This window comes from Streptomyces spirodelae (genome assembly GCF_017676385.1).
GTDB lineage: Bacteria > Actinomycetota > Actinomycetes > Streptomycetales > Streptomycetaceae > Streptomyces > Streptomyces spirodelae.
Genome location: NZ_JAFFZN010000030.1, coordinates 1 through 100,764, shown reverse-complemented (window position 1 = coordinate 100,764; position 100,764 = coordinate 1). Strand labels below are relative to the sequence as shown.

Annotated in this window: 68 protein-coding genes, 1 tRNA gene and 1 pseudogene; 49 read left to right on the top strand and 21 right to left on the bottom strand. The window is 70.6% G+C overall.

Annotation, left to right across the window (positions count from 1 at the left end; genetic code table 11):
* Nucleotides 1–98: 98 nt before the first annotated feature.
* Both JW592_RS27040 and JW592_RS27035 read left to right on the top strand, forming a co-directional pair.
* Nucleotides 99–812 carry a DegT/DnrJ/EryC1/StrS family aminotransferase gene (locus JW592_RS27040; protein WP_209267854.1) on the top strand — a complete coding sequence of 238 codons (714 nt, stop codon included), beginning with the start codon at nucleotides 99–101 and terminating at the stop codon, nucleotides 810–812.
* 70 nt (nucleotides 813–882) lie between these two features.
* Nucleotides 883–955 (top strand) — tRNA-Thr (locus JW592_RS27035).
* Nucleotides 956–1,015: 60 nt separating this feature from the next.
* Here JW592_RS27035 and JW592_RS27030 read toward each other — a convergent pair.
* Nucleotides 1,016–3,637 (bottom strand): SpoIIE family protein phosphatase, encoded by a 2,622-nt coding sequence (locus JW592_RS27030; protein ID WP_209267853.1) that lies wholly within the window; start codon nucleotides 3,635–3,637, stop codon nucleotides 1,016–1,018.
* Between the two features lie 464 nt (nucleotides 3,638–4,101).
* Between JW592_RS27030 and JW592_RS27025 the strand changes: the two genes are divergently transcribed.
* The 8 genes from JW592_RS27025 (at nucleotide 4,102) to JW592_RS26990 (ending at nucleotide 18,736) form a co-directional block, all read left to right on the top strand.
* Entirely contained in the window at nucleotides 4,102–9,783 is a 5,682-nt protein-coding gene (locus JW592_RS27025) for a HAMP domain-containing protein (RefSeq protein ID WP_209267852.1), read from the top strand.
* Between the two features lie 248 nt (nucleotides 9,784–10,031).
* Complete coding sequence (locus JW592_RS27020; RefSeq protein ID WP_209267851.1) at nucleotides 10,032–10,727, top strand: response regulator; 696 nt, start codon at nucleotides 10,032–10,034, stop codon at nucleotides 10,725–10,727.
* A 197-nt stretch (nucleotides 10,728–10,924) separates the two neighbouring features.
* The gene (locus tag JW592_RS27015; RefSeq protein WP_209267850.1) at nucleotides 10,925–13,732 is read left to right on the top strand and encodes an FtsK/SpoIIIE family DNA translocase; all 2,808 of its coding nucleotides are present in this window, start codon (nucleotides 10,925–10,927) and stop codon (nucleotides 13,730–13,732) included.
* Between the two features lie 355 nt (nucleotides 13,733–14,087).
* Nucleotides 14,088–14,891 (top strand): helix-turn-helix domain-containing protein, encoded by an 804-nt coding sequence (locus JW592_RS27010; RefSeq protein WP_209267849.1) that lies wholly within the window; start codon nucleotides 14,088–14,090, stop codon nucleotides 14,889–14,891.
* Nucleotides 14,892–15,053: 162 nt separating this feature from the next.
* On the top strand, nucleotides 15,054–16,775 hold the full coding sequence (gene rimO / locus JW592_RS27005; RefSeq protein WP_229376930.1) for a 30S ribosomal protein S12 methylthiotransferase RimO: 1,722 nt from the start codon (nucleotides 15,054–15,056) through the stop codon (nucleotides 16,773–16,775).
* Nucleotides 16,772–17,641: a CDP-diacylglycerol--glycerol-3-phosphate 3-phosphatidyltransferase gene (gene pgsA, locus JW592_RS27000; RefSeq protein ID WP_229376929.1), complete on the top strand. Its 870-nt coding sequence runs from the start codon at nucleotides 16,772–16,774 to the stop codon at nucleotides 17,639–17,641. Before rimO ends, pgsA begins: the two co-directional genes overlap by 4 nt.
* On the top strand, nucleotides 17,638–18,225 hold the full coding sequence (locus tag JW592_RS26995; protein ID WP_209267866.1) for a CinA family protein: 588 nt from the start codon (nucleotides 17,638–17,640) through the stop codon (nucleotides 18,223–18,225). The genes pgsA and JW592_RS26995 overlap by 4 nt, the downstream gene beginning before the upstream one ends.
* A 130-nt stretch (nucleotides 18,226–18,355) precedes the next feature.
* Nucleotides 18,356–18,736, top strand: a complete 381-nt coding sequence (locus JW592_RS26990) for a helix-turn-helix domain-containing protein (protein WP_019360111.1) — start codon at nucleotides 18,356–18,358, stop codon at nucleotides 18,734–18,736.
* Nucleotides 18,737–19,375: 639 nt separating this feature from the next.
* On the opposite strand, the gene JW592_RS26985 is transcribed toward JW592_RS26990, so the two are convergent.
* Both JW592_RS26985 and JW592_RS26980 read right to left on the bottom strand, forming a co-directional pair.
* Nucleotides 19,376–20,188, bottom strand: a complete 813-nt coding sequence (locus JW592_RS26985) for an SDR family NAD(P)-dependent oxidoreductase (RefSeq protein WP_209267848.1) — start codon at nucleotides 20,186–20,188, stop codon at nucleotides 19,376–19,378.
* Nucleotides 20,189–20,220: 32 nt separating this feature from the next.
* Complete coding sequence (locus JW592_RS26980; RefSeq protein ID WP_209267847.1) at nucleotides 20,221–21,069, bottom strand: Fpg/Nei family DNA glycosylase; 849 nt, start codon at nucleotides 21,067–21,069, stop codon at nucleotides 20,221–20,223.
* A 158-nt stretch (nucleotides 21,070–21,227) separates the two neighbouring features.
* Here JW592_RS26980 and JW592_RS26975 point away from each other — a divergent pair, with 158 nt between their 5' ends.
* A complete protein-coding gene (locus JW592_RS26975; RefSeq protein WP_209267846.1) occupies nucleotides 21,228–21,851 on the top strand; it encodes a MarR family winged helix-turn-helix transcriptional regulator in 624 nt (207 codons plus the stop codon).
* A 271-nt stretch (nucleotides 21,852–22,122) separates the two neighbouring features.
* On the opposite strand, the gene JW592_RS26970 is transcribed toward JW592_RS26975, so the two are convergent.
* Nucleotides 22,123–27,003, bottom strand: coding sequence for a DNA glycosylase AlkZ-like family protein (locus tag JW592_RS26970; RefSeq protein ID WP_209267845.1), 4,881 nt, complete (start codon nucleotides 27,001–27,003; stop codon nucleotides 22,123–22,125).
* A 118-nt stretch (nucleotides 27,004–27,121) separates the two neighbouring features.
* Here JW592_RS26970 and JW592_RS26965 point away from each other — a divergent pair, with 118 nt between their 5' ends.
* From JW592_RS26965 to JW592_RS26955, 3 genes are all read left to right on the top strand, one after another.
* Nucleotides 27,122–27,979, top strand: a complete 858-nt coding sequence (locus JW592_RS26965; RefSeq protein WP_209267865.1) for an AraC family transcriptional regulator — start codon at nucleotides 27,122–27,124, stop codon at nucleotides 27,977–27,979.
* 117 nt (nucleotides 27,980–28,096) lie between these two features.
* Entirely contained in the window at nucleotides 28,097–28,882 is a 786-nt protein-coding gene (locus tag JW592_RS26960; protein ID WP_372446582.1) for an AzlC family ABC transporter permease, read from the top strand.
* Entirely contained in the window at nucleotides 28,879–29,184 is a 306-nt protein-coding gene (locus JW592_RS26955) for an AzlD domain-containing protein (RefSeq protein ID WP_209267844.1), read from the top strand. Before JW592_RS26960 ends, JW592_RS26955 begins: the two co-directional genes overlap by 4 nt.
* A gap of 69 nt (nucleotides 29,185–29,253) precedes the next feature.
* Here JW592_RS26955 and JW592_RS26950 read toward each other — a convergent pair whose 3' ends face one another.
* Nucleotides 29,254–30,159 (bottom strand): hypothetical protein, encoded by a 906-nt coding sequence (locus tag JW592_RS26950; protein ID WP_209267843.1) that lies wholly within the window; start codon nucleotides 30,157–30,159, stop codon nucleotides 29,254–29,256.
* 79 nt (nucleotides 30,160–30,238) lie between these two features.
* Here JW592_RS26950 and JW592_RS26945 point away from each other — a divergent pair, with 79 nt between their 5' ends.
* From JW592_RS26945 to recX, 3 genes are all read left to right on the top strand, one after another.
* The gene (locus tag JW592_RS26945; protein ID WP_209267842.1) at nucleotides 30,239–30,433 is read left to right on the top strand and encodes a DUF3046 domain-containing protein; all 195 of its coding nucleotides are present in this window, start codon (nucleotides 30,239–30,241) and stop codon (nucleotides 30,431–30,433) included.
* A gap of 333 nt (nucleotides 30,434–30,766) precedes the next feature.
* Nucleotides 30,767–31,933 carry a recombinase RecA gene (gene recA / locus JW592_RS26940; RefSeq protein WP_209267841.1) on the top strand — a complete coding sequence of 389 codons (1,167 nt, stop codon included), beginning with the start codon at nucleotides 30,767–30,769 and terminating at the stop codon, nucleotides 31,931–31,933.
* A gap of 3 nt (nucleotides 31,934–31,936) precedes the next feature.
* Nucleotides 31,937–32,653 (top strand): recombination regulator RecX, encoded by a 717-nt coding sequence (gene recX / locus JW592_RS26935; RefSeq protein WP_307805565.1) that lies wholly within the window; start codon nucleotides 31,937–31,939, stop codon nucleotides 32,651–32,653.
* Between the two features lie 134 nt (nucleotides 32,654–32,787).
* Here recX and JW592_RS26930 read toward each other — a convergent pair whose 3' ends face one another.
* The 6 genes from JW592_RS26930 to JW592_RS26905 all read right to left on the bottom strand — a co-directional run bounded on the left by JW592_RS26930 (nucleotide 32,788) and on the right by JW592_RS26905 (nucleotide 40,596).
* Complete coding sequence (locus JW592_RS26930; RefSeq protein ID WP_209267840.1) at nucleotides 32,788–34,953, bottom strand: glycoside hydrolase; 2,166 nt, start codon at nucleotides 34,951–34,953, stop codon at nucleotides 32,788–32,790.
* A 70-nt stretch (nucleotides 34,954–35,023) separates the two neighbouring features.
* Nucleotides 35,024–36,757, bottom strand: a complete 1,734-nt coding sequence (locus JW592_RS26925; protein WP_209267839.1) for an FAD-dependent monooxygenase — start codon at nucleotides 36,755–36,757, stop codon at nucleotides 35,024–35,026.
* 226 nt (nucleotides 36,758–36,983) lie between these two features.
* On the bottom strand, nucleotides 36,984–37,877 hold the full coding sequence (locus JW592_RS26920) for an amino acid ABC transporter permease (RefSeq protein WP_209267838.1): 894 nt from the start codon (nucleotides 37,875–37,877) through the stop codon (nucleotides 36,984–36,986).
* Nucleotides 37,874–38,521 (bottom strand): amino acid ABC transporter permease, encoded by a 648-nt coding sequence (locus JW592_RS26915; protein ID WP_209267837.1) that lies wholly within the window; start codon nucleotides 38,519–38,521, stop codon nucleotides 37,874–37,876. The genes JW592_RS26920 and JW592_RS26915 overlap by 4 nt, the downstream gene beginning before the upstream one ends.
* Before the next feature lie 163 nt (nucleotides 38,522–38,684).
* Nucleotides 38,685–39,596 carry a glutamate ABC transporter substrate-binding protein gene (locus JW592_RS26910; protein WP_209267836.1) on the bottom strand — a complete coding sequence of 304 codons (912 nt, stop codon included), beginning with the start codon at nucleotides 39,594–39,596 and terminating at the stop codon, nucleotides 38,685–38,687.
* Between the two features lie 214 nt (nucleotides 39,597–39,810).
* The gene (locus tag JW592_RS26905) at nucleotides 39,811–40,596 is read right to left on the bottom strand and encodes an amino acid ABC transporter ATP-binding protein (protein ID WP_229376928.1); all 786 of its coding nucleotides are present in this window, start codon (nucleotides 40,594–40,596) and stop codon (nucleotides 39,811–39,813) included.
* A 350-nt stretch (nucleotides 40,597–40,946) separates the two neighbouring features.
* Between JW592_RS26905 and JW592_RS26900 the strand changes: the two genes are divergently transcribed.
* Entirely contained in the window at nucleotides 40,947–41,672 is a 726-nt protein-coding gene (locus JW592_RS26900; RefSeq protein WP_209267835.1) for a response regulator transcription factor, read from the top strand.
* Between the two features lie 26 nt (nucleotides 41,673–41,698).
* Nucleotides 41,699–43,126: a sensor histidine kinase gene (locus tag JW592_RS26895; RefSeq protein WP_209267834.1), complete on the top strand. Its 1,428-nt coding sequence runs from the start codon at nucleotides 41,699–41,701 to the stop codon at nucleotides 43,124–43,126.
* Here JW592_RS26895 and JW592_RS26890 read toward each other — a convergent pair.
* Nucleotides 43,092–46,214 (bottom strand): alpha-mannosidase, encoded by a 3,123-nt coding sequence (locus JW592_RS26890; RefSeq protein ID WP_209267833.1) that lies wholly within the window; start codon nucleotides 46,212–46,214, stop codon nucleotides 43,092–43,094. The genes JW592_RS26895 and JW592_RS26890 overlap by 35 nt on opposite strands.
* 76 nt (nucleotides 46,215–46,290) lie before the next feature.
* Complete coding sequence (locus tag JW592_RS26885) at nucleotides 46,291–47,289, bottom strand: TAXI family TRAP transporter solute-binding subunit (RefSeq protein WP_209267832.1); 999 nt, start codon at nucleotides 47,287–47,289, stop codon at nucleotides 46,291–46,293.
* Nucleotides 47,290–47,463: 174 nt separating this feature from the next.
* Between JW592_RS26885 and JW592_RS26880 the strand changes: the two genes are divergently transcribed.
* The 3 genes from JW592_RS26880 to JW592_RS26870 all read left to right on the top strand — a co-directional run bounded on the left by JW592_RS26880 (nucleotide 47,464) and on the right by JW592_RS26870 (nucleotide 50,587).
* Nucleotides 47,464–48,081, top strand: a complete 618-nt coding sequence (locus tag JW592_RS26880; RefSeq protein WP_209267831.1) for an ATP-binding protein — start codon at nucleotides 47,464–47,466, stop codon at nucleotides 48,079–48,081.
* An 84-nt stretch (nucleotides 48,082–48,165) separates the two neighbouring features.
* Nucleotides 48,166–49,683 carry a tRNA (N6-isopentenyl adenosine(37)-C2)-methylthiotransferase MiaB gene (gene miaB, locus JW592_RS26875; RefSeq protein ID WP_209267830.1) on the top strand — a complete coding sequence of 506 codons (1,518 nt, stop codon included), beginning with the start codon at nucleotides 48,166–48,168 and terminating at the stop codon, nucleotides 49,681–49,683.
* A gap of 196 nt (nucleotides 49,684–49,879) precedes the next feature.
* On the top strand, nucleotides 49,880–50,587 hold the full coding sequence (locus JW592_RS26870) for a class III extradiol dioxygenase subunit B-like domain-containing protein (RefSeq protein ID WP_209267829.1): 708 nt from the start codon (nucleotides 49,880–49,882) through the stop codon (nucleotides 50,585–50,587).
* A gap of 131 nt (nucleotides 50,588–50,718) precedes the next feature.
* Here JW592_RS26870 and JW592_RS26865 read toward each other — a convergent pair whose 3' ends face one another.
* Complete coding sequence (locus JW592_RS26865) at nucleotides 50,719–51,006, bottom strand: antitoxin (protein WP_209267861.1); 288 nt, start codon at nucleotides 51,004–51,006, stop codon at nucleotides 50,719–50,721.
* A gap of 55 nt (nucleotides 51,007–51,061) precedes the next feature.
* Entirely contained in the window at nucleotides 51,062–51,403 is a 342-nt protein-coding gene (locus JW592_RS26860; RefSeq protein ID WP_209267828.1) for a hypothetical protein, read from the bottom strand.
* Nucleotides 51,404–51,585: 182 nt separating this feature from the next.
* Here JW592_RS26860 and miaA point away from each other — a divergent pair, with 182 nt between their 5' ends.
* The 6 genes from miaA (at nucleotide 51,586) to hflX (ending at nucleotide 60,104) form a co-directional block, all read left to right on the top strand.
* Nucleotides 51,586–52,545, top strand: a complete 960-nt coding sequence (gene miaA, locus JW592_RS26855; protein ID WP_209267827.1) for a tRNA (adenosine(37)-N6)-dimethylallyltransferase MiaA — start codon at nucleotides 51,586–51,588, stop codon at nucleotides 52,543–52,545.
* A gap of 107 nt (nucleotides 52,546–52,652) precedes the next feature.
* Entirely contained in the window at nucleotides 52,653–53,273 is a 621-nt protein-coding gene (locus tag JW592_RS26850) for a hypothetical protein (RefSeq protein ID WP_229376926.1), read from the top strand.
* A 35-nt stretch (nucleotides 53,274–53,308) separates the two neighbouring features.
* Complete coding sequence (gene dapF / locus JW592_RS26845; RefSeq protein ID WP_209267826.1) at nucleotides 53,309–54,190, top strand: diaminopimelate epimerase; 882 nt, start codon at nucleotides 53,309–53,311, stop codon at nucleotides 54,188–54,190.
* A gap of 181 nt (nucleotides 54,191–54,371) precedes the next feature.
* Nucleotides 54,372–56,648: a RelA/SpoT family protein gene (locus tag JW592_RS26840; protein WP_209267825.1), complete on the top strand. Its 2,277-nt coding sequence runs from the start codon at nucleotides 54,372–54,374 to the stop codon at nucleotides 56,646–56,648.
* A gap of 105 nt (nucleotides 56,649–56,753) precedes the next feature.
* The gene (locus JW592_RS26835) at nucleotides 56,754–58,313 is read left to right on the top strand and encodes a M1 family metallopeptidase (protein WP_209267824.1); all 1,560 of its coding nucleotides are present in this window, start codon (nucleotides 56,754–56,756) and stop codon (nucleotides 58,311–58,313) included.
* A 291-nt stretch (nucleotides 58,314–58,604) separates the two neighbouring features.
* The gene (hflX, locus tag JW592_RS26830; protein ID WP_209267823.1) at nucleotides 58,605–60,104 is read left to right on the top strand and encodes a GTPase HflX; all 1,500 of its coding nucleotides are present in this window, start codon (nucleotides 58,605–58,607) and stop codon (nucleotides 60,102–60,104) included.
* A 140-nt stretch (nucleotides 60,105–60,244) separates the two neighbouring features.
* On the opposite strand, the gene JW592_RS26825 is transcribed toward hflX, so the two are convergent.
* Both JW592_RS26825 and JW592_RS26820 read right to left on the bottom strand, forming a co-directional pair.
* Nucleotides 60,245–61,447 (bottom strand): trypsin-like serine peptidase, encoded by a 1,203-nt coding sequence (locus JW592_RS26825; RefSeq protein WP_209267822.1) that lies wholly within the window; start codon nucleotides 61,445–61,447, stop codon nucleotides 60,245–60,247.
* Between the two features lie 72 nt (nucleotides 61,448–61,519).
* Nucleotides 61,520–62,743, bottom strand: a complete 1,224-nt coding sequence (locus JW592_RS26820) for a trypsin-like serine peptidase (RefSeq protein ID WP_209267821.1) — start codon at nucleotides 62,741–62,743, stop codon at nucleotides 61,520–61,522.
* Between the two features lie 355 nt (nucleotides 62,744–63,098).
* Here JW592_RS26820 and JW592_RS26815 point away from each other — a divergent pair, with 355 nt between their 5' ends.
* The 4 genes from JW592_RS26815 to JW592_RS26800 all read left to right on the top strand — a co-directional run bounded on the left by JW592_RS26815 (nucleotide 63,099) and on the right by JW592_RS26800 (nucleotide 70,326).
* Nucleotides 63,099–65,381 (top strand): IucA/IucC family protein, encoded by a 2,283-nt coding sequence (locus tag JW592_RS26815; protein WP_443742765.1) that lies wholly within the window; start codon nucleotides 63,099–63,101, stop codon nucleotides 65,379–65,381.
* A gap of 40 nt (nucleotides 65,382–65,421) precedes the next feature.
* Entirely contained in the window at nucleotides 65,422–66,291 is an 870-nt protein-coding gene (locus JW592_RS26810) for a GNAT family N-acetyltransferase (protein ID WP_209267820.1), read from the top strand.
* A 73-nt stretch (nucleotides 66,292–66,364) separates the two neighbouring features.
* A complete protein-coding gene (locus JW592_RS26805; protein WP_307805563.1) occupies nucleotides 66,365–68,167 on the top strand; it encodes an IucA/IucC family protein in 1,803 nt (600 codons plus the stop codon).
* 140 nt (nucleotides 68,168–68,307) lie between these two features.
* Nucleotides 68,308–70,326 carry an ATP-dependent DNA helicase gene (locus JW592_RS26800; protein ID WP_209267819.1) on the top strand — a complete coding sequence of 673 codons (2,019 nt, stop codon included), beginning with the start codon at nucleotides 68,308–68,310 and terminating at the stop codon, nucleotides 70,324–70,326.
* Between the two features lie 230 nt (nucleotides 70,327–70,556).
* Here JW592_RS26800 and lexA read toward each other — a convergent pair whose 3' ends face one another.
* The gene (lexA, locus tag JW592_RS26795) at nucleotides 70,557–71,366 is read right to left on the bottom strand and encodes a transcriptional repressor LexA (protein ID WP_209267818.1); all 810 of its coding nucleotides are present in this window, start codon (nucleotides 71,364–71,366) and stop codon (nucleotides 70,557–70,559) included.
* A gap of 746 nt (nucleotides 71,367–72,112) precedes the next feature.
* Here lexA and nrdR point away from each other — a divergent pair.
* From nrdR to JW592_RS33465, 7 genes and pseudogenes are all read left to right on the top strand, one after another.
* Nucleotides 72,113–72,649: pseudogene (gene nrdR, locus JW592_RS26790) on the top strand (transcriptional regulator NrdR); the annotation flags it as partial.
* Nucleotides 72,650–72,973: 324 nt separating this feature from the next.
* Entirely contained in the window at nucleotides 72,974–75,919 is a 2,946-nt protein-coding gene (locus JW592_RS26785) for a vitamin B12-dependent ribonucleotide reductase (protein ID WP_209267816.1), read from the top strand.
* Nucleotides 75,920–76,115: 196 nt separating this feature from the next.
* Entirely contained in the window at nucleotides 76,116–76,724 is a 609-nt protein-coding gene (locus tag JW592_RS26780; protein ID WP_209267815.1) for a YdbC family protein, read from the top strand.
* A 15-nt stretch (nucleotides 76,725–76,739) separates the two neighbouring features.
* Nucleotides 76,740–77,432, top strand: a complete 693-nt coding sequence (locus tag JW592_RS26775) for a histidine phosphatase family protein (protein ID WP_209267814.1) — start codon at nucleotides 76,740–76,742, stop codon at nucleotides 77,430–77,432.
* A gap of 12 nt (nucleotides 77,433–77,444) precedes the next feature.
* The gene (locus tag JW592_RS26770; protein WP_209267813.1) at nucleotides 77,445–78,410 is read left to right on the top strand and encodes an ADP-ribosylglycohydrolase family protein; all 966 of its coding nucleotides are present in this window, start codon (nucleotides 77,445–77,447) and stop codon (nucleotides 78,408–78,410) included.
* A gap of 188 nt (nucleotides 78,411–78,598) precedes the next feature.
* Nucleotides 78,599–79,276, top strand: a complete 678-nt coding sequence (gene rnhB / locus JW592_RS26765; RefSeq protein ID WP_209267812.1) for a ribonuclease HII — start codon at nucleotides 78,599–78,601, stop codon at nucleotides 79,274–79,276.
* 395 nt (nucleotides 79,277–79,671) lie between these two features.
* Nucleotides 79,672–80,007 (top strand): hypothetical protein, encoded by a 336-nt coding sequence (locus JW592_RS33465; RefSeq protein ID WP_307805562.1) that lies wholly within the window; start codon nucleotides 79,672–79,674, stop codon nucleotides 80,005–80,007.
* 130 nt (nucleotides 80,008–80,137) lie between these two features.
* On the opposite strand, the gene JW592_RS26755 is transcribed toward JW592_RS33465, so the two are convergent.
* Entirely contained in the window at nucleotides 80,138–82,324 is a 2,187-nt protein-coding gene (locus JW592_RS26755; protein WP_209267810.1) for a RecQ family ATP-dependent DNA helicase, read from the bottom strand.
* A 139-nt stretch (nucleotides 82,325–82,463) separates the two neighbouring features.
* On the opposite strand from JW592_RS26755, the gene JW592_RS26750 reads away from it, so the two are divergent.
* From JW592_RS26750 to JW592_RS26725, 6 genes are all read left to right on the top strand, one after another.
* A complete protein-coding gene (locus tag JW592_RS26750; RefSeq protein ID WP_209267809.1) occupies nucleotides 82,464–83,687 on the top strand; it encodes a DUF4192 domain-containing protein in 1,224 nt (407 codons plus the stop codon).
* Nucleotides 83,688–83,837: 150 nt separating this feature from the next.
* Nucleotides 83,838–84,593, top strand: a complete 756-nt coding sequence (locus tag JW592_RS26745; RefSeq protein WP_209267808.1) for an NUDIX hydrolase — start codon at nucleotides 83,838–83,840, stop codon at nucleotides 84,591–84,593.
* A gap of 184 nt (nucleotides 84,594–84,777) precedes the next feature.
* Entirely contained in the window at nucleotides 84,778–87,315 is a 2,538-nt protein-coding gene (locus JW592_RS26740) for an ATP-binding cassette domain-containing protein (RefSeq protein WP_209267807.1), read from the top strand.
* 295 nt (nucleotides 87,316–87,610) lie between these two features.
* Entirely contained in the window at nucleotides 87,611–88,648 is a 1,038-nt protein-coding gene (locus JW592_RS26735; RefSeq protein WP_307805566.1) for a FadR/GntR family transcriptional regulator, read from the top strand.
* A gap of 1,317 nt (nucleotides 88,649–89,965) precedes the next feature.
* On the top strand, nucleotides 89,966–91,558 hold the full coding sequence (locus tag JW592_RS26730) for an RNA polymerase sigma factor (protein ID WP_209267806.1): 1,593 nt from the start codon (nucleotides 89,966–89,968) through the stop codon (nucleotides 91,556–91,558).
* Between the two features lie 301 nt (nucleotides 91,559–91,859).
* Complete coding sequence (locus JW592_RS26725; protein ID WP_307805561.1) at nucleotides 91,860–92,798, top strand: serine protease; 939 nt, start codon at nucleotides 91,860–91,862, stop codon at nucleotides 92,796–92,798.
* A 304-nt stretch (nucleotides 92,799–93,102) separates the two neighbouring features.
* Here JW592_RS26725 and JW592_RS26720 read toward each other — a convergent pair whose 3' ends face one another.
* Nucleotides 93,103–93,333 (bottom strand): DUF7455 domain-containing protein, encoded by a 231-nt coding sequence (locus JW592_RS26720; RefSeq protein WP_209267805.1) that lies wholly within the window; start codon nucleotides 93,331–93,333, stop codon nucleotides 93,103–93,105.
* 551 nt (nucleotides 93,334–93,884) lie between these two features.
* Between JW592_RS26720 and JW592_RS26715 the strand changes: the two genes are divergently transcribed.
* The 3 genes from JW592_RS26715 (at nucleotide 93,885) to JW592_RS26705 (ending at nucleotide 98,406) form a co-directional block, all read left to right on the top strand.
* Nucleotides 93,885–96,008: a DNA gyrase/topoisomerase IV subunit B gene (locus JW592_RS26715; RefSeq protein ID WP_209267804.1), complete on the top strand. Its 2,124-nt coding sequence runs from the start codon at nucleotides 93,885–93,887 to the stop codon at nucleotides 96,006–96,008.
* A gap of 131 nt (nucleotides 96,009–96,139) precedes the next feature.
* The gene (locus JW592_RS26710) at nucleotides 96,140–96,730 is read left to right on the top strand and encodes a DUF485 domain-containing protein (protein WP_209267803.1); all 591 of its coding nucleotides are present in this window, start codon (nucleotides 96,140–96,142) and stop codon (nucleotides 96,728–96,730) included.
* Nucleotides 96,727–98,406, top strand: a complete 1,680-nt coding sequence (locus JW592_RS26705) for a solute symporter family protein (RefSeq protein ID WP_209267802.1) — start codon at nucleotides 96,727–96,729, stop codon at nucleotides 98,404–98,406. Before JW592_RS26710 ends, JW592_RS26705 begins: the two co-directional genes overlap by 4 nt.
* Here the strand turns inward: JW592_RS26705 and JW592_RS26700 are convergent.
* Nucleotides 98,384–99,349, bottom strand: a complete 966-nt coding sequence (locus tag JW592_RS26700; protein WP_209267801.1) for a ferredoxin family protein — start codon at nucleotides 99,347–99,349, stop codon at nucleotides 98,384–98,386. The genes JW592_RS26705 and JW592_RS26700 overlap by 23 nt on opposite strands.
* Before the next feature lie 238 nt (nucleotides 99,350–99,587).
* Between JW592_RS26700 and JW592_RS26695 the strand changes: the two genes are divergently transcribed.
* Nucleotides 99,588–100,764: CobW family GTP-binding protein (locus tag JW592_RS26695; RefSeq protein WP_229376924.1), on the top strand; the 1,177-nt coding region annotated here is incomplete at its 3' end.

The following is a 100,764-nucleotide window of genomic DNA, read 5'->3' as shown; positions in this document are numbered from 1 at the left end:
TATCTTTGGAAGTCGTGGTCCCTGGACGTCAGTTCAGGGACCACGACTTTTTTGTGCGTCGTCACCGGCAGTTCACATTCCGTGGACATGATCCGACCATGGGGACAACACAGCTGACCGCAGCGGGCATCGGCGCCGGGGACGAGGTCGTGGTTCCGTCGTTCGGCGGGGCCGACGTGGCGCGAGCCGTCCAAGAGTTCGGAGCACGGCCTGTCTTCGCCGACATCGATGCCCACACCTACTGTCTCGATCCCTCGTCCGCCGAAGGTGCGGTGACCGCGCGGACCGCGGCCATCGTTCCCGTTCATCTCTTCGGCCAGGCCGCGGGCATGGCCGCGCTGCGGGCCGTCGGCGAGCGGCGCGGTGTCCCTGTGGTGGAGTGGGAGCCCCTGCCCCGTACGGATGCGATCGACGCGGTGCGTCGGCGCCAGTACGCCACCTACCTCGGGCGCCGACTCCGGGGGGTCGTCGTGCCGGAGGTCGGGGACGGCTCCGAGCACGTGTTCTCGGCGTATGCGGTCCGGGTGCCGGGGAACGGCAGACCGGATCGCGATGCCTTCCGTAGGGCGCTCCGGCTGCGTGGTGTCGAGTCGCACGTTCCGGTCCGGGTGCCGGCCCACCGGCTGCCGGAGTTCGCACAGGATGTGCGGCGGACCGAGTGGCGATCGTCCCCCCGGCTGCCCGAGTCGGAGCGGGCTGCTGACGAGTGCCTGACGCTGCCGCTGAGCGCGGCCATGACGAAGAAGGACCTACAGCGCGTGGTGTCGGCCTGCAACGCGCTCGGGGGGCTGCTGCGGGAGCGCGTCAGCTGAGGTGTGGGCCGGGTCCGGCGCCAGTTCGATCCATCGCTGGGGATCGGGTAAGATCTCTACCGCTGGCCGCGCCCCAATAGCTCAGTCGGCAGAGCGTCTCCATGGTAAGGAGAAGGTCAACGGTTCGATTCCGTTTTGGGGCTCTCCAAAAGCAGGTTGAAGGCTCCCGCCGTACGGCGGGAGCCTTTTCGTTTTCGGACCTCCTACTCGGGGACGCGCATCGCCAGGATGGCCATGTCGTCCGAGGGGGCGTCGCTGGCGAAACGTTCGACGGCGCGCATGATGCGGGCTGCCACCGCGCCGGCGTTGAGACCCGTGCAGGTGCCGAGGACGTCGGCCAGGCCGTCGTCGCCGAGCATCCGAGTGCCCTCGCGGCGTTCGGTCACGCCGTCCGTCACGCACAGCAGCACGTCACCCGGGTCGAGGGACACGGTCTGCTCGTAGAGTTCCAGGTCTTCCATGACGCCGAGCAAGGGCTGGGGGTCGGCGGCGGGTTCGACGGTGCCGTCCTGGCGCAGGCGGAGCGGCAGCGGGTGGCCGGCGCAGACGACCTTCAGTTCTGCGCTGCCGTCCTCCTGGGGGCGCATCTCGCCGTAGAGGAGGGTGAGGAAGCGGCTGCGCGCCCCCTCGTCCAGGATGGCGGTGTTCAGGCGCTCCAGTACGGCCGGACCGCCCAGGCCCTCGCGGGCGAGCAGGCGCAGTGCGTGCCTGGCCAGGCCGGTGACGGCGGCAGCCTCGGGGCCCGTACCGCAGACGTCGCCGATGGCGAAGCCGTAGACGCCTTCACGGATCTCGAAGAGGTCGTAGAAGTCACCGCCGACCTCGTTGCCCTCGCCCGCGGCGCGGTAGATGACCTCGCGCTCGATCCCGCCTGTGATGTCGGGCAGTTCGGGTGGTAGGAGGCTGCGCTGGAGGGACTGGCTGATGGCGGTGCGTTCGGAGTAGAGGCGCGCGTTGTCCAGGGCCAGTGCGGCACGGCGGGAAAGGTCTTCGGCCAGCTCCAGGATCTCCTGTCGGAACCGTTCGTCGGTGGGCTTGCCGAGAGTGAGCATGCCGATGACTCGGTTGCGCGCCACCAGGGGCAGTACGACGGTCTCGCCGCCGACCGCGGCCGCTGTGGCCAGGCTGGTGCCGGGGGAGAGCTGGTGGTCCTCACCGTCCAGCGAGACGTTGCGCAGCGAGGTGCGCATGGCGTCGGAGTGCGCGGCCTCGGTGGGGGCCGCCCAGACGCGTGCTCCGGGGGTGGGGACCGGCTCCGGCGGCTCGACCTTGGCGAGCAGCGTCTTGAGATTGTCGATGCGGTCCTCGTCCTCGTGCAGTACGTACGACAACTTGGGTTCCGAGCCCTGGTCGGCGACCGTGTAGACGGCACACCAGGTGGCCAGGGTAGGGACCGTCATCTGGGCCATCAGGGCGAGTGTCTGGTCGCGGTCGAGGGTGCCGGCGAGCAGGTCGGAGGCTTCGACGAGGAAGGAGAGCGAGCCGCGGCGCAGGCGCTCCAGCTCGGTGAGGCGGGCCCGTTCGACGGCGAGGGCGATGCGGTCGGCGGCGAACTGGAGGCGCAGCGCCTCCTCGTTCGTGTAGCGCCCTGGGGCCTCGGTCGCCACACCGAGGGAGCCGGTGAGCCTGCCCTCCACCTTGAGGGGGACGGTGACCACGGAGCGCATGCCGGTGCCGTCCAGAAGCGGCACGGCGCCGGGGACGACGGTGAGGTCCTCGTGCACGGAGGGCATCCGGGCCGATCCGTAGCGTCCGCTTCCGGTCTCGACGGGGACGCGGGCGAAGCGCTGGCGGGCCGAGGGCAGGCCGGTGGAGGCGCGGACCTCCAGCTCGGTCTCGTCGTCGGTGGCCAGCAGCAGATAGGCGGAGTCGCCGTCGAGCATGTCCCTGGCCCGTTCGACGGTGCGCTGCAGGAGGCCGTCGAGGTCGTCGGGGGCAGGGGAGCCGATGAAGACCTCGAAGGGGTCGTCGGCCGACTGGTCCTGGGAGTCGCCGGCGGTGCCGGTGTTGTCGTGCGAGTGGACCCGGGGCGGGGACTGCAGGACAGCGCGTTCGTGCTCGCGCACCAGCAGACAGACCGTGGAAGGCTCGCCGTCGCTGTCGCGTACCCGCAGGTGGGAGGCGTAGACGGGGATGGTGCGGCCGTCCGAGCCGCGCATGCCGTAGGAGCCCTCCCAGCGGGAGAGGCGCAGTGCCTCGGCGACGCCCGTGCCGGTGCCGGGGGTGTGTGGCCAGGCGGCGAAGTCGGTCAGGGGCTTGCCGACGACCTGGTCCGCCGGATAGTCGAACAGTTCGGTGGCGTCCTCGTTCCAGGCGCTGATCGAGCCGCTGCGGTCGACCTGGATGACGGCGACGCGGATGCGGGTGTCGGTGACCGGTAGCGCCGTGTCCGGGAGCGCGGGGCCCGCCGTTCGCGTGCCCACCGGGCGCTCGGGGAGGTCGAGTCGGAACCAGACGCGCTTGTCCGACGCTGTGTAGTCGACGCCCCAGCGGGTGGCCAGCGCGGAGGCCAGCAGCAGGCCGCGGCCGCCCTCGCGGTCGGGGCCCGCGGGCTGCGGGTTGACCTCCTGGAGCGGCAGTTCGCGCTCCGGGTAGCGGTCGATGACCTCGATGCGGATGCCGTCCTCGTCGCGCAGACACAGCACCTCGGCGGCGGTTCCGGCGTGGACCACCGCGTTGGTGACCAGCTCGCTGGTGAGTACGACGGCGTCGTCGACGATGTCGGACAGGCCCCAGCCCTGGAGGGTGTCGCGTACGAAGCCGCGCGCGGTGGCGACGGAGCGGCCCACCGGTTCGAAGGTGGCGGCGGCTCGTGCGGTGATCACTGGTCTCCCCATGGATGTCCTGTCGGCCAGGCGCACTGGTGTGCGCTGTGCGGTCAGGGCCGCCGTGACGGTCCCCGCCTCCTCGTTGGGGCCTTGCTGTGAGCCCAGAGCGTCCGGGGGGACCCCGGTGGGGAGACCCCCGCGCTCGGCGCTCTGCTCTTGCGTCACCGCAGCGCCCCTCCGTCGCCCTTCGTACTCACACCGCTGCCCCCTGCGAAGCCCCTACCCATTTGACCCGGTCGGGCACCCCGCCGACATGGGGGTGAACGGACAGCTGGGTGCCAGGTTACTTACGTATCCACGGCGAGTGGCCGCCGGATGCGGGTGATTTCCCACCGGGTCCGCGAACGCAGTGCGATATGCCATGCTGCCGAACTGTTATCGCCGGGTTCGGGCAGGGTGAAACACTGGGAAGGCTCGGAGTACAAGGGCCCGGGCAGGAAGGTCGACCCGCAGGAGGGGCAGTGGAGTCTGGCACCACAACCGCGCGTAGCGGCAACACGCGCGCGAAGGGCGGACGGTCCCGTAGAAGCGGGACGGTCGAGGTGGACGCCGCGGCCCTCAACAAGCTTCTGACCGGGCTGACAGCGATGCGGGACGGCAATTTCCGCAAGCGGCTGACCGTGACCGGTGAGGGCCCGATGGCCGAGATCGCCGCGGTCTTCAACGAGGTCGCGGACCAGAATCTGCACCTGACGGGTGAGCTGTCCCGGGTGCGGCGGGTGGTCGGACGTGAGGGAAAACTCACAGAGCGGCTGCAGACCGGCACGTGTGAGGGCTCCTGGGCGTCGGCGATCGACGCGGCGAACGCGTTGGTGGACGACCTGGTGTGGCCCGTCTCCGAGGTGGGCAGGGTGCTGACGGCCGTCGCCGACGGCGACCTGGAGCAGCGCATGGACCTGCGCTCGCGTGGGGCCGAGGGCGGCGGGCATCCGCTGCGGGGGGAGTTCCTGAAGGTCGGCCGTACGGTCAACGGGCTGGTGGACCAGCTCTCGGCGTTCACGGACGAGGTGACGCGGGTCGCCAGCGAGGTCGGGACCGAGGGCAAGCTGGGCGGCCAGGCGCGCGTGCGCGGAATGTCCGGTTCCTGGAAGGATCTGACTGATTCCGTCAACACCATGGCGTCGCGGCTGACGGCTCAGGTGCGGGATATCGCTCTGGTGACCACGGCGGTCGCCAAGGGTGACTTGTCACGCAAGGTGACCGTCCATGTCGCCGGCGAGATGCTGGAGCTGAAGAACACCGTCAACACGATGGTGGACCAGCTCTCCTCCTTCCAGTCCGAGGTCACCAGGGTCGCGCGCGAGGTCGGCACCGAGGGCGAGTTGGGCGGCCAGGCGCGGGTGCAGGGCGTCGCGGGCGTCTGGAAGGACCTGACGGACTCCGTCAATCTGATGGCGGGCAATCTGACCTCCCAGGTCCGCGAGATCGCCCAGGTGACGACAGCGGTGGCCAACGGCGACCTGTCGCAGAAGATCACCGTGAACGCGCGGGGCGAGGTGGCGCAGCTCGCCGAGACGATCAACGCGATGACGGACACGCTGCGCACTCTGGCCGACGAGGTCACGCGGGCTGCCAGCGAGGTCGGCACGGACGGCGTGCTGGGCGGCCAGGCGGTGGTGCCGGGGGCCGCGGGAATCTGGAAGGATCTGACGGACTCGGTCAACTCCGCCTTCCGGAATCTGACCGCTCAGGTGCGGGACATCGCTCAGGTGACGACGGCGGTGGCGAACGGTGATCTGTCGCAGAAGGTCACCGTTGACGTCTCCGGCGAGATGCAGGAGCTGAAGAACACCGTCAACACGATGGTCGACCAACTCTCCGCGTTCGGCGCCGAGGTGACCCGGGTCGCCAGGGAGATCGGCGTCGAAGGTGAGCTGGGCGGGCAGGCGGCCGTGCCCGGCGCGGCGGGTACCTGGAAGGATCTGACGGACTCGGTCAACACCGCGTTCCGCAATCTCACCGGGCAGGTCCGCAACATCGCTCAGGTGACGACGGCGGTGGCGAACGGTGATCTGTCGCAGAAGGTCACCGTTGACGTCTCCGGCGAGATGCTCCAGCTGAAGAACACCGTCAACACGATGGTGGACCAGTTGTCGTCCTTCGCCGAGCAGGTGACCAGGATGGCCAGGGACGTGGGAACCGAGGGCCGGCTGGGCGGCCAGGCCCGCGTGGACGGCGTCTCGGGCACCTGGAAGGACCTGACGAACTCCGTCAACTTCATGGCCAACAACCTGACCTCCCAGGTGCGGCAGATCGCTCAGGTGACCACGGCGGTGGCGCGGGGTGACCTCTCGCAGAAGATCGAGGTTGATGCGCGCGGCGAGATCCTGGAGCTGAAGAACACCATCAACACGATGGTCGACCAGCTCTCTGCCTTCGCCGACCAGGTCACGCGGGTGGCCCGTGAGGTCGGTACGGAGGGCAGGCTGGGTGGTCAGGCGCAGGTACCCGGCGTCGCGGGAGTGTGGCGCGATCTGACCGATTCCGTGAACGGGATGGCCGGCAATCTGACCAGCCAGGTGCGCAACATCTCGCAGGTGGCCACCGCAGTGGCCCGGGGCGATCTGTCGCAGAAGATCGACGTGGACGCGCGCGGCGAGATCCTGGAGCTGAAGACCACGCTGAACACGATGGTCGACCAGCTCTCGTCGTTCGCCGAGGAGGTCACCAGGGTCGCCCGTGAGGTGGGCACGGAGGGCATCCTGGGGGGCCAGGCGGAGGTCAAGGGTGTCTCGGGCACCTGGAAGGACCTCACGCAGTCGGTGAACTTCATGGCGAACAACCTGACCTCCCAGGTCCGCAACATCGCCGAGGTCACCACGGCTGTCGCACAGGGCGACCTGTCCAAGAAGATCACCGTGGACGCCAAGGGCGAGGTGCTCGCCCTGGTGACGACCGTCAACACCATGGTGGACACCCTCTCGTCGTTCGCCGAGCAGGTGACCCGGGTGGCCCGTGAGGTGGGCACCGAGGGCATTCTCGGCGGCCAGGCGCGGGTGCGTGACGTGTCGGGCATCTGGAAGGACCTGACCGACAACGTCAACATCATGGCCAACAACCTCACCAGCCAGGTGCGCAACATCTCCCAGGTGGCCACCGCGGTGGCGGGCGGTGACCTGACCAAGAAGGTCACCGTCGAGGCAAGCGGCGAGGTCGCGCAGCTCGCGGACACGGTCAACACGATGGTCACCACGCTCTCGTCGTTCGCGGAGCAGGTGACGCGGGTGGCCCGTGAGGTGGGCACGGACGGTGTGCTGGGCGGCCAGGCGCGGGTGCAGGGCGTCGCGGGCACGTGGAAGGACCTGACCGAGTCGGTGAACTCGATGGCGTCCAACCTGACCGGCCAGGTGCGGCAGATCGCCATGGTCACCACCGCCATCGCCAAGGGCGATCTCACCAAGAAGATCGACATCGAGGCCAACGGCGAGATCCTGCAGCTGAAGACGACCATCAACACGATGGTCGACCAGCTGTCGTCGTTCGCCGAGCAGGTCACCCGGGTGGCCCGTGAGGTGGGCACCGAGGGCCAGTTGGGCGGTCAGGCGCGGGTGCCGGGAGTCGCCGGTACGTGGAAGGACCTGACCGACTCCGTCAACGAGATGGCGGGCAACCTCACCCGTCAGGTGAGGGCGATCGCCGAGGTCGCCACCGCGGTGACCCGTGGCGACCACAACGTCCGTATCGACGTCGAGGCGGCCGGGGAGATCCTGGAGCTGCAGGGCTACATCAACACGATGATCGCCAACCTGCGGGACACCACGCAGGCCAACCAGGAGCAGGACTGGCTCAAGGGCAACCTGGCGCGCATTTCCGGCCTGATGCAGGGTCGCCGCGATCTGCGGGACGTGGCGGGGCTCATCATGAGCGAGCTGACGCCGGTGGTCTCCGCACAGCACGGCGCGTTCTTCATCTCGCTGCCGGAGGGCACTCCGGAGGGCGCGGTGGGCGTCGGCGCGGGGCCCGGGGAGGACGGCAAGTACGAGCTGCGGATGCTGGGCAGCTACGGCTACTGCACCGACAGCATGCCCACCTCCTTCCTGCCGGGCGAGTCGCTGGTCGGCACGGCGGCCAAGGAGAAGCGCACCATCGAGATGGGCAATGTGCCGCCCGGCTATCTGAAGATCTCCTCGGGGCTCGGTGAGGCCCCGCCCGCGCATCTGGTGGTGCTGCCCGTCATCTTCGAGGGCACGGTGCTCGGTGTGATCGAGCTGGCGTCCTTCCAGCCGTTCGGGCAGATCCAGAAGGACTTCCTCAACCAGATCGCCGAGATGATCGCCACGAGCGTCAACACCATCAGCGTCAATATGCGTACCGAGCGGCTGCTGGAGCAGTCGCAGGAGCTGACGGCGCAGCTGAAGGAGCGCTCGGGGGAGCTGGAGAACCGGCAGAGGGCACTTCAGGAGTCCAACGCGGCGCTGGAGGAGAAGGCCGAGCAGCTCGCCCAGACCAACAGCGACATCGAGATCAAGAACCGGGAGATCGAGGAGGCGCGGCAGGTCCTGGAGGAGCGTGCCGAGCAGCTCTCGGTCTCGATGCGCTACAAGTCGGAGTTCCTGGCCAACATGTCGCACGAGTTGCGTACGCCGCTCAACTCGCTGCTGATCCTGGCCAAGCTGCTGGCGGACAACGCGGAGCACAACCTGTCGCCCAAGCAGGTCGAGTTCGCCGAGACGATCCACGGCGCGGGCTCCGACCTGCTGCAGTTGATCAACGACATCCTCGATCTGTCGAAGGTCGAGGCGGGCAAGATGGATGTCAGCCCGACGCGTATCGCACTGGTGCAACTGGTCGACTATGTGGAGGCCACTTTCCGGCCGCTGACGGTGGAGAAGGGGTTGGACTTCTCGGTGAGTGTCTCGCCGGAGCTGCCCGCAACGCTGCACACCGACGAGCAGCGGCTGCTGCAGGTGCTGCGCAATCTGCTGTCCAACGCGGTGAAGTTCACCGACAGCGGCGCCGTCGAGCTGGTGATCCGCTCGGCCCGCTCGGATGTGCCTGGCGCGATCCGCGAGCAGATGCTGGAGCACGGTTCGCTGCGGGACCCCGACTCGGAGCTGATCGCCTTCTCGGTGACGGACACCGGTATCGGTATCGCGCAGAGCAAGATGCGGGTCATCTTCGAGGCGTTCAAGCAGGCAGACGGCACCACGTCGCGCAAGTACGGCGGCACGGGCCTGGGACTGTCCATCAGCCGGGAGATCGCACGGCTGCTGGGCGGTGAGATCGACGCGGTCAGTGAGCCGGGCCGCGGCTCCACCTTCACCCTCTACCTGCCGCTGCACCCGACGGAGCTGCCACCGCAGGGCTACGGGCAGCTCGCCTCGGGCAGCGCCCCGTTGAGCCTGCCGGAGGCGCGTACGGGGGCTGGGGAGGCGTCGGCCGCCGAACCGGAGGGGGCGGCGGCGCAGGCCGGGCCGGGCGAGGGTACGGGGACGGCCCCCGCGGCCCCCGAGCAGACCGCGGAGGAGGCAGCGCACTCACTGGCCGACCGGCGGCGGATGCGGGACGCCAGCGGCCAGGCGCAGCCCGAACTGCCCCCGGAGGCCCGCCCGTCAGTGCCGTCGGACAACGGTGCGGGCAGTGCGAACGGGACCGCCAACGGGGCGGTACGGGGCAACGGCGCGGCTCCGCGAGTGGCGGGCGCCGGCGAGCAGCAGGGCGGCGCGGTGGCCGAGAACGGCGGCGCGGCCGCCGAGGCACCAGGGCGGGAAGCGCGTGCTGGAGAGCAGGAGGCGCCCTCCATCGTGCCGGGCGGCACCGGCGATCTGGCGGGCCGGAAGGTGCTCATCGTCGACGACGACATCCGCAATGTCTTCGCGCTCACCAGCGTCCTGGAGCAGCACGGCCTTCAGGTGCTCTACGCCGAGAACGGCCGGGAGGGCATCGAGGTGCTGGAGCAGCACGACGACGCGGCCGTGGTGCTGATGGACATCATGATGCCGGAGATGGACGGTTACGCGACGACGGCGGCCATCCGCAAGATGCCGCAGTTCGCCGGTCTGCCGATCATCGCGCTGACCGCCAAGGCGATGAAGGGCGACCGGGAGAAGAGCATCGAGGCCGGTGCTTCCGACTACGTCACCAAGCCGGTGGACACTGATCACCTGCTGGACGTCATGAGGCGGTGGATGGATGGCGGGTGAATATGACACCGTGTCGATGAGGGCCATACGTTGACTCAGTGTGGTCAAGCGCGTGTGGAAACGCGGTAAACCGGGAACCTTTTGGTCCCCTGGGGCGTTTCTGCTACGTGCACAGTGACATCTCGGTGACAGGGTGTGGCGGACCGCAGGGTGCGGCTACCATGACCGGCACAAGGACGGGCGGCGGCGACAGGAGGCCGCTCCCAGGGGCGGCGTCCGAAAGGCTGCCGGGGCGAGGAGGACGGGCCATGGTGCAGAAGGCCAAGATCCTCCTGGTCGATGACCGGCCGGAGAATCTGCTGGCGCTGGAGGCCATTCTCTCCGCGCTCGATCAGACGCTGGTACGGGCATCGTCAGGGGAGGAAGCGCTCAAAGCGCTGTTGACCGACGACTTCGCGGTCATTCTGCTGGATGTCCAGATGCCGGGCATGGACGGCTTCGAGACAGCTGCCCATATCAAGCGTCGCGAGCGCACCCGCGACATCCCCATCATCTTCCTCACGGCCATCAACCACGGTCCGCACCACACCTTCCGCGGCTATGCGGCAGGTGCGGTCGACTACATCTCCAAGCCGTTCGACCCCTGGGTGCTGCGGGCGAAGGTCTCGGTCTTCGTCGACCTCTATATGAAGAACGTGCAGCTGCGCGAGCAGGCGTCGCTGCTGCGACTGCAGTTGGAGGGCAACGGCGGCGATCGGCGCCCCGGTGCGGACGAGGAGGGCGACGCGGCACAGGGCCTGCTGGTCGAGCTGTCCGCGCGCCTTGCCGCTGTCGAGGAGCAGGCCGAGGCGCTGACCAAGCAGCTGGGCGACTCGGCTGACGCCGCGGCAGTGGCGACCGCCGCCCACCTGGAGCGCAAACTGGCGGGGCTGCGCAGCGCACTTGACGCGCTCGGCCCCGGCGCGGACGGTGACCCCTCGACCCAGGTGCCCTCGCAGAACTGAGAGCCCGCGCAGCACCACCGAGGCGGGGCAGTACGCCGCGCTGAAAGGGCCGGCACCCCGCGCTGAGCGGGAGCAGCGCCACGCGCCCGGAACTGACGACCGGTCGGAGCCCGGCTGCGGAACGGCAGCCCCTGGGAGCTCATGCGGTACCCCGGTCATCCGTGCCTCGGGTGCCCGGCCCAGGTAACCTCGCACCTATGGCCTCACGCGCGTCGGGAACAGGAAAGGCTGCCAAGAAAGCACCCGCCAAAAAGGCTGCCCCGAAAGCCGCGAAGGCGGCCCCGGCGAAGAAGGCGCCACCCAAGAAGGCACCGGCCAAGAAGGCGCCCGCCAAGAAGGCTGCGGCCAAGGGCGGCAAGGGCAAGGGCGCGCCCTCCCCCAGCAGCGGTGTGCTGAGGGTGCTCAAGACCTGCTGGCTCGGCCTCGCGCACGCGGTCGGCGCCGTCCTCCGCGGTATCGGGCGCAGCGGCAAGGCGCTTGACCCAGCACACCGCAAGGACGGCCTCGCCCTGCTGCTGCTCGGTCTGGCGCTGATCGTGGCCGCCGGCACCTGGTCCAACCTCCAGGGCCCGGTCGGCGATCTGGTGGAGATGCTGGTGACCGGCGCGTTCGGACGGCTGGACCTGCTGGTGCCGATAATGCTGGCCGTCATCTCCGTACGGCTGATCCGCCATCCGGAGAAGCCGGAGGCCAACGGCCGTATCGTGATCGGTCTTTCGGCGCTGCTGGTCGGTGTGCTGGGGCTCGTCCACATCGGCTGCGGTGCCCCCGGCAGGGGCGAGGGCGAGGACACGCTGCGGGACGCGGGCGGCCTGGTCGGCTGGGCCGTCTCCCGGCCGCTGATCGCCACCATGGGCGAGATGCTGGCGGTGGCGCTGCTCGCGCTCGTCACCGTCTTCGGACTGCTGGTGGTGACGGCGACACCGGTCAACGCCATCCCACAGCGGCTGCGGGCCGCCGGGGTCCGGCTGGGCCTCGTCCAGCCGGTGGCCGGGTACGACTACGACGTCGAACCGGACGAGGAGGAGCCGGCCCCCGGGCGCCGTGCGCACAGCATGCGCAAGGAGCAGATCGCTCCCGCGCTCGCCGAGAAGGAGGCCCTCGACCGCCGTCGTCGCGCAGCCCGGCAGAACAGGCGGGGTGCCGGGACGCAGGAGCCGCTGCCCGAGGACGGCGCGGTGGTCGGTGCGAGCGCCGGGGAGACCGAGCGGACGCTGGACGCGGTCGATCTGGCCGCCGCCGCTGCGGCCTCGCTGGACGGCGCCGTGGTCAACGGCATCCAGCCCTCGCCCGTGGTCGCCGATCTGACCAGCTCGGTTGCCAAGTCCCGCGGCAGGAAGCGGCAGGCCCCAGGCGCCGACTCCGTGCCCGGTGCCCGGGGCGGGGGACGGGGCGGCGCGGACAGCGCCGGTGTCCGGCCCGGCCACGCCGACGACGAGGTCACCGAACGGACGCCGGTGCCGGACCTGACCAGGGCGCCCGCGCCACCGGAGCCGTCCGAGCTGCCTCCGCGCGCCGAACAGCTCCAGCTGTCGGGGGACATCACCTATGCGCTGCCGTCCCTCGACCTGCTGGAGCGGGGCGGGCCCGGACGCTCCCGCAGCGCCGCCAACGACCAGGTGGTGCAGTCGCTGACCACCGTCTTCACCGAGTTCAAGGTGGACGCCGCAGTCACCGGGTTCACCCGCGGCCCGACGGTCACCCGCTATGAGGTGGAGCTGGGCCCCGGTGTGAAGGTCGAGAAGATCACCGCGCTGGCCAAGAACATCGCGTATGCCGTCGCCAGCCCCGATGTCCGGATCATCAACCCGATCCCCGGGAAGTCCGCGGTCGGTATCGAGATCCCCAACAGCGACCGTGAGATGGTCAATCTCGGGGATGTGCTGCGCTCGGCGGAGGCATCGGGCGAGCACCATCCGCTGCTGGTCGGGCTCGGTAAGGACGTCGAGGGCGGCTACGTTTCGGCCAACCTGGCGAAGATGCCGCACATCCTGGTCGCGGGTGCCACCGGCTCGGGCAAGTCCTCGTGCATCAACTGCCTCATCACTTCGGTGATGGCCCGGGCCACCCCCGAGGATGTGCGGATGGTGCTCGTGGACCCCAAGCGGGTCGAGCTGACGGCCTACGAGGGCATCCCGCACCTGATCACGCCGATCATCACCAATCCGAAGAAGGCGGCCGAGGCGCTCCAGTGGGTCGTCCGCGAGATGGACCTGCGCTACGACGACCTGGCGGCGTTCGGGTTCCGCCATATCGACGACTTCAACGAGGCGGTGCGCGCCGGCCGGGTCTCGGCTCCGGAGGGCAGCGAACGGGAGCTGACGCCTTACCCCTATCTGCTGGTCATCGTGGACGAGCTGGCCGACCTGATGATGGTTGCGCCGCGCGACGTGGAGGACGCGATCGTACGGATCACCCAGCTTGCGCGGGCGGCGGGTATCCACCTGGTGCTGGCCACCCAGCGGCCGTCGGTCGATGTCGTCACCGGCCTGATCAAGGCCAATGTCCCCTCCCGGCTCGGCTTCTCCACCTCGTCCCTGGCCGACAGCCGCGTCATCCTCGACCAGGGCGGCGCCGAGAAGCTCATCGGCAAGGGCGACGGGCTGTTCCTGCCGATGGGCGCCAGCAAGCCGACCCGGATGCAGGGCGCCTACGTCAACGAGCACGAGGTCCAGGCGGTCGTCGAACACTGCAAGGCCCAGATGACGCCGGTCTTCCGGGAGGATGTGACCGGCGGCCAGAGCAAGAAGAAGGAGATCGACGAGGAGATCGGCGACGACATGGATCTGCTCTGCCAGGCGGCGGAGCTGGTCGTCTCCACCCAGTTCGGCTCCACCTCGATGCTCCAGCGAAAGCTGCGGGTGGGCTTCGCCAAGGCGGGGCGGCTGATGGACCTGATGGAGTCGCGGGGCGTGGTGGGCCCCAGCGAGGGCTCCAAGGCGCGGGACGTCCTGGTCAAGCCCGAGGAGCTGGACGAGGTGCTGACGGTCATCAGGGGCGGGTAGGCACACGGGCGCACGGGCGGCCCGCGCAGCTGTGCGGGCCCGGCACCGCTGCAGGGGCCCTCTATAGGGACCCAGCCGGCACTGGCGGCACCCGCTGCCCCCCGCTGCACGGCGGGCACAGCTCACTCGAAAGGGCGAGCGAGGCAACCGTTTCCGTGGTCTATACGTCAAGTTGAGGGAAGGGACGGCTCAGGCGTCGGCGCACCAGGTGCGTGTGGGCGCCACCCGGCGCAGCTCGGTCATACGTACGCCATACATATGGCGTACAAAGTTGCTCCGCCCGCTTGCCCCACCCTTTTGCCCCGCCCCTAGACTGAACCTCCAGCAGGTGGCTACACGCTCGAAAGGCGCCCCCGTGTCCATCGGCAACTCCCCCGAAGAGGACCGGCCCCCGGTCGGTCGAGCCCTCCAGCAGGCCCGGATCGACGCACGGTTGACCGTGGAGGAGATCAGTACCTCCACGCGGGTGCGAGTCCCGATCGTGCATGCGATCGAGCAGGACGACTACTCCCGGTGCGGTGGGGATGTGTACGCGCGCGGCCACATCCGCACGCTGGCGCGCGCCGTCGGGCTGGACGGTGACGCCCTGGTCGACCAGTACGACGAGGAACACGGCGGCCGTCCCGAGCCGACCCCACCCGCGACCCTGTTCGAGGCGGAACGTATCCGCCCTGAGCCGCGCGGGCCCAACTGGACGGCTGCGATGGTCGCCGCCATCGTCGCAGTGATCGGCTTCGTCGCCTTCACCCTCGTCAGCGGCGGCGGTGGGGACTCCGGCCAGCAGACCGCCGAGAAAGCGCCGTCTCCGACTCCCTCCAAGGGAGCCTCCGAGGACCCGTCACCTTCCCGCTCGAGCGACCCCAAGCCCTCCGAGAGCGCCATCGCGGGGGCGCCCGCCGACAAGGTGACCGTGCGGATGACCGTGGAGAAGGACAGCAGCTGGGTCTCCGCCAGGGACCACAACGGGCGGCTGGTCCATGAAGGAGTGCTCAAGGCAGGCCAGTCCAAGACCCTCACCGACGACAAGCGGCTCGACCTGGTGCTCGGCAACCCGGGCAGGGTGAAGCTGTACGTCAACGGCAAGGAGGTCAAGCACCCCGTCGAGGCCGGCCAGGTGCAGCGGCTCAGCTATACCCGTGGCGACCCGGAGGCCGGCTGAAGCGCTGACCGGGGGGGATGTCGCGCTCCATGACCGGTGGGGGCCGTGCTCCGGGGACCGGTGGGGGCCGTGCTCCGGGTGACGAATTCCGCCCGGAGCGGTGAGCTGTGCGGTCGGAACCTGGCGGCGGGCGGTGGCGGGGGGACGAAGTAGGCTGAGCCCATGCCCGAACGCCGTACCGTCGCCCTTGTCACTCTCGGCTGCGCACGTAACGAGGTGGACTCGGAGGAGCTCGCAGGCCGCCTGGCGGCGGATGGCTGGGATCTCGTCGAGGACGCCTCCGACGCCGATGTCGCCGTCGTCAACACCTGCGGCTTCGTCGAGGCCGCCAAGAAGGACTCCGTCGACGCGCTGCTGGAGGCCAATGACCTCAAGAGCGCGGCCCAGCAGGGCGAGGGGAGAACCCAGGCCGTGGTGGCCGTCGGCTGTATGGCCGAGCGGTACGGCAAGGAGCTGGCCGACGCGCTGCCCGAGGCGGACGGGGTCCTCGGCTTCGACGACTACGCGGACATCTCCGACCGGCTCCAGACCATTCTGAGCGGCGGGGTGCACGCCCCCCATGTGCCCAGAGACCGGCGCAAGCTGCTGCCCGTGAGCCCCGCCGAGCGCCAGGGCGCCGCGGTCGCGCTCCCCGGACACGGCGCTGCGGCGGGCGAGGGGTCCTCCGGGGCGGGTGAGGGCCACGGTGCCGAGGGGGCGTCCCACGCGTCCCAGGGGGCCGCACGGGAAGCGGTCGCTGCTTCCGCGCCCGCGGACCTGCCCGAGGGCGTCGCGCCCGCCTCAGGGCCGCGTGCCCCGCTGCGGCGACGGCTGGGCAGCAGCCCGGTCGCCTCCGTCAAGCTCGCCTCCGGCTGTGACCGGCGCTGCTCCTTCTGCGCCATTCCCTCCTTCCGGGGCTCCTTCATCTCCCGTCGTCCCTCCGATGTCCTCGGCGAGACCCGCTGGCTGGCAGAGCAGGGCGTACGCGAGATCATGCTCGTCTCGGAGAACAACACCTCCTACGGCAAGGACCTGGGCGACATCCGCCTGCTGGAGACGCTTCTGCCTCAGTTGGCTGCCGTCGACGGCATCGAGCGGGTGCGGGTGAGCTACCTCCAGCCCGCCGAGATGCGGCCCGGGCTGATCGACGTGCTGACCGGCACCGAGAAGGTGGCGCCCTACTTCGATCTGTCCTTCCAGCACTCGGCGCCCGGCGTACTGCGCGCGATGCGACGCTTCGGTGACACCGACCGCTTCCTCGGGCTGCTGGAGGAGATCCGCAAGCGGGCCCCGCAGGCCGGTGCGCGCTCGAACTTCATCGTCGGCTTCCCCGGCGAGAGCGAGCAGGACCTGGCCGAGCTGGAGCGGTTCTTGACCGAGGCCCGCCTCGACGCGATCGGTGTGTTCGGCTACTCGGACGAGGAAGGCACCGAGGCCGCCGGCTACGAGGACAAGGTGCCGTCCGACGAGGTCGCCGAGCGGCTCGCACACATGTCCAGGCTCGCCGAGGAGCTGACCGCGCAACGCGCCGAGGAGCGTGTGGGCGAGACCGTACGGGTACTGGTCGAGGCTGTGGACGAGGAAGAGGGCCCGCTGGGACGCGGCGCGCACCAGGCCCCCGAGACCGACGGCCAAGTGCGCCTCGCGCTGCCAGCGGCCTACGCCGCGGAGACGAGCGGAGCGGGTGAGGCGGACGAGGCGGGCCCGGTGGCGGCGGTGGGTCGGATGGTCGAGGCGCGGGTCGTCGCGGCCGAGGGCGTCGACCTGGTCGCCGAGCCGCTGGTGACGGCTTCGGCGACGGCTTCGGCGGGGCACAGTGCCGTGCCGCCCGCCCGCTTGGGTGCGGCTGGAGTCAGTGGTGCCGCCGGTGTACCTCGCGAGGTGAGCGGGGAGGCGGGCAGATGACCGGAGTCCCGGCGTCCGCGGCCCGGCGTGGCACCGTACCGAAACCCAAAGCGGCGAGCACCGTACGCCCTGTGAGCCTGTGGAACATCGCGAACATCCTGACCATGGTGCGGCTGCTGCTCGTGCCCGCATTCGTGCTGCTCATGGTGGCCAACGGCGGGCACGACCCGGCCTGGCGCTCGTTCGCGTGGGCGGCCTTCGCCATCGCCATGATCACCGACCTGTTCGACGGTGAGCTGGCCCGGCGGTACAACCTCGTCACCGACTTCGGGAAGATCGCCGACCCCATCGCCGACAAGGCGATCATGGGCGCCGCGCTGATCTGTCTCTCCGCCCTCTCCGACCTGCCCTGGTGGGTCACCGGTGTGATCCTCTTCCGCGAGCTGGGCATCACGCTGCTGCGCTTCTGGGTGATCAGACACGGGGTGATTCCGGCCAGCCGTGGCGGCAAGATGAAGACCCTCGCCCAGGGCGTCGCCGTGGGTATGTACGTGCTGGTGCTGACCGGCCCGCTGGCGACCCTGCGATGGTGGGTGATGGCCGTGGCCGTCGTACTGACGGTGGTCACCGGCCTCGACTACGTACGCCAGGCTGTTGTGCTGCGCCGGGCCGGGGTCGCGGCCGAGCGGGACGGTGCGGTGGCCGGGACGGCGGCCGGCGCGGCGGAGTCGGCCGTGGGCGGTGACGAGATGGCGGCCGACAGCGTCGACGGGGATGACGCGGGCCGGACGGGGAACACGAGGGGCTCGGGAAGCGCTGGAGACGCCGGGAGCGACGGTGCCGCCGGAAACGGTGAGGTCGTCGGGAGCGGTGGAGGCGAAGAAGAGGCAGGAGACGCAGGGAACGCAGGGGGTGAACGACCCTGACGGAGGTGGAGTCGCGGGCCGGCGGTGTACTGGCGCTGCTCACCGAGCGAGGTCAGACGCTCGCCGTTGCCGAGTCGCTGACCGGCGGCCTGGTCGCCGCCGAGATCACAGCTGTCCCTGGGGCCTCGCGAGCCTTCCGTGGTTCCGTCACGGCGTATGCGACCGCGCTCAAGAGGGATGTACTCGGCGTGAACGGGGCACTCCTTGAGGAGCGGGGTGCTGTCGACGCCGAGACCGCGTGCCAGATGGCGCAGGGCGTACGCAGCGCGCTGGGCGCCGACTGGGGCCTCGCGACAACAGGTGTGGCCGGGCCCGAGCCCCAGGACGGGCAGCCGGTCGGAACGGTTTTCGTCGCTGTCGCCGGTCCCACGACCGGGGCAGTGGTGGAGAAACTGCGGCTCGAAGGCAGCTTGAGTGGCGATCGAGCCGGTGACACTGGTGAGGAAGCCGGGGAACGTGTGCGTGCCGGTATTCGTACGGAGAGTGTTCGAGGAGCACTGGAGCTGCTCTACAAGGAACTGATCGAAAATGCTGGAGGGCAGGATAGGGAACAGACCGGGGGGAATGGATGTTTGCAGCCCTGAGTGAACACGACATCGCTCCCCGCACGGCTGCGTGCCAAGGCGGTACGGTGGAGCCTGAAGGAGTCGGGGCCAACTGGCCGTCCCGATACAGGCTGTGGAAGACGCCGCGCGTTGAGAGGGAGGAGCACCGATGATTCTGCTCCGTCGCCTGTTGGGTGACGTGCTGCGTCGGCAGCGCCAACGCCAGGGTCGTACCCTGCGCGAAGTCTCTTCGTCCGCCAGGGTCTCGCTCGGTTACCTCTCCGAGGTGGAGCGCGGCCAGAAGGAAGCCTCGTCCGAACTGCTCTCATCGATCTGTGACGCGCTCGATGTGCGGATGTCCGAGCTGATGCGAGAGGTCAGTGACGAGCTGGCGCTCGCGGAGCTGGCCGAGTCCGCGGCGAGTGACGCCGTGCCCGCACCCATGCGGCCGGTGCTCAACCCGCTGTCTGTCACCTCGGTCACCGGAGTGCCCGAGGAGCGGGTCACGATCAAGGCGCCGACGGAGGCCGTGGACGTGGTCGCGGCCTGAGGGCCGTGCGCCGGTCCGTGGTGCGCCTGCGGCCCAGCCCGCTTTGGCCGTACGGCGTCCGGGGCGCGGCAGGCGCCGTGTGAGACGTGCGACGACAGGTCCCGCTGGAGGACACCCGGCGGGACCTTCGTGCATCTGGAGAGGCCCTGTGGCGGCTCGTACCTGATGCCTCGCGCAGGAGTCCTGGATTGAGGCTTGAGCCTTCTTGCGTGGGTCCGAGGAGAAGAGGGCGCTCGCCGCACGCAGGCGTGCACGGAGCGTTCATCGCACTGTGTGACCTACGTTCCGTGGTCGCGCGGTCGCCGGGAGTGCGGGACGATGGCGGGGTACTCGACTTCGTCGACGGTCTCGCGTCCTTGCCGCATACGGCGTTTCCGCCCGGTGCGGACCGGCACCGTCGCGGGAGGTGGCGGCATGACGGCTGTGAGGCCCTTGCTGCTGTGCCGCTGGGTGCTCGGCAGCGCTTGTGCCGTCGGCTGGCTGTGCGCGATATGGCGGGTGGCCGTCGGGGAGGGCGGCCCGGTCGAAGCCTCGGTGACGGCCGGGGGATGGGGGCTGAGCGTACTGCCCGTACATGTGGCGCAGGACAGCGCTCGACAGGGGGCGCGGGGGAGAAGGTGCGGCGCCGCCCCCGGCGGACTACCACGGCATCGCGACGCCGCCGTTGGGGCGGAGGATCTGCCCCGTCATGAAGGACGAGGCGTCCGAGGCCAGATACAGCACCGCGTGCGCCACTTCCAGCGCTTCACCGACCCTCCCCAGCGGTGACATCCGCGACAGCGTCTCCTCGACGCGCCGGCGGCTCGCCGCGTCGGGCCGCTCCGTCATAGGAGTGCGCACCCAGCCGGGTGCCACCGCGTTGACCCGGATGCCGTGCTCGCCGATTTCGGTGGCGAGCGTCCTGGTGAGCTGGACCACGGCGGCCTTGGCCGCCCCGTAGCACAGCAGCCCGGCGGAACCGGTGTCGACCGCGCCGGATGCCATGGTGACCAAGGCTCCCCGGGTACCGGTCCGGATCATGCTGCGGGCCGCCTCCTGGCAGGTGTGCAGCGCCCCCTTGAAATTGACGGCGAGTACCCGGTCGAGGTCGGTGTCCTCCGTCTCCAGCACCGTGCTGCGGTGCATGATCCCCGCGATCGCCGCCGCGATGTCAAGACTGCCGCCCGTGCGCTCCGCCGCTGAGACGGCCGCGCCGAGCGTCGCCCGGTCGGTTACGTCCAACGGGTGCGTCCAGGCGTCGCCGCCGGCTTGCACGATCAGGTGTGCTGTGCGGATCAGGCCCTTCTCGTCCCGGTCCGCGCAGTGCACCGCTGCGCCCGCCTGCGCCAGCAGGACGGCGGTCGCGCGACCGATGCCGCTGGCGGCGCCCGTCACCAGAGCGGTGCGTCCGGTCAGGTCGTAGGCCGGAAGCCTGCCGGGGGCCGGTTGCCGGCCGTGCGCCGGGATCCTCATGGTGACGACGCTACGGAGAAGCTGACGCACCGTCAATTACCCGCCGCAGCCGGGCCCTTGCGGGACGCGCTGGCTGGTGGCGGTTGACAGTGCGGGCAGTACCAGACGGTACGTGGCCGCTCCGGCGGCCCGTGGGGGCCCGTGCGGACAGGCGCCCCGCAGCGGTAGCAGGGGCGGTTCTCCCGGCCGTAGACAGCCAGATTGCGGTCGGGCCGTGTGCTGTTGGTCGTACGTCGGCGCACGCTGTCCTTGTTCGCCTCCAGCAGGCGCTTGGCCGCCGCGAGCAGCCGGGCGGGCAGCGGATGCGGCAGCGAACCCACCGGTGCCCAGGGCGAGGTCCGGGCCAGAAAGCACAACTCGGCCGCGTAGACGTTCCCGATGCCGGCCAGGTTGCGCTGGTCCAACAGGGCCTCGACCAGCGGCCGCTCCGGGTCCCGGAGCAACCGCCGCTCCGCCTCGGCCGCGTCCCAGTCGGGACCCAGCAGGTCAGGACCCAGATGGCCGACGACTGAGAACTCCTCCACCGTCCGCAGCAGTTCGAGCACGGGCAGCCGGATCCCCGCCGCCGTGTGCTCGCCGGTGGCCAGCAACGCACGGATCTGATGGGACGGCCCGAATCCACCGGAGAGGCTGTCTTTGCCCGCCGGATTGGCCCTGACCCGCCAGGCACCCTCCATGCCCAGGTGCGAGTGCACCGTCAGACCGCCCTCGATACGCATCAGCAGGTGCTTGCCGCGCGGGGTGACGTCCAGCAGCGTCCGGCCGGACAGATCGACCGTCGCCAGCCGGGGCACCCGGAAATCGGTACGGGTCAGCGCGTGCCCGGCCAGCGCGGAGTGCAGGGTGCGCGCCGTACGCCAGACGGTGTCTCCCTCGGGCATCCGACCGCCTTCCCTTCCGTGATCTACCGGCATGCTAGGGGGCATCACATGCCTTCACCGGCCCCTTGAGGACATATGCCCATGATCGCAGGAGCCACCGACACAACCCGGGGCAGCGAGGAGAAGTGGGAGACGATCACGGGATACGATCCGGGGCCATGGGGCAGTGGGGATATGAACGACAGCACGACGCGCTCGACGTGGACGGAGAGGCCGAGGCCGAGCGGAGGGACGCGCTCGAGGGAGTGCGGGACTGGGTCGACGACCACGTGGACCGGTGGCAGCCGGTGCTGCCCTCGCTCAATCCCCATGTCGAGGGTGCCGTCACCCGTATGCAGTTCCTCGCCGACCACCTGCGGCACGCGGGGGAGCGAGCACTGGCGGAGCTCGGACTGCGCCGGGAAGAGCACGAGGCGCTGCACATGCTCGCCGGGCACGGCGGACGCAGGAACCTGACCCAACTCGCCCTCGACCTGGGGGCGGCCCCCAACACCTTGGCCGAACGGCTGGACGTGCTGGAGAGGCGGGGCTTCGTGACCCGTACGGCCACCGGCGGCCGGGGCGCTGCCGGGAGCGGGCAGGACGACGAACTCGTACTGACCGAAGAGGGCCACTCCACCTGGCTCGCCGCCATCGAGGCGGCAGGCGAGGAGGAACGCCGCCTGTTCGGCGCGCTCGACTGGCACGAACAACGCCTCCTCGCCGGCCTGCTCCGCCAGATCATGCTGGCGACCGGCCCGTACGAGGAGGACGGCGAGGCCGACGAGAGCCGGGACGACTAGGGCCTACGCGCGTACCCCGCATGGGGCTTGCCCACGCGCAGACCTGCCGAGTGCGGCGCAGGGGTGCGCGCCCCGAAGGGGCGCGGGGAACTGCGCTCCCCCAGCCTCTGGCCGGGAGGTACCCCCAAGCCACGATGCTGCCGCAGTCCGCAGTCCGCAGTCCGCAGTCCGCAGTCCGCAGTCCGCAGTCCGCAGTCCGCAGTCCGCAGTCCGCAGTCCGCAGCGGACAGCCAGGGCAGCCCCCTGCCCGGCAAGGTCCGACGGGCACCCGCTAACCCCCGCGCAGCCGCAGGCCGCGCGGGGTCGGGTGGAAGCCCGCGGCCTCCAGCGCGGTGCCCAGCGGTGAGGAGAGCGCCGCCGTGCCGTTGACGCGCTCCACCGTGACGGTCCCCAGCGCACCCTGGCGCGCTGCCAGGGCCAGCGCCTCGACGGCGGCCGTGAGCCGGACGGCACCGGCCTCGCCGTCGGGTCCCGCGGCCGACAGCGGCTCCGCGGCCCCGGCAGCGCCCTCGGGGGTATCGGGGCCGTGTATCCAGGCGAGCAGCGTCTTGCCGCCCCGCTCGACGTACAGCGTCAGGACACCGTCGACGACAACCACCAGCGCGCCGGCCTTGCGTCCCGGCTTGTGCGTGGCGCCGGGCGGGGGCGGCGGCCAGGGCAGGGCTGCCCCGTAGGCGTTCGCAGGATCGGCGGCGGCCAGCAGCAGCGCACGCGGACCCGTGCGGGCGCCGGCCGAACGGCCGTCCCCGCGCGATCCGCCGTACGCATCCTGACCTCCGCCTGGGAACGTACCCGGAGCGCCGCCCGCCCGTTCGCGTGCCGTACTGACGGCGCGCAGCCTGTCCACAGCGCCGTCCATCGCGAACTGTGCGGCGCCCAGGCCCTCGACCACATAGCCGCGCCGTGCCTGCCCGCTCTCCTCGAAGGCCGACAGCACCCGGTACGCGGCGGAGAACCCGCCCTCCACCCCCTCGGCGGCCACCGCGCCGCGCGTCACCACACCGTGCCTGTCGAGCAGGGTACGGGCCAGCGCGTGGGCGCGGTGGGTCGGTTCGCTCTCCGGGGCGGGCAGCAGCGACCAGCGGCCCGCGACGGTCGGCGGAGCGGAAGCCGGTGCCCGCCCAGGACCCCGGCGGCGCACTCCACTGCCCGCGGCCACCGCCGCCGTGGTGAACGACCCGTAACGCCCGCGCGGCGTCGGCCGCTTGGCGCGGTGCGCCGTCGACCCTGCCGTACGGCCCGAACCCAGCAGAGCCCGCAGCGGCGCGAGCGTGTCACCGGTGACCCTTCCCGACCACACCAGGTCCCACAGCGCCTCGGTGAGCTGCGGATCGGTCGCCTCCGGGTGAGCGGCGCGGGCCCGTTCCGCGATCTGACGGAAGAAGAGACCGTATCCGCCCTCCAGCGCGGAGAGCACCGCCTGGTGCACCGGAGTCAGCTCCAAAGGATGCGGCTCGGGCAGCAACAGCGGCGCCGTCTCGGCCAGGTGGAGGGAGATCCAGCCGTCCTTGCCCGGCAGCGCGCCCGCGCCCGCCCAGACGACCTCTCCGGAAGCGGTGAGCTCGTCCAGCATGGGGGCGGCGTAGTCCGCGACCCGGCCCGGCAGCACCAGCTTCTCCAGTGCGGACGCCGGAACGGGCGCCCCCTGCAACTGCTCGACCGTGCGCAGCAGTCCCTCGACGCCGTGCAGGCTGTTGGTGCCCACGTGCTGCCACTGCGGCAGAAAAGCAGCCAGCGCCTGCGGGGGGACCGGCTCCAGCTCCTGCCGCAGCGCCGCCAGGGAACGGCGGCGCAGCCGGCGCAGTACACCCGCGTCACACCACTCCTGGCCGATCCCGGACGGATGGAATTCGCCCTGCACCAGCCGCCCGCCGGCCGCCAGCCGGTGCAGCGCCCCGTCCGCGACGGCGGTACCGAGCCCGAAGCGGGCAGCGGCGTCGGCCGAAGTGAACGGGCCATGCGTGCGGGCGTACCGCGACAGCAGGTCGCCCAGGGGGTCGGCGACCGGCTCGGTGAACGCCTCGGGCACGCCGACGGGCAGCGCCGCACCCAGCGCGTCCCGCAGCCGCCCCGCGTCCTCCACGGCCGCCCAGTGCTCCTTCCCCCCGATCCGTACCCGGATGGCCCGGCGTGCCGCCTCCAGCTCCGGCGCCCAGCCGGGCTCCGCCCCTCGCTCCGCCAGCTCCCCGGACGTGAGTGGGCCCAGCAGCCGCAGCAGATCGGCCACGCCCTCCACGTCCTTGAGCCGGCGGTCCTCGGTGCGCCACTGGAGCTCGTCCTCCAGCTCGTGCAGTACGTCGGCGTCCAGCAGCTCCCGCAGCTCGGCCTGGCCCAGCAGCTCCGACAGCAGCCGTGAGTCCAGGGACAGCGCGGCGGCCCGGCGTTCGGCCAGTGGCGAATCGCCCTCGTACAGATACTGCGCGACATAGCCGAACAGCAGGGAGCGGGCGAACGGGGACGGCTCCGCCGTGGTGACCTCGACAACCCGCACCCGGCGCGACTCGATATCGCCCATCAGCTCCGTGAGGCCCGGCAGGTCGAACACGTCCTGCAGGCATTCGCGCACCGCCTCCAGGACGATCGGGAAGGAGCCGAACTCGCTGGCCACCTGCAGCAGCTGAGAGGCGCGCTGGCGCTGCTGCCACAGGGGAGTGCGCTTGCCGGGGCTGCGGCGCGGCAGCAGCAGCGCGCGGGAGGCGCACTCGCGGAACCGGGCTGCGAACAGCGCCGAGTTGCCCACCTGGTCGGTGACCGTCTGCTCGATCTCCGACTTGTCGAAGAGCACATCGTTCACACCCAGTGGCGGCTGGTCCGGGTCGGCACCCGGCTCGTGCGCCGTCGAGTGCCCGCCCTGGGGCAGGGGGCCGAGCTCCTGGCCGGGGGTGCGCGGAGGACGCGGCTCGCCGTCGAACAGGTCGAGATCCATCAGCTCGGCGTCCGGCAACCGCAGCACAAGACCGTCGTCGGCGTGCATGACCTGGGCGTCCATGCCGTACCGCTCCGTCAGGCGGGCACCGATGGCCAGCGCCCACGGTGCGTGCACCTGCGCACCGAAGGGGGAGTGCACCACGATGCGCCAGTCGCCCAGCTCGTCGCGGAACCGCTCCACCACGATCGTCCTGTCGTCCGGCACATGACCGGCCGCCTCGCGCTGCTCTCCCAGGTAGGCCAGCAGATTGCCGATCGCCAGCGTGTCCATGCCGGAGGCCGCCAGCCGCTCCTCGGCCTGCTCGCGGGTGAGCGAGCCGATCTCGCGCAGGAAGGCGCCCAACGCCCGGCCCAGCTCCAGCGGCCTGCCCAACTGGTCGCCCCGCCAGAACGGCAGCCTGCCCGGCACCCCCGGTGCCGGGGTGACCAGCACCCGGTCCCGGGTGATGTCCTCGATCCGCCACGTCGTCGTGCCCAGGGTGAAGACATCGCCCACCCGGGACTCGTAGACCATTTCCTCGTCCAGCTCACCGACACGGCCGCCGCCCTTCTTCGGGTCGGCACCCGCCAGGAAGACCCCGAACAGCCCGCGGTCCGGGATCGTGCCACCGGACGTGACGGCCAGCCGCTGCGCACCGGGGCGGCCGCTGACCGTGTTCGCCACCCGGTCCCACACCAGACGCGGGCGCAGCTCCGCGAACGCGTCGGAGGGATACCGCCCGGCGAGCATGTCCAGCACCGAGGTGTAGGCCGACTCCGGGAGCGCGGCGAACGGAGCCGCGCGCCGCACCAGGGCCAGCAACTCGTCCACATCCCAGGAGTCGACCGCCACCATGGCGACGATCTGCTGGGCGAGGACGTCCAGCGGGTTGGCGGGGATGCGCAGCGCTTCGATGGCGCCCTCGCGCATCCGCTCGGTGACCACGGCGGACTGCACCAGGTCGCCTCGGTATTTCGGGAAGACGACACCCGCCGAGACGGCACCCACCTGGTGGCCCGCACGCCCGACGCGTTGCAGCCCGGAGGCGACCGAGGGCGGTGACTCGACCTGCACCACCAGGTCGACGGCGCCCATGTCGATTCCCAGCTCCAGGCTGGAGGTGGCCACCACGGCGGGCAGCCTGCCGGCCTTGAGGTCCTCCTCGACCTGGGAGCGCTGCTCCTTGGAGACCGAACCGTGGTGCGCGCGGGCGATCAGCGGTGGCGCACCGGTGACCGCGCCCGCGTTGCCCATCAGCTCGGCCGGTGAGTGGTCCTCCGGCATGGGCTCGCCGGTGGTGCGCTCATAGGCGATCTCGTTCAGCCTGTTGCACAGCCGCTCGGCCAGTCGCCGGGAGTTGGCGAAGACGATGGTGGAGCGGTGTTCCTGGATGAGGTCGGTGATCCGCTCCTCCACCGAGGGCCAGATCGACGGTTTGCCGCCCCCGCCCGGGCCGGAGCCGTCAGGCCCCGCCGCGTCCTGTGCCGGGGAGCTGCCCAGCTCGCCCATGTCCTCGACGGGCACCACGACCGACAGCTCGAACCGCTTGCCCGAGGGCGGCTGCACGACCACGGCGTTCCTCCGCGGCGAGAGGAAGCGGGCCACCTCGTCAACCGGGCGTACGGTGGCGGACAGGCCGATACGCCGCGCCGGGCGCTCCAGCAGGTGATCGAGCCGCTCCAGGGAGAGGGCCAGATGGGCGCCGCGCTTGGTGCCGGCCACCGCGTGCACCTCGTCGACGATGACCGTCTCGACACCGGAGAGCGCCTCCCGGGCGCTGGAGGTCAGCATCAGGAAGAGCGACTCGGGCGTGGTGATCAGGATGTCCGGCGGGCGGCGGGAGATGGACCTCCGTTCGGCCGCGGGGGTGTCACCGGAACGGATGCCGACCTTGATCTCCGGCTCCGGCAGGCCCAGCCGCAGCGACTCGTGGCGGATACCCGTGAGCGGGCTGCGCAGGTTGCGCTCCACATCGACAGCGAGCGCCTTGAGCGGGGACACATACAGCACCCGGCAGCGCTTGAGCGGGTCGGCCGGCGGTGGCGAAGCGGCGAGCCGGTCCAGCGAGGCGAGGAAGGCGGCCAGCGTCTTGCCCGACCCGGTCGGCGCCACCACCAGCGCGTCCGACTCCTCGGCCAGCGCACGCCAGGCCCCCTCCTGAGCAGCGGTGGGCTCGCTGAAGGCGCCCGTGAACCATGCACGGGTCGCCGGTGAGAAGGCGTCCAGCGCCGATGTCCGACCCATGCTCCCCATCGTGCAGCACGGCACTGACAGCGGCCGGGCCGCGGTGCGGGGCGGCGGTGCCGCCGATCACGGCGGGTGGGCGCGGGCGGCCGTGCCGGGCCGGGCGGAGAATGGGGGCATGGCCCAGGGGGAGAGGGAGCGCGCGTACTACTGGCAGTCACCGAAGCTGCCCGGTGTCGACCTGCTGCGCGCCCGCTACATAAGCAAGATCTTCTCGCGGCACACCCATGAGACCTATGTGATCGCCGCGATCACCGAAGGCGTGGAGGCGTTCCACCATGGCGGAGACGTGCACAAGGTGGGCCCGGGAGGACTGGCACTGATCAATCCGGACACGATGCACACCGGGCACGCCGGAACGCCCGAGGGCTGGTCCTACGAGGTGCTCTACCCGGACCCCTCCCTGGTGGCCGGGATCGCGGCCGAGACGACCACCATCCGGGGCACTCCCGGATTCAACGTCGCGGCGGCCGACGATCCCGTCTCCTCCCGTCAGGTGCAGGCCATACACCGGGCGCTGGAAGAGGGCAACGCGCTGGCCGCCGACACCCTCATGCACGCCGTTGTGGCCCGGCTGCTGCGACTGCACGGCGGCCCGCTGCCCGAACGCACGATCCACACGGCGGGCGCCCGGTACGCGCTGCGGGCCCGCGCGGTCCTGGAGGAGCGGATGGCCGACCCGCCGTCCCTGGAGGATCTCGCCGCCGAACTGGGGACCAGCCCCTTCGCGCTGCTGCGCGCCTTCCGCCGGATGTACGGGATGCCGCCGCACACCTGGCTGACGGACGCCAGGGTGCACCGGGCGCGCGCCCTGCTGGACGCGGGTCTCCCGCTCGCCGAGACCGCCACCGCTGTGGGCTTCACCGACCAGTCCCACCTGACGCGGCACTTCGGACGGATCATCGGCGTCCCGCCGGGCGCCTACCGGCGTGGACGTGCAAGAACGTACAAGAACGCGGAGCGCTCCATTTCCTAGCGTGAGCGCGTGCCACAGCAGAGAGAAACCTTCGACCCACCGGAGGCGCCGGACGCCTCCGCCCCGGAAACCACCGGCATACCGGACGCATCCCAGCAGGCTCTGTCCGACCGTGCTCTGACCGCGCAGACTCTGTTCGACCAGGCTCCAGCAGAACCCACTCAGGGCAGCCGCGACGACCGCGCCGTCGTACGGGACGCGCTGGGCGTCGGGATCGCCGTCGGACTCTCCGGCTTCGCCTTCGGCGTCACCGCTGCCGGTGCCGGAATCTCCCTCGCCCAGACGTGCGCGCTGAGCCTGTTCGTCTTCACCGGTGCCTCGCAGTTCGCCCTCGTCGGCGCGCTGGCGGCCGGAGGCGGCGCGCTGACGGCCGCTGCCGGTGCCTTCTTCCTGGGCTTCCGGAACGCCTTCTACGGGCTGCGGCTGTCCCGGCTGCTGGGATTGCGCGGCGGTGCGCGGATCGCGGCGGCGCACTGGGTGATCGACGAGACCTCCGCCGTCGCCCTGGCTCAGCGTGGTCGGCACGCGGTCCGGCTGGGCTTCACCGTCACCGGCGCGACGCTCTTCACGCTCTGGAACCTCACCACTCTGCTCGGTGCGCTGGGCGCGGAAGCGCTGGGGGACACCGACGCCTGGGGTCTGGACGCGGCAGGACCAGCGGTTTTCCTCGCGCTCCTCGCACCGATGCTGCGCACCGGCATCGAGCGGACGACCGCCGGTCTCGCCGTCGTCCTGGGCCTGGGGCTGCTGCCCGTGCTGCCGGCGGGCGTGCCGGTGCTGGTCGCCGCTCTTTCGGCGCCCCTCGTCCTGGTGGCGCGCAGGTTGCCGGCGGGCCGCGGAGTGCTCTTCGGGCACCGGGCGGAGCGTGACGGGGAGCGGACAGCGAAGGAGGAGTCCCGGTGAGTGTGTGGACAGCGATCGGGGTCACGGCCCTCGGCTGCTACCTGGTGAAGCTGCTCGGCCTCTCGGTGCCCGCAGGGGTGCTGGAGCGGCCGCTGGTCCAGCGGCTGGCCGCGCTGCTGCCTGTTGCGCTGCTCGCGGCGCTGATCGCGCAGCAGACCTTCGCCGACCGGATGACGCTGGTGCTCGACGCCCGGGCCGCGGGGCTGGCCGCCGCCGCTGTCGCGTTGGTGCTGAGGGCACCGTTCCTGGTGGTCGTCGCCGTCGCCGTGCTGGTCACCGCAGGCATCCGGGCTCTGGGCTAGGGCCTGTCCGGTGACGGGTTCGGGCTCGGAGCGAGCACTGGACCGGCTCCGAGCCCGTCACCGAAGCGCTCAAAGACGCCCGTACGCGCGCAAGGTGTGCAGTGCCTCCAGGGTGACCAGCGGGCGGCCCTCGAGAGCGGTTACGGGCGCCCATCTGCGCCAGTTGATGTCCCAGCCGCCGTCGTCCTGCTGGCGGCTGAGCAGGTGGTCGAGTCCGCGTTCCAGTTCGGCGTCCGAGAACCAGCGGCGGGCCAGCGAATCCGGTCTGCGCGCGAAGTCGGTCACATAGTGGTACTCGCCCGGCGCATAGCCGTCGGGGAGCGGGAAGTCCGCCGTGCGTCCCGGGTCCGTCACCACCAGCCGCTGCTCGCGTACCAGCGTGCCGAGGCGTCCCGCGGCGGCCTCGGCGCGGGGGCGGTCCGGTACGCCGTCGAGGAAGGCGAGCGCGGCGCGCGCCTCGTACGGGTGGGTCTTGTCCAGGGTCTCGATGGTGTTCCAGCAGTAGTCGGTGGCGCGGAACAGCCAGGCGTGCCAGACGCTGTTGCGGTGCAGCGTGCCGACCACCGGCCCGGTCGCCAGCAGATCGCTGGGCGGTGAGTCCGGCACGGGGATCCAGGGCGCGGAGGGATAGCCGCGCAGCGAGGGATGCACGGCGGGCAGGGCACCCTCCGGGGTCGAGACCGCCGTCAGATAGCGGCCGATGCGTTCCACCCGCTGTCCGGCGCAGCGGCCGATGCTGTCCAGCACCCGCACGGCGGCGGCGGTGTGCAGCGGCTGGCTCACAGGACCGCGCAGGTCGGGCTCCAGCGCGTGGCCGTAGCCGCCGTCGGCGTTGCGGTAGGCGTCCAAGGCCGTCTCGACGGCGCTCGGGTCGCCGTTCAGGAAGTCGTGCTCGAAGCGCCGCTGTTCCAGCACGCGCGCTGTCAGCCAGATGAAATTCTCCGCGCGGGAGAGAACCGATCCACAGGGAGCCATTCTCCGACCGTAGGCCCGAGCGGTCGCCAGGTCACTGCTGTCGGCGAGAGCCAACCCCTGAGGGCGGGATACTGGAGTCATGCGGTTGACGGACTTCTGGCAGCGGATGGCGGAGCACTTCGGCGAGGCGTACGCCGACTACTTCGCGCGTGACCATGTGATGGCCGGTCTCGGTGGCCGGACGGTACACGAAGCGCTCGCGGCGGGCTGGGAAGCGAAGGACGTCTGGCGCGTGGTGTGCGAGGTCATGGAGGTCCCCGCGCACAAGAGGTGAGCCCCCGTGTACCGGAGCTTCGCTCCGGCCGTGCGTGTGACGCTCTTCGCCTTCGGGGGCCGTAGCCGGACGACGGACGGGGCGGCCCGTGCTCGGCGTACGGTCACTGGCATGTCTATTGGCACGTTCCTGACCTGCGGTTTTCCGCGTTTTCCACAGGGAGGCGGGGTGACTTGACGCCAAAATCGAACATGGATTCTTATAGAGGCTCCGGCGAGCACGCCCGCTCAGGCCACGGCCCAGTGAGCGCGGGTCCGGACCGATTGTCAGTGGCAGGCGCTAGCGTCTTGAGACGTGAAGCGATCGACTCAAGCAAACAACCGGGTGGCACCCATGGCAGGAACCGACCGCGAGAAGGCGCTCGACGCCGCGCTCGCGCAGATTGAACGGCAATTCGGCAAAGGCGCCGTGATGCGCATGGGCGAGCGGCCGAACGAGCCGGTCGAGGTCATCCCCACCGGGTCGACCGCCCTTGACGTGGCCCTCGGGGTCGGCGGCCTCCCGCGCGGCCGCGTCGTCGAGGTGTACGGACCGGAGTCCTCCGGTAAGACGACCCTGACTCTGCACGCGGTGGCCAACGCCCAGAAGGCGGGCGGTACGGTCGCCTTCGTGGACGCCGAGCACGCGCTGGACCCCGAGTACGCCAAGCGTCTCGGCGTCGACACCGACGCACTGATCCTCTCCCAGCCGGACAACGGCGAGCAGGCCCTCGAGATCACCGACATGCTGATCCGCTCCGGCGCGCTCGACCTGATCATCGTCGACTCGGTGGCGGCCCTGGTGCCCCGCGCCGAGATCGAGGGCGAGATGGGCGACTCCCATGTCGGTCTCCAGGCCCGGCTGATGAGCCAGGCGCTGCGGAAGATCGCCGGTGCGCTCAACCAGTCCAAGACCACCGCGATCTTCATCAACCAGCTCCGCGAGAAGGTCGGCGTGATGTTCGGCTCGCCGGAGACCACCACCGGTGGCCGCGCGCTGAAGTTCTACGCCTCGGTGCGGCTCGACATCCGCCGCATCGAGACCTTGAAGGACGGTACCGAGGCTGTCGGTAACCGCACCCGCGTCAAGGTCGTCAAGAACAAGGTGGCACCGCCCTTCAAGCAGGCCGAGTTCGACATCCTCTACGGCATGGGGATCAGCCGCGAGGGCGGCCTGATCGACATGGGCGTGGAGAACGGCTTCATCCGCAAGTCCGGCGCCTGGTACACCTATGAGGGCGATCAGCTCGGCCAGGGCAAGGAGAACGCCCGCAACTTCCTGCGGGACAACCCCGACCTCGCCAACGAGATCGAGAAGAAGATCAAGGAGAAGCTGGGTATCGGCGTACAGCCGCAGGAGCCGGCGGGCGAGCCCGGAGCGGACGCCGCAGGCAGCGCCCCGGTAGCGGCTCCTGCGGGGACGGACGCCGCGGAAGCGGCAGCGGCCAAGGCTGTCCCGGCCCCGGCGGCCAAGGCGGCGAAGACGAGCAAGGCGTCCAAGGCCGCCGCGGCCAAGAGCTAGTCCGTGACACGGCGCAGCGACTGGCCGGAGTACACCCCTTCCCCGGACCCGCCGCCGTCCTCCGCCCCTCGGGGCGAGGGCATGGTGGCGGACATCCAGGACGGCGATGGTCCCGCTTTGTCGAGGGCCGAAGCGGGGCCATCGCCTGCGTCACCCCGGCGTGAGGGCCGGGGCCCGGCCGGGGACCGGGCCCCGGAGCGGGAAGCCGAGCCGAAGGACCCGGTCGAGCGGGCCAGAGCCATCTGCCTGCGGCTGCTCACCGGCACGCCCAGGACGCGCCGGCAACTCGCCGACGCGCTGAGCAAGCGGGAGGTGCCCGAGGAGGCGGCCGAGGAGGTGCTGGCCAGATTCGAGGACGTCGGCCTCATCGACGATGCCGCCTTCGCCGACGCCTGGGTGGAATCCCGGCACCACAGCCGGGGACTGGCCCGCAGAGCACTCGCGCGCGAGCTGCGGACCAAGGGCGTGGACTCCACGGTGATCGACGAGGCCGTCGGCCGGCTCGACTCCGGGCAGGAGGAGGAGACGGCACGCGCTCTGGTGGCGCGCAAGCTGCGCTCCACCAGGGGGCTCGACAGAGAAAAGCGCCTGCGACGGCTCGCCGGAATGCTGGCCCGCAAGGGCTACTCCGAGGGTCTTGCCCTCCGGGTCGTCCGGCGCGCGCTGGAGGAGGAGGGCGAAGACCCGGAGTTGTTGGAGGAGCACTTCCCCGGCGGGTGAGGCCGCACTCCGGGGCGGAGCGGCGGGCGCACCGGCACCTCGGGCCGGAGGATGCCCGGTGCCGGTGGCCGGTGCTGGATGGCGGCAGTCCATCGGAGTGCACGCACTCCGCGGCCGGTCCACGGTGTGTGTGCTCAGCCCCGGGACGGGCAGAGACGCCGTGCCTTGGACTCGTTCTTCAGCTTCGCGTCCACGCAACCGCCCGGGAGCCCGGCGTATGCCTTGGTGCCGAAGTTGGCCGTCACGGTGAGGGTGCCGCGCCCGAACACGGAACGCTGGACCTGGTGGTCGCCGGTCAGCCGGCGGAAGTCCGTCATCCGTTCGGTGCCCGCCGCCCGGTGCAGAGGCGCGAAGTAGCGCTGCAGCCTGGCCATCTCCTTACCCGTCGATTCCAGGTTCGCGTCTCCCAGCACGAAGTTGAGCGGGGTGTTGTAGAGCACCGACATCAGCGCGCGGTCCGACTTCTGTGCCGGGAGCTTGTCGTAGGGGATCTCCCAGCGGTCCGTGTTGACCACCGAGTCGTGCAGCGCCGTCTCGTACAGCGGCACCCGATAGGCCGGATCGAACATCGACTTCGCCAGTGAAGCGGGCAGCTTGGCCGGCTTGAAGAACTGGCCGGGCGCGTTGGCCGGATAGTAGCCGCCCCACTTCTCCTTGTCCTTCTGGAAGGCCCACAGGCCGTCGTTGACCGGGGTCTGTGCGCCGTGGTCGAACGCGAGCACCGGTGCGGACCAGGAGACGGCGGACTCCGAGCCGACGACGAAGCCCTTCTTGTCGGCGAGGGCGCGCATGCGCGCCATCCGGTTGGCCCGGTCCTGCTTCTTGGTCATCGGGTGAGCCTCGGAGAAGTCGCTGAAGAGCTCGCCGGCGGCGTCCACGTCCAGGAAGACGCTGTTGGCGCCGTTCTTGGTGATCTCCCTCGTATGTGCGGCCAGATAGTGCTTCGTGGGCTCGGACTTGGCGAACGCCTCCGAGCTCATGTAGCAGCCGCGACCGCCGAACCCCGTCTTGAGCTCGCCCTTCCAGTTGCGTACGCAGTAGTCGGGGTAGACCGATCCGGGCCACTTCGCAACCGGGGTGTCGGCGGACTTCGGGTCCTGGCCGTTGGCGTAGGAGTCGTAGGGGCCGACGAGATAGCCCTGCTTCTTCGCCGCCGTCACCGCCTTCCTGCTCATGGGACGGCCGTCGGCGTCGTAGCCGAGCCACAGCCGGGTGCTGCCCTGTTCGCGCAGCCTGCGCACGGCTTGCGCGCTCCGGGCCTTGCCCCAGAGATAGACGTGTTGGGCGCCGAGCAGCTTCGCGACCCGGGGGTTCTCGGCGATCTTCTGCTTGAGCGTGTGCAGTTGGCCGTGCTCGCGGAGCCAGCGGTGATAGTCGACGGCCGGTGCGACGGGTGAGGCCGAGGTGAGGGAGAAGGTGACGGTGTAGTCGAGGGTCTTCTCCCGGCGCGAGAATGCATGCTTGGCGGTCGCGTGCAGCTTTCCGCCCGTGGAGGCGAAGGCGAGTGAGGTGCCCACGCTCTCGGGGACGAGATAGCTGACGCCGTGTCCTCGCGCGGTGTAGCCCCACAGCGGCAGGGTGAGGGAGCCGGTGGCCAGGTCGGCCTCGGTGCCGGCGAGGCCCGCCTGCTCGGAGTTCCAGAACGGGTCCCTGGCCGGTACGGACAGCCCCTCACCGCGGGGCACCTGCAGCGCGGCGTCCTTCCCGCCCGTCCCGGCGCCCTTGCCGGTGACCGGCCATGCGAGCGTCCCGTCCCGCTGCGAGCGCACTGTCATACGCAGCCGTCCCCGTGCGCCGGTCGCCGTCACCCTCAGCCCCTTGGCGGGGTACGACCAGGAGGCCCGGGTGCCGTCGACCTTGACGGGGCTCGGCTCGCCCAGCTTCTCGGCGTGGGCAGCCGCGCCGGAGACCGGTACGGCCGCGCCGCTGTCGGTACGGCCGGTCACCCGCAGCGATGCGGTGTCGACCGTGGTGGTGCCGCCCGCCACCGGGATGTCGACCGCGCTTCCGTGGACGCGGGGTGGCGCGGAGCCGGGGGTGTGCCGGCCGGGGCCGGAGCCGGGGCCTGCGAATGCGGCGTAACCCGCCGAGGCGGTGGTGGCCGTAACGGTGAGCGCCGCTGCGATCCCGAGGACGCGGTTGCGGCGCCTGCGCGCGGCTCCGGCGTTGTCCCTGTGTCCGCTTCGCCGATGGCCGACGGTCGGCTGGTGGCGGGCGGTCGGCTGCCGGCCGTCGGTCCGCCGATGGGCGGCCCCCGGTTGTTGCGTCTCCCTGTGTGGGGTGTTCTCCGGTTCTTCCATGGTTGATCAGCATGGAGAGGGCGGCTAAGAGCTTTCTAAGAGCAACCCGGGTGGCGAGAGCGCACGCCTCTCACGAGTACGCCCCTCCGCGTACGGCCTCCGCGCAGGTGCGCAGGGCGTTGAAGCGTCCTGCCGGGAAGGCGGCTGCCAGATGACCGTCGGCGCGGATGGCCAGCACGGTGTGGGCTGCCGCCCCGGGGTAGCTCTCGGCGACCAGCAGAGTGGCGCGCAGCGGCAACCCGGCGACAGCGGAGGCCAGTTCGGGCATCATGCCCGCTGTGAGCCAGTGCCGGCTGTCCCAGACCCCGGTGCCGGGTGCCACCAGCAGCACCAGCAGCTCTCCGCCCGCGCCGCCCAGCCATTCGTGCAGGGCGCCGCGTGAGCCGTCAGTAGCCGTGACGGAGACGTCGCACACGGGTGCTCCCGGCGCCGTCCCGACGGTCACCTCGGCAACACTTCCGCGCGCCGGAGTCAACGGCGTACGGGTGTAGGCGGGCGGGGCTCCCAGCAGCCCCCGCCCGAGGTGGCCGTCGGTCAGCAGGCCGAGGTGAGTGCGTGCGCCACCGGGCAGCAGCGCGCGCAGTCCACCGCCGCGGCGTACGACCGGCAGCGCCTGGTCGACGGCGCGCAGCCGGGCGACCATGGCGCCGCGCCGTTCCGTCTCGTAGCTGTCCAGCAGGGTGTCCGCCGCCGCGCCGTGACCGTGGTGCCAGGCCAGCGCGAGTTTCCAGGCCAGGTTGGAGGCGTCCCGCAGTCCTTCGTCGACGGACTGCACCCCCAGCGCACCGGTCAGGTGTGCGGCGTCCCCGGCGAGGAAGACGCGGTCCACACGCCAGTGCCGGGCCAGTCGCTGGTGCGCGGTGTGCACACCGGTGTCGACGAGCTCGTACGGCCCGATGCCGCTGCTCGCACGCGTTTCGTCGGGGCCGGCTCCTGGTGCGCCCCCAGCGGCCGGCCGGCGAGGCGTGCCGGGCCTGCCCGCTCTGCCGGCCCTGCCGCCGACCGGTGCGGCAGCCGCCTTGGCCGACTCCCTCAACGACTCCTCGGACCAGACGGCGAGGGTGTCCGCCACCCGTTCCAGCATCTCCTCGGGCGTCACCAGATCGCCGCGCGGAGGCAGCAGCCAGTCCAGCCGCCACCGGCCCTGGGGCAGCGGGCGGGCCGTCACCTCACCCGGCGTACCGCCCGGGTCGCGGTGCAGCAGTGCCGCTCCCACGTCTCCCGGCTCCCACGCGCCGTCCTCGTCGTACTGCCCCTCCTCCCATGGCAGCCGCACCCGCAGGGCCGCGACAGCGTGCCGTTCGACGGCCGTACGTCCGGGGAAGCGCACCCCGAGCAGTTTGCGGACCATCGAGCGTGCACCGTCGCAGCCGACGGCGTAACTGCCCCGCCACCAGGTGCCGGAGGGACCCCGGGTGTGTGCCGTGACACCGGTCGCGTCCTGTTCGAGCAGGTCGACATGGCTGTCGGTGACGATCCGCGCCAGCTTCTCCTCAGCGAGCGCGCTGCGCAGCGTGCGCTCCAGCACGTGCTGCTCGATGTGCACCGGTGCCTGCTCCGGTGCGAGCTCGAGCTGCTCGACCTGCTGCGAGCGGCGCCGGGTGCGCCAGGAGCGCCAGCGCAGCCCGGGAAGCGGGGGCAGCACGGCAGCGCTGTCCGGACGCAGTATGCAGCTGCGCGCCGCACGAGCCGGCGGGTTGCCGTCGGTGGAGTCGAGGACGAGGGAGGGAACGGAGTGCCGCGCGAGGGCGAAGGAAAGGGCGAGTCCCACGGGACCGGCCCCGACGACGATCACCGGATCCACAGTGTGGAAACCTCGCAGCCCTGCTGGTGCTGACGGGGGCCGGGTTTCTCCGGTGGTGGAGCCTGGTGCACGATCACGCTGGTATGCAACCCACTGCCTGAGCATGCGTCAAGTGACGCCATAAGATGCCGACGCGGCCCATGGAACGGGCGAGTGCCCGCGCCATGGACCGCGCCGGAGTGGTGTACGGCGGACTGGTGTACGGGAGGCAGGGTCCCGGACTCGCTCAGTCCTTGGACACGTCGCTCGGCTTTGCCACGTCCCCGGGAGCGGCGACCTCCTCGGGCTGCTCGGCTGCCGTAGGAACGATTCCCGCCTTGGACCTGCGCCCGCGCTGTTCGACGAACTTCGCCAACCAGGCCAGGACGAGGCACAGCCCGATGTAGATCGCGCCGAAGACGATGACTGTCTGCACCGTCGGATAGACACCACCCACCGGGGTGTTGTTGGCGATGAGCCTGGCCGAGTACAGCAGCTCCGGGTAGAGGATGATGTAGCCCAGCGAGGTGTCCTTCAGGGTCACCACCAGCTGGCTGATGATCGACGGCAGCATGGAGCGCACGGCCTGCGGAAACAGCACCGAGGCGGTCACCTGGGTCTTGCGCAGACCGAGCGCGTAGGCCGCTTCCACCTGTCCCTTGGGCACCGCGTTGACCCCGGCGCGCAGCACCTCGGCCTGGACGCAGCCGTTGTAGATCGTCAGGCCCAGCACGAGCGCCCACATGGGCGTCATGTCGCCGAGAATGCCGACCCACAGGGCGAAGATGGTGATGAGCAGCGGGATCGACCGGAACAGGTCGATGAAGACGACGGCCACCCAGCGCACGGGCTTGTGGTCGGACAGCCGTGCCACGCACAGCACCACGGCGAAGGCCAGGGAGAACACGCCCGCCAGCGCGAACACCTTCAGGGTGGACAGCAGGGCATCGAAGATGTTCTGCCGGATGCCCGCGTAGTTGAAGATGTCCCACAGCTCGCCCGCGAACTGCCCCTTGTCGTACAGCCGGTAGCAGACCCAGGCGATCAGGGCGACGAGGCCGATGCTGCCGGCAACGGAGTAGATCAGGTTGCGGACGCGCGCCTTCGGGCCGGGCGCGTCGAACAGGACGCTCGCACTCATCGGGCGACCTCCAGACGGTTCTCCAGCAGCCGGAAGAGGCCGTTGATGGCGTAGGTGATGATCAGGTAGCCCAGGGTGATCCAGACGAAGATCACGGCGATGTCGTAACCGTCGTTGCTCAGCGTCTTCTGGATGTTGAACAGGTCGACGTTGTCGAAGGCGCCGGCGATCGCGGTGTTCTTCGTCAGGGCGATGAATATGCTGCTCATCGGGGGCACGACCGTACGGGTGGCCTGGGGGAGCACCACGATCCGCATGGTCTGGGTGAAGGTCATGCCAATGGCGCGGGCGGCTTCCGCCTGGCCCATGGGCACGGTGTTGATGCCCGAACGGACGGCCTCGGCGACGAACGACGAGGTGTAGAAGCCGCACGCACACACGGCCAGAATGAAGGAATCGACGCCGGGGAAGAGCACCTTGGGCACGACGAAGAAGGCCACCAGGAAGAGCAGCGTCAGCGGGGTGTTCCGCAGGACGTTGACCCACAGTGTGCCGAATATGCGCAGCGGGGGCACAGGCGAGACGCGGAAGCCCGCGATCACCAGACCGAGCACCAGGGCGAGCAGCGCACTGACGACCGTCAGCCACAAGGTGCCGAGGAATCCCTCGCGGAACAGCGCCAGGTTGTCGAGAAGTACGTTCATGAATTCTCCGCGAGGAGTCGCGTAGGGGCGGCGGGAAAGGCCGGACCGGGCACGGGCTGGTCACCCGGCGGGTGGGAGGGAACGCCGGAGCAGACGGTGTGCCCGGAACAGAATCACGCCCCGCCCCGCGCGGCGCTGACGCCGGGGAGCGGGGCGTGGGTCATCACTTCTCGGTGATCTCGGGCGGCGTCTTGAACTTGGAGCCGGACTTGCCCAGCGTCGCTTCGAACGCCTTCTTGTAGTCGCCGTTGTCCTGGTGCTTCTTGAGCGCGTCGGCGACGGCCTTCTGCAGCGCCTTGTCGCCCTTCTTCAGACCGACGCCGTAGGGCTCGTCGGAGAACGGCTTGCCGACGACCTTGAGCTTGCCGGGGTTCTGCGCGGCATACCCCATGAGGATCGCGTCATCCGTGGTGACCGCGTCGACCTGACCGTCGAGCACCTGCGAGACGCACTCCGAGTACTTGCTCAGCTCCGTGACCTTGGCGCCGTACTTGGGCTCCTTGATGGTCTGCAGCGGGGTGGAGCCGACGATGGAGCAGACCTTCTTGCCCTTGACGGAATCCGGGCCTGTGACCTCCTTCTCGTCCTTGCGGACGAGCAGCGAGGCACCGGCGTGGAAGTACGGACCCGCGAAGTCGATCTGCTTCTTGCGCTCGTCGTTGATCGTGTAGGTACCGATCATGAGGTCGACGTCGCCCTTGGAGACAGTGGTCTCGCGAGCGCCGGAGTCGACCGTCTTCCACTCGATCTGCTTGGGGGTGAAGCCCAGGTCGGCCGCGATCATCTTGGCGATCTCGATGTCGAAGCCGGAGTACTTCTTGGTCGACTGGTCCTGGAAGCCGAGGTAGGGCTGGTCGGCCTTGGCGCCGATGACGATCTTGCCGCGCTTCTGGGCCTTCTTCAGGACGGGCGAGTCGATCTTGACGTCCTTGGCGACCTCGTACTTGGGCAGCGCCTTCTCGTCCGTCTGGTCCTTGGGCTTGTCGCCCGCGGAGCCTTCCTTGCCACCGCAGGCTGCGGTGGCGGCGAGAGCCAGGACAGCGGCTGCCGCTGCGGCGGTCTTGTGGAACTTCATAGTGAACATCCCTTGCTTGAACAGTCGTTGGCCCGGTGCGCTGGCCGCCTGGCGCCCTGCCACGGAGGAGGGGCGGGGTCGTGTGTGCGGGCCTCAGCGGTGAAGGCTCGGCGGTGAGACCGAGTGGTGCAGGCTGACGGTGCAGGTCTGGCAGGGCGGGCCTGGCGGTGCAGACCCGGTGGAGCCCACCGGGGGGAGGGCTCGTGGTGCGGGCTCAGTGGTGCAGGATCTTCGAGAGGAAGTCCTTGGCGCGGTCGCTGCGCGGGTTGCTGAAGAACTGATCCGGGGTGGCCTCCTCCACGATCCGGCCGTCCGCCATGAAGACCACGCGGTTCGCGGCCGACCGTGCGAAGCCCATCTCGTGCGTGACGACGACCATCGTCATGCCGTCCCGGGCCAGTTGCTGCATGACCTCCAGGACTTCGTTGATCATCTCGGGGTCGAGGGCCGAGGTCGGCTCGTCGAAGAGCATCACCTTCGGGTCCATCGCCAGTGCCCGGGCGATCGCGACGCGCTGCTGCTGGCCGCCGGAGAGCTGTGCGGGGTACTTGTCGGCCTGGTTGCCGACGCCGACCCGGTCGAGCAGCGTACGTGCCTTCTCTTCCGCCACCCGCTTGTCCGTCTTGCGGACCTTGGTCTGGCCCAGCGTGACGTTCTCCAGCACCGTCTTGTGCGCGAAGAGGTTGAAGGACTGGAAGACCATGCCGACGTCGGCACGGAGCTTGGCCAGGTCCTTGCCCTCCGCGGGCAGCGGCTTGCCGTCGATCGTGATGCTGCCCGAGTCCACCGTCTCCAGCCGGTTGATGGTGCGGCACAGTGTGGACTTGCCGGACCCGGAGGGGCCGATCACGACGACGACCTCGCCGCGGGCGATGGTCAGGTCAATGTCCTGGAGGACGTGCAGCGCACCGAAGTGCTTGTTGATGTTGTCCAGCACGACCAGCTTGTCGGTCGCGGACTCGGGACCGCCTGCGTCCTTGGTCACCGATACTTCGCTCATCGACGTGTAGCTCCGTCCTCGTCGGTTGCGAGGACCTTAGTGAGCGGCCGGCGTGACCGTCATTACATCTGAGCTGAAATTGAGCATAACGATCCGGCTGCGGCCCGGCGCAGTGGGTAGAGGGGCCAGTGAGGGCGGCAACGGGGGTGACCGGGGCATCTCCGGACCGTCCGTCCCCTGGTCAGGCAGCGGGCCCGGAGGCCGTTGTGGCTGTATGACGGTCGTCGTACCGGCTGTATAACGGATGCCCGCCTTCTCCCGGTGACCCCTTGACTCACCTGCGCCGATCGGCGTGGATGCACTGTCGGAATCGTTCACCGGAGGCGGTGGGAAGAACAGGAGGGCGTCGGGTGAGACTGCTGCTCGTCGAGGACGACGACCGCGTCGCAGCGGCGCTCTCCGCGGTGCTGGCGCGGCACGGCTTCGAGGTCACACATGTGCGCAGCGGCGCCGAGGCGCTCCAGGAACTGCTCGTCCGCGGCCAGGAGGGGCCCGGTTTCGCCGTTGTCCTGCTCGACCTGGGCCTGCCGGACCAGGACGGTTTCGAGGTGTGCGGCCGCATCCGCCGTACCAGCTCCACCCCGGTGATCATGGTGACCGCACGCGCCGACGTACGGTCCCGGATACACGGGCTCAACCTGGGTGCGGACGACTACGTCGTCAAGCCGTACGACATGGGTGAGCTGCTCGCCCGTATCCACGCCGTCAGCCGCCGCAAGGCCCTCGAGGAGGCCCCGGCGGCCGGTGAGCGGGCGGCAGCGCAGGGAGCGGACGCAGCCGGCACGCTGCGGCTGGGGGCCGTGACCATCGAGCTGCCCACCCGGCAGGTCAGCGTGGACGGCGCGCCGGTGCCGCTCACCCGCAAGGAGTTCGACCTGCTGGCGCTGCTGGCCCAGCGTCCCGGTGTCGTCTTCCGGCGCGAGCAGATCATCAGCGAGGTCTGGCGCACCAGCTGGGAGGGGACCGGCCGCACCCTCGAGGTGCACGTGGCCTCGCTCCGCTCCAAGCTGCAGCGGCCCGCCCTGATCGAGACGGTCCGCGGGGTGGGCTACCGCATGGCCGCCCAGGGCGACTGACCGCAGGCCCGGACCGGACCGACGACGTGCGCAGCCGCCTCCTCCCGCTTCTGATCATCCTGCTGGCCGGAATCCTGCTCGCGCTGGGCTTCCCGCTGGCGCTGAGCCAGGCACAGGCACAGCAGCAGCGCGTGGTGGTCGACAGGATCGACGACACCGCGCGCTTCGCCTCCCTCGCGCAGTTCGTCACCTCCACCAGCCAGCCCGACGAACGCCGCGCCACCCTGCAGCACGAGCTGAACCGCTACCACGACCTCTACGGCATCCGGGCCGGCGTCTTCTACCGGGACGGGCGCACGATGGCCGCCTCTCCTGTCGACTGGCGAGTGCCCGGAGAGGGACAGCAGGGCGGGAAGAAGGGCAGGCCGGACGGGGCACGCGCCTTCGCCGAGGCGCTGGCCGGACGCCGCAGCCACGACCCGCCCCAGGTATGGCCCTGGCAGCGCGACGGCCGGATCGCTGTCGCCTCCCCGGTCATCAGGGACGGCGATGTGGCGGCCGTGGTGCTGACCGACTCGCCCACCGGGCCGATGCGCTCGCGGATCATGCGCGGCTGGCTGGCCATCGCCGTCGGTGAGGCCGCCGCGATGCTGCTGGCCCTGGCAGCGGCGCTGCGCCTGACCGGATGGGTACTCAAGCCCGTGCGGACGCTGGACCGGGCAGCGCATGAGATCGCCACCGGGAAGCTCACCTCCCGTGTCGTCGATTCGGTCGGCCCTCCCGAATTGCGCAGACTGGCGCACTCCTTCAACGAGATGGCGGGCAATGTGGAGAGCGTGCTGGAACAGCAGCGCGCCTTTGTCGCTGACGCCTCGCACCAGTTGCGCAACCCGCTCTCCGCACTGCTGCTGCGTATCGAACTGCTCGCGCTGGAGCTGCCGGAGGGCAACGAGGAGATGGCCTCCGTACGAGCCGAGGGCAAGCGGTTGGCACGGGTGCTGGACGATCTGCTCGACCTGGCGCTGGCCGAGCACTCCGACACCGCACATGTGCAACTGACCGATGTCGCCGACATCGCCGCGGAGCGCGTCGCGGCCTGGCGCCCCAGTGCTGAACAGAAGGGCGTGGAGCTGAGGCTGGCCGGACAGTCGGCCGCCACCGGGTGGGCCGACCCGGTGGCGCTCTCCAGTGCGCTGGACGCCGTCGTCGACAACGCGGTGAAGTTCACCCCTGACGGCGGAACCGTCGCGGTCACCGTACGCGCCGAGGGCGACAGCGTGACCGTCGAGACGGCCGACGCCGGGCCCGGGCTGACCGACGAGGAACTGGAGCGGGTGGGTGACCGCTTCTGGCGCAGCAGTCGCCACCAGAACGTCTCCGGCTCCGGGCTCGGCCTGTCCATCACCCGCGCGCTGCTGGCCGGGAGCGGCGCGGTGCTGTCCTTCGCGCACAACGATCCGCGGGGTCTGCGGGTGCTGATCACCGTGCCCCGGAACGCCCCAGACGCAGAGTGAGGATCTGGAAGGGCCGCAGTGTCACCCGTACCCCGGCCTCCTCCACGGTGTGGTGCGCCCGCGGGCCGGACAGTGGGCGCTCCAGCAGGTCGGTCTCGGTCACCGAGGTGACGGGGAAACCGGGAGCCAGCAGCGCGCTCGCCCGCCCGCCCAGCGACTCGTAGAGGCGGACGACCACATCGCCGCTGTCGTCCTCGGCCAGTTTCACCGTCTCGGCGACGATCCGGTCGGCCTGCTCACCTTCCAGCGAGACCAGGGGGGTGACGTGGCTGCCGTCGCCCTGGACGGTCCGCTCGGGCAGGTTGATCCAGTGGCCCTCGCGTACGGCGTCCTGGAGCGTGGCGCCGGGGACGAGTCCGTAGCGCAGCCGGTGCCGCCCCTGGTCCGTGTCCGGGTCCGGGTAGCGGGGAGCGCGCAGCAGCGAGAGGCGGACCGTGGTGGTCTGGCCGCCGTCCTCGCGGATGTCCCTGGTGACGTCGTGCCCGTACGTCGAGTCGTTGACCAGCGCGGCGCCCCAGCCGGGCTCTTCCACGTGCAGCCAGCGGTGCGCGCAGATCTCGAACTTGGCTGCCTCCCAGGAGGTGTTGGTGTGGGTGGGCCGAAAGACGTGTCCGAACTGTGTCTCCGCTGCTGAACGGTCGGCCTTCACATCGAGCGGGAACGCCGCCTTGAGCAGCTTCTCGCTCTCGTGCCAGTCGATGTCGGCCTCCATGAGCAGCATCGAGCTGCCCGCCTGGAGGGTCACTGTCTGCACCACGGCCGACCGGCCGAAGGAGCGGGCGACCCGGACGGTGGCGCTGTTTCCGTCGGCCTCGGCGACGGTCAGCTCATCGGCGTGCGTCAGATCGGTGGCCGTGTGCCGGTAGAAGGCGTCGACATCCCACGCGTCCCAGTGGTTGGGCAGGTCCGGATGGAGCTGGAGGAGATTGGCCGCCTGTCCCGGTGCGAGGGCTTCGCGCCCGGAGCGCTGGTCGTAGGCGGAGACGACCAGACCGCGGCCGTCCACCCCCACGCGCAGCAGTCCGTTGTCCAGCGTCCAGCCGCCGTGCGCCCGCTCCGCCACGGTGACGGCCGCCACGGTGACGGCCGGGGCGGTGGCGCCTTGTGCGGCGGCCGGCGCGGTGACGACCTGTGCTGTGGCTGCCTGCGCGGCCCGGCCGTCGAGGGGCCGGGCGCCGCCCGCGGGGACGCCCCGGCGGCGATGCGGGGAGCCGTTGAAGACGACTTCCCGGTCCCCGCGCCCGGCGAGGGCCTGCTGCGCCCGCTCGATGATCTCCGTCAGTTCCCCGGCCACTCGCGCGTACGTCTCGCGGGCCTCGCGGTGCACCCAGGCGATGGAGGAGCCCGGCAGGATGTCGTGGAACTGGTGCAGCAGCACCGTCTTCCACAGCCGCTCCAGCCGCTCGTACGGATAGTCGTAGCCGCTGGTGCGCACAGCGGCGGTCGCGGCCCACAGCTCGGCCTCGCGCAGCAGGGACTCCGAGCGCCGGTTGCCCTGCTTCGTACTGGCCTGCGAGGTGTACGTACCCCGGTGCAGTTCGAGGTACAGCTCGCCCTGCCACACCGGCGCGTTCGGGTACTCCTGGTGGGCCTTGTCGAAGAACGCCGCCGGCTTCTCCACGGTCACCCGCGGTGAGCCGTCCAGATCGCGCAGCCGGGCGGCGCGGCCCAGCATCTCGCGGGTGGCGCCGCCACCGCCGTCGCCGTGGCCGAAGGGTACGAGGGAGCGCGAGGCCGCCCCCTTCTCGCGGAAATTGCGCGCTGCGTGCGCCAGTTCCTCGCCGCTGAGGGTCGAGTTGTAGGTGTCCACCGGGGGGAAGTGGGTGAAGATCCGTGTGCCGTCGATTCCCTCCCACCAGAAGGTGTGGTGCGGGAAGGGGTTGGTGCTGCTCCAGGAGATCTTCTGGGTGAGGAACCAGGTGGACCCGGACAGCTTCACCAGCTGCGGCAGTGCCGCCGTATAGCCGAAGGAATCGGGCAGCCACACTTCGTCCGTCTCGATGCCGAACTCGTCCAGGAAGAACTTCTTGCCGTAGAGGAACTGCCTCGCCATGGCCTCGCCGCCGACCATGTTGGTGTCCGACTCCACCCACATGCCGCCCACCGGGACGAACCGGCCCTCGGCGACCTTCCGCTTGACCTTGGTGTACACCTCGGGCCGGTGCTCCTTGATCCAGGCGAACTGCTGGGCCTGCGACATGGCGAAGACGAACTCCGGATGGTCGTCCATCAGCGCGACCATGTTGGACGCTGTCCGGGCCACCTTGCGCACCGTCTCGCGCAGCGGCCACAGCCAGGCGGAGTCGATGTGCGCGTGTCCCACCGCGCTGACCCGGTGCGCCGACGCCCGCGCCGGGGCCGTCAGCGCGTCTGTGAGCCGCTCCCGTGCCCGGCCGGCACTGCCTGGCACGTCGGCCAGGTCCAGGGCGTCCAGCGCCCGCTCCAGAGCCCGCAGCAGCTCCCAGCGGCGGGCGTCCTCCAGCGGGAGCTCACGCATCAGCGAGCCCGCCACCTCCAGGTCCAGGGCCAGCTCCCACACCTGCGGCTCGAAGACGGCCAGATCCATCCGCGCCAGCCGGTAGAGAGGCGTGCTGTCCGCCGTGCGGATGTCGCCCTGGTGGGTCGGCGTCTGCGGGGTGTTGACGATCGGGTTGGAAGCGGCCTCGACGTACAGCTCGACCTGCTCGCCGCCGACGGCGGTGTCCGCCAGCCGCACCCAGGAGTTGCGCGGATGCAGCCCCTTGACCGCTTCGCCGTCCGCACGGTGAACGAGCCCCTCGCACTGGAAGCCCGGCATGTTCCGCTCGAAGCCGAGGTCCAGCACGGCCTCCACCGTGCGGCCCGCCCACGCGCGCGGAACCTGTCCCGTCACCCGGAACCAGGTCGTGCCCCAGGCGGGTCCCCAGGTCTCGCCGACCGCGGCCGGCCCATAGGGCGCCGAGATGCCCTGTGCGACCGGCACCGGCTCTCCCGGCGCCTCCCAGCGTTCGACGGTCAGCGGCAGCGCGGAGGTGTGGACAGCGGGCCGTACCCGCTCGTCCAGTGCGCGGCGCAGCCGGTCCTCGACAGTACGGCGGTCGTGATGCATCGATCGGCTCCTTGGTGGGGTCGGGGCCTGGTGTCGGCAGCGACGTTCCGGTCAGGGCTCGGCCGAGCGGTGAAGGTCAGGGCTTGGCCGAGCGGTAGTAGCGGCGGGCACCCTCGTGCAGCGGCACAGGATCGGTGTAGATGGCGGTTCGCAGATCGACCTTCTGGGCGGCGTGCACCTCCCGCCCGATCTGGTCCCTGCTCTTGATGACGGAGCGGGTGATGCCCTCGGTCAGTTCGGGGTCCGTGCTGTCGAGGGTCACCAGCAGGTTGGCGATGGCCACGGTCTTGACCGACCGGCCGCGCTGCACGGTGGGATAGGCGTCGGGCGCCATCACGGCAGCGCGGTAGTAACGCGTCTCGGGGCGCTGTTCGTGCAGCCGGGGCAGCAGGTCGCCGAGCTGCACCAGCCGTATGTCGGTCCGCTCAGCCAGGCGCTCGATGGCGCCGGTCGGCAGCCCGCCCGACCAGAAGAACGCGTCCAGCTTTCCCTCTGACAGCAGCTTGGGCATCGTGTCGATGCCCTTGCGCACAGGGTGCACATCGTGGTCCATGTCCAGCCCTGCGGCCTTCAGCAGCCTCTCGGTCACCAGCGCGACCCCGGAGCGCCGCTCACCGACTCCGACGCGCAGCCCCTTGAGGTCCCTGGCACTGTCGACCGGTGAGTCCCTGCGTACGACGAGGTGCATGTAGTCGTCGTACAGCCGCGCGCACGCCCGGATGTGGGAGGCCCTTTTGCCGCCCTTCTCCCGGTAGGCGGCGAGTGCGTCGGAGGCGGTGATGGTGAAGTCCGCCTCGCCGGAGACGATCCGTGCCAGGTTCTGCACCGAGCCCTGGCTCCGCTGCAGCGTCAGGTCCACCCGGGGCAGATCCCGCGCCAGCCGCTTCTTGAACAGGGTGCCGTAGCGCTCGTACACGCCGGTGCGCACCCCGGTGGCGAAAGTGATCTCCCCGCCGGGGGAGGGCGTGGGGGTCGGCCGCAGCCACCACACCAGCAGTCCGCACACCACGAGCACGGCGGTCGCGGCCCACAGGACGCGTTGCCGACCGGTGCTGAGTCCGCTCGGGCGGCGCATCGGACGGGACACCGTTCGCGGACGCAGGCTGGCCATGGAAAGGGATACTGCCAGGACCGCGGCCACGACGGGAATGGTGCGAGTCACCCCGTCGAGGCGCCGGGTGCGAACGCGCCGATTCGCGAACTGCAAATTTCACACTGTCGCTTGCTGAGTGGAACTGCAGGGGCCATAGTGACGGTCAGACCACGCGTCACGGCCCTTCCGCAGGGCCGGGACCAGCTCGACGGAAGGCGCCTCCACGTGTACGCCGCCCCCGCTCGCAGGGATCCCGCAGCAGCCTCCACGACAGCGTCTCCGGCGTCCGGTGGCGCCCCGCACCCGGCGGCGCCGCCCGGACGTACCGAAGACCCGGCCTGGCAGTTGCGCTTCCCCGCCCGGGAGCAGTACATAGGCCGGGCACGCGTCGCCTTCGCCTCCTGGCTGCGGGAGCGCAAGGACCCGTCGATATCCGACGAGGTGGTCGACGATGCCGTGCTCCTGCTCTCCGAGCTGACCACCAACGCCGTCGTGCACACCCGTTGTCTGCCCGACGCCGAACTCGTCTGCCGCGCCGCTCTGGCACCCCGCGAGACTCCCTCAGCCGCACTGCTGCGCATCGAGGTGCACGACCACGCCGAAGGTGACGACAGGCCGGAGCTGAAGGACAGCGAGGCCGCCGACGAGAGCGGCCGGGGCCTGTGCATCGTGGCCGCGCTCGCCGCCGACTGGGGCGTGCGGCCTTCTTCCGTCACCGACGGGAACGCGGTCTGGGTGACTCTGCGGCTGCCTCCCGAACACACCGCACAGTGATGTGAGTCACAGTGTGCCGTCCGGTGTCCGAGCGCACCCGACCAGGCGGCCGTGGCGGTCGGTGCGAACGCCTACCCTTGTCGCATGAGCAGTAGCGACCGGAGTCAGGCAGTGGACGTCAAGGGGACGTACGAGGTGCGCACCTTCGGGTGTCAGATGAACGTCCATGACTCCGAGCGGATGGCGGGCCTGTTGGAGGACGCCGGCTATGTCCGGGCGCCCCAGGGAACCGACGCCGCCGATGTGGTCGTCTTCAACACCTGCGCCGTACGGGAGAACGCCGACAACCGGCTCTACGGCAACCTCGGGCAGCTCGCCCCCAAGAAGGCCGCGCGCCCCGGCATGCAGATCGCTGTGGGCGGCTGCCTGGCGCAGAAGGACCGGGACACCATCGTCAAGAAGGCCCCCTGGGTCGATGTCGTCTTCGGCACCCACAACGTGGGGAAGCTGCCCGTGCTGCTGGAGCGCGCCCGCCTGCGTGACGAGGCACAGGTCGAGATCGCGGAGTCGCTCGAGGCATTTCCCTCCACGCTGCCCACCCGCCGCGAGAGCGCCTACGCCGCCTGGGTCTCGGTCTCGGTGGGTTGCAACAACACCTGCACCTTCTGCATCGTCCCGCAGCTGCGCGGCAAGGAGAAGGACCGCCGCCCCGGCGACATCCTCGCCGAGATCGAGACACTGGTCGACGAGGGCGTCAGCGAGATCACCCTGCTCGGCCAGAACGTCAACGCCTACGGCTCCGACATCGGCGACCGCGAGGCGTTCAGCAAACTGCTGCGCGCCTGCGGCCGTATCGAGGGTCTGGAGCGCGTGCGCTTCACCTCCCCGCACCCCCGCGACTTCACCGACGACGTCATCGCCGCCATGGCCGAGACGCCCAATGTGATGCCGCAGCTGCACATGCCGCTGCAGTCCGGCTCCTCGCGCGTCCTCAAAGCGATGCGCCGCTCCTACCGGCAGGAGCGCTTCCTCGGCATCATCGAGAAGGTCAGGGCCGCCATCCCCGAGGCCGCGCTCTCGACCGACATCATCGTCGGCTTCCCCGGCGAGACGGAGGAGGACTTCGCCGAGACGCTGCACGTGGTGCGCGAGGCGCGGTTCGCCCAGGCATTCACCTTCCAGTACAGCAAGCGCCCCGGCACGCCCGCCGCCGAGATGCCCGGCCAGGTCCCCAAGGAGGTCGTCCAGGAGCGCTACGAGCGCCTGGTGGCCCTCCAGGAGGAGATCTCCTGGGAGGAGAACAAGAAGCAGGTCGGCCGCACGCTGGAGCTGATGGTCGCCGAGGGCGAGGGGCGCAAGGACGACGCCACCCAGCGGCTGTCCGGCCGCGCCCCGGACAACCGTCTGGTGCACTTCACCCGGCCCGACGAACCGGTGCGCCCAGGCGATGTCGTGACCGTCGAGGTCACCTACGCCGCACCGCACCATCTGCTCGCCGAGGGACCGGCCAAGGCCGTGCGCCGCACCCGCGCGGGCGACGCCTGGGAGCGCCGCACCGCCGCGCCGCAGGAGCGGCAGGGCAACGGCGTCATGCTCGGCCTGCCCGCGGTAGGGGTCCCTGACCCGCTGCCTGCCGCCACCGGCGGCTGCGGCCTGGACTGACGACACGGGCGCGCCCGCGTGCGTCCGGCGTGCCGGCGCATCCCGCCGCCTCGCAGTGCATGCCCGGCGGCGCCCTGCCTCGGCGTACGTGGCCGGACGCGTCGGTGTCACGTGTTTCAGCCGATCTCGCACGCTCGGGTGAGTCACGGCGCGGGCAGGCTGGGAAGTGGTGCGTACGGCACTTAAGCTGCGCGCCATGCTTGTCGCCGCAGCCGTATGTCCCTGCCCTCCACTGCTCGTGCCCGAGGTCGCGGGTGGTGCCGCTCCCGAGATGGACGCGGCACGCGCCGCCTGCTACGACGCCCTCGGCGTCCTGGCGGCGGCCCGCCCCGACCAGTTGAATGTGCTCGGCCCCGCGGAGCCTTCGGGGCGTGGCCCGCACCCACAAGGTGCGCGCGGGTCGTTCGCCGGGTTCGGCGTTCCCATGGAGGTGAGCCTGGGCAAGGGCGAGCCCGCACGGCGCGAGTTGCCTCCGTCACTGGCTGTCGGCGCGTGGCTGCTGGAGCGTACGGAGTGGACCTGCTGCCCTGTTGAGGGGCTCGGCATCGGGGAACCGCTCGCCAGGGCCCGCTGTGCGGAGACGGGACGCGAGCTGGCGGCCCGCGCGGACCGGGTGGCGCTGCTGGTGATGGGGGACGGCAGCAACTGCCGCACACTCAAGGCGCCCGGATACTTCGACGAGCGGGCCGCCGCCTTCGACGCGGAGGCGGCACGGGCGCTGGGTGACGCCGACAGCGCCGCGCTGCTGGCCCTGGACGAGGAGCTGGCGTACGAGCTGAAGGTCGCCGGACGCTCGTCCTGGCAGACGCTCGCCGGCGCCGCGCAAGGGGCCGACCTGGCCGGCCGGCTGCTCTACGACGAAGCGCCCTACGGCGTGGGCTACATGATTGCGAGCTGGTCGTAGGCCAGGCCGGGAGCGGAGAGGTCTCGGCATACGGAGAAGATCCGGCTGCTTACACAAGGCAGCGGGGGTGTGCGGTGCGCGTACGCACCGTTCACCCCCGCTACAGCGCCGACCGTTCCCTCCGGCCGGGATCAGGTCCTGGGCTCGCTGCTGCCGCCGCCGCCCGCACCCGGGCCGGGGCCGCTCGAACCGCCCGGTCCGCTCGAACCACTCGGACCGTTGCCCGAGCCGCCCTCGCCGCGACCTTCGTCGGCCAGCCGCTGCGCCGCGTCCTTCGCCTTCCGGGCGCCGGAGTCGATCTTGTCGCTGTACTTGCCCTTGGTCTTGGAATCCGCGAGCTTCGCGGCCTTGTCGACGCTTTGCTGGACCTTGTCGCCATGCTGGCCGAGCATGCCCTTGACCTTGTCCATGAAGCCCATCGCGATCCCCTTTCTCGACACTGTCGCCGTACCGTACGGCGTTCGCCGCACGAGCCTATTGGCGGGCGCTCTCGCCCGTCTCGCTGTCGGCGGCCTCGTCGGCGGACGGTTGCTTGGGAATCCCCGGGTTCCCCGCACCGGACTCCGTCACCGCGTCCGCATCCGGTGCTTCGGCCGTCGGTGCCTCCTCCGCCGAGCCGCCACTTGCGGCTGCCGCGTCACTCGGGACTGCCGTTTCGTGACCCGCGGGCGCGGGGGTTTCGGTCTCGGCGCGCCGGCTCTCGCCCCGCTCCGCGCCGGGCTCTTCCGCCGCCTTTTCCCCCGCAGGGGTGGCCTGCTCGCCGTCCTGTGTTGACCTGCTGGACGAACGACGGAGAAGCTTCGCAAAAACGCCCATGTCTACTCCAGATCCTACTCGTGTGGGCGAAATCCCGCGCCTTGCGGAGCGTCCCATTGCGCCGCCCCTGGGCACCGGTGCGGAAACCGGCTGTCGGAACCTCGCAACGGGCAACGACCCTGCGAGTGCCCCGTCACGTCGCTCGTTCGAGGAGCATCAGGCGGGTTTGCGAGACTTGACCCGTGAATGACGCAGCCGCCCCCCTTCCCGTCCCAGCGGACTCCCCACCGGTCGTCGCCGTCGTGGGCCCCACCGCGGCCGGTAAATCCGACCTGGGTGTCTTCCTCGCGCGAGAGCTGGGCGGCGAGGTCATCAACGCCGACTCGATGCAGCTCTACCGAGGGATGGACATCGGTACCGCCAAGCTGACCGTGGAGGAACGGCAGGGCGTGCCGCACCACCTGCTCGACATCTGGGACGTCACCGTCGCCGCGAGCGTCGCCGAGTACCAGCGGCTGGCCAGGACCGAGATCGACAGGCTGCGCGCCCAGGGCCGGGTGCCCGTGCTGGTCGGCGGCTCCGGACTCTACGTACGCGGCGCACTGGACGCCATGGAGTTCCCGGGCACCGATCCCCAGGTGCGGGCCCGGCTGGAGGCGGAGCTGGCCGAGCACGGCCCGGGCATCCTGCACGCACGGCTCGCGGCTGCCGACCCGGAGGCCGCTCGCGCGATACTGCCCAGCAACGGACGGCGTATCGTGCGGGCCCTGGAGGTCATCGAGATCACCGGGCGCCCCTTCACGGCCAATCTGCCGGGCCATGAGGCCGTCTACGACACCGTGCAGATCGGGGTGGACGTGGCGAGGCCCGAGCTGGACGAGCGGATCGCACGCCGGGTGGACCGTATGTGGGAGACCGGACTGGTGGACGAGGTGCGCGAGCTGGAGCAGCAGGGGCTGCGGGAGGGACGCACGGCCTCGCGTGCCCTGGGGTATCAGCAGGTGCTCTCGGCGTTCGCGGGGGAGTGCACGCTGGAGGAGGCACGGGCGGAGACGGTCCGCGCGACCAAGCGCTTCGCGCGCCGTCAGGATTCCTGGTTTCGCCGCGACCCACGGGTGAACTGGCTCAGTGGGGCGGCGGCCGACAGGCGGGAACTGCCGGGTGCCGCGCTCGCGTTGCTCACGAAAGCGGTTACAGCCTGATCACGTGATGGCATCGGGAAGTCCTGAGCGACCGTCCCGTTACCCCTGGCGTGCCATCATCGACCATCGTTGGTGCCGTGAAGCCGGAGTTGGGAGGGCGCGTGGCAATGGAGGCCAGCCCTCGGGACAACTCCTCTCCCGCGGAAGCGGAGCCCCTCTCGGACCGTGAGCTGCTGCCGGTCGGTGAGGAGCCGGGCGAAAGCGAGGCCGTGCGGGGCGAAAGCGAGCCCCCGCCGGGCGGGAGCGAGCCCCTGGCCGACGGTGACGATCCCCTGACCGACGGTGACGACCCGGATGGGCAGGAGCCGCTGCCGGGTCCGGAGCCGTCCTCGGGCCGCGAGTCGGACGAGTCCTCCGATGGGGGGCCGGGCCCGGAGCCGGATCCGCCGGTGGAGCCGCACGAGCTGCGCCCGCAGCGCAAGCTGCGCCTGTGGCAGCTCGCACCGATCGTGGTGCTCGGCGCGCTCGGCTCGCTGATGTTCGCCTTCCCGCTGGCCTTCGAGCCGGGCGGCAGCTCCGGAGCGGTCGTCTCGATGCTCGGACTCCTGCTGTGCGGCTGCGCCGCGGGCTGGGGCGTGATGGCCGCTCGCAGAGTGGGGCACACCTGGCCCGGCCTCCCGGCGCGCGGCTCCGGCGGGCGCCCCGACTGGAGGGTCGTCCTGATCTACGCCGTCGTCGTCTGCACCGTCGTCGTCCTGGCCGTCTGGCGAGTCGCCCGACTGCGCTGACCGGGCAGCCTCCGGACTCCCGTACGATCGGCAGCGTGACCAGCGCACCAGGCGTGCCGTTCCTCAAGGGCCACGGCACAGAGAACGACTTCGTGATCATTCCGGACCCGGACGGGCTGCTCGACCTCACTCCGGAAGCGGTGGCGCGGCTGTGCGACCGGAGGGCGGGCATCGGCGGTGACGGCGTACTCCGCGTCGTCCGCTCGGCCGCCCACCCCGAGGCCAAGGACATGGCCGACGAGGCCGAGTGGTTCATGGACTACCGCAACAGCGACGGCTCCATCGCGGAGATGTGCGGCAACGGCGCCCGGGTCTTCGCGCGCCATCTGGAGCGCGCGGGGCTGGCCCGGCCCGGCGAGGTCGCCATCGCGACCCGGGCAGGCGTGCGCAAGGCACACATCGCCGAGGGCGGCGGCCACGTCACCATCGCCATGGGCGCTGCCCAGCTGACGGAGCCGGACGACGGAATGGACGAGATCACCGTCAGCGTCGCCGGGCACACCTGGCCCGTGCGCAAGGTCGGCATGGGCAACCCGCACGCGGTCGCGTTCGTCTCCGACCTGGCGGACGCGGGCCGGCTGCTGGAGGCGCCCACGGTGCGTCCGGCAGCCGCCTACCCGGACGGGGTCAATGTCGAGTTCGTCGTCTCCCGGGGGCCGCGGCACGTCGCCCTGCGGGTGCACGAGCGCGGCGCGGGGGAGACCCGCTCCTGCGGTACGGGCGCCTGCGCCGTGATGGTCGCGGCAGCCCGCAGGGACGGAGCCGACCCGCGCAGGGACGGTGCGTCGGTGACCTACACCGTGGACGTGCCAGGGGGCCGACTGGAGATCACCGAGCGGCCCGACGGCGAGATCGAGATGGCCGGCCCCGCCGTGATCGTTGCGGAAGGCACCATCGACCCCGCACTCCTCCCGTGAGACCTGCGCTCTGACGACCCGGACCGCACTCTAACGGCCCCCGCCCGCCCGACTGGCCGCCGACCCGCCGTCGCACGATGGGGTGATCCGCCTCACGCTCGGGCGGACCCGGTCGGCGGCCCATGATGGGCTCGGTACCATCGCACCCCCGGCCCGGGGTGCACAGGAGCGGGAGGTGCCCATGAGCGCGGTGCGCAGTCTGCGGAAACTCAGCAGAGTGGCACTGCTGGGCGCCACGCCACGGGATTCCCTGCCGGACGCCATCGAGCACGTGGCCAAGGTGCACAAGGCGCACCACCCCCGGGCCGATCTGCGACCGCTGCGCAAGGCGTACATGCTGGCCGAGTCGTCGCACAGGGGGCAGATGCGCAAGAGCGGCGAGCCCTACATCACCCATCCGCTCGCGGTGACCCTGCTGCTGGCTCAGCTCGGCGCCGAGACCACCACGCTGACCGCGTCACTGCTGCACGACACGGTCGAGGACACCGCCGTGACGCTCGAACAGGTGCGACGGGAGTTCGGCGACCAGGTCTGCTATCTGGTGGACGGCGTCACCAAGCTGGAGAAGGTCGACTACGGTTCGGCCGCTGAACCGGAGACGTTCCGCAAGATGCTGCTCGCCACCGGCAACGACGTACGGGTGATGTCCATCAAGCTGGCCGACCGGCTGCACAACATGCGCACCCTCGGCGTGATGCGGCGTGAGAAACAGGTGCGCATCGCCAAGGTGACCCGGGATGTGCTGATCCCGCTCGCGGAACGGCTCGGCATCCAGGCGCTCAAGAGCGAGCTGGAGGACCTCGTCTTCGCGATCCTCCACCCGGAAGAGCACAGCAGGACGCGCGAGTTGATCCGCGAGCACAACTCGCATCCCGACCCGCTGACGGGTTTCGCCGCCCAGGTGCGCCGCACGCTGCGCGAGGCGGGCATCGCCGCACAGGTGCTGATCCGCCCCCGGCACACCGTCTCCGTGCACCGGCTGCGGCTCAAACGCGGGCAGCTGGGCGACTGCGACTTCGCCCGCCTGCTGGTCCTCGTGGACGAGGACGCCGACTGCTACGCGGTGCTGGGGGAGTTGCACACCTGCTTCGCCCCCCTCGTCTCGGAGTTCAAGGACTTCATCGCCGCGCCCAAGTTCAACCTCTACCAGTCGTTGCACACCGCGATCGCCGACGACGAGGGCAAGGTCGCCGAGGTGCTCGTACGCACCCGGCGGATGCACCAGGTGGCCGAGACCGGCGTCATCGCCCTCGGAGACCCGCACGCGTCCGCCGAGACGGGCGCGGACGCCGCCGAGGGGGGCACGGGGGGTGCGTCGGCCGGGACCGCGGACGGGGCGGGGGAGCGGACCGATCCGACCCGGCCCGGATGGCTCTCCCGTCTGCTGGAGTGGCAGAGCCACGCGCCCGATCCGAACACCTTCTGGCAGGAACTGCGCGACGAACTGGCGCAGGACTTGGAGATCACCGTGTACTGCTCCGTCCCCGGCGCGGAGGGCGTGGCCGGGGGCGCGCTGCCGCTGCCCGCCGCAGCGACCTGTGTGGACGCCGCCTACGCCCGGTTGGGCAAGGCGGCCCACCGATGCATCGGGGCCCGCGTCAACGGGCGGCTGGCCGCACTCACCACGGTGCTACGGGACGGGGACGCGCTCCAGCTCTTCCTGGAGTCCGGCAGCGGCGCCCCGTCGGGCCCCTCCCCGGAGTGGCTCGACCATGTACGCACGCCGTCCGCCCGGCTGGCCATCAGGGAGTGGCTTGCCGCACACGGTCGACGGGAGGCCGATCAGCAGCCGCACGGCGAGCGCCCCTCGGTGCCGGAGGACACGCGACAGGTGGCCGACCAGGTGGTGTCCGAACGGCTCCCCGGAGCAGCGCCCCCCGGAGCAGCACCCGAGGAGCGCCGGCCGGAGCCGCAGGAAGAAGCACCCCAGCAGCCGGACGCACTGCGGTGGGACGCTCAGCAGTCCCCGGAGGAGTACACCGAGTACGCGGAGTACGAGGAGAACATCCCCGTGGTGCCCGGCCACCCCGGCACACCTGTGCGCCTCGCCCGCTGCTGCACACCCGTGCCGACGGACTCGGTCACCGGTTTTCCGGTCCGGGGCGGCGCTGTGACGGTGCATCGCGACAGCTGTCAGTCGGTGGCCCGGATGGCCTCCGCCGGACGCCTCACCTTGCCGGTGCGCTGGGAGCAGGGCGAGGCAGGGTGCAGGGTCACCCTGCGGGCCGAGGCGTTCGGGCGGCCGCATCTGCTCGCCGACCTCACCGAGAGCATCGCGGCCCAGGGCGCGGCGGTCGTCTCGGCCGACGTCGAGCCGCCGCGCGAGCAGCGGGTGCGGCACACCTACACCCTGCAACTGCCCGACGCGGCGGGGCTGCCCGCGCTGATCCGTGCCATGCGGCGCGTGCCGGGGGTCTACGACGTCACCCGCTCGGTCCGGCAGACTGCCGCGAACTGACGGGCCGTCCGCCCGGTTGCCGCACCCGGGCGGTGTGCGTCCCCTTTCGGGTGGACGCGCACCGGTCACGTCAGCAGCGGCACCGGCCGCTGGTAGCGATGTCCCATGGCCCTCACAGCCCTTACACGCGCACCCGCCGGACCACGCTCACCTGTCGCACGGCGCGGTGCCCTCGCCTGTACGGTCACCGCCACGGCGCTCGCCCTGGTCGGCGCCGCGCTGCCGGCGCCCAAGGCGGTCGGGATCGGCGATCACCTCTTCCCACACCTGGGCAATCCCGGCTACGACGTCCGCGCGTACGACATCTCCTTCGACTACAGCGGCGACAACAGCAAACCGCTCACCGCACGGACCGTCATCGACGCGCAGGTCACCGCCGGGCCCATGGACAGGTTCAACCTGGACTTCGCGGCCGGGGACATCCGCTCGGTCGAGGTCAACGGGCAGCGCGCGCGGTACGCCAGGGCGGGGGAGGATCTCGTAGTCACCCCCCGCGCTGCCCTGCGGCGCGGTGGCCATCTGCATATCGAGGTCCGTCACACCAGCGACCCCACCATCAAGAACGGCGGCTGGGTGCGCACCGATGACGGCGGTCTGGCCATGGCGAACCAGGCCGACGCCGCACACCGGGTCTTCCCCTCGAACGACCACCCGGCGGACAAGGCCATGTTCACCTTCCGGGTGCGGGCACCACAGGGCCTGACCGCTGTGGCGGGCGGGCTGCCGGCCGGCCGGGCCAGCGTGGGAGAGGACACCGTCTGGACGTACCGGATGAGGCATCCCATGGCCACCGAACTGGCTCAGGTGTCGATCGGCCGCAACACTGTCGTGCACTCGGCAGGACCGCACGGGCTGCCGCTGCGCCACGTCGTCCCCACCGGTCAGCGCAAGGCGCTGGAGCCCGTACTGAACGAGACGTCGCGCCAGATCGTCTGGATGGAGCGGCGGGCGGGGAAGTACCCGTTCGAGAACTACGGACTGCTGGTCGCCGAGGCGCGGACCGGATTCGAACTGGAGACACAGACGCTCTCGCTCTTCGAACAGCAGCTGCTCTCCTCGCGCAAGTACCCGGACTGGTACCGCGAGTCACTGATGGTGCACGAGCTGGCACACCAGTGGTACGGCAACAGCGTCTCCCCGCGCCGCTGGACCGACCTGTGGCTGAACGAGGGGCATGCCACCTGGTACGAGTGGGCCTACGCCGCCGAGCGGGGCGGCTTCTCGGTGGAAACGCGGGCACGCGCCTCGTACGAGCAGTCCGACGCCTGGCGCAAGCGTTACGGGCCGCCCGCCGCGCTGCTTCCCGCGCGGAAGAGCGGGAAGATCCAGCTCTTCAGCCCTATCGTCTACAACGGTTCCGCAGTGGTGCTGTACGCGCTGCGTGAGCGGATCGGCGAGCAGGCGTTCGCCCGGCTGGAGCGCCTCTGGCCAAGCCTGTACCGCGACTCCAACGCCACCACCGCCGACTTCATCGCCCTGGCCGGCAGGGTCTCCGGCCAGGATCAGAGCGCGTTCCTGAAGAAGTGGCTCTACGGGAAGACCACCCCGCCCATGCCGGGGCACCCCGACTGGACCCAGAAGAAGCCGGCCAAGGTACCGACAGGCAGGGCGGGCGCGGGCCCGGCCAGGTCGCTCCCCGGCGCGGGCGAGCACCACCACCGGTAGAAGCCGCCAGGGGTCCCTGGGCAGCCTGGGGAGCCACTGAGGAGCCCCAGGGTTCCCTCAGGCGCCACCAGGCCCCGGGGAGCCACCCGAAGGCCCCGAGGCCCAGCGGAGAACGGCGAAGCGGCGGCAAATACGGGTGACGGCGCCGCCGCGCCGTGCGACCATCCTTGTGGCCGCGCGGCGCGGCAGCGCGGGAGCGGCCCTTTGGCACCCGGGCCCGGCGCCGGGGAATCTTCCCCGCAGCCGGAGCGTTGTGCGGTACATAAGCTTCCCTCGACCTTAAGGATCCACTTGACCCACTCCTCTTCCCTTCCACAGAACGGCCAGCGCATCGTCCCGACGAACCGCCGAGCCGACGCCCTGATGGAAGAGGACGTCGCTCTCAGTCATACGTTCGACGAGATCCGTGACGGTGATCAGCTCGACCGCTCCGACCGGGCGGCGCTGCGGCGAGTGGCCGGTCTCTCCACCGAGCTGGAGGACGTCACAGAGGTTGAGTACCGGCAGCTGCGCCTGGAGCGCGTGGTGCTGGTCGGCGTCTGGACCTCCGGTACGGCACAGGACGCAGAGAACTCTCTCGCGGAGCTGGCGGCCCTCGCCGAGACGGCCGGAGCACTGGTGCTCGACGGTGTCATCCAGCGCCGTGACAAGCCGGATGCGGCGACCTACATCGGCTCCGGCAAGGCTGCCGAGCTGCGGGACATCGTCCTGGAGACCGGCGCCGACACTGTCGTCTGCGACGGTGAGCTGACGCCTGGTCAGCTCATCCACCTCGAGGATGTCGTCAAGGTGAAGGTCGTCGACCGCACGGCGCTGATCCTCGACATCTTCGCGCAGCACGCCAAGTCCCGGGAGGGCAAGGCGCAGGTGGCGCTGGCACAGATGAACTACATGCTCCCCAGGCTGCGTGGCTGGGGTCAGTCGCTCTCCCGGCAGATGGGTGGCGGTGGCTCCGGGTCCGCGGGAGGTGGCATGGCGACGCGTGGTCCCGGTGAGACCAAGATCGAGACGGACCGGCGACGCATCCGCGAGAAGATGGCGAAGATGCGCCGGGAGATCGCGGAGATGAAGACCGGCCGCGAGGTGAAGCGGCAGGACCGCCGCCGCAACAAGGTGCCCTCGGTCGCCATCGCCGGCTACACCAACGCGGGCAAGTCCTCGCTGCTCAACCGGCTCACCGGTGCAGGCGTGCTGGTGGAGAACGCGCTGTTCGCCACCTTGGACCCGACCGTGCGCAAGGCGGAGACGCCCAGCGGCCGGTCCTACACGCTGGCCGACACGGTCGGCTTTGTCCGGCACCTCCCGCACCATTTGGTGGAGGCGTTCCGCTCCACGATGGAGGAGGTCGGCGACGCAGATCTGGTTCTCCATGTGGTCGACGGCGCACACCCGGCGCCCGAGGAGCAGCTCGCCGCCGTACGCGAGGTGATCCGTGACGTGGGCGCCGCGGACGTGCCCGAGATCGTCGTGATCAACAAGGCGGACGCCGCCGACCCGCTGGTTCTGCAGCGGCTGCTGCACGCCGAGAAACACGCGCTCGCCGTCTCGGCCCGCACCGGGCAGGGCGTCGATGAGCTCCGGGAGCTGATCGACAACGAGCTGCCGCGTCCCTCCGTCGAGCTGGAGGTGCTGCTGCCCTACACCGAGGGCAAGCTGGTCTCCCGGGTGCACAACCAGGGCGAGGTGCTCTCCGAGGAGCACATCGAACAGGGCACCCTGCTCAAGGCGAGGGTGCACGAGGAGCTCGCAGCGGAGCTGCGTGCCTTCCAGCCGCTGGCCGCCCGGCAGTAGCCGAGCACACCAGAAACGATCGCCGACAAGGGCCCGTCCCTCCCGAAGACCGGGAGGGACGGGCCCTTGTGTGTACTCAGCGGTGCCGAGTGAGCGCTGTGCCGGTCACTCTGTGCCGGTCAGCCCTTCGGTTGTGCCGGTCAGCCCTTTCGGCTGGCGGCGTCGAAGACCGCCTTGGCCGTCGGGCCCAGCCGTGGCCCTGCCAGCCAGGTGGCCGGGTGCGGGCCGATCGAGTTGACCGAGATCAGCTCCGGCTTGCCGCCCTTGCCCTTGATCAGCCAGGCGCCGCCCGAGGAGCCTCCCGTCATGGTGCAGCCGATGCGGTAGAGCGCGGGCTGCGACGGGTCGATCGTCAGCGCGCCGGGACGGTCGGTGCAGGAGTACATCCGGGCGCCGTCGAAGGGCGCCGCCGCCGGGTAGCCGTAGTTGCTCACGCCCCGGATGCGGGACGAGGAAGGGGCGCGGAAGTTGACCTTGACGGCGTTGCCCACGGTCTCCTCGAGCGACTTGCCGGACTTGTTCACCGGCTCGACGCGCAGCACGGCGAAGTCCTGTTGGGAGCCGCCGCCCCCGGACTTGGCGCCCTTCTGGATCCAGTAGTTGCTGGTCTGCGCCCACTTCACCCACCACTCGCCGTACGGGGCGACCTCCTGCGGCGGGGCGCTGTTGACCGCGGGCATGGAGCGGCCCTTGTCGTTGAAGGCAGGGATGAAGGTGATGTTGCGCAGCCAGCCGCCGCTCCTGCCGGAGTGCACGCAGTGGCCGGCCGTGGCGACGAGGTTGGACTTGCCCGGGTGACGCGGGTCCTTGACGACCGTGCCGGAGCAGACCATCGGGCCTTCGGGGGTGTCCATGAAGACCTTGCCGGCCGGGGCCGCGTTGCGCGTGTACGGGGTCTTCACCGCCTCCGCCTTGACCGGGCGGGGCTCCGCTGTGTTCGCGGCACCCGAGGTGCTCTCGATGTTCTTGGGGACCTTCTTCTCGTTGTCCTCGGCCTTCTTCATCCGCCCCAGGTCCCAGTGGCCCTTGATGTAGGGGTTGACGAAGTCCTTGGCCTCACGCACCCACTGGTCCTTGTCCCAGTTCTTCCAGGCGCCGTTCTTCCACTTGTCGAGGTCCTGCAGGGACGTGGGAAGGTCCTTCGGCAGCTTGTCGGGGATGCCGATCTTGTCCTTGTCGCTGCCGGAGTTGTCGGCGGACTCGGAGGCGGCGGGCTTGGCGTCCGCCTTCTTCTCGCCGTCGTCGTCGCCGGTGCAGGCGGTGGCGGTCAGGGCGAGGGTAGCGGTGAGCGCCGCGGCGACCAGTACCGGACGGCCGCGCCCGGCGGTTCGTATGCGTGACATGCTGGAAGGTCCCCCTGAAGAGTGGTGTGCGAAGCGCGCGTCAGGCGCACGGCGTTCCGGACGCACGGGAGCTCAGCTCTCCTTGCTGACCGAGTCGAAGACCGCCTTGGCCTCCTTGCCGAGACGGGCGCCGGCCAGCCAGTCAGCCGTGATCGGACCGATGGAGGTCACCGAGAGCAGCCGGGTGCCCGAGGCGTCCAGCCAGGGACCGCCGGACGAGCCCGCCGTCATGGTGCAGCCGATGCGGTACATCGAGGGCTGCTCCGGGTCGATCGTCAGCCGGCCGGGCTTGTCGGCGCAGCGGTACATCCGGGCACCGTCGAAGGGCGGCGCGGCCGGGTAGCCGACCGCGGTGAGGCTCTTGAGCGACTTGACCCGCGGAGTGCTGAAGGAGGGCTTCACCGCTCCGCCGGCCTTCTCCTCCAGCGATGTGCTGCTGGTCTTGTCCTCGGGCTGCACCTGGAGCACCGCGAAGTCCTGCTGCGCGCCCTTGCCGCCGCGCTCGGCACCGTTGTTGATCCAGTGCTTGGTGGTACGGGCGCGCTTGGCCCACCAGATGCCGTCGGGGGCCACGTCACTCTTGGAGGCGGTGGCCAACTGCTGGTTCGACAGTCCCTTGGGGTTGTAGTCCGGCACGAAGACCACGTTGCGGTACCAGCCCTTGCCCGCGCCGCCGTGCACACAGTGACCAGCGGTGGCCACCAGGTTGGACTTGCCCGGGTGGCGGGGGTCCTTCAGAACCGACCCGGAGCAGACCATCGCACCCTTGGGAGTGTCCATGAACACCTTGCCGACGGGCAGGTCGTCCGAGGTGTAGGGAGTCTTGACCGCCGCGGCCTTGACCGCGTCCGGGGTCGGGTCGGTGACGCGCTCGTCCTCACCGGTGCCGTCGTCGCCGCCGCTTGGGTTGTCGTCGATGTCCGAGTCGTCGACCTTGCGGTCGTTCCCGTCCGCGTCCTTCATACGGTCCGGGTCCCACAGGTCATCGATGATCGGGTTGAAGAAGTCCTTGGCCTCCTTCATCCACTTGTCCCGGTCCCAGTTCTTCCAGGCGCCCTTCTTCCAGGCGTCCAGGTCGTCGAGGGAGGTCGGCAGATCCTTCGGGAGATCGTCAGGGAGACCCAGGTCCTTCTTGAGGTCGCGGCTCGGCTTGTCCTCGGAGGCCGCCTGGCTGGGCTTGTCGTCGGCCTTGTCGTCCTCCGGGCCGCAGGCCGTCGCGGTGACCGCCAGCACGGCGGCGACCGCTGCCGCGGCCAGCGCCGGACGGCGCCGCGCGGACCTGGCTATCGATGGCATCGCTGAACTCCCCCTGATGTGGATCTCGTGCTCTTGACTTGTCATGCACCGCGCCGGGCGGGGCGGCGGCCCCCACTATGCCCGGTGGTGTTCGGGACGGGCACACCAGGGTCAGCGGTTCCCAGGCGTACGTGGAGTCGCAGTGCGCCCCCGGATTGCCGCGCATTTCGCCCCAACCGGAGGGGGAACTTCAACTGGCCCGTGATCCGGCGACGTTCACCTCGTTGATGCGCATGGGGGACAGTGGCTCGCTGCCCGGCGCGCCCAGTCGACACCAGCGGAGGAAACTTCAGTGAACGCGCGCTCCGGAGCCGACGAGCCGAAGGAACCGGTCCGTCGGAGGCTCGCCGACCTGATCGAGCCGACGGTTCCGCAACAGGAGCGGCGCCTCGCTGCGCAGCAATGCGCATCACCGGCGCACAGCGAACGCGCGCAACCGTACCTAGCGCCCGAGGCGCCCGGGCCCTTGGAGCACGCAGGACCGGGGCGCACCGAACCGGAGTCCGCGGCGGCGGAGCCCGGCGAGCCCCGGTCGGGCGATCCGGCACGTGAGGAAGCGGCCGAACATCAGGAGGCCGCCGAGCACCTGGAAGCCTCCGAACGCCTGGAACCGGCCCAGGACCGAGAGGCGGCCGAGTACCGGGAAGCGCCCGACAGCGGACTTCCGCAGGACCCCGACCCGCTGGAGCACCCGGACGTCCGGGTGGCTGCCGACGCCGCGGCGTTGGAGCACCTGCTGCGCTGCTGGGTACGGGAGACGGCCTCGACCCGCCCCCAGCACGATCTGCTGCGCATCCCGCTGCCCGCCAGCGGCACCGCACTGCTGGTCCCCGTACGGCACTGGTCACCCGTCGGCTGGCATCGCTTCGACCCGCCGTACCTGGATGGTGCCCCGCGGGGTGCGGCACCGCTCCAGGCCGTCGCCGTCGCCGCGTTGATCGGCCGCGAAGCGGCACACGCGGCCCGCGGTGTCCGAGGAACGGGCCGCACCGACGGCGCGGACGGAAGCCCCACGCGCCCCGCCGACGCGGACATGTGCCCCGCGGAGGAAGCCACGCCCTCAGCCGACGCAGGCCGCCCAGCCGACGCAGGCTCGCGCCCAGCCGACGCAGGCTCGCGCCCAGGCGATGCCGTGGGGAACGGCACGGACGGCGCAGGTGCAGCCGAGAACACCGCGCTGGTGGGCCGCGTCGCCGACTCCGTACAGCGCACCGCCCGGTTCCTCGCCGACCGCCGCGAGCATCCGGAACCCCCACCCGGCACAGGTCCGTTCCTCGACGCCGAGCAGGCGCTGATCTTCGGCCATCCGCTGCACCCCACCCCCAAGAGCCGCGAAGGCTTCTCGGAGGCCGAGGAAGCCGGCTACTCGCCCGAACTGCGCGGCAGCTTCCCGTTGCACTGGATGGCGGTTCACCGCTCGGCCCTCGCGGGGGACTCGGCGTGGACGGACCGAGGCAAGCCCGTCACCGCTCCCCAGCTCGCTCTGCGTCTGTGCGGGCGGGCACTGGCCGGGCGCGTACCCGAGGAGTGTGTGCCGCTGCCCGTGCACCCCTGGCAGGCCCGGGAGCTACGCCACAGCCCCGCCGTCCGCGCGCTGCTGGAGGCCGGACTGCTGCACGATCTGGGGCAGGCGGGAGAGCGGTGGAGCCCGACATCGTCGGTGCGCACCGTCTTCCGGCGGGACAGCATCGCGATGCTCAAGCTCTCCGTCGGCCTGCGGATCACCAACTCCCGGCGCGAGAACCTCCGTAAGGAGCTGCTGCGCGGAGTGGAGGTGCACCGGCTGCTCCGGGGCGAACTGGGCCGGGCCTGGCGGGCGGCCCACCCGGGCTTCGACATCGTGCGCGACCCCGCCTGGCTCGCTGTCGACGTACCCGACGAAGGACGGCTGCCCGGCTTCGACACCGTCATCCGGCACAACCCGTTCGGCGTGGGCGACGACGCCGTCTGCCTCGCCGGTCTGACCGCGCCCGTTCCCAGCGCACCCGGCCACCAGGCGCACGACCCGCGCGGTCAGCTGCGCTCCCGGCTCGGACGGGTGGTCCACGCGCTCGCCCGCGAGACCATGCGACCGGTGGGAGCGGTGGCCGCCGAGTGGTTCCTCCGCTATCTGGACGCCGTCGTACGGCCGGTGCTGTGGCTGGACGCGCACGGAGGGATCGCCCTGGAGGCCCACCAGCAGAACACCCTGGTACTGCTGGACGCACAAGGCTGGCCGCGCGGGGGACGCTACCGGGACAACCAGGGCTTCTACTTCCGTACCTCCCACCGGGAGGCGCTCAGCCGGCGACTGCCCGGAGCGCGGCTCGGCGTGGAGAGCGACACCTTCGTCGACGACGAGGTCACCGACGAGCGGTTCGCCTACTACCTGGGCATCAACAACGTCCTCGGCCTCATCGGCGCCCTCGGCTCCCAGCAGCTCGCGGACGAGCGGCTGCTGCTCGCGGCCTTCCGGCGCTTCCTGCAGGGCGCGGCTCGTGAGGAGCCGGTCTCGCGGCTGCCCGCGCTGCTGCTGGAGTCCCCCACGCTGCGCTGCAAGGCCAATCTGCTCACCCGGCTGCACGGCATGGACGAGCTCGTCGGCCCGGTCGACACCCAGTCCGTCTACGTCACCCTCGGCAACCCACTCACCCCTTGACCACCTGGCCCTCGGCCCCTCGCAGAGAGGAGACGTCGTCATGCCGCACCTCCAGCCGGGCTCCGCACCGCCGGCCGGTTCCCCCGGCGCGGACCCGGCGGCGCCCGGCTCCCCCATCAGCAGCGACGACCCCCTCACAGCCCCCCGCGACGACGACCCCCTCACAGCCCCCCGCGACGAGGACACCCTCCATCTAGGAGTGCCGCAGAAGTGGTCGCAGCCGCCCGCACAGCGCGCCGGCAGCTCCCGCGCCTCGCCCACTCCCCACCCCACTCGCGCCTCCCGCACCGACGCCGAGGAAGCAGCCGGTCAGGCACACACCCCTCCGCTCGGCGTCCCCGCTCTGCTCGGCGTCCCCGCCGACTGGCCCGCCGTCCCCACCGAAGCGGGCCTCTTCCAGCTGATGCCGGTGCGGCTGCCCCGCGATCTGTCGCTGGTCTCCGCCTGGATGAACGATCCCGCGGTGGCCGCCTTCTGGGAGCTGTCCGGTCCCGAGCGGGTCACCGAGGCCCACCTGCGCCCCCAGTTGGAGGGCGACGGACGCAGCGTCCCCTGTGTCGGAGCGCTCGACGGCACCCCGATGAGCTACTGGGAGCTCTACCGCGCCGACCTCGACCCACTCGCACGGCACTGCCGCATCCAGCCGTACGACACGGGAGTGCACCTGCTCATCGGGTCGGCGGCGCACCGTGGGAGGGGGCTCGGCACGCTGCTGCTGCGTACGGTCGCGGACCTCGTGCTGGACCAGCTTCCCCGGTGCACGCGGGTGCTGGCCGAACCGGATGTGCGCAACGTCCCCTCCGTGGCGGCCTTTCTGGGCGCCGGCTTCCGGCTCGGCGCCGAGATCAAGCTCCCCGGCAAGCGCGCGGCCCTGATGGTGCGGGACCGCGAGCTGCGCCACCAGCTGTGAACCGGTGGCCGCGGCCCGCGTGCTCCGCGGCCACCGCCATCTGAATCCACGCCTCCCACAAGGAGCAACTCCCGTGTCCCGAACCTCTTCCTCGTCCCCCTCCTCTGATCTAGCCCCGCCGGCCGTTCCTGCGGGCCTCGCAGCGGGGCCCGGCCACTGGAACCGCGCGTCCCGGCGGCTGCTCGCCAAGATGATCGCCGAGTTCTCCTACGAGGAGATCCTCCAGCCGCAGCCCGCGCCCGGTGCCGCACCCGGGTGCTACGTCCTCCCCGTGGACGACGAGCTGACCGTCCGCTTCCGCGCCCGTCGCGGCGCGTACGGCCACTGGAACGTCGATGCCCCGTCGCTGGAGCCGGCACTCGACCCGCTGGGCTTCGTCTCGCGCGCCCGGAGGCTGCTGGGGCTGAGCGGTGAGACAGCCGGCCACTACATCCGCGAGCTGACCGCCACGCTCACCGCCGACACCCGACTGCTGGCTTCCGAGCTGCCCGTCGCCGACCTCGCCACGCTGGGCTACGCCGAGTTGGAGGGGCACATGTCCGGGCACCCCTGGCTGGTGGCCAACAAAGGGCGGCTCGGCTTCTCCGGCAGCGACACATCTTGTTGGGCGCCCGAGGCCCGTGCCCCGCGCCCGCTGCCCTGGCTGGCCGTACACCGACGGCTGGCCGAGTACCGCGGTGTGGCCGGGCTGGCCGACGCCGACCGGCTGTACGCGCGCGAGCTGAGCGACCGGACACGTGTCGCGTTCCAGCAGGCGCTGCACGCGCGCGGGGTGGCGCCCCAGGACTACCTCTGCATGCCTGTGCACCCCTGGCAGTGGGACGAGACCGTGGTGCCACTGTTCGCCTCGCAGCTGGCCGCCCGGGAGATCCTCCCCCTGCCCAGCGACGGCGACCTGCGGCTGCCGCAGCAGTCCATCCGTACGTTCCTCAACCTGAGCAGGCCGGACCGGCACGCCGTGAAACTGCCGCTGGCCATCCTCAACACCCTGGTGTGGCGGGGTCTGCCGACCGACCGCACGGTTGCCGCACCGTCCGTCACCGGCTGGGTGCAGGGGCTGTGCGACCAGGATCCGTTCCTCTCCGACGAGTGCCGGGTGATCCTGCAGGGCGAGGTCGCCTCCATGGCCGTCTCGCACCCGGTGTACGAACCGCTGGGCAGCGCGCCGTACCAGTACCGCGAACTGCTCGGCTGCATCTGGCGCGAACCCCTCCTCCCGATGCTCGGGCCCGACGAGCGGGCCCGCACCCTCGCCGCCCTGATCCACACCGACGCGGACGGCAACTCCCTCACCGCCGAGCTGGTGGCGCGGTCCGGTCTGGCGCCCGAGATCTGGCTCAGGCACCTGTTCGCGTCGCTGCTGCCGCCTCTGCTGCACTTCCTCTACCGCTACGGCACCGTCTTCTCACCGCACGGGGAGAACGCCATCGTCGTCTTCGACGAGCGCGACGTACCTGTCCGGCTGGCCATCAAGGACTTCGTCGACGACGTCAACGTCAGCGCCGAGCCGGTACCCGAGCTGGACTCCATGCCGGAGGACGTACGGCGCGTCCTGCTGACCGAGCCGCCTGCCTTCCTCACCCAGTTCATCCACTCGGCGCTCTTCGTCGGCGTCTTCCGCTATCTGGCGCCGCTGTGCGAGGCCCAATTGGGCGTGCGCGAGGACGACTTCTGGTCACTCGTACGGGCGGAGATCGACCGCTATCACGAGCGGTTTCCCGGGCTGAAGCCGCGCTTCGAGACCTTCGACCTGCTGACACCGCGCATCGAACGGCTCTGCCTGAACCGCAACCGGTTGCACGCCGACGGCTACCGGGACAGATCCGAACGTCCACACGCCGCGGTGCACGGGACGGTACGCAATCCGCTCCACTGAAGCGGTTCCGAGCACTGGAAGTACTCGTGTGCGCACGGAACGCATGTGCGCGAGCAGAGCCGGTCATGGCCGGAAGAAACCGTTCGCCGGATGAAGCAGCGGGGCGGAGTGTCACCGGTGCCGCGTAAGGTATCTGGTCTATGAGCAAGCCCGCCGTCACCGAACTCCTCCAGGCCGCCGTCACGGCCGTTGCAGGCACCGAACGCCCAGGTCAGGCCGCTATGGCCGAGGCCGTCGCCGAGGCTGTCGAGGCCGGCCGCCACCTCCTCGTACAGGCGGGCACCGGCACCGGAAAGTCGCTCGGCTATCTGGTCCCCGCGCTTGCACACGGAATGGGGGTACCTCCCTCCCGAGGAACCGAGGGAAGCGGGAGGGTGGTGGTCGCCACCGCCACGCTCGCCCTCCAGCGCCAGCTCGTCGAGCGTGACCTGCCGCGCACCGTCGAGGCGCTGCATCCGCTGCTGCGCCGCCGCCCGGAGTTCGCCATGCTCAAGGGCAGGTCGAACTACCTGTGTCTGCACCGGATGCACGAGGGGGTGCCGCAGGAAGAGGAGGACGGGCTGTTCGACCCCTTCGAGAGCGCCGCCCCCACCTCCAAGCTCGGCAAGGACCTGCTGCGGCTGCGTGACTGGTCGGACGAGACGGAGACGGGCGACCGGGACGACCTCAAACCCGGCGTCTCCGACCGCGCCTGGGCCCAGGTCTCCGTCTCCTCGCGCGAATGTCTGGGTGCAAGCAAGTGCGCGTACGGCGCGGAGTGCTTCGCGGAGGCTGCCCGGGAGCGGGCCAAGCTGGCCGACGTGATCGTCACCAACCACGCCCTGCTGGCCATCGACGCCATCGAAGGCGCCCCCGTGCTCCCCGGCCACGAGGTGCTGATCGTCGACGAGGCACACGAGCTGGTCTCCCGTGTCACCGGCGTCGCCACCGGGGAGCTGACCCCCGGCAGCGTCAACCGCGCGGTGCGTCGCGCCGCCAAGCTGGTGGACGAGAAGGCCGCCGACCAGTTGCAGACCGCCTCGGAAACCTTCGAACGGCTGATGGAGCTGGCTCTGCCTGGCCGGCTGGAGACCGTTCCGGAGGATCTGGAGTACGCCCTGATGGCCCTGCGGGACGCCGGGCGCACCTGCCTGAGCGCGCTGGGCAACACCCGCGACAAGTCCGTCCAGGACGAGGACGCGGTCCGCAAGCAGGCCAAGGCCGCGATCGAGAACGTCCACGACGTTGCCGAACGTATCCTGGAGCACTCCGAGTTCGACGTCATCTGGTACGAGCGGCACGAGCGCTACGGAGCCTCGCTCCGGGTGGCGCCGCTCTCGGTCTCCGGCCTGCTGCGCGAGAAGCTCTTCACCGACCGCTCCGTCATCCTCACCTCCGCCACCCTCAAACTCGGCGGGGACTTCAACGGGGTCGGCGCCTCACTCGGCCTCGCCCCTGAGGGCATCGGAGGCGAGGCGGACGGCGAGGAGGCCGAGACACCGCCCTGGAAGGGGCTGGACGTCGGCTCCCCGTTCGACTACCGCAAGCAGGGCATCCTCTACGTCGCCAGGCATCTGGCACCTCCAGGGCGGGAAGCTCAGCGCAACGACATGCTGGACGAGCTCTCGGAACTGGTGGAGGCGGCAGGTGGCCGAACGCTGGGACTCTTCTCCTCCATGCGGGGGGCGCGGGCCGCGGCCGAGGAGCTGCGCGGCCGGCTGGGACTGCCGATCCTGCTCCAGGGCGAGGAGACGCTGGGAGAGCTGATCCGGCGGTTCGCGGAGGACGCCGAGACCTGTCTGTTCGGCACCCTCTCGCTGTGGCAGGGCGTGGATGTGCCGGGCTCCAACTGCCAGCTCGTGGTGATGGACAGAGTGCCCTTCCCCCGGCCCGACGACCCGCTGATGAGCGCCAGACAGAAGGCAGTCGAGGAGGCGGGCGGCAACGGTTTCATGGCGGTGGCGGCCACCCACGCGGCCCTGCTGATGGCGCAGGGAGCGGGCCGGCTCGTCCGGGCGACGGGGGACCGGGGCGTGGTCGCCGTGCTCGATCCCCGCCTGGAGCGGGCCCGCTACGGCAGCTTCCTGCGCGCCTCGATGCCGGACTTCTGGTACACGACGGACCGCAACCAGGTCCGCCGCTCTCTCGCCGCCATCGACGAGGCGGCCAAGCGCGCGTAGGAGCGCTCACGGCTCGGCTCCGTACGGCCCTGTGGGTTCGGTGGGGCGGTACGGCGCTGTGGTGCCGCACAACGGTGTGGTGCGGCACGACGGTGTGGCCGGGTGCCGCGCGACAGGGTATGCGTACGCAACACGGCGGGCCGCCGGTTCCGGTGTGGATGGAGGGAACCAGCGGCCCGTATGCCTCGTCTTGTGGTGCTGCCGTACGCCGGGGGTCGGGAAGCCGGGGCTCAGACCCTGCGCAGCACGGCGACGACTTTGCCGAGGATCGTGGCGTCGTCACCGGGGATCGGCTGGTACGAGGAGTTGTGCGGGAGCAGCCACACATGCCCGTCCTCGCGCTTGAAGCGCTTCACGGTGGCCTCGCCGTCCAGCATCGCCGCCACGATGTCGCCGTTCTCCGCGACGGGCTGACGCCGTACCGTCACCCAGTCGCCGTCGCAGATCGCGGCCTCGACCATCGAGTCGCCGATCACCTTCAGGACGAACAGTTCGCCGTCGCCCACCAGCTGGCGCGGCAGCGGGAAGACGTCCTCGACCGACTCCTCGGCGAGGATGGGGCCGCCGGCGGCGATCCGGCCGACCAGTGGAACGTAGGAGGCCGACGGCTTGCCCGTGGTGTCGGCGGCGGCCTGGGTGCTGCTCGGGGCGTCCGAGCCACGCACCTCGTAGGCGCGGGGCCGGTGCGGGTCGCGGCGGAGAAAGCCCTTGCGCTCGAGCGCCATCAGCTGGTGTGCCACCGAGGAGGTGCTGGAGAGTCCGACCGCCTGGCCGATCTCCCGCATGGACGGTGGGTAGCCGCGCCGCTGGACCGAGTCACGGATCACCTCGATCACCCGGCGCTGCCGGTCGGTGAGCCCCGAACTGTCGGCGCGGATGCCGGGAGGTCGGCCGGGAAGCGATCGCTTCGCTTGCTGGCCTTCCTGAATCTCTGCGTTCATGGCGTCATTCACAGGCTGAATTTCGTCAATTGGCTGAGCTGTCGGCTGAGCTGCGCGGTTCTGGGAGGTGATGGTGGCGCTGTCTGCGGTCGTGGTCACGTCGGCCCCTCTCGAGAAAGTTCTCCCTAGCTGGACAACGGTAGTTGGTTTCGAAAGGTTGCGCCAAACACACGTTCGAGTGAAAATCCGGAGTTCGCCTGACTTCTACAGCTCGATGGGTGTATGGGCCGAGCCGCCAGTCTCGCCGGGCGTGGCGGGCCCTTTCGGAATATGTGGACGGCTCACGCATCAAGTGCGGCACACGAACCACACACACCGCGTACGTCGTTTTCTGCCTGTTCCGCCTCAGCGGTGCGTGTCGCCGCCGAGGGCGTTTCTGTGCCCTGTTTCTCGTCGTCGCCCGTCGCTGTCCGTAATCATTTATGTCGTCGAACTTCAGTTCTTCCGTGCCACCACTTTCGGGTGCCGCAGGGCCCGCCCTCGGCGGGGTGGCTACCTGCGGCGGCCGGGTGGCGCCTGCCGTCGCGACGCGCGCCCTCCCGCCGAGGCGCCGCCGCTGACCCGCACAGTCTGGCAGGCGTGCCCCGGCGCCCTCCCGCCACCCCGCTTCGCGTAGGCTCGGGGGCCGTGCCGGGGGGCGACACGCTTGGTGGCCGCCTTGACCATCGGCTACCAGATCTAGTGGTTGGATGAGCGCGCGCCACCAGAAGTTGTGTCCCCGAGTGCTCATGCCGGGGGACTTCGCCTATGCTGGTGGCCTGTCGAGGGGCCCCTGTGACGGGGGTGCCGCGGCGTGATCTGTCATGCACGGTGAGGGCCCTGTGAGCCCTGGGAGGGTGGAAACGATGCACTGCCCCTTCTGCCGGCACCCGGACAGCCGCGTGGTCGACAGCCGGACGGCCGACGACGGAGCGGCCATCCGGCGGCGGCGCCAGTGCCCCCACTGCTCCCGCCGCTTCACGACCGTGGAAAACGCGTCACTCACAGTGATCAAGCGGAGCGGTGTCACCGAGCCCTTCAGCAGGGACAAGGTGATCGCCGGAGTCCGTAAGGCATGCCAGGGTCGCCCCGTCACCGAGGACGCTCTCGCCCAGCTCGGGCAGCGGGTCGAGGAAGCGGTCCGAGCCACCGGAAGCGCGGAGTTGTCCACGCATGACGTCGGGCTCGCCATACTCGGCCCGCTCCAGGACCTCGACCTGGTCGCCTATCTGCGGTTCGCCTCGGTCTACAAGGCGTTCGAATCGCTGGAGGACTTCGAGGCGGCGATAGCCGAACTGCGCGAGGCGCACCCGCGCGCCGCCGAACCCTCGGCGCGGCAGGGCGAGACGGCCGACGGTCGGGAGGGCGGGGCCGCCGACGGTCGGGAGGAGGCCGGCGCCGGTCAAAGGGCCGGCGCCCGGTCCGCAAAGGGCCGAGGCGCCCAGGGGGAGGCCCAAGCGGGGCCCGGAGTGACCTCGTCGGCCGGTGGTGGAACCCGGGCGGGGAGCCCCGGAGGGCAGGCCGGCGGGGCCGACGGCGCCCCCGCGGCTGCTGCTGCCGACTGAGCGGCGGCCGGCCCGGCACTGCTGGGCCCACAGGCCGGGCGACTCCCGGCACACACAGAGACCTGGCCCAGGCACGCACCGTGTCCGGGTCATCAGACAGGCACAGTTCTCGGGGAAGAACCGGGGCATGTTGGGGCGTTATGCCCCACACAGGGAGGCGGAATGACAGAGACGACGAGCGGCCCGGCACGCGGCTCCCGCGCAAAGGGCAGCAAGGCGAACAACGGACTGCGCATCGAGCGCATCCACACGACCCCCGGAGTGCACCCGTACGACGAGGTGAACTGGGAGCGCCGCGACGTCGTCATGACCAACTGGCGCGACGGCTCGATCAACTTCGAGCAGCGTGGCGTCGAATTCCCCGACTTCTGGTCGGTGAATGCGGTCAACATCGTCACGAGCAAGTACTTCCGCGGCGCCGTGGGGACCCCGCAGCGGGAGAACAGCCTCAAGCAGCTGATCGACCGGGTGGTGAAGACCTACCGGGCGGCCGGTGAGAAGCACGGGTACTTCGCCTCCCCCGCAGACGCCGAGATCTTCGAGCACGAGCTGGCCTACGCCGTGCTGCACCAGATCTTCGCCTTCAACTCCCCGGTGTGGTTCAACGTCGGTACCAAGCAGCCCCAGCAGGTCAGTGCCTGCTTCATCCTGTCCGTCGACGACTCCATGGAGTCGATCCTCGACTGGTACAAGGAAGAGGGCATGATCTTCAAGGGCGGCTCCGGGGCCGGCCTGAACCTCTCCCGCATCCGCTCCTCCAAGGAACTCCTCTCCTCGGGCGGCAACGCCTCCGGCCCCGTCTCCTTCATGCGCGGTGCCGACGCCTCCGCCGGCACCATCAAGTCGGGCGGTGCCACCCGCCGTGCCGCCAAGATGGTCGTCCTGGACGTCGACCACCCGGACGTCGAGGCGTTCATCGACACCAAGGTCAAGGAGGAGGAGAAGATCCGCGCCCTGCGGGACGCGGGCTTCGACATGGACCTGGGCGGCGAGGACATCGCCTCGGTCCAGTACCAGAACGCCAACAACTCGGTGCGCGTCAACGACGAGTTCATGAAGGCCGTCGAGTCCGGCTCCAAGTTCGCGCTGCGTGCCCGGATGACCGGCGAGGTCGTCGAGGAGGTGGACGCCAGGCAGCTCTTCCACAAGATGGCCGAGGCAGCCCACGTCTGCGCCGACCCCGGCATCCAGTACGACGACACCATCAACCACTGGCACACCTCGCCGGAGACGGGCCGTATCACCGCCTCCAACCCGTGCAGTGAGTACATGCACCTGGACAACTCCTCGTGCAACCTGGCGTCGCTCAACCTCATGAAGTTCCTGCGCGACGACACTGCGGCCGATAGCGGCTCCGCCGCGTGGGGCAACATGTCCTTCGATGCGGAGCGCTTCGCGAAGGTGACCGAGCTGGTCATCACGGCGATGGACATCTCCATCTGCTTCGCCGACTTCCCGACCGAGAAGATCGGCGAGACCACCCGCGCCTTCCGCCAGCTGGGCATCGGCTACGCCAACCTCGGCGCCCTGCTGATGGCCACCGGGCACGCCTACGACAGCGACGGCGGCCGCGCCCTCGCCGGTGCCATCACCTCCCTGATGACCGGCACCTCCTACAAGCGTTCGGCCGAGCTGGCCGCCGTTGTCGGCCCCTACGAGGGGTACGCGCGCAACGCCGAGGCACACCGCCGCGTCATGAAGCAGCACGGCGACGCCAACGACGCCGCCACCCGGATGGACGACCTCGACACCCCGGTGTGGGCGGCGGCCACCGAGGCGTGGCAGGACGTCCAGCGGCTCGGTAAGAAAAACGGTTTCCGCAACGCCCAGGCGTCGGTGCTGGCGCCGACCGGCACCATCGGCCTGATGATGGACTGCGACACCACCGGCGTCGAGCCCGACCTGGCCCTGGTCAAGTTCAAGAAGCTCGTCGGCGGCGGCTCGATGCAGATCGTGAACAACACGGTCCCCAAGGCCCTCAAGCGCCTCGGCTACCAGCCCGAGCAGGTCGAGGCGATCGTCGAGCACATCGCCGAGCACGGCAACGTCGTGAACGCGCCCGGCCTCAAGCCGGAGCACTACGAGGTCTTCGACTGCGCCATGGGGGAGCGCTCCATCTCCCCGATGGGCCACGTGCGGATGATGGCGGCGGCCCAGCCGTTCCTGTCCGGCGCCATCTCCAAGACGGTCAACATGCCCGCCAGCAGCACCGTCGAGGATGTCGAGGAGATCTACCTCCAGGGTTGGAAGCTGGGCACCAAGGCGCTGGCCGTCTACGTCGAGAACAGCAAGGTGGGCCAGCCGCTGTCGGCGAAGGCCAAGGAGGAGAAGAAGGCGGAGGCGCCCGAGCCGGAGAAGGTCGTCGAGTACCGGCCGGTCCGCCGCCGGCTGCCCAAGGGCCGTCCCGGCATCACCACCTCCTTCACGGTGGGCGGCGCCGAGGGCTACATGACGGCCAACTCCTACCCGGACGACGGCCTCGGTGAGGTCTTCCTCAAGATGTCCAAGCAGGGCTCCACCCTCGCGGGCATGATGGACGCCTTCTCCATCGCCGTCTCCGTCGGTCTCCAGTACGGCGTGCCGCTGGAGACGTACGTCTCGAAGTTCACCAACATGCGCTTCGAGCCGGCCGGGATGACCGACGACACCGATGTGCGGATGGCGCAGTCGATCGTCGACTACATCTTCCGCCGTCTCGCGCTGGACTTCCTCCCCTTCGAGACCCGTTCGGCGCTCGGCATCCACTCGGCGGCCGAACGCCAGCGCCACCTGGAGACGGGCTCCTACGAGGCGTCGGAGGAAGAGTTCGACGCGGACGCCCTGGCGCAGTCGGCCCCCAAGGCCGAGCAGGCGGGCCAGTCGGCACAGGCCGGCCAGTCGGCGCCGAAGGAGGAGGTCAAGGACGCCAAGGACACGCAGCGGGCGGCCAGTGAGCCCGAGGCAGCGGCGCCCGCGCCGAGGGAGGCGCACAACTCCACGGAGCTGATGGAGATGCAGCTCGGCCTCAACGCCGACGCGCCCCTGTGCTTCTCCTGCGGCACCAAGATGCGCCGCGCCGGTAGCTGCTACCTGTGCGAGGGCTGCGGCTCGACCAGCGGCTGCAGCTGAGGCAACGGGGCGGGAACCGACTGCGGTCGGTTCCCGCCCCGGGGCACGTGTGAATGAGCGACCGGGGGCCGGGAGCGGAGCCGTCACCGGCCGGTTCGCGGGCGCCCCGACTGAGCGAGCCAGGGCACGCCAGTGCGAGCCACTGGGCGCTCTCGTGCGGCACGGGGGTTCACCTGGATGGCCGTACGATAGCGCGGTGCTGGTCAAGTGGATGCGCTGCACCGTCGTCGATCGCCCGGGGTTCGCGCGGGCACAGCGGAAATGGGCGGGTCTGCTCGGCGAGCCCGGTTTCCGGGGGCAGGGCGGCGGGTGGAGCCGGTCCCGGGAGGGCGTCGTCCACCTCTTCGGCTTCTGGGAGAGCCGGGCCTTCTACGACTCCTTCATGGCGCGCTCGCACGACCGGCTGCATGCCGCCCAGCTCGGTACGTACAAAGAGATGCAGGTCAGGCTCTTCGAATACCGCTTCGATGTGAAGACCGGCTTCCGCCCCGTCTTCACGGACGCCGACCTGCTGCGCGTCGCCCACTGCCGGGTGCGGCCGGAGCGCATCGACCACTACACGCTGATGCAGGAGAAGATCTGGAATCCGGCGATGGCGGGTTCGCCCGGGATGCTGCGTGGAGTATTCGCGCAAGCTCATACCGAGGACGAGTTCCTGGTCCTCTCGATGTGGGACTCCACCGCCGAATACGGAAAGTACCGGGTGGAGCGTGTGGAACGGCTGGCGCTGCGTGCCCAGACCGGGGCCGACATCCTCCACGTCACCGGGGACGTGATCGATCTGGAGCCGTCCTGGACCGTCTGACCTAGGGTGGGGCTCATGGCACGTCCTCGCCGTATCGTCCTGCTGCGCCACGGAGAGTCGGAGGGAAACGCCGACGACAGCATCTACGAACGCGTGCCCGACCACGCTCTGCCACTGACCGAGCGCGGACTGCGGCAGGCGGAGGAGGCGGGAAAGCGGCTCCGCGAGGTCTTCGGTGAGGAACGGGTCTCGGCCTATGTGTCGCCCTACCGTCGCACTCGCGAAACCCTCGCCGCGCTCGGGGTCGGGCCCGAGCAGATGCGGGTGCGCGAGGAGCCCAGGCTGCGCGAGCAGGACTGGGGCAACTGGCAGGACCGCGACGACGTGCGCCAGCAGAAGAAGTACCGCGACGCCTACGGGCACTTCTTCTACCGCTTCGCCCAGGGCGAGTCCGGCGCCGACGTCTACGACCGGGTCGGCGCCTTTCTGGAGAGCCTGTGGCGCAGCTTCGAGGCACCCGACAACCCGCCGAACGTCCTGCTGGTCACCCACGGCCTGACCATGCGGCTGTTCTGTATGCGCTGGTTCCACTGGACGGTGGAGGAGTTCGAATGCCTCTCCAACCCGCGCAACGGCGAGACCCGCGCTCTGCTGCTGGGCCCGGAAGGCCGCTACCACCTCGACCGGCCCTTCGACCGCTGGCAGAGCCCCCGCCCCTACGAGAGCCGCTCTCCGCGTAATCCGCCGCTGACCGGCGGCCGCGGCTAACATCGTTGCGACATGAGCGCTCCATCCGATCCCTTCTCCGATCCCGCCCGTGCTGAGCGGGTCTCCCGCGCACTCGCCTGCCTGCGCGGACTGGCCGTGGGGGATGCCCTCGGCTCCCAGTTCTTCGTCCCCGCCAACCTCTCCCACCTGCGCCACCGGGAGCTGCCACCCGGCAACTGGCAGTGGACCGACGACACCGAGATGGCCGCCTCGGTGGTCGCGGTGCTCGCCACGCACGGCCATATCGACCCGGACGCGCTGGCCGCCTCCTTTGCCGAGCACCACGACTTCGACCGCGGCTACGGCCCCGCGGTGAACCGGATGCTGCGCCTCATCCGCCAGGAGAGCGGCGACTGGCGCGAGTTGGCTTCCGCGCTCTTCGACGGCCAGGGCTCCTGGGGGAACGGCGGCGCCATGCGGGTGGCCCCGCTCGGCGCCTGGTTCGCCGACGACCCTGCGCGGGCGGCTGACGAGGCAGAACGCTCGGCCGAGGTCACCCACCGGCACCCCGAGGCCGTCGCCGGCACCCGCGCGGTCGCCGCCGCAGCAGCGCTCGTCGCGGCCGGAACCCCAGGTCCAGGTTCCAGGGAAGCTGGGGCGACCGCGCCGCTCGGCGCCGAGGAACTGCTGGCCCGCGTCCAGGAACTCGTCCCGCGCAGTGCAGTGCAGGCGGGGCTGCGACGCGCCGCCGACCTGCTCGACTACGCCGATGTCGGCACAGTCGCTGCGGTCCTCGGCTGCGGCCGCCGCACCAGCACCCAGGACACCGTCCCGTTCACACTCTGGGCCGCCGCCCGGAACCTGGGCGACTACCGCTCGGCGATCTGGGCCACGGCGAGCGCGGGCGGTGACGTGGACACCACCTGCGCCATCGTCGGCGGCATCGTGGCAGCCGCCGGCCCCGCCTCGGCTCCCCCCGGGGAATGGCGGGAACGCACCGAGGGATTCCCCGCCTGGCTGCTCGATGCGGTCGGCTGAGCCCTGGCGCCGGAGCCCGATGGAACCGGAAGTCGACAGCCCGCTTCCCCTTTCGCGGACTCTCCGTCACCAATTCACCCCTTTCCGCGATCAGTGGAGCGCTGTCCCGACTCTTTCAGTGTTCTCAGCTCTCTTTTGCGGACTCCCCTGAACTCGCCGCCCCCGCAGCGGATACGCTGGTTATTGCCATGCCGTACGAGTCTCCAACCCATCGCGTCGAGCGTTCGCTCCGCGCCACGACCGGCGCCAAGATCGTCGCCGGAGTGGATGAGGTCGGCCGTGGAGCCTGGGCGGGACCCGTGACGGTCTGCGCCGCGATCACGGGCCTACGCCGTCCCCCCGCCGGCCTGACCGACTCCAAACTCATTCCCGAGCCGCGTCGCACCGAGCTCGCCGAAGAACTGACCAGCTGGGTCACCGCCTACTCTCTCGGTCACTCCACGCCGGAAGAGATCGACGAACACGGCATGACCGCCGCCCTCCGGCTCGCCGCGGTCCGCGCCCTGGGCGGCCTGCCCCAGCGCCCGGACGCCGTGATCCTGGACGGCAAGTACGACTACCTCGGGGCGCCCTGGCAGGTGCGCACCGTCATCAAGGGTGACCAGTCGTGCGTCGCCGTCGCCGCTGCCTCGGTCATCGCCAAGGTGCGGCGCGACGCCCTGATGGCCGAACTTGCTCCCGAGCACGCCGAGTTCGGATTCGAGGACAACGCCGGGTATCCCTCCCCGGTGCACAAGGCCGCCTTGCAGGAGATCGGCCCCACCCCGCACCACCGGCTGTCATGGGCATATATGGACGCCCTGACCCGCTGGAAGCATCTCAAGCGCTACAGGAGCGAGCCCACAGAACAGATCGGCCTCTTCTGAACCGGCACCGCCGAACAGCGCCGTCACGAAGTACCGGAACTCCTCCGCGGGAATACCCGCGTAACCCGTACCCGCTGACACGTCTGTTTCCGTCATTTGATAGACAACACCTCATGCCTCTCACCCCCGAGGAGCCACAGATTTACGAGAGCGTCCCGGGCACCCGCGCTTCAGCGGGAGCATCCCGAACTCCGCAGGCATCCCGCACCGCAGCCCCTGTTCCAGGCCCTCGTCAGGCGCCGCGCCCCGCACCGCCGCGCACCGACAGCAAAGGCCCCAGCACCCCCGGTCGTCCCGGTAGCCCCCGCCAGGGGAATCCACCGGCCTCGGCAAAGCGCGCCTCCCCGGCCACCACGGCCAGGATCCACCTGGTCGCCGCAACCGACGCGACCGCGGTGGAGGTCGCCGACGAAGAGGTCGACAAGCTCCTCGACGAGGGCCGGGCACCCGGCGAGATCCTGCTGCTGACCACCGGTGGTCACCACCCGTGGGCAGAGCACGAACTCACCTTCGGCGAGGACTCCTACTGGCGCCAGCTCACCGACGCCGAGGACGTCTTCTGCGCCCACGCCTCCGCCGTGGACCGCACCACCCAGCGCCCCATCGTGCTGCTCGCCGTCAACGGAGGCACCGACCCCGAGGCGGCGGCCGCACTGCCCGCGGCTCTGGAGAAGGCCACCGAGCAGCTCATCGTCTGCGGCGACCCGGACCGGGTGCGCGGCCTGCTCTGAGTCCCTGAGCCGGCCTGCTCCGAGCAGCGACTTCGAGCCGGCACCGGGGAATCGAGGGGTGCGGTGGCACTCGCCCGCTGATCGCTCCCGGGAAGACGCCCTGGGATGAGTGCCGCCGGATTCCGTCCTCTCAGTTCTGGGTCGCGAGAACCAGCGGCAGCACCTCCTTCGCTCCGGCCTGGCGGAGCAACCGCGCGGCTACCGCCAGGGTCCAGCCCGTCTCGGTGTAGTCGTCCACCAGCAGCACCGGGCCCTCCAGGGCGGGGAGAGTGTCCGCCAGCTCCGGCGGCAGTCGCAGAGCCTCCTGGACAGCGCGCAGCCGTTGGGCGCCGTTGCTGCGCACTGCGTTCATCATCCCGAACTCGTCCGCGCACACCACCGCTCCGAGCAGTGGGATGCGTCCGACGTCGGCGATCCGCTCCGCGAAGGATCGCACCAACTGCGGTCGGGTGCGGGAATCGACCGCCACAACGCCTGCCGGTCGCTCGGATGCGTCCGGCGCCCCTGACGCCCAGCCGCCGGGGCCCTTGGCCCAGTCCGCGAGAACCGTCACCGCACCGTGCAGCACATCGTCCGGCACCGGCCCGTCTCCCCCCTGACCGGACAGCAGTGGGCGCAGCCGGTTGCCCCAACCGATGTCGGACAGCCGGCCCAGGGCCCGGCCGGGCGCTGACTGCTGCTGCTCGGGGATGCGTCCCTTGAGCTCCAGGCCGACGGCCTGCATACCGGTGGGCCACATCTTCCGGGGCTCGATCCGCACCCCGGGCCTGCGCAGCTCTCCGCGGGCTGCCACGACGAGGGACTCATCGACCTGCGGGGCGAACCGGCTGCCCGCGCAGCTGTCACACCTGCCGCAAGGCGCCGCCGCCTCATCGTCCAGCTCACGCCGGAGGTACTCCATCCTGCATTCGGTCGTCTCGGCGTAGCGGCGCATCGCCCGCTGCTCGGCCTGACGTTGCCGTTCGACCCACTCGTACCGGTCGGCGTCGTAGTGCCACGGCCGGCCCGTGGAGATCCAGCCGCCCTTGACCCGCTGCACGGCTCCGTCCACATCGAGAACCTTCAGCATCATCTCCAGCCGGGAGCGACGCAGCTCGACCCGCGGCTCCAGTGCGGGCAGCGACATCGGGCCGCTGGAGGCCGCCAGCACTTCGAGGGTGCGCCGCACCTGCTCCTCGGGAGGGAAGGCCAGACTTGCGAAGTACCGCCAGATGGCCTCGTCCTCCTGTCCGGGCAGCAACAGCACTTCCGCGTGGTCCACGCCGCGGCCTGCCCGGCCGACCTGCTGGTAGTAGGCGATGGGGGAGGAGGGCGAGCCGAGGTGTACGACGAATCCGAGGTCCGGCTTGTCGAACCCCATGCCCAATGCCGAGGTTGCCACCAGGGCCTTGACACGGTTGGCGAGCAGATCCGCTTCAGCGGCTTCCCGGTCGGCGTTCTCCGTCCTGCCCGTGTAGGAGGCCACCTCATGGCCGCACTGGCGCAGGAAGGCCGCCACTTCTTCGGCTGCGGCGACGGTGAGGGTGTAGATGATGCCCGACCCCGGAAGCGACTTCAGGTTTTCTCCCAGCCAGGCGAGGCGGTGCGGCGCATCCGGCAGCCGCAGGACGCTGAGGCTCAGACTCTCCCGGTCCAAGGAGCCGCGCAGGACCAGAGCCGATCCCCTCTGCTCGCCGCTGCCTCCAGCCGGGCCTCCGGTACCGAGCTGTTCGGCGACATCAGCGGTGACACGTGCGTTGGCCGTGGCGGTTGTCGCCAGCACCGGCACGCCGGTCGGCAGCTCGGTGAGCATGGTGCGCAGCCTGCGGTAGTCCGGGCGGAAGTCATGGCCCCAGTCGGAGATGCAGTGTGCCTCGTCCACGACGAGCATGCCCGTCGAGGCGGTGAGACTGGGCAGTACCTGGTCACGGAAGTCCGGATTGTTCAGCCGCTCCGGACTGACCAGCAGTACGTCCACCTGCCCGGCGGCCACCTCGGACTCGATGGCCCGCCACTCCTCCGGATTGGCTGAATTGATCGTGCGGGCGTGGATCCCGGCTCGGGCGGCGGCTTCCACCTGGTTGCGCATCAACGCCAGCAGCGGCGAGACGATCACCGTCGGACCGGCTCCGCGCCTGCGCAGGAGAGCGGTCGCGACGAAGTAGACGGCCGACTTCCCCCAGCCGGTGCGCTGGACGACCAGCGCTCTTCTCTTCTCCGCGACCAGCGCCTCGATGGCCCGCCACTGGTCGGCGCGCAGCCGGGCCGTACTCTCGCGGTCGCCCACGAGGTCGGCGAGCACCGAGTCGGCTTCTTGCCGCAGCTGTGTGTCACTCATGCGTCCATGCAACCCGATGCCTCCGACAGCCGAGGATCCGGGCTGTGGATAACCAATGATTAATCTGACAAAAACAAGAGTCGCCTTCGCTGTGGATAACTCACGACCTCGAATTCGCGCTTTGGTCCACCGTCGAGGCATGACACACCACGACCGCGAATCCCGCGGCAACGAACCGACCCCTTCGTCCGCTCCGGACCCGACATCCCCGCAGCCCAGCGTCTCTCTGCGGGACCCCTCAGAACTCGCCGAAGCCCTTCCCTACCTGCTCGGCTTCTACCCGGACGACTCCCTGGTCGTGGTCGCCCTCCACGGAGAGCGGGGACGCTTCGGTGGCCGCCTCAGGATCGGAATTCCTGATGACGAAAGCGGCTGGGCAGCCTTCGCGCCGCAGATCGCCGAGTGCCTGGAAACCAGCTCACGAGCCAGGGGCGACCGGCCCGACGGCGCCCTGATCTTCCTCTGCCAGGAGCCCGGCGAGGGCCACACCGGCCGCGACGTCATGGAACGGCTGCACCCCCTCGTGCAACAGCTGCGCCGTGCCTGCGGGGAATTGGAGATGCCCGTCTACGAGGCCCTGTGTCTCTCGGAAGGCAGGTACTTCTCCTACTGCTGCCCCGACTCCCGCTGCTGTCCGCCCGAGGGCAGGCCACTGGCGCAGTCCGGTACCTCGGCCATGGCCGTCGCCGCCGCGTACGCGGGGCTGCCGATGCACGGGTCGCTGCGCGAGATGGAGAAGCGGCTGACCCCACTGGGCCCGCCGTTCGCCGAGGAGCAGGTTCGGGTCCTGGACAGCGTCAGCACGGAGCTCAGCCCTCGGATGCTGTCCGCCGAGGGACGACCGCAGGTGCGGACCGAGACCCTGGCTCTCCTAGGGCAACTGCTGGAACGCTTCCAGCGGTGCTCACCGACAGCGGAGACGACACTCGGCCAGGACGCGCACGACGACGGTTTGCTCAGCCACGACGAATGTGCCGCGGCGATCCTCGGCCTCCAGGACCGGGAGACCCGGGACCAGGCGGCCGAGTGGATGGAGGGTGCGGACGTGGCGCCGGCCCTCCGACTGTGGCGAGCCTTGGCCCGCCGCTGTGCGGGCCCCTACCTGGGCTACTCGGCGGCCCTGCTCACGCTGGCCGGCTGGGTCGCCTGGTCGGGCGGCGATGTGCCGACGGCCCGCGTCGCCCTGGGCCTGGCGCTGCGGACCGACCCCGACTACCTCTTCGCTCAGCTTCTGCACCACGCGTGCAACGAAGGGCTCGACCCCAAGCTGGTGCGCCAGTGCCTGAGGAGCGAGGAGGGGCTGAAGGAGGCGGAAGGAAGGCGTGAGACGCCGGACGACGAGGCGGACGACGCCGCCTGCTGAAGACCTTCGCGCCTGTTCGTGGCGGCAGCTCTTCGTCGGCAGCGGCCTTGTCACTCACTGCGGGACAGCTCATTGCGAAAGGCGTCAAGGAGGGGCGAGTGCTGCTGCGGAACGACTGTTTATCGTCAAGGAGACGACTATGATCGCGCCATGCCCTATGATCCGTCGGCCTTCCCGCCCTTTGCCGTCACTGTCGACCTCGTGGTGCTCACCGTGCGCAAGGACGCACTGTATGCCCTGGTCGTACGCCGGGGTGAGCCTCCGTATCAGGGCAGGTGGGCCCTGCCGGGCGGCTTCGTGCGGGGCGACGAGGACTTGGAGGCGGCGGCCGCGCGCGAACTCACCGAGGAGACCGGACTGCGCTCGCAGGCCCTCGAGGACCAGGACGCGGGCGCTCATCTGGAGCAGCTCGCCACCTACGGCGCACCGCAGCGGGACCCCCGGATGCGGGTGGTCAGCGTCGCCTACCTGGTCCTCGCCCCCGACCTGCCCTCGCCCATCGCGGGCGGAGACGCGCGCAGTGCCCGGTGGGCTCCCACGGACACGTTGCTGGGCGTGGGCGATGGCGGGGGATGGGAGGCGGAGCAGCAGGCCCCGCTCGCTTTCGACCACGACCAGATCCTCCGGGACGGGGTGGAACGGGCGAGGTCCAAGATCGAATACTCCTCGCTCGCCACCGCCTTCTGTCCTCCTGAGTTCACGGTGGGGGAGCTGCGGCGGGTCTACGAGGCCGTATGGGGTGTGGCGCTGGATCCGCGCAACTTCCATCGCAAGGTGACCGGCACGCCCGGGTTCCTGGTGCCCACCGGCGGGACGACGACCCGTCAGGGCGGCCGGCCGGCCCAGCTGTTCCGGGCGGGAGGGGCCACGCTGCTCAATCCGCCCATGCTGCGGCCGGAGGTATGAGGCCGGGGCAGGCGCCAGGGCTGCGGGCGGCGGGCGCGCCGGAGCTGTGAGGCCGGGCCCCGGAGGCGAGAGGGGCGGTGGGGCGCGGTTCCTGGCGGGGGCTGCCCGAGCGGCTACCCAGAAAGTCGCAAATGTCGCGTTATCTTGCAGTGGTGCGTCTGCCACGCGTTCTGCGGGAGAAGCGATGATTCAGGCCATCGGACTCACCAGCACGGTCCGGCGCAAGTGCCTGCCGCGTGTCGACGACCTCACCTTCGAGGCGCGCCCCGGCCAGGTCACTGTGCTGCTGGGCCGGACTGGTTCGGGGAAGAGCGAGGCGCTGCGGCTGATGCTGCAACTCGTTCCGGGGTGTGGCGTGGCGCTCTTCCGCGGGCGGCCGGTGCAGCGGATCCCGTATCCCGCACGGGAGATCGGCGCCCTGCTCGGCGATGTACCGGGTCATCCGGCCCGTACGGCCCGGGGGCACATGCGCATGCTGACCGCTGTGGCGGGGGTGCCGGTGGAGCGGGCCGACGAAGTGCTGGACGTGGCGGGGCTCAGCGGGCTGGCCGACCAGCGGCTCGGGGACTTCTCGCTCGGGATGGACCGCAGGCTCGGGATGGCGGCGGCGCTGCTGGGCGACCCGCACACGCTGGTGCTGGACGAGCCGACGCGGGGGTTGTCGCCACGGGAGGCCAGTTGGGTGCGTGGATTGCTGCGCGGGTTCGCGGAGCAGGGCGGAGTGGTGCTGGCCACCTCGCGGGACGCGAGGGAGACGGCCCGGATCGCGGACCGGGTGGTCTCTCTCGACCGCGGTCGTCTGATTGCCGATCAGGCGGTGGCCGACTTCTCCAGGACCCGGCTGCGGCCTCGGGTGGCGGTCAGAACGCCGCACGCGGAGCGATTCGCGGCCGTGCTCTCGCAAGAGGCACGGAGCGCGGAGCGGTCGAGCAGCGGGCCGTTCGAAGTGGTGCGGGAAGGGGGCAGCAAGGTCGCGGTCTACGGGAGTAGCTGTGCGGCGGTGGGCGAGTCCGCCTTCCGGCACGGAATCCTCGTCCACAGGCTGGCCGAGGAGATCGGGGACGCCGGTGACAGCTCCCGTCCCGGGCCGCTGAACCGGGCGGACGGACGAGCCGCCCGACGGGGGGCGCCCGCGGGGACGGGCAACTCGGGGGCCGGTACGGCCGCCGCGAGCACGGGGGAGCAAGCGAAGGGGGCAGTCGTGGGGGTCTGTTGTGTGGACGAGGCGAGTCACGCGGTGCGCGGGGACACCCCGACCCGGGAGGGGGAGGTTGCCGTCGGGCAGGCATCGGTTCCCGCACCCGGTGGTTCCTCATCAGGGGGAGCGACGCCAGTGCGCGGTGGCGAAGCCGCTGAAGCGGAGCCGAAGGCCGGCCCCGGAGCGGGACACGGTACGGCCCCCGGAGCGGGCGGTGAGCACGGCGCAGAGGCGCAGCCGGGCGGCGCGGAAGCGCACCCCGCGGTGGCGAGGCACCCGGCGGGGGAGCGGGAGCCGACGGGCGAGGGCGGCCCGATGCCGGAGGGGGCACTCGTGGCGGCGGGGCAGGAGCAGTCACGGACCGCTGCCGGGGACTCGACTGGTGATCCCGTTCGGCGGTCGCAACGAGCGACGGGTCTCTCGTCCGGCGGATCGGCCCCGGTAGCACCTGATCCGGCAGCAGAGCCGTCCTCCAAGCGTGACCGGGACCGGCCTTCGGGCGCAGATGAACCCTCGGTGGACGAACGGGAGTCGGTTCCCGGCGCTGCGCCTTCCACCCGCCCGGGGGTGAGGAGCGGGGGAACGAGGAGCGGCGCGGGGGCGCTGCTTCCGGAGTCGCCCGTGGTGCGCAGGCCGGGACCGGTGGCACCGCTGCGTTACGAACTGCTGCGGCTGTTCGGGGTGCGGACGCCGTGGGTGCTGATCGTTCTGGCGCTGGTATCGGCGCTGGGCATCTCCCTGGTGGTGGCCGGAGCGGACGGTGGGGGAACAGCCGATGCGGCGGCGGGGAGCGCGCCCGGACTGAGACTGCTCACCGGGTGGCCGCCGGGCTCACCGTTCTTCGTTCCGCCGGCTGCTGTCGCGGCAGGGCTGCTGGGGGCCATGGCGTTCGGTCAGGAGTTCCGCTACCCGGCGCTCGTACCGGCGCATGTTCCCGTACCGCGCAGACTCGGGCTGTTGGTGGCCAAGCTGGGGGTGACGGCGGTCACGGCAGTGGCCCTCTGTGTGGCGACCGCACTGTGCAACGCGGCGGCGCTGACCCTGTGCTATGGCGCGGACAGCCTGGCCTACTCGTTCCCCGACCACACATTTGACATCGCAAGCCTCACCAGCCTCACCTACCCCGAAGGGCCGGAGGCCGGGATCACGGTGCCCTCACTGGGGGTGCAGGTCTTGGCGGTGCTGGCGCTCTGCGTGGGGTGCGCCTGGGCGGGGCTGCTGGCCGCCGGAGTGTTCAGATCGACGGTGCTGGGAGTGGCCGCCGTCGCGGCTGTGCCGACGTTGGTGGCGCCTCTTGTGCGTAAGGCCGCCGCCGCCGGGGCCGGGGGCGAGTCGTTCGAGGGGCTGCCGGAGCGGCTGCACTCCCTGCTGCTCTTCCCCTGGCCCTCGGCGGCGGAGCAGTCGGGCGCCGTGGCGGTGGGAATCGTCTCGCAACCGGTGGGCCGGGCCCTCGCCTTGTCGGTCACCGTGCTGTTCTGTGCCTACGCCCTCACCTCGCTGCGTGGCCGGCCGAGACAGCGGTAGTGAGCGGCCCCGGGCGCGTGTTTCACGGTCTGGACGGCCGTACGACGGAACGGGGTTGAGCCGTCGTGCGCCGGAAACACCGTAAATCCGCCAGTTGTTCACATGCCGTGGGGCCCAATCCGGCACTCAAGGGCGGTAGATGGCTCTGACCACCAGTGATGTGGTCCGTTCTTTCCGATAAGGCGTCAATTGTAAGGGAGCCAGCGATCACCCTTTCGTGTGCTTTTCACCAAAGCCCTCAAGACCGCGCTGACCTCGGCCGACACAAGTGGTCGTGACTACCCTTGCGCACTCCATGATGACCGCGGCTCGCCCCGTCGACACCGGCCTCGTAGGCCCGGGCGAGCTGGACCGCTACGCATACGCCGAGTCCACGGGAACGGCGCGCACCACAACCAACGCCTCGGCGTGGGAGGGTTCCGAGGCTGAGATGAATCGAGTGGGACGACGTGCGTCCGGTAGCCGAGGCAGGGGCCTGCACGGCCAACTCGTCCAGCAGCTCGGCCAGATGATCGTTTCGGGAGACCTGGGCGCCGACCGCCCTCTCGTCCCCGAGGAGATCGGCCAGCGCTTCGAGGTCTCGCGTACGGTCGTACGCGAGTCCCTGCGTGTCCTCGAGGCCAAGGGCCTCGTGAGCGCGCGGCCCAACGTCGGCACCAGGGTCAGGCCGGTCAGCGACTGGAATCTGCTGGACCCCGACATCATCGAATGGCGGGCCTTCGGCCCCCAGCGGGAAGGGCAGCGGCGCGAGCTGTGCGAGCTGCGCTGGGCCATCGAGCCCCTCGCCGCCCGCCTCGCCGCCGGGCAGAGCCACGACGACATGCACCAGCGCCTCGCCGACATGGCGGAGATCATGAGCCACGCTCACACCCAGGGTGACGCCCTCACCTTCTCGCGGGCCGACGCCGAGTTCCACGGGCTGATCCTGCAGGCGGCGGGCAACCGGATGCTGGAGCACCTCTCCGGCATCGTCTCCTCCGCGCTGCAGGTCTCCGGTGGGGCGACCGCCTGCTGCGAGCAGCCGACCGAGAGCACCGTCGCCAACCACCGCCGGGTCGTGGACGCGATGGTTGCTGGGGAGGCGGCCGTCGCCGAGGCGGCCATGCGTCAGGTGCTGAGCGGGCAAGCCGAGTCGGTGCCCGCCGCGCAGCCCGCGCAGGGCGCGCCCGCTGCGGCCGCCTCCGGTCAGCCCGCCCAGGCGGCGCAGTCGGCCCAGGCCGCCCAGCCGGGGACCCACGGGGTGCCCGCCGGAACCGGCCAGCCGGGTCAGCCGGGCAGCGCGGGTGCCGCCGGCGGGGCGGACCATGTGGTGCCCGCCCCTCGCGAGCACTGACCGGAGCGGGCACCCTCGGGCAGGCCGCACGGCTCGCTCGGCCTTCTCGACGGCGCTCGCCCGGCAATCCGCGCCCTGGCATGGCCCCGGGCCGCAGCCGGACGGCCCGGCCCGGGGCTCGGCCCTCGGGTCCCACCGCGGGACCGCTCTGCCGGGACCGGCGGAGGGAGCCAGAGGCGGGACCGGGGCCGGGCGGTCCGCCGCCCGATTCCTGGCCCGGACCCGGCGAGGGGGCGGCACAGCAGGTCGGCGGGCCCCGGCGCGGGGCTGGCACGGAAGCTCGGCCGGACCCGGTGCCATCCGGGGCGGCCTCGGCCTGGGACCTTGCCCTCCGAGGAGGGGCCCGGCTTCTCGGGTGCGGCGTGTGTGCCCCGGGGCGGCTCCCCGCGCCGAGGCGGCGTCCCCAGTACGACAGCTCTCCTCTCCGGGACGGCTCCCCGCACCGGGTTGTCTCCCCGCACCGGGCAGCGCTCACCTTGCGGGGCCGGCTCCTTGCGGGTCCGGCTCCTTGCGGGGCCGGGCCACTGGTGGGGCCGACCTCCTCGCGGACGACTTGCCGTGTGGGTCCGGATTCCCTCGCGGGATCGGCCTTCCACAGGGAGCAGGGTCCCTCGTGGGCTTCGCTGCCCGTGCGGGTGCCTGCCCGCCGCGAGGTCGCCACTCGGACGGTCGGCTTCCCGCAGGTTCGGCGTCGCACGGTCGCCGTGCCGCCGGGTCGCCCTCCCGAGCCGTGCTGGGCCGGGCGAGTTCGCCCGTTGCAAGGGTTTCCGTACCCGGTCGGGCTCGCACGCCGGGCCTTGTCTCAGAACGCGGTCCGGCCCACATGCCGGGCCGGTTCTCCGTACGCGGCCGAGCCCACCCGCCGGATGGGTTGTCCGCTCCGGCCGACTCCGACTCCGACTCCGACACCGACCCCGATCCCGACCCCGACCGGGTCTGGGCCGGGACCCGGATTCTCCGGGGCACCATGGTTCTTGACGGCCGCGCCTCCGTTCTCCGGCGGCACGGCCGTACCCACGAGTTCGGGCTGAACCCCGCACTCACCCACACAGGGCACCCGCTCTCACCCACACGAGCACCCGTTTCGTCCGGTTATCACCGCGTAGTACCGGGTATGCGGTGTGACTCGGGCCACGTGAATTGGGCGTAACGCTTCCCGTCCCCATGCGATGACTCAAGAGGTGACAGCGGAGGAGGGAATACGGGCGCTCCATACGGGGCTCTTGTTCTTACCCGTTATTTCTCCACTGCTCCGCCCGCGCCGTCGGTTCATCCCCGCCGGCGGTCCGCCGTTTCCATCGTTCCGAGAGGTTGTTCGTGTCGGCCAGCACATCCCGTACTCTCCCCGCGGAGATCGCCGAATCCGAGTCCGTGATGGCGCTCATCGAGCGGGGGAAGGCTGAGGGGCAGATCGCCGGCGACGACGTACGTCGGGCCTTCGAGGCTGACCAGATTCCGCCAACCCAGTGGAAGAACGTTCTGCGCAGCCTCAACCAGATCCTCGACGAGGAGGGTGTGACGCTGATGGTGAGTGCAGCCGAGGCGCCCAAACGCACCCGTAAGAGCGTCGCAGCGAAGACCCAGGCCAAGCGCACCGCCACCAAGACAGTCGCCGCCAAGACCACACAGGCCAAAAAGGCCACCCCGGCGAGCGCGGCTCCGGCTGCCCCGGCCGCCACCTCCGCCACGGGTGCCGCCCAGGACGCCGGGGAAGAGGCCGCGCCGAAGCCCGCGAAGAAGGCCGCGGCCAAGAAGACCGCGGCGAAGAAGACCGCAGTCAAGAAGACGGCAGCGCCGAAGAAGACCGCAGCCAAGAAGTCCGTCGTCGACGAACTGCTCGAGGGCGACGAGGAGCTGGTGGAGGACATCGCCGCCAAGCCCTCGGGCAAGCCCGGTCCCGAGGAAGGACCCGCCGTCGAGGTCAAGAACGAGAACGAGGGCTTCGTCATCTCCGACGATGACGAGGACGACGCGCCGGCCCAACAGGTCGCCGCAGCGGGGGCGACGGCCGACCCGGTCAAGGACTACCTCAAGCAGATCGGCAAGGTCCCGCTCCTCAACGCGGAGCAGGAGGTCGAGCTCGCCAAGCGGATCGAGGCCGGTCTCTTCGCCGAGGACAAGCTGGCGGCCGAGGAGAAGCTGGCCCCCAAGCTGCAGCGCGAGCTGGAGATCATCGCCGAGGACGGGCGCCGCGCCAAGAACCACCTGCTGGAGGCCAACCTCCGTCTCGTGGTCTCGCTGGCCAAGCGCTACACGGGGCGCGGCATGCTCTTCCTGGACCTGATCCAGGAGGGGAACCTCGGACTGATCCGTGCGGTCGAGAAGTTCGACTACACGAAGGGGTACAAGTTCTCGACCTACGCGACGTGGTGGATCCGGCAGGCCATCACCCGCGCCATGGCCGACCAGGCCCGCACCATCCGTATTCCGGTGCACATGGTCGAGGTCATCAACAAGCTGGCCCGTGTCCAGCGCCAGATGCTCCAGGACCTGGGCCGCGAGCCCACTCCGGAGGAGCTGGCCAAGGAGCTGGACATGACGCCTGAGAAGGTCGTCGAGGTCCAGAAGTACGGCCGGGAGCCGATCTCGCTGCACACTCCGCTGGGCGAGGACGGCGACAGCGAGTTCGGTGACCTGATCGAGGACTCCGAGGCGGTCGTCCCCGCGGACGCGGTGAGCTTCACGCTGCTGCAGGAGCAACTGCACTCCGTGCTCGACACGCTGAGCGAGCGCGAGGCAGGTGTCGTCTCGATGCGCTTCGGCCTGACCGACGGCCAGCCCAAGACGCTTGACGAGATCGGCAAGGTCTACGGCGTGACGCGTGAGCGCATCCGTCAGATCGAATCGAAGACGATGTCCAAGCTGCGCCACCCGTCCCGCTCTCAGGTGCTCCGCGACTACCTGGACTGACGTCGCCGTGGGCTGAGAGGAACAGCGCCGGACTACACGGAGGCCGATGAACCCGAACGAGGGTTCACCGGCCTCCGCGTAGTTCTCCGGCCCCTCCCCGTCCGGCCCCTCCCTCCGCTGCTGCCGTTCACTTGACCTGGCATCCGCACTCCTGTGCGGGTCTCGGGGGCTCCCCGGTGCGCCCGGGATGCGACTCGCGTGATCTCGGAACACCCTGGGTAGTCAGACAGTTCCGTACGGTCAGGAGGTCGGTCTCATGCGATCGATGCGCTGTAAGCGAACAGGCGACAGCCGCACCCCGGTGCGGTCAGAAAGTCGCTTTGTCGCCCTGGGGGTGGCACTCATAGCGGCGCTGCTCGCTCCGGCAGCCCCGCAGGCCGCCGCGCATGCCGCCCACGCCGCCCACGCCGCCCACGCCGCCCACGCCGCCCACGCCGCCCACGCCGCCCACGCCGCCCACGCCGCCCACGACAAGGGGTCCGACCGCGTCGTCGTCGGCGGCGGTCCGGTGAGCGCAGAGGCTCACCCGTGGGTCGTGGCCCTCTCCAGCCGTACCCGGTTCGGCCCGCAGCGCTCGGGCCAGTTCTGCGGGGGTGCCGTCGTCGGCCCTCGTACGGCGGTCACGGCCGCGCACTGCCTCAGCCGGGAGGTGCTGGGCGCCGATCCCGCACAGGTCGACGACCTGCGTGTGATCACGGGGCGTGGGGATCTGACGAGTACGGCGGGCAAGGAGATCGCGGTCGAGTCCTCGAAGGTCAACCCGGACTACGACTCCAGGACCAACAGGGGGGACATCGCCGTGTTGCGGCTGGCATCCCCGGTGCCCCAGGAGTCCGTCATTCCGATGGCCCACCGGGGCGATCCGGGTTACCGGTCCGGTACTCCGGCCTCGGTCTACGGGTGGGGCGACACCACAGGCCGCGGGAATTACGCGACCACGCTGCACGCCGCGCGAGTGAAGGTACTGCCGGACGCGGACTGCAAGACGGCCTACCCGGGCTCCGTGGAGGGCACCTACGACCCGGTGACCATGATGTGTGCCGGGCTGAAGCGGGGAGGCAGGGACGCGTGCCAGGGGGACAGCGGCGGTCCGCTGGTCGCCCAGGGCAAGCTGGTGGGCCTGGTCTCGTGGGGCATCGGCTGTGGTGAGCCGGGTAGGCCCGGCGTCTATACGCGGATCTCCGCGACTGAATCCGTCGTCCAGGGCCAGGATGGCACGGCCTCGCCCTCAGGCCCCTGAGTGGCCCCCTGAGGCGCCTGTCGGGACTGTCTGGGGGAGCCTGGGCAGGGGCGCAGCGAGCAACGGGGCGGCGGCAGCGGCCGGAGGGCACCCAGGGCCCGCGTAGGCACGCGGGGCCCCTGCGGAGCGCGCCCGGACCGGAGAGAGGGGTCGGGCAGGGCGGTCGGCGAGCGGCGGTCGGCAAGAGGGGCCGGAAATGACGAGGGCGGACGGTTCTCCCGGGATGGGGAGGACCGTCCGCCGGTTTCCGGCCTGTGCCGGGATAGCTCGTCGGACGTGGACGCGAAGGCGTCGGTTCAGCAGGTCATCGTTCGTCATCGCCTGCGGTGGCGGGAGTCGCGGTGAGCTTCTCCGTCTCGTCCTGTATCTCCGCGGCGATCTTCTTGAGTTCCGGCTCGAACTTGCGGCCGTGGTGGCCGCAGAACAGCAGCTCTCCGCCGCTTACGAGGACAACGCGCAGGTACGCCTGTGCGTTGCACCGGTCACAGCGGTCGGCTGCCGTCAGCGGAGTCGCGGGGGTCAGAACTGTAGTCACGTCGCCTCTTCTCTAGCTCGACGAGCTGTCGTACCAGGGTCAACATCCAACCAGGCCGAAAACGTTCCCGCACTGGCCTTCATTCCCGGACTTTTTTGGCCGGGAGGCCGGATAGTTGCCGGGTGGCGGCGAATGGGCCGTATTGCAGGGGTTGGGAGCTTTCCGTCGGTGTCCGTCGATGTGTTCGGTCTGTCTTGGGTCTGTGACGGTGTGTGGTGGCCGGCTCTGCCAGTGGCGCTGGCAGGTCTGCTTCGTGCCGTTGTGTTGTCTTCCGACTCCGGGGTGTCCAACCCTTCGTTGTGGAGGACGTGCCCGGAGCCTAAATGGTTCATGCCTGGATGGGAACGTGATGTTTGCGGCACGGGGTCGGCATCCATCGCCTTATCGAACAGAATATCGAACGTGAGCTAGCATGGCAGTTCTCCTGATCCGTCTCCCGGGTCGCACACTTCCGTCTCCTGGGTCGCACGCCACGTGCCGTCTTGGGCCTCGGTACCCTCTGACGCGGCAACCCAGCCGTCTCAAGCAGAATTCAGCGAGGAGCGAACCGCGTGACCGCCGACATGTCCGTGCCGTCCACCGCACTGCTGACCGGGGCAGACCGCGAGGGCGGTTCCAATTACACCGCGCGGCATCTGCTCGTCCTGGAGGGGCTGGAGGCCGTGCGCAAGCGGCCGGGTATGTACATCGGCTCCACCGACAGCCGTGGCCTGATGCACTGCCTCTGGGAGATTATCGACAACTCGGTTGACGAAGCCCTGGGTGGGTACTGCGACCGGATCGAGGTCACCCTGCACGAGGACGGCTCGGTCGAGGTCAGCGACAACGGCCGTGGCATCCCGGTCGACGTGGAGCCCAAGACGGGGCTCTCCGGCGTCGAGGTCGTGATGACGAAACTGCACGCCGGCGGCAAGTTCGGCGGCGGCGCCTACGCGGCCTCCGGCGGTCTGCACGGCGTCGGCGCCTCGGTCGTCAACGCGCTCTCCTCCCGGCTGGACGTCGAGGTCGACCTCCACAGCAGGACCCACAGCATCAGCTTCCGCCGCGGTGTGCCCGGTATCTTCACCGAGTCCGGGCCCGACGCGCCGTTCGACCCCTCCAGCGGGCTGCTGAAGGGGAAGAAGATCCCGAAGAACCGCACAGGCACCAGGGTGCGCTACTGGGCGGACCGGCAGATCTTCCTCAAGGACGCCAAGCTCTCCCTGGAGACGCTGCACGCGCGCGCCCGCCAGACCGCGTTCCTGGTGCCCGGCCTGACGATCGTCGTACGGGATGAGCGCGGGCTGGAGGAAGAGGGCGTCGTCGAGGAGACGTTCCACTACGACGGCGGCATCAGCGAGTTCTGCGAGTACCTCGCCCCCGACAAGGCCGTCTGCGACGTGCTGCGGCTGCAGGGTCAGGGCACCTTCAAGGAGACCGTGCCGGTCCTGGACGACCGCGGCCACATGATCCCCACCGAGGTCCAGCGCGAGCTGGGCGTGGACATCGCGCTGCGCTGGGGTACGGGATACGACACGACGCTCAGGTCGTTCGTCAACATCATCGCCACCCCCAAGGGCGGCACCCATGTCTCCGGCTTCGAACGCTCGGTCACCAAGACGGTCAACGAAGCACTGCGCACCCACCGGCTGCTGAAGGTCGCCGACGACGACGTGATCAAGGACGACGCCCTCGAGGGGCTGACCGCCGTGGTGACGGTCCGGCTGGCCGAGCCGCAGTTCGAGGGCCAGACCAAGGAAGTGCTGGGCACCTCGGCGGCTTCCCGGATCGTCGCGCAGGTCGTGGCCAAGGAGCTGAAGTCGTTCCTGACCTCCTCCAAGCGCGACGCCAAGGCACAGGCCCGCGCCGTGCTGGAGAAGGTCGCCGCCGCTGCCCGTACGCGTATCGCCGCGCGGCAGCACAAGGAGGCGCAGCGCAGGAAGACCGCGCTGGAGTCCTCGGCCCTGCCGGCCAAGCTGGCCGACTGCCGCTCCGACGACATCGACCGCACCGAACTGTTCATCGTCGAGGGCGACTCCGCGCTCGGCACCGCCAAGGTGGCGCGGAACTCCGAGTTCCAGGCGCTGCTGCCGATCCGCGGCAAGATTCTCAACGTTCAGAAGTCGTCCGTCTCGGACATGCTGAAGAACGCCGAGTGCGGCGCGATCATCCAGGTCATAGGAGCCGGGTCCGGGCGGACCTTCGACATCGACCAGGCGCGTTACGGCAAGGTCATCTTCCTCGCCGACGCGGATGTGGACGGCGCGCACATCCGCTGCCTGCTGCTCACCCTCTTCCAGCGCTATATGCGGCCGATGGTGGAGGAGGGCAGGGTCTTCTCCGCGGTGCCGCCGCTGCACCGGATCGAGCTGATCAACCCCAAGAAGGGCCAGGACAAGTACCTGTACACCTACTCGGACAACGAACTGCGTCAGACGCTGCTGGAGCTGGAGAGCAAGAACATCCGCTACAAGGACTCGATCCAGCGCTACAAGGGCCTGGGCGAGATGGACGCGGACCAATTGGCCGAGACGACCATGGACCCGCGCCACCGCACCCTGCGGCGGATCAACATCAGTGATCTGGAAGCGGCCGAGCAGGCGTTCGATCTGCTGATGGGCAGCGAGGTTGCGCCGCGCCGGGAGTTCATCAGCTCTTCCGCCGCCACGCTGGACCGCTCGCGCATCGACGTCTGAGCGACGGGACGCGCCCCGCCGCCCCTCCCCAACGCAGTCCCGTCCTTCACACCTGGAGCAGTTGTCACCTGAAGGTGTGAAGGGACGGGATTGCCCTGAAAGTGATCTGTGGCCTGCGCTCATTCTGGGGCATGCGCATCGACGACCCCTGGCACGACGCCCTGGCCACGGGCGGTCCCGAACCCGTCGGCACCCCTCCGGCCGCACTCCCCCGGCAACGAGCGCCGATGCCGCGCGGCGAGCATGGACTTCCGTCGACCGAGTATGGGCTGCCGCCGGCCGGGCACGGATTGCCACCTGGCGAGCGTGGGCTGCCGTCCGGTGAGCCGGGTCCGGCCTCCGGCGGGCTCGGCGTCTATCCAGCTGTCCAGCGCAGCGCGGCCTTCCAACAGCTACGCCGCCGTCACCGGCGCTTCGCGCTGCCTGCCGGCGCGGCGTTCCTGCTGATGCACCTCGGCTTCCTCCTGCTCACTGTCGCCGCACCCGGGCTGATGGCCAGACCCGTGGCCGGTGTGCTGAACGCGGGTATGGCGGCCGGGCTCGCACAGTTCGCCGCCGTCTTCCTGCTGGCTTGGCTGTACGCCCGCCACGCGCGGCTGCGCAGGGACCGGCTCGCGCTGGAACTGCGCTGGGAGACCCAGGAGATGACCCGGGCGGCTCCGTCCGCCGCATCCGTCGCATCCGCCGCATCCGTCGCATCCGACAAGGGCGGCCCGCGGTGAGCGGCGGGCACCAGACGCTGACACTGCTGCTTTTCGGCGCCGTGGTGGTCGTCACGCTGGCTGTTACCAATGTGGCGGCTCGCAGGCGGCACCGGCGCGGCTCCCCGGAGGAGTTCTACGCAGGCGGCAGGTTTTTCACCCCACTGGAGAACGGTTTCGCCATTGTCGGGGGCCACATCTCCGCCCCCGCCTTTCTCGGCATGGCCGGACTGGTCGCGCTCTACGGCTACGACGGGATGCTCTGGACCGTGGGCTTCCTGGTGGCATGGGTGCTCGTGCTGCTCGTCGTGGAACAGGTGCGCAACTGCGGGCGCTTCACGCTCGCCGATGTCGTGGCCGCACGGGTGCGCGAGCGGCCTGTGCGGATCGCGCTGGGGTGTTCGTCGGTAACCGTCTCGGTGCTGTATCTGGTGGCGCAACTGGTCGGTGCCGGCAGTCTGGTGGCGCTCTTGCTGGGCAGCCACGGGGGAGCGGCCCGCACGTGGACGGTGCTGGTGATGGGCGCCCTGATGCTCTTCTCTGTCGTCTTCGGTGGCATGCGGGCAGTCACCTGGATCCAGATCGTCAAGGCGGTGCTGCTGCTCGGCGGTGGGCTGGTTCTGAGCGTGCTGGTGCTGCTGCGCTTCGGCGGTGACCTGACCGCGCTGCTGACCAGTGCCGCCGAACACAGCGGTCACGGCGAGGACTTCCTGGTGCCCGGGCTGCTCCATGGGAACGCGGGCTGGGCCTCCCGGCTCGACTTCCTCAGCCTCGGCCTGGCGCTGGTGCTCGGTACGGCCGGGCTGCCGCACATCCTGGCGCGATTCTCCACCGTGCCGACCGCGGGCGCCGCACGCCGCTCGGTGATGTGGACCATCGGGCTGGTGGGGAGCTTCTGTCTGATGAGTCTCATTCTCGGCACCGGTGCGGCGGCCCTCGTGGACACCGACACACTGCACGGCTCAGGCCCTGCGGGGAGCACCGCTGTCCCGCTGCTGTCGGCCGCGTTGGGCGGCGGGGCGGATTCCGCCGGGGGAGCCGCCCTGGTCGCCGTGGTGGCGGCGGTCGCCTTCGCCGCCACTCTGGCGGTGGTTGCGGGGGTCACCCTCGCCGCCTCGGCGTCCGTTGCGCACGACCTGTCCGCGTCACTGGCCCGGCGCGGCCGGGGGAGGGCCGCAGCCAGGCGAGTACCGGCGAGAAGGAGTGAATTCCCAACCGCCGAATCCCAGGGGGCCGAAGCCAGGAGCGGGCGTCGCGGCGAGGTCGCCGTCGCGCGGGTGGCCGCCGTCGGGGTCGGGGCGCTCGCCGTCGGGGTGAGTCTCCTGGCGCGGGAGCTGAACGTGGTGTTCCTGGTGGGGCTGGCTTTCTCCGTGGCCGCCTCGGCCAACCTGCCTGTGCTGCTGTACGCGCTCTTCTGGCGCCGTTTCACCACGCGTGGAGCCGTCTGGTCGGTCTACGGCGGTCTGCTGTCCGCCGTCACGCTGGTGGCACTCTCGCCGGTCGTCTCGGGCAGTCCACAGGCACTGTTTCCGGGCCGGAACTTCGTCTGCTTCCCGCTGGAGAACCCCGGGCTCGTCTCCATTCCGCTGGGCTTCCTCGCGGGCTGGCTGGGCACCCTGCTCTCCCGCGGGAGCGCCGAGGCGGTGCGGTACGCCGAGACGGAGGTGCGCTCCCTCACGGGCGCGCGTGCGGTCTGAACCCTGGCGGCAGCTCCTCGATCCGTACGGCAGCCATCCGTACCTGGCTGGTCGGGGCGGCACCGCAGCTCGCGGGCACGGCAGGCCCTTCGGCGGTCTCGACGAGGGTGACCCGCCACCTGCGGCCGTCCTGATGCGTGACGGTCACCAGTCGGCGCCCCGCTTCCGGCTCCTCGCGCGTTTGGGTGACGGCCAGCGCGTGCGCGCCCGTCTCGCCCGTGTGTTCCCGTACCGCGAGATCGGCGGCCTGGCCAGGACGGTCCCAGGCCGAGCGGCCACGGCAGCCGTCGGTCAGCACGTGGCCGTCCCGGACGGCATCCAGCACGCTCTTGACCGCGGGGGCGCCGAGCCGCCCATACGCGTACCCGTAGGGCAGCACGAGGAGGGTGGGCGCGAAGCGGTGGCCGCCGATATGGGTGATCTCCCAGACGTTCGTGCCACCGGACGCTTCGAGCTCGGCCGCCAGCGGTCTCCCGAGGAGCGCGCAGCAGCGGTCCCGCTTTCCGTTGGTGCACACCAGGGCGAGCGGGTCGCCCGTGTACGGCTCCCAGCCTGGCCCGGGCACCGGGGGACCTCCCGTGCCCGAGGGGGCCTCCAGCGCCCCGAAATCCAGCCCGCGCAGCGCGCTCAGACCGCCGGCGGGCAGTTCCGTCGTCCACACCCAGGAGTCGCCGGGGACCGTGCGGGCGAGGTAGACGCGGTGCCGCGCGGTGGGGGAGTTGTCGGCGTGCCGTCCGGGCCGCCGGATCAGCGCCACCCGGCCGCCGTGCGCGCTCGCCGCCGCGTCGAGGGCCTGCCCGAGCTCCGGGTCGAAATGGCTCTGGGTCAGCGCCTTCTTGCCCCAGGGGCCCGGCTGCTCGATCAGCAGCCAGATACGGGCTGTCGCGGCCGTCCCCGCGAGGGGCTCGGCCAGGGCCTGGGAGGCCGTCGCGCACATGCTCACACAGGCGAGCCTAACCTGCGTCCCCGTGGAGCGCCGGGCAGGCCGCAGCGCGCCCTCGGCCGACGCCTGCATCCGCAGGGGGCGGGGCGCCCTGAACGGAGAACCGGAGAGATCCGTTCGGTACGATCGGCAGCCGTTCCGCGGGGGGCCGGCAGGTTCCGGGGAGGGCATGACCGGAGGCCACCGCAGCATGGAACCGCACAGCCGCAGAGCGGAGTCGGACAGGAGGGGCGGAGCGTTGCGCGCAACGGATGCCGGTACCCAGCGGGGCGCGGTGGGCGGCCGTATCCCGGTCGTCGTACTGGCTGGTTTCCTCGGCTCGGGAAAGACCACCCTCCTCAACCATCTGCTGCGCCGGGCGAGAGGCACCCGTATCGGGGCCATCGTCAACGACTTCGGCAGCATCGAGATCGACGCCATGGCGGTTTCCGGCCAGGTCGACTCCATGGTCTCCCTCGGGGACGGCTGTCTGTGCTGCGCGGTGGACACCAGCGACATGGACGAGGTCCTCGACACGCTCGCGCGCCCCGCAGCCGGTATGGACGTCATCGTGATCGAGGCCAGCGGAGTGGCCGAGCCGGAGACGCTGATCCGGATGGTGCTGGCCAGTTCGAGCCCGCACGTCGTCTACGGCGGACTGGTGGAGGTCGTGGACGCGGCGGAGTTCGAGGCCGTCCGCGCACGCCACCCCGAGCTGGAGCGCCATGTGCGCGCAGCCGATCTGCTCGTACTCAACAAGGCCGATCGGGTGGCCGACGAGCGCCGGGAAGCCCTCGGCGCGGAACTGCGGCGGCTCAGTCCTGCCACGCCCGTCGTCCCCGCCTCGTTCGGCCGCGTCGACCCGACGCTCCTGTTCGACCGCGTACGGCGCGAGAGGCCACCTGTCGAACAGCTCTCGTTCGACTCGCTGCTGTACGGCGACGACGCGGACGGCTGTGATGAGGACGGCTGCAACGGGGGCGGCCGCGACGGGGGCGGCCGCGACGGGGGCGGGGACGGGAGCCACGCGGCACACCTGCACACCGCCTACGACACCGTGGAGTTCACCTCGCCAGCGCCGCTGGACCCCCGTCGCTTTCTGGAGTTCCTGGACGCCAGGCCGGAGGGGCTCTACCGGCTCAAGGGCTATGTGGACTTCGGCGCGGCCGACCCCGACAACGTGTACGAGGTGCACGCCGTCGGCGGCTTCCTCCGGTTCGCGCCCCAGCGACGGCCCCGGTCCGAGGAACGGCCGACGGAGCTGGTGCTGATCGGCTCCGGAGTGGACGGTGCGGCGCTGCACGACGGGCTGACCGCCTGCGTTGCAGGGCCCGAGGGCCCTGACGAGCACGCCATGTGGGGAGTGCTCCGGTACGTCGACACCCGCGAGGACGACCCGGGAGAGTCGCACGGCGTGGACGGCCTGGAAGAGCCGG

Excerpts from the sequence above, each read along its gene's own strand:
- JW592_RS26840 (WP_209267825.1), top strand. The coding sequence starts at position 54,372 with ATGAGCGCGGTGCGCAGTCTGCGGAAACTCAGCAGAGTGGCACTGCTG.
- JW592_RS26735 (WP_307805566.1), top strand. The coding sequence starts at position 87,611 with ATGATGACCGCGGCTCGCCCCGTCGACACCGGCCTCGTAGGCCCGGGC.
- JW592_RS26865 (WP_209267861.1), bottom strand. The coding sequence starts at position 51,006 with ATGGGCTTCATGGACAAGGTCAAGGGCATGCTCGGCCAGCATGGCGAC.
- miaB (WP_209267830.1), top strand. The coding sequence starts at position 48,166 with ATGAGCAGTAGCGACCGGAGTCAGGCAGTGGACGTCAAGGGGACGTAC.
- JW592_RS26890 (WP_209267833.1), bottom strand. The coding sequence starts at position 46,214 with ATGCATCACGACCGCCGTACTGTCGAGGACCGGCTGCGCCGCGCACTG.
- JW592_RS26755 (WP_209267810.1), bottom strand. The coding sequence starts at position 82,324 with ATGAGTGACACACAGCTGCGGCAAGAAGCCGACTCGGTGCTCGCCGAC.
- recA (WP_209267841.1), top strand. The coding sequence starts at position 30,767 with ATGGCAGGAACCGACCGCGAGAAGGCGCTCGACGCCGCGCTCGCGCAG.
- JW592_RS26980 (WP_209267847.1), bottom strand. The coding sequence starts at position 21,069 with ATGCCCGAGGGAGACACCGTCTGGCGTACGGCGCGCACCCTGCACTCC.
- JW592_RS26785 (WP_209267816.1), top strand. The coding sequence starts at position 72,974 with ATGACAGAGACGACGAGCGGCCCGGCACGCGGCTCCCGCGCAAAGGGC.
- JW592_RS27020 (WP_209267851.1), top strand. The coding sequence starts at position 10,032 with ATGGTGCAGAAGGCCAAGATCCTCCTGGTCGATGACCGGCCGGAGAAT.
- JW592_RS26930 (WP_209267840.1), bottom strand. The coding sequence starts at position 34,953 with ATGGAAGAACCGGAGAACACCCCACACAGGGAGACGCAACAACCGGGG.
- JW592_RS27040 (WP_209267854.1), top strand. The coding sequence starts at position 99 with ATGGGGACAACACAGCTGACCGCAGCGGGCATCGGCGCCGGGGACGAG.
- JW592_RS26775 (WP_209267814.1), top strand. The coding sequence starts at position 76,740 with ATGGCACGTCCTCGCCGTATCGTCCTGCTGCGCCACGGAGAGTCGGAG.
- JW592_RS26800 (WP_209267819.1), top strand. The coding sequence starts at position 68,308 with ATGAGCAAGCCCGCCGTCACCGAACTCCTCCAGGCCGCCGTCACGGCC.
- JW592_RS26970 (WP_209267845.1), bottom strand. The coding sequence starts at position 27,003 with ATGGGTCGGACATCGGCGCTGGACGCCTTCTCACCGGCGACCCGTGCA.
- pgsA (WP_229376929.1), top strand. The coding sequence starts at position 16,772 with ATGACCGGAGTCCCGGCGTCCGCGGCCCGGCGTGGCACCGTACCGAAA.
- JW592_RS26975 (WP_209267846.1), top strand. The coding sequence starts at position 21,228 with ATGGGGCAGTGGGGATATGAACGACAGCACGACGCGCTCGACGTGGAC.
- rnhB (WP_209267812.1), top strand. The coding sequence starts at position 78,599 with ATGCCGTACGAGTCTCCAACCCATCGCGTCGAGCGTTCGCTCCGCGCC.
- JW592_RS26885 (WP_209267832.1), bottom strand. The coding sequence starts at position 47,289 with ATGCGCCGCCCGAGCGGACTCAGCACCGGTCGGCAACGCGTCCTGTGG.
- JW592_RS26950 (WP_209267843.1), bottom strand. The coding sequence starts at position 30,159 with ATGGCTCCCTGTGGATCGGTTCTCTCCCGCGCGGAGAATTTCATCTGG.
- JW592_RS27015 (WP_209267850.1), top strand. The coding sequence starts at position 10,925 with ATGGCCTCACGCGCGTCGGGAACAGGAAAGGCTGCCAAGAAAGCACCC.
- JW592_RS26770 (WP_209267813.1), top strand. The coding sequence starts at position 77,445 with ATGAGCGCTCCATCCGATCCCTTCTCCGATCCCGCCCGTGCTGAGCGG.
- JW592_RS26965 (WP_209267865.1), top strand. The coding sequence starts at position 27,122 with ATGGCCCAGGGGGAGAGGGAGCGCGCGTACTACTGGCAGTCACCGAAG.
- JW592_RS26910 (WP_209267836.1), bottom strand. The coding sequence starts at position 39,596 with ATGAAGTTCCACAAGACCGCCGCAGCGGCAGCCGCTGTCCTGGCTCTC.
- JW592_RS26820 (WP_209267821.1), bottom strand. The coding sequence starts at position 62,743 with ATGCCATCGATAGCCAGGTCCGCGCGGCGCCGTCCGGCGCTGGCCGCG.
- JW592_RS26850 (WP_229376926.1), top strand. The coding sequence starts at position 52,653 with ATGGAGGCCAGCCCTCGGGACAACTCCTCTCCCGCGGAAGCGGAGCCC.
- JW592_RS26740 (WP_209267807.1), top strand. The coding sequence starts at position 84,778 with ATGATTCAGGCCATCGGACTCACCAGCACGGTCCGGCGCAAGTGCCTG.
- JW592_RS26835 (WP_209267824.1), top strand. The coding sequence starts at position 56,754 with ATGGCCCTCACAGCCCTTACACGCGCACCCGCCGGACCACGCTCACCT.
- JW592_RS26905 (WP_229376928.1), bottom strand. The coding sequence starts at position 40,596 with ATGAGCGAAGTATCGGTGACCAAGGACGCAGGCGGTCCCGAGTCCGCG.
- JW592_RS26810 (WP_209267820.1), top strand. The coding sequence starts at position 65,422 with ATGCCGCACCTCCAGCCGGGCTCCGCACCGCCGGCCGGTTCCCCCGGC.
- JW592_RS26825 (WP_209267822.1), bottom strand. The coding sequence starts at position 61,447 with ATGTCACGCATACGAACCGCCGGGCGCGGCCGTCCGGTACTGGTCGCC.
- rimO (WP_229376930.1), top strand. The coding sequence starts at position 15,054 with ATGCCCGAACGCCGTACCGTCGCCCTTGTCACTCTCGGCTGCGCACGT.
- JW592_RS26870 (WP_209267829.1), top strand. The coding sequence starts at position 49,880 with ATGCTTGTCGCCGCAGCCGTATGTCCCTGCCCTCCACTGCTCGTGCCC.
- JW592_RS26990 (WP_019360111.1), top strand. The coding sequence starts at position 18,356 with ATGATTCTGCTCCGTCGCCTGTTGGGTGACGTGCTGCGTCGGCAGCGC.
- JW592_RS26710 (WP_209267803.1), top strand. The coding sequence starts at position 96,140 with ATGCGCATCGACGACCCCTGGCACGACGCCCTGGCCACGGGCGGTCCC.
- JW592_RS26985 (WP_209267848.1), bottom strand. The coding sequence starts at position 20,188 with ATGAGGATCCCGGCGCACGGCCGGCAACCGGCCCCCGGCAGGCTTCCG.
- JW592_RS26920 (WP_209267838.1), bottom strand. The coding sequence starts at position 37,877 with ATGAGTGCGAGCGTCCTGTTCGACGCGCCCGGCCCGAAGGCGCGCGTC.
- JW592_RS26750 (WP_209267809.1), top strand. The coding sequence starts at position 82,464 with ATGACACACCACGACCGCGAATCCCGCGGCAACGAACCGACCCCTTCG.
- JW592_RS26915 (WP_209267837.1), bottom strand. The coding sequence starts at position 38,521 with ATGAACGTACTTCTCGACAACCTGGCGCTGTTCCGCGAGGGATTCCTC.
- JW592_RS26745 (WP_209267808.1), top strand. The coding sequence starts at position 83,838 with ATGCCCTATGATCCGTCGGCCTTCCCGCCCTTTGCCGTCACTGTCGAC.
- JW592_RS26945 (WP_209267842.1), top strand. The coding sequence starts at position 30,239 with ATGCGGTTGACGGACTTCTGGCAGCGGATGGCGGAGCACTTCGGCGAG.
- JW592_RS26860 (WP_209267828.1), bottom strand. The coding sequence starts at position 51,403 with ATGGGCGTTTTTGCGAAGCTTCTCCGTCGTTCGTCCAGCAGGTCAACA.